Source organism: Collimonas sp. PA-H2, from assembly GCF_002564105.1.
Lineage (GTDB): Bacteria > Pseudomonadota > Gammaproteobacteria > Burkholderiales > Burkholderiaceae_D > Collimonas.
The window spans coordinates 4,297,662-4,411,577 of record NZ_PDBX01000001.1 but is presented as its reverse complement, the minus strand read 5'-3'; the positions used below and the strand labels follow the sequence as shown (position 1 = coordinate 4,411,577).

Annotated in this window: 109 protein-coding genes and 1 pseudogene (2 of these 110 running past the window's edge); 60 read left to right on the top strand and 50 right to left on the bottom strand. The window is 61.0% G+C overall.

Translation table 11 applies throughout. The features are described from left to right. From BCF11_RS20310 to BCF11_RS20280, 7 genes are all read right to left on the bottom strand, one after another. Window positions 1-174 carry the beginning of an ABC transporter substrate-binding protein gene (locus BCF11_RS20310; protein WP_233212559.1) on the bottom strand. 939 nt of this gene lie to the left of the window's left edge, so only the first 174 of its 1,113 coding nucleotides appear in the window; its start codon is at window positions 172-174; its stop codon lies off the left edge, out of view. A gap of 73 nt (window positions 175-247) precedes the next feature. Continuing rightward, the gene (locus BCF11_RS20305; RefSeq protein WP_098496352.1) at window positions 248-1,099 is read right to left on the bottom strand and encodes an ABC transporter permease; all 852 of its coding nucleotides are present in this window, start codon (window positions 1,097-1,099) and stop codon (window positions 248-250) included. A 235-nt stretch (window positions 1,100-1,334) separates the two neighbouring features. Next, window positions 1,335-2,156: an ABC transporter ATP-binding protein gene (locus BCF11_RS20300; protein ID WP_098496351.1), complete on the bottom strand. Its 822-nt coding sequence runs from the start codon at window positions 2,154-2,156 to the stop codon at window positions 1,335-1,337. Window positions 2,157-2,252: 96 nt separating this feature from the next. Then, entirely contained in the window at window positions 2,253-3,290 is a 1,038-nt protein-coding gene (locus BCF11_RS20295) for an ABC transporter substrate-binding protein (protein WP_098496350.1), read from the bottom strand. 223 nt (window positions 3,291-3,513) lie between these two features. Further along, the gene (recR, locus tag BCF11_RS20290) at window positions 3,514-4,110 is read right to left on the bottom strand and encodes a recombination mediator RecR (protein WP_098496349.1); all 597 of its coding nucleotides are present in this window, start codon (window positions 4,108-4,110) and stop codon (window positions 3,514-3,516) included. Between the two features lie 37 nt (window positions 4,111-4,147). Next, window positions 4,148-4,468, bottom strand: coding sequence for a YbaB/EbfC family nucleoid-associated protein (locus BCF11_RS20285; protein ID WP_014006791.1), 321 nt, complete (start codon window positions 4,466-4,468; stop codon window positions 4,148-4,150). Window positions 4,469-4,530: 62 nt separating this feature from the next. Further along, entirely contained in the window at window positions 4,531-6,657 is a 2,127-nt protein-coding gene (locus BCF11_RS20280) for a DNA polymerase III subunit gamma/tau (protein ID WP_098496348.1), read from the bottom strand. 248 nt (window positions 6,658-6,905) lie between these two features. Between BCF11_RS20280 and BCF11_RS20275 the strand changes: the two genes are divergently transcribed. Then, a complete protein-coding gene (locus BCF11_RS20275; RefSeq protein ID WP_098496347.1) occupies window positions 6,906-8,552 on the top strand; it encodes an isovaleryl-CoA dehydrogenase in 1,647 nt (548 codons plus the stop codon). Here BCF11_RS20275 and BCF11_RS20270 read toward each other — a convergent pair. The 14 genes from BCF11_RS20270 to BCF11_RS20205 all read right to left on the bottom strand — a co-directional run bounded on the left by BCF11_RS20270 (window position 8,549) and on the right by BCF11_RS20205 (window position 29,930). After that, window positions 8,549-10,564, bottom strand: a complete 2,016-nt coding sequence (locus BCF11_RS20270) for a S9 family peptidase (RefSeq protein WP_233212558.1) — start codon at window positions 10,562-10,564, stop codon at window positions 8,549-8,551. The two genes, BCF11_RS20275 and BCF11_RS20270, sit on opposite strands and share 4 nt — an antisense overlap. A gap of 202 nt (window positions 10,565-10,766) precedes the next feature. Then, window positions 10,767-13,214, bottom strand: a complete 2,448-nt coding sequence (locus BCF11_RS20265) for a penicillin-binding protein 1A (protein WP_098496345.1) — start codon at window positions 13,212-13,214, stop codon at window positions 10,767-10,769. 105 nt (window positions 13,215-13,319) lie between these two features. Next, window positions 13,320-14,156, bottom strand: coding sequence for an alpha/beta fold hydrolase (locus BCF11_RS20260; RefSeq protein ID WP_199110963.1), 837 nt, complete (start codon window positions 14,154-14,156; stop codon window positions 13,320-13,322). A 193-nt stretch (window positions 14,157-14,349) separates the two neighbouring features. Beyond that, window positions 14,350-16,422, bottom strand: coding sequence for a TonB-dependent receptor domain-containing protein (locus BCF11_RS20255; RefSeq protein WP_098496343.1), 2,073 nt, complete (start codon window positions 16,420-16,422; stop codon window positions 14,350-14,352). Window positions 16,423-16,514: 92 nt separating this feature from the next. Further along, complete coding sequence (locus BCF11_RS20250) at window positions 16,515-17,291, bottom strand: 2,3-dihydro-2,3-dihydroxybenzoate dehydrogenase (RefSeq protein ID WP_199110961.1); 777 nt, start codon at window positions 17,289-17,291, stop codon at window positions 16,515-16,517. Between the two features lie 29 nt (window positions 17,292-17,320). Further along, the gene (locus BCF11_RS20245) at window positions 17,321-18,157 is read right to left on the bottom strand and encodes an ABC transporter ATP-binding protein (protein ID WP_098496341.1); all 837 of its coding nucleotides are present in this window, start codon (window positions 18,155-18,157) and stop codon (window positions 17,321-17,323) included. Further along, a complete protein-coding gene (locus BCF11_RS20240; RefSeq protein WP_098496340.1) occupies window positions 18,157-19,248 on the bottom strand; it encodes an iron chelate uptake ABC transporter family permease subunit in 1,092 nt (363 codons plus the stop codon). Before BCF11_RS20240 ends, BCF11_RS20245 begins: the two co-directional genes overlap by 1 nt. Next, the gene (locus tag BCF11_RS20235) at window positions 19,245-20,303 is read right to left on the bottom strand and encodes an iron ABC transporter permease (protein WP_199110959.1); all 1,059 of its coding nucleotides are present in this window, start codon (window positions 20,301-20,303) and stop codon (window positions 19,245-19,247) included. Before BCF11_RS20235 ends, BCF11_RS20240 begins: the two co-directional genes overlap by 4 nt. A gap of 20 nt (window positions 20,304-20,323) precedes the next feature. Further along, window positions 20,324-21,259: an iron-siderophore ABC transporter substrate-binding protein gene (locus BCF11_RS20230; protein ID WP_098496338.1), complete on the bottom strand. Its 936-nt coding sequence runs from the start codon at window positions 21,257-21,259 to the stop codon at window positions 20,324-20,326. Then, window positions 21,256-22,137 (bottom strand): siderophore-interacting protein, encoded by an 882-nt coding sequence (locus tag BCF11_RS20225; RefSeq protein WP_098496337.1) that lies wholly within the window; start codon window positions 22,135-22,137, stop codon window positions 21,256-21,258. The genes BCF11_RS20230 and BCF11_RS20225 overlap by 4 nt, the downstream gene beginning before the upstream one ends. Then, on the bottom strand, window positions 22,130-26,122 hold the full coding sequence (locus tag BCF11_RS20220; protein ID WP_098496336.1) for a non-ribosomal peptide synthetase: 3,993 nt from the start codon (window positions 26,120-26,122) through the stop codon (window positions 22,130-22,132). The genes BCF11_RS20225 and BCF11_RS20220 overlap by 8 nt, the downstream gene beginning before the upstream one ends. A 1-nt stretch (window position 26,123) precedes the next feature. Further along, the gene (locus BCF11_RS20215) at window positions 26,124-27,002 is read right to left on the bottom strand and encodes an isochorismatase family protein (protein WP_199110957.1); all 879 of its coding nucleotides are present in this window, start codon (window positions 27,000-27,002) and stop codon (window positions 26,124-26,126) included. Window positions 27,003-27,027: 25 nt separating this feature from the next. After that, the gene (locus tag BCF11_RS20210; protein ID WP_098496334.1) at window positions 27,028-28,686 is read right to left on the bottom strand and encodes a (2,3-dihydroxybenzoyl)adenylate synthase; all 1,659 of its coding nucleotides are present in this window, start codon (window positions 28,684-28,686) and stop codon (window positions 27,028-27,030) included. Continuing rightward, window positions 28,683-29,930, bottom strand: a complete 1,248-nt coding sequence (locus tag BCF11_RS20205; protein ID WP_098496333.1) for an isochorismate synthase — start codon at window positions 29,928-29,930, stop codon at window positions 28,683-28,685. Before BCF11_RS20205 ends, BCF11_RS20210 begins: the two co-directional genes overlap by 4 nt. A gap of 355 nt (window positions 29,931-30,285) precedes the next feature. On the opposite strand from BCF11_RS20205, the gene BCF11_RS20200 reads away from it, so the two are divergent. The 8 genes from BCF11_RS20200 (at window position 30,286) to BCF11_RS20165 (ending at window position 36,273) form a co-directional block, all read left to right on the top strand. Next, window positions 30,286-31,413: a 3-deoxy-7-phosphoheptulonate synthase gene (locus BCF11_RS20200; RefSeq protein WP_098496332.1), complete on the top strand. Its 1,128-nt coding sequence runs from the start codon at window positions 30,286-30,288 to the stop codon at window positions 31,411-31,413. Further along, window positions 31,410-32,603, top strand: a complete 1,194-nt coding sequence (locus BCF11_RS20195) for an MFS transporter (protein ID WP_199110955.1) — start codon at window positions 31,410-31,412, stop codon at window positions 32,601-32,603. The genes BCF11_RS20200 and BCF11_RS20195 overlap by 4 nt, the downstream gene beginning before the upstream one ends. A gap of 552 nt (window positions 32,604-33,155) precedes the next feature. Next, window positions 33,156-33,473 carry a DUF5076 domain-containing protein gene (locus tag BCF11_RS20190; RefSeq protein ID WP_098496330.1) on the top strand — a complete coding sequence of 106 codons (318 nt, stop codon included), beginning with the start codon at window positions 33,156-33,158 and terminating at the stop codon, window positions 33,471-33,473. 94 nt (window positions 33,474-33,567) lie between these two features. Next, entirely contained in the window at window positions 33,568-34,020 is a 453-nt protein-coding gene (locus BCF11_RS20185; RefSeq protein ID WP_098496329.1) for a hypothetical protein, read from the top strand. Between the two features lie 739 nt (window positions 34,021-34,759). Beyond that, the gene (locus BCF11_RS20180) at window positions 34,760-35,116 is read left to right on the top strand and encodes a hypothetical protein (protein WP_098496328.1); all 357 of its coding nucleotides are present in this window, start codon (window positions 34,760-34,762) and stop codon (window positions 35,114-35,116) included. 2 nt (window positions 35,117-35,118) lie between these two features. Next, entirely contained in the window at window positions 35,119-35,352 is a 234-nt protein-coding gene (locus BCF11_RS20175) for a hypothetical protein (RefSeq protein ID WP_098496327.1), read from the top strand. Window positions 35,353-35,408: 56 nt separating this feature from the next. Then, window positions 35,409-35,918: a hypothetical protein gene (locus BCF11_RS20170; protein WP_098496326.1), complete on the top strand. Its 510-nt coding sequence runs from the start codon at window positions 35,409-35,411 to the stop codon at window positions 35,916-35,918. After that, a complete protein-coding gene (locus BCF11_RS20165; protein ID WP_098496325.1) occupies window positions 35,908-36,273 on the top strand; it encodes a hypothetical protein in 366 nt (121 codons plus the stop codon). The genes BCF11_RS20170 and BCF11_RS20165 overlap by 11 nt, the downstream gene beginning before the upstream one ends. Window positions 36,274-36,280: 7 nt before the next feature. Here the strand turns inward: BCF11_RS20165 and BCF11_RS20160 are convergent, their stop codons facing one another. The 4 genes from BCF11_RS20160 to BCF11_RS20145 form a co-directional block, all read right to left on the bottom strand. Beyond that, a complete protein-coding gene (locus BCF11_RS20160; protein ID WP_098496324.1) occupies window positions 36,281-36,610 on the bottom strand; it encodes a low molecular weight protein tyrosine phosphatase family protein in 330 nt (109 codons plus the stop codon). Between the two features lie 28 nt (window positions 36,611-36,638). Continuing rightward, a complete protein-coding gene (locus BCF11_RS20155) occupies window positions 36,639-37,094 on the bottom strand; it encodes a DUF4262 domain-containing protein (protein ID WP_098496323.1) in 456 nt (151 codons plus the stop codon). A 558-nt stretch (window positions 37,095-37,652) separates the two neighbouring features. After that, window positions 37,653-40,085 carry a DNA internalization-related competence protein ComEC/Rec2 gene (locus BCF11_RS20150; protein ID WP_098496322.1) on the bottom strand — a complete coding sequence of 811 codons (2,433 nt, stop codon included), beginning with the start codon at window positions 40,083-40,085 and terminating at the stop codon, window positions 37,653-37,655. 22 nt (window positions 40,086-40,107) lie between these two features. Beyond that, window positions 40,108-40,905: a TatD family hydrolase gene (locus tag BCF11_RS20145; protein ID WP_098497603.1), complete on the bottom strand. Its 798-nt coding sequence runs from the start codon at window positions 40,903-40,905 to the stop codon at window positions 40,108-40,110. Window positions 40,906-41,096: 191 nt separating this feature from the next. Here BCF11_RS20145 and BCF11_RS20140 point away from each other — a divergent pair, with 191 nt between their 5' ends. From BCF11_RS20140 to BCF11_RS20120, 5 genes are all read left to right on the top strand, one after another. Further along, on the top strand, window positions 41,097-42,101 hold the full coding sequence (locus tag BCF11_RS20140; RefSeq protein ID WP_098496321.1) for a flavin reductase: 1,005 nt from the start codon (window positions 41,097-41,099) through the stop codon (window positions 42,099-42,101). A gap of 72 nt (window positions 42,102-42,173) precedes the next feature. Then, window positions 42,174-43,124, top strand: coding sequence for a LysR family transcriptional regulator (locus tag BCF11_RS20135; RefSeq protein WP_098496320.1), 951 nt, complete (start codon window positions 42,174-42,176; stop codon window positions 43,122-43,124). 227 nt (window positions 43,125-43,351) lie between these two features. Beyond that, window positions 43,352-44,638 carry an MFS transporter gene (locus tag BCF11_RS20130; protein ID WP_098496319.1) on the top strand — a complete coding sequence of 429 codons (1,287 nt, stop codon included), beginning with the start codon at window positions 43,352-43,354 and terminating at the stop codon, window positions 44,636-44,638. Window positions 44,639-44,713: 75 nt separating this feature from the next. Next, complete coding sequence (locus BCF11_RS20125; protein WP_098496318.1) at window positions 44,714-45,400, top strand: DUF2848 domain-containing protein; 687 nt, start codon at window positions 44,714-44,716, stop codon at window positions 45,398-45,400. Between the two features lie 35 nt (window positions 45,401-45,435). Continuing rightward, window positions 45,436-46,794 carry an amidase gene (locus BCF11_RS20120; RefSeq protein WP_098496317.1) on the top strand — a complete coding sequence of 453 codons (1,359 nt, stop codon included), beginning with the start codon at window positions 45,436-45,438 and terminating at the stop codon, window positions 46,792-46,794. A gap of 285 nt (window positions 46,795-47,079) precedes the next feature. Here BCF11_RS20120 and BCF11_RS20115 read toward each other — a convergent pair whose 3' ends face one another. From BCF11_RS20115 to BCF11_RS20085, 6 genes are all read right to left on the bottom strand, one after another. Next, window positions 47,080-47,877, bottom strand: coding sequence for a thioredoxin family protein (locus BCF11_RS20115; RefSeq protein ID WP_233212557.1), 798 nt, complete (start codon window positions 47,875-47,877; stop codon window positions 47,080-47,082). Window positions 47,878-47,959: 82 nt separating this feature from the next. Continuing rightward, window positions 47,960-48,745 carry an SDR family oxidoreductase gene (locus BCF11_RS20110; protein ID WP_098496315.1) on the bottom strand — a complete coding sequence of 262 codons (786 nt, stop codon included), beginning with the start codon at window positions 48,743-48,745 and terminating at the stop codon, window positions 47,960-47,962. Then, a complete protein-coding gene (locus tag BCF11_RS20105) occupies window positions 48,742-49,044 on the bottom strand; it encodes a 4a-hydroxytetrahydrobiopterin dehydratase (protein ID WP_098496314.1) in 303 nt (100 codons plus the stop codon). The genes BCF11_RS20110 and BCF11_RS20105 overlap by 4 nt, the downstream gene beginning before the upstream one ends. Before the next feature lie 119 nt (window positions 49,045-49,163). Beyond that, window positions 49,164-50,210, bottom strand: a complete 1,047-nt coding sequence (locus BCF11_RS20100; RefSeq protein WP_158229238.1) for a porin — start codon at window positions 50,208-50,210, stop codon at window positions 49,164-49,166. A 429-nt stretch (window positions 50,211-50,639) separates the two neighbouring features. Next, window positions 50,640-51,986 carry an aromatic acid/H+ symport family MFS transporter gene (locus BCF11_RS20095; protein ID WP_098496312.1) on the bottom strand — a complete coding sequence of 449 codons (1,347 nt, stop codon included), beginning with the start codon at window positions 51,984-51,986 and terminating at the stop codon, window positions 50,640-50,642. 298 nt (window positions 51,987-52,284) lie between these two features. Continuing rightward, window positions 52,285-53,454, bottom strand: a complete 1,170-nt coding sequence (locus BCF11_RS20085) for a 4-hydroxybenzoate 3-monooxygenase (protein WP_098496310.1) — start codon at window positions 53,452-53,454, stop codon at window positions 52,285-52,287. Between the two features lie 136 nt (window positions 53,455-53,590). Between BCF11_RS20085 and BCF11_RS20080 the strand changes: the two genes are divergently transcribed. Then, complete coding sequence (locus BCF11_RS20080; protein WP_233212556.1) at window positions 53,591-54,526, top strand: helix-turn-helix domain-containing protein; 936 nt, start codon at window positions 53,591-53,593, stop codon at window positions 54,524-54,526. On the opposite strand, the gene BCF11_RS20075 is transcribed toward BCF11_RS20080, so the two are convergent. Then, on the bottom strand, window positions 54,518-55,330 hold the full coding sequence (locus tag BCF11_RS20075) for an IclR family transcriptional regulator C-terminal domain-containing protein (RefSeq protein WP_098496308.1): 813 nt from the start codon (window positions 55,328-55,330) through the stop codon (window positions 54,518-54,520). The genes BCF11_RS20080 and BCF11_RS20075 overlap by 9 nt on opposite strands. Window positions 55,331-55,541: 211 nt before the next feature. On the opposite strand from BCF11_RS20075, the gene pcaH reads away from it, so the two are divergent. From pcaH to pcaD, 4 genes are read left to right on the top strand one after another with little or no spacing between them, the layout of a single operon-like run. Continuing rightward, window positions 55,542-56,234 carry a protocatechuate 3,4-dioxygenase subunit beta gene (gene pcaH, locus BCF11_RS20070; protein ID WP_098496307.1) on the top strand — a complete coding sequence of 231 codons (693 nt, stop codon included), beginning with the start codon at window positions 55,542-55,544 and terminating at the stop codon, window positions 56,232-56,234. 21 nt (window positions 56,235-56,255) lie between these two features. Next, window positions 56,256-56,774, top strand: a complete 519-nt coding sequence (locus tag BCF11_RS20065) for a protocatechuate 3,4-dioxygenase (RefSeq protein ID WP_098497602.1) — start codon at window positions 56,256-56,258, stop codon at window positions 56,772-56,774. A gap of 21 nt (window positions 56,775-56,795) precedes the next feature. Next, window positions 56,796-58,217 (top strand): lyase family protein, encoded by a 1,422-nt coding sequence (locus tag BCF11_RS20060; protein WP_098496306.1) that lies wholly within the window; start codon window positions 56,796-56,798, stop codon window positions 58,215-58,217. Beyond that, window positions 58,214-59,476: a 3-oxoadipate enol-lactonase gene (gene pcaD / locus BCF11_RS20055; RefSeq protein ID WP_098496305.1), complete on the top strand. Its 1,263-nt coding sequence runs from the start codon at window positions 58,214-58,216 to the stop codon at window positions 59,474-59,476. The genes BCF11_RS20060 and pcaD overlap by 4 nt, the downstream gene beginning before the upstream one ends. Window positions 59,477-59,494: 18 nt before the next feature. Here pcaD and BCF11_RS20050 read toward each other — a convergent pair whose 3' ends face one another. Beyond that, window positions 59,495-60,514: a dienelactone hydrolase family protein gene (locus tag BCF11_RS20050; protein ID WP_098496304.1), complete on the bottom strand. Its 1,020-nt coding sequence runs from the start codon at window positions 60,512-60,514 to the stop codon at window positions 59,495-59,497. 311 nt (window positions 60,515-60,825) lie between these two features. Between BCF11_RS20050 and BCF11_RS20045 the strand changes: the two genes are divergently transcribed. From BCF11_RS20045 to BCF11_RS20035, 3 genes are all read left to right on the top strand, one after another. Beyond that, window positions 60,826-61,080: a hypothetical protein gene (locus tag BCF11_RS20045; protein WP_098496303.1), complete on the top strand. Its 255-nt coding sequence runs from the start codon at window positions 60,826-60,828 to the stop codon at window positions 61,078-61,080. Between the two features lie 156 nt (window positions 61,081-61,236). Next, a complete protein-coding gene (locus BCF11_RS20040; protein WP_098496302.1) occupies window positions 61,237-61,776 on the top strand; it encodes an NADPH-dependent FMN reductase in 540 nt (179 codons plus the stop codon). 65 nt (window positions 61,777-61,841) lie between these two features. Beyond that, the gene (locus tag BCF11_RS20035; protein ID WP_098496301.1) at window positions 61,842-62,042 is read left to right on the top strand and encodes a 4-oxalocrotonate tautomerase family protein; all 201 of its coding nucleotides are present in this window, start codon (window positions 61,842-61,844) and stop codon (window positions 62,040-62,042) included. A gap of 45 nt (window positions 62,043-62,087) precedes the next feature. Here the strand turns inward: BCF11_RS20035 and BCF11_RS20030 are convergent, their stop codons facing one another. From BCF11_RS20030 to BCF11_RS20020, 3 genes are all read right to left on the bottom strand, one after another. Next, window positions 62,088-62,447: a DUF1304 domain-containing protein gene (locus BCF11_RS20030; protein ID WP_098496300.1), complete on the bottom strand. Its 360-nt coding sequence runs from the start codon at window positions 62,445-62,447 to the stop codon at window positions 62,088-62,090. Between the two features lie 108 nt (window positions 62,448-62,555). Beyond that, window positions 62,556-63,206, bottom strand: a complete 651-nt coding sequence (locus BCF11_RS20025; RefSeq protein ID WP_098496299.1) for a glutathione S-transferase family protein — start codon at window positions 63,204-63,206, stop codon at window positions 62,556-62,558. Between the two features lie 98 nt (window positions 63,207-63,304). Then, a complete protein-coding gene (locus BCF11_RS20020) occupies window positions 63,305-64,507 on the bottom strand; it encodes an ISL3 family transposase (protein WP_098494061.1) in 1,203 nt (400 codons plus the stop codon). Between the two features lie 388 nt (window positions 64,508-64,895). On the opposite strand from BCF11_RS20020, the gene BCF11_RS20015 reads away from it, so the two are divergent. After that, complete coding sequence (locus BCF11_RS20015) at window positions 64,896-65,312, top strand: hypothetical protein (RefSeq protein ID WP_098496298.1); 417 nt, start codon at window positions 64,896-64,898, stop codon at window positions 65,310-65,312. Window positions 65,313-65,388: 76 nt separating this feature from the next. On the opposite strand, the gene BCF11_RS20010 is transcribed toward BCF11_RS20015, so the two are convergent. The 4 genes from BCF11_RS20010 to BCF11_RS19995 all read right to left on the bottom strand — a co-directional run bounded on the left by BCF11_RS20010 (window position 65,389) and on the right by BCF11_RS19995 (window position 69,953). Continuing rightward, window positions 65,389-65,598 carry a hypothetical protein gene (locus tag BCF11_RS20010; RefSeq protein WP_098496297.1) on the bottom strand — a complete coding sequence of 70 codons (210 nt, stop codon included), beginning with the start codon at window positions 65,596-65,598 and terminating at the stop codon, window positions 65,389-65,391. Window positions 65,599-65,662: 64 nt separating this feature from the next. Continuing rightward, entirely contained in the window at window positions 65,663-65,857 is a 195-nt protein-coding gene (locus BCF11_RS20005; protein WP_098496296.1) for a hypothetical protein, read from the bottom strand. 148 nt (window positions 65,858-66,005) lie between these two features. After that, window positions 66,006-67,898, bottom strand: a complete 1,893-nt coding sequence (locus BCF11_RS20000; protein WP_199110951.1) for a protease pro-enzyme activation domain-containing protein — start codon at window positions 67,896-67,898, stop codon at window positions 66,006-66,008. Between the two features lie 1,131 nt (window positions 67,899-69,029). Then, complete coding sequence (locus BCF11_RS19995; protein WP_098496294.1) at window positions 69,030-69,953, bottom strand: DMT family transporter; 924 nt, start codon at window positions 69,951-69,953, stop codon at window positions 69,030-69,032. 218 nt (window positions 69,954-70,171) lie between these two features. Between BCF11_RS19995 and BCF11_RS19990 the strand changes: the two genes are divergently transcribed. Both BCF11_RS19990 and BCF11_RS19985 read left to right on the top strand, forming a co-directional pair. Next, on the top strand, window positions 70,172-71,125 hold the full coding sequence (locus tag BCF11_RS19990) for a LysR family transcriptional regulator (protein WP_098496293.1): 954 nt from the start codon (window positions 70,172-70,174) through the stop codon (window positions 71,123-71,125). After that, window positions 71,122-71,820 (top strand): N-acetylmuramoyl-L-alanine amidase, encoded by a 699-nt coding sequence (locus tag BCF11_RS19985; RefSeq protein ID WP_098496292.1) that lies wholly within the window; start codon window positions 71,122-71,124, stop codon window positions 71,818-71,820. The genes BCF11_RS19990 and BCF11_RS19985 overlap by 4 nt, the downstream gene beginning before the upstream one ends. An 11-nt stretch (window positions 71,821-71,831) precedes the next feature. Here the strand turns inward: BCF11_RS19985 and BCF11_RS19980 are convergent. After that, window positions 71,832-73,393, bottom strand: a pseudogene (locus BCF11_RS19980) (MFS transporter). Between the two features lie 112 nt (window positions 73,394-73,505). On the opposite strand from BCF11_RS19980, the gene BCF11_RS19975 reads away from it, so the two are divergent. Beyond that, window positions 73,506-74,450, top strand: a complete 945-nt coding sequence (locus BCF11_RS19975) for a LysR family transcriptional regulator (protein WP_098496291.1) — start codon at window positions 73,506-73,508, stop codon at window positions 74,448-74,450. Here BCF11_RS19975 and BCF11_RS19970 read toward each other — a convergent pair. Further along, window positions 74,392-74,646: a hypothetical protein gene (locus BCF11_RS19970; protein ID WP_098496290.1), complete on the bottom strand. Its 255-nt coding sequence runs from the start codon at window positions 74,644-74,646 to the stop codon at window positions 74,392-74,394. The genes BCF11_RS19975 and BCF11_RS19970 overlap by 59 nt on opposite strands. A 74-nt stretch (window positions 74,647-74,720) precedes the next feature. Here BCF11_RS19970 and BCF11_RS19965 point away from each other — a divergent pair, with 74 nt between their 5' ends. The 5 genes from BCF11_RS19965 (at window position 74,721) to BCF11_RS19945 (ending at window position 78,862) form a co-directional block, all read left to right on the top strand. Continuing rightward, window positions 74,721-75,521 (top strand): helix-turn-helix domain-containing protein, encoded by an 801-nt coding sequence (locus tag BCF11_RS19965; RefSeq protein WP_098496289.1) that lies wholly within the window; start codon window positions 74,721-74,723, stop codon window positions 75,519-75,521. Between the two features lie 267 nt (window positions 75,522-75,788). Further along, the gene (locus tag BCF11_RS19960; protein WP_233212554.1) at window positions 75,789-76,019 is read left to right on the top strand and encodes a hypothetical protein; all 231 of its coding nucleotides are present in this window, start codon (window positions 75,789-75,791) and stop codon (window positions 76,017-76,019) included. 72 nt (window positions 76,020-76,091) lie between these two features. Continuing rightward, window positions 76,092-77,030: a 4-hydroxy-tetrahydrodipicolinate synthase gene (gene dapA / locus BCF11_RS19955; protein ID WP_098496288.1), complete on the top strand. Its 939-nt coding sequence runs from the start codon at window positions 76,092-76,094 to the stop codon at window positions 77,028-77,030. After that, window positions 77,027-77,608, top strand: coding sequence for a hypothetical protein (locus BCF11_RS19950; protein ID WP_098496287.1), 582 nt, complete (start codon window positions 77,027-77,029; stop codon window positions 77,606-77,608). Before dapA ends, BCF11_RS19950 begins: the two co-directional genes overlap by 4 nt. 171 nt (window positions 77,609-77,779) lie before the next feature. Beyond that, the gene (locus BCF11_RS19945; protein ID WP_098496286.1) at window positions 77,780-78,862 is read left to right on the top strand and encodes a calcium:proton antiporter; all 1,083 of its coding nucleotides are present in this window, start codon (window positions 77,780-77,782) and stop codon (window positions 78,860-78,862) included. A 100-nt stretch (window positions 78,863-78,962) separates the two neighbouring features. On the opposite strand, the gene BCF11_RS28040 is transcribed toward BCF11_RS19945, so the two are convergent. Next, a complete protein-coding gene (locus tag BCF11_RS28040) occupies window positions 78,963-79,121 on the bottom strand; it encodes a hypothetical protein (RefSeq protein WP_158229237.1) in 159 nt (52 codons plus the stop codon). A 218-nt stretch (window positions 79,122-79,339) separates the two neighbouring features. Between BCF11_RS28040 and urtA the strand changes: the two genes are divergently transcribed. The 17 genes from urtA (at window position 79,340) to BCF11_RS19855 (ending at window position 94,652) form a co-directional block, all read left to right on the top strand. Next, complete coding sequence (gene urtA, locus BCF11_RS19940; RefSeq protein WP_098496285.1) at window positions 79,340-80,593, top strand: urea ABC transporter substrate-binding protein; 1,254 nt, start codon at window positions 79,340-79,342, stop codon at window positions 80,591-80,593. A gap of 638 nt (window positions 80,594-81,231) precedes the next feature. Continuing rightward, complete coding sequence (urtB, locus tag BCF11_RS19935; RefSeq protein ID WP_199110948.1) at window positions 81,232-82,836, top strand: urea ABC transporter permease subunit UrtB; 1,605 nt, start codon at window positions 81,232-81,234, stop codon at window positions 82,834-82,836. A 23-nt stretch (window positions 82,837-82,859) separates the two neighbouring features. Further along, complete coding sequence (gene urtC / locus BCF11_RS19930) at window positions 82,860-83,996, top strand: urea ABC transporter permease subunit UrtC (protein WP_369827864.1); 1,137 nt, start codon at window positions 82,860-82,862, stop codon at window positions 83,994-83,996. After that, window positions 83,993-84,871, top strand: coding sequence for an urea ABC transporter ATP-binding protein UrtD (urtD, locus tag BCF11_RS19925; RefSeq protein ID WP_098496284.1), 879 nt, complete (start codon window positions 83,993-83,995; stop codon window positions 84,869-84,871). Before urtC ends, urtD begins: the two co-directional genes overlap by 4 nt. 144 nt (window positions 84,872-85,015) lie before the next feature. Beyond that, window positions 85,016-85,714 (top strand): urea ABC transporter ATP-binding subunit UrtE, encoded by a 699-nt coding sequence (urtE, locus tag BCF11_RS19920; RefSeq protein ID WP_098496283.1) that lies wholly within the window; start codon window positions 85,016-85,018, stop codon window positions 85,712-85,714. A 6-nt stretch (window positions 85,715-85,720) separates the two neighbouring features. Further along, a complete protein-coding gene (locus BCF11_RS19915; protein WP_098496282.1) occupies window positions 85,721-86,608 on the top strand; it encodes an urease accessory protein UreD in 888 nt (295 codons plus the stop codon). 87 nt (window positions 86,609-86,695) lie between these two features. Further along, a complete protein-coding gene (locus BCF11_RS19910) occupies window positions 86,696-86,998 on the top strand; it encodes an urease subunit gamma (RefSeq protein WP_098496281.1) in 303 nt (100 codons plus the stop codon). A gap of 14 nt (window positions 86,999-87,012) precedes the next feature. After that, window positions 87,013-87,336, top strand: coding sequence for an urease subunit beta (locus BCF11_RS19905; protein ID WP_098496280.1), 324 nt, complete (start codon window positions 87,013-87,015; stop codon window positions 87,334-87,336). Beyond that, complete coding sequence (ureC, locus tag BCF11_RS19900) at window positions 87,333-89,036, top strand: urease subunit alpha (RefSeq protein WP_098496279.1); 1,704 nt, start codon at window positions 87,333-87,335, stop codon at window positions 89,034-89,036. The genes BCF11_RS19905 and ureC overlap by 4 nt, the downstream gene beginning before the upstream one ends. 33 nt (window positions 89,037-89,069) lie before the next feature. Beyond that, the gene (gene ureE / locus BCF11_RS19895; protein ID WP_098496278.1) at window positions 89,070-89,597 is read left to right on the top strand and encodes an urease accessory protein UreE; all 528 of its coding nucleotides are present in this window, start codon (window positions 89,070-89,072) and stop codon (window positions 89,595-89,597) included. A gap of 25 nt (window positions 89,598-89,622) precedes the next feature. Further along, window positions 89,623-90,303 carry an urease accessory protein UreF gene (locus BCF11_RS19890; RefSeq protein WP_098497598.1) on the top strand — a complete coding sequence of 227 codons (681 nt, stop codon included), beginning with the start codon at window positions 89,623-89,625 and terminating at the stop codon, window positions 90,301-90,303. Between the two features lie 35 nt (window positions 90,304-90,338). Next, window positions 90,339-90,968, top strand: coding sequence for an urease accessory protein UreG (gene ureG, locus BCF11_RS19885; RefSeq protein ID WP_098496277.1), 630 nt, complete (start codon window positions 90,339-90,341; stop codon window positions 90,966-90,968). A gap of 58 nt (window positions 90,969-91,026) precedes the next feature. Next, window positions 91,027-91,629, top strand: coding sequence for a HupE/UreJ family protein (locus BCF11_RS19880; RefSeq protein ID WP_098496276.1), 603 nt, complete (start codon window positions 91,027-91,029; stop codon window positions 91,627-91,629). A 175-nt stretch (window positions 91,630-91,804) separates the two neighbouring features. Further along, on the top strand, window positions 91,805-92,677 hold the full coding sequence (locus BCF11_RS19875; RefSeq protein WP_098496275.1) for a pirin family protein: 873 nt from the start codon (window positions 91,805-91,807) through the stop codon (window positions 92,675-92,677). Between the two features lie 186 nt (window positions 92,678-92,863). After that, window positions 92,864-93,442, top strand: a complete 579-nt coding sequence (locus tag BCF11_RS19865) for a hypothetical protein (protein ID WP_143751385.1) — start codon at window positions 92,864-92,866, stop codon at window positions 93,440-93,442. A 13-nt stretch (window positions 93,443-93,455) separates the two neighbouring features. Next, window positions 93,456-94,130, top strand: a complete 675-nt coding sequence (locus BCF11_RS19860; RefSeq protein WP_098496272.1) for a DUF695 domain-containing protein — start codon at window positions 93,456-93,458, stop codon at window positions 94,128-94,130. 153 nt (window positions 94,131-94,283) lie between these two features. Then, entirely contained in the window at window positions 94,284-94,652 is a 369-nt protein-coding gene (locus tag BCF11_RS19855; protein ID WP_098496271.1) for a glutaredoxin domain-containing protein, read from the top strand. A 25-nt stretch (window positions 94,653-94,677) separates the two neighbouring features. Here BCF11_RS19855 and BCF11_RS19850 read toward each other — a convergent pair whose 3' ends face one another. Then, on the bottom strand, window positions 94,678-95,268 hold the full coding sequence (locus tag BCF11_RS19850) for an isoprenylcysteine carboxylmethyltransferase family protein (RefSeq protein ID WP_233212552.1): 591 nt from the start codon (window positions 95,266-95,268) through the stop codon (window positions 94,678-94,680). 332 nt (window positions 95,269-95,600) lie between these two features. Here BCF11_RS19850 and BCF11_RS19845 point away from each other — a divergent pair, with 332 nt between their 5' ends. The 4 genes from BCF11_RS19845 (at window position 95,601) to BCF11_RS19830 (ending at window position 98,704) form a co-directional block, all read left to right on the top strand. After that, window positions 95,601-96,155 carry a GNAT family N-acetyltransferase gene (locus BCF11_RS19845; RefSeq protein WP_098497597.1) on the top strand — a complete coding sequence of 185 codons (555 nt, stop codon included), beginning with the start codon at window positions 95,601-95,603 and terminating at the stop codon, window positions 96,153-96,155. Between the two features lie 266 nt (window positions 96,156-96,421). Then, window positions 96,422-97,024, top strand: a complete 603-nt coding sequence (locus tag BCF11_RS19840; RefSeq protein WP_098496269.1) for a DUF1326 domain-containing protein — start codon at window positions 96,422-96,424, stop codon at window positions 97,022-97,024. Beyond that, window positions 97,021-97,836 (top strand): DUF2182 domain-containing protein, encoded by an 816-nt coding sequence (locus BCF11_RS19835; RefSeq protein ID WP_098496268.1) that lies wholly within the window; start codon window positions 97,021-97,023, stop codon window positions 97,834-97,836. The genes BCF11_RS19840 and BCF11_RS19835 overlap by 4 nt, the downstream gene beginning before the upstream one ends. After that, the gene (locus BCF11_RS19830; protein WP_098496267.1) at window positions 97,829-98,704 is read left to right on the top strand and encodes a DMT family transporter; all 876 of its coding nucleotides are present in this window, start codon (window positions 97,829-97,831) and stop codon (window positions 98,702-98,704) included. Before BCF11_RS19835 ends, BCF11_RS19830 begins: the two co-directional genes overlap by 8 nt. A gap of 45 nt (window positions 98,705-98,749) precedes the next feature. Here BCF11_RS19830 and BCF11_RS19825 read toward each other — a convergent pair whose 3' ends face one another. From BCF11_RS19825 to BCF11_RS19810, 4 genes are all read right to left on the bottom strand, one after another. Beyond that, window positions 98,750-99,706 carry an SDR family oxidoreductase gene (locus tag BCF11_RS19825; protein WP_233212551.1) on the bottom strand — a complete coding sequence of 319 codons (957 nt, stop codon included), beginning with the start codon at window positions 99,704-99,706 and terminating at the stop codon, window positions 98,750-98,752. After that, the gene (locus tag BCF11_RS19820; RefSeq protein WP_098497595.1) at window positions 99,706-100,575 is read right to left on the bottom strand and encodes an oxidoreductase; all 870 of its coding nucleotides are present in this window, start codon (window positions 100,573-100,575) and stop codon (window positions 99,706-99,708) included. The genes BCF11_RS19825 and BCF11_RS19820 overlap by 1 nt, the downstream gene beginning before the upstream one ends. An 81-nt stretch (window positions 100,576-100,656) precedes the next feature. Then, window positions 100,657-101,229: a TetR/AcrR family transcriptional regulator gene (locus BCF11_RS19815; RefSeq protein ID WP_098496266.1), complete on the bottom strand. Its 573-nt coding sequence runs from the start codon at window positions 101,227-101,229 to the stop codon at window positions 100,657-100,659. Between the two features lie 163 nt (window positions 101,230-101,392). Continuing rightward, complete coding sequence (locus BCF11_RS19810; protein ID WP_098496265.1) at window positions 101,393-102,325, bottom strand: NADP-dependent oxidoreductase; 933 nt, start codon at window positions 102,323-102,325, stop codon at window positions 101,393-101,395. A gap of 94 nt (window positions 102,326-102,419) precedes the next feature. Here BCF11_RS19810 and BCF11_RS19805 point away from each other — a divergent pair, with 94 nt between their 5' ends. Next, window positions 102,420-103,286 (top strand): LysR family transcriptional regulator, encoded by an 867-nt coding sequence (locus tag BCF11_RS19805; RefSeq protein WP_098496264.1) that lies wholly within the window; start codon window positions 102,420-102,422, stop codon window positions 103,284-103,286. A 21-nt stretch (window positions 103,287-103,307) separates the two neighbouring features. Here the strand turns inward: BCF11_RS19805 and BCF11_RS19800 are convergent, their stop codons facing one another. Continuing rightward, the gene (locus BCF11_RS19800; protein ID WP_098496263.1) at window positions 103,308-104,213 is read right to left on the bottom strand and encodes a DMT family transporter; all 906 of its coding nucleotides are present in this window, start codon (window positions 104,211-104,213) and stop codon (window positions 103,308-103,310) included. A 132-nt stretch (window positions 104,214-104,345) separates the two neighbouring features. On the opposite strand from BCF11_RS19800, the gene BCF11_RS19795 reads away from it, so the two are divergent. Then, window positions 104,346-104,789, top strand: a complete 444-nt coding sequence (locus tag BCF11_RS19795; protein WP_098496262.1) for an Lrp/AsnC family transcriptional regulator — start codon at window positions 104,346-104,348, stop codon at window positions 104,787-104,789. Window positions 104,790-104,798: 9 nt separating this feature from the next. Here the strand turns inward: BCF11_RS19795 and BCF11_RS19790 are convergent, their stop codons facing one another. Beyond that, window positions 104,799-105,704: a LysR family transcriptional regulator gene (locus BCF11_RS19790; protein WP_098496261.1), complete on the bottom strand. Its 906-nt coding sequence runs from the start codon at window positions 105,702-105,704 to the stop codon at window positions 104,799-104,801. Between the two features lie 124 nt (window positions 105,705-105,828). On the opposite strand from BCF11_RS19790, the gene BCF11_RS19785 reads away from it, so the two are divergent. The 6 genes from BCF11_RS19785 to BCF11_RS27670 form a co-directional block, all read left to right on the top strand. Then, entirely contained in the window at window positions 105,829-106,701 is an 873-nt protein-coding gene (locus tag BCF11_RS19785; protein ID WP_098496260.1) for a pirin family protein, read from the top strand. 340 nt (window positions 106,702-107,041) lie between these two features. Further along, window positions 107,042-109,696, top strand: coding sequence for a type VI secretion system Vgr family protein (locus tag BCF11_RS19780; protein ID WP_143751384.1), 2,655 nt, complete (start codon window positions 107,042-107,044; stop codon window positions 109,694-109,696). 128 nt (window positions 109,697-109,824) lie between these two features. Further along, complete coding sequence (locus BCF11_RS19775) at window positions 109,825-111,513, top strand: hypothetical protein (RefSeq protein ID WP_199110946.1); 1,689 nt, start codon at window positions 109,825-109,827, stop codon at window positions 111,511-111,513. 23 nt (window positions 111,514-111,536) lie between these two features. Beyond that, the gene (locus tag BCF11_RS19770; RefSeq protein WP_143751383.1) at window positions 111,537-112,820 is read left to right on the top strand and encodes a T6SS immunity protein Tli4 family protein; all 1,284 of its coding nucleotides are present in this window, start codon (window positions 111,537-111,539) and stop codon (window positions 112,818-112,820) included. A gap of 20 nt (window positions 112,821-112,840) precedes the next feature. Further along, window positions 112,841-113,104 (top strand): PAAR domain-containing protein, encoded by a 264-nt coding sequence (locus tag BCF11_RS19765; protein ID WP_098496257.1) that lies wholly within the window; start codon window positions 112,841-112,843, stop codon window positions 113,102-113,104. Then, window positions 113,101-113,916: the 5' portion of a zinc-ribbon domain-containing protein gene (locus BCF11_RS27670; protein WP_143751382.1), read on the top strand. The gene runs 300 nt beyond the window's last position; 816 of the gene's 1,116 nt are visible here — the first part of the coding sequence; its start codon is at window positions 113,101-113,103; its stop codon lies beyond the right edge, outside the window. Before BCF11_RS19765 ends, BCF11_RS27670 begins: the two co-directional genes overlap by 4 nt.

Here is a 113,916-nt window from a genome sequence, read left to right as displayed (position 1 = left end):
GGCGCCGCCAAAAGCGACTACGGTCAGGTCTCGGGCCACTGCCTGGCCGCTCAAGCCAACGATGAGAATGCATGCCAGTTTTGATAAATATTTCATCACGCCGCCCTCGTTTTTAATATATTTTATATGATATATCTTATTTTTAAATAAAGTCACGTATTTTTTAAAATACATTTGTTATCGCCTTATGGCCCTAACGACGCCTTAGTCAGTTTATTGCTGCGCTTCTGGCGCAGACGAAGGGTTGTTACAAACGCTCGGTCTCGCCGCTCTTAGGCTGCCACTTCATCAAGCGCTTCTCGATCATCCCCACCACCGTATCCAGCACCAGCGCAAAAGCCGTCAGCACAAGGATGCCGGCAAACACAGTGTTGATATCAAACGCCCCCTCCGCCTGCAAGATCAGGTAACCGACCCCACGCGCCGAGCCCAGGTATTCGCCGACGATGACGCCGACAAACGCCAGCCCGACCGAGGTGTGCAGGCTGGAAAACACCCAGGATGTAGCCGAAGGCAGGTACACCGTGCGCAGCAGCTGGCGCTGGCTGGCGCCGAGCATGCGGGCGTTGGCCAGCACTACCGGGCTAACTTCGCGCACGCCCTGATAGACATTGAAGAACACGATGAAAAACACCAGCGTCACCGCCAGCGCCACCTTGGACCAGATGCCGAGGCCGAACCACATGGCGAAGATAGGCGCCAGGATCACGCGCGGCATGGCGTTGGAGGCCTTGATGTAGGGATCGAGGATGGCTGAGGTCAGCGGCGACAAGGCCAGCCACAAACCGACGCCAAGGCCGAACACCGTGCCGATGCCGAACGCCAGCATGGTTTCAGTCAGGGTCACCAGCAGGTGCGAATAGATTTCCGCCGGAAAGCTCAGGGTGAACCAGGTATGGTCGCCGAAGCCGATTTCCAGGCTGCCACTGCCGACCGTGAACCATTGCCAGACCCGCTGCAGCACCTTGAGCGGCTCGCCAAAGAAAAACGCGGTCTGCGGATTGCGCGTGGCCAGGTGCCAGATGCCGAAAAACAGCAGCAGCACCAGTGCTTGATATACCCGCAGGTTCTTGTAATTCGGCTTGATGGCTTTCCACATGATTCTGTCCCACTTTTGTTGAACGTTAACATTGTCGCGACCCTGGCAAAAAAATCGGCCAGCCGCTCCCAGCTACGCGGCCCCGTCTAGGCGACCCCAGCTGCGCGCCCCGGCCTCGTCGGCCCCGGCTACGCGCCCCGGTCATTCCCGCTAACGCGGGAATCCATTTTCACTGCCATATTCAGTAATCTGGATCCCCGCGTTCGCGGGGATGACGGTATTTTTAGAGATCGCGTTAGCTAGCTTTCTTTTGCTGCTGGTAGCCCTTCAGCACCTCGTCGCGCAGCACGCTCCAGATTTGCTGGTGCAGCTCAACGAAGCGCGGCTCGCCGCGGATTTCAGCGACGTCGCGCGGGCGCGGCAGGTCGATCACGAATTCGCCGATCGGATGGGTGGCCGGTCCGGCCGATAGCACCACCACCCGGTCCGACATGGCGATCGCTTCATCCAGGTCGTGAGTGATGAACAGCACCGCCTTGCGCTTGGCGCTCCACAACTCCAGCACTTCGTTTTCCATCAGCTGCCGGGTCTGGATGTCGAGCGCCGAAAACGGCTCGTCCATCAAGATGATGTCGGGATCCAGGATCAGGGTCTGCGCCAGCGCCACCCGCTTGCGCATGCCGCCCGACAACTGATGCGGGTAGCGGTCACCGAAACCTTGCAGGCCGACCCGGGCCAGCCATTCCTCGCCCAGCTGACGCGCTTTGGCTTCATCGGTTTCGCGGTATTGCAGGCCGGCGATGACGTTTTGCAGCGCGCTGCGCCAGGGCATCAGCGCTTCCGCCTGGAACATATAGCCGGCACGGCGATTGATGCCGGCCAGCGGTTCGCCGAATACCTTGACGCTGCCGGTGGACGGTTGCAGCAAGCCGGCGCCGACATTCAGCAAGGTCGATTTTCCGCAGCCGGTCGGTCCCACCACGGAAACGAATTCGCCCGGTGCGATCGACAGGCTGGTATCCGCCACCGCGGTATAGCGCTGCGAACGATCGTCCTTGGAGACGAAGGTACAGCTGATGTTGTCCAGGAAAAGAGCAGGAGTCGATGCGGAAGTCATAGGAGATACGGCCTGAGCCGAAGAAGATTTCAACGGAAGCCGTCTACAGCCCGCAACCCGTGCCGCCCGCAGGCGGTAAAGGTGGCGGGCGGTTGTTCACTTGTATTTGGCGTCAGCCTTCTTGACGAACTCATTGGTGTAAGTCTGCGACAGGTCGATATTCTTGCCGGCCAGTTCGGGATCGAAAGCTTCCAGCGTATGCAAGGCCACCTTCGGCCCTTCTTCCGGGATCATGCCGTCCGGCGACAGCGCTTCGCGCATCTTGTTGAAGGCGTCGAGATACAAGTCGCGGTCGCCCAGCTGGTAACTCTCCGGCACGACCTTGGCGACGTCTTCCGGCGTAGCCTTCTGCAACCACTTGAGCGCACGCACCATGGCGTTGGTCAGTGCTTGCGTGGTATTGGGATATTTCTTGATGAAGTCGGCGGAAGCATACAGGGTGGCCGCCGGCATCGGGCCGCCGAACACCGCATTGGTGTCTTTCAGGGTGCGCGTGTCGGAGATGATCCTGATCTCGTTATTTTTCTGCATCATGGTGATCAGCGGATCGAGATTGACGATCACGTCGATGGAACCGGAACGCAGCGCCGACAAGGCGCCGGCCGAAGCGCCGACGCCGATGTAGGAAACGTCAGTCGGCTTGAGCCCGCCCTTGGCCAGCACGAAATTGGACATCATGCTGGTCGAGGAACCCGGCGCCGTGACGCCTATCTTCTTGCCCTTGAGGTCGGCGATGGTCTTGTAGTTGGGCATGGTCTTGTTGGACACGCCCATGACGATCTGCGGCGCCCGGCCCTGCAGCACGAAGGCGGTGATGCGCTGGTTCTTGGCTTGCATGCTGATGGTGTGCTCGAAGGCGCCGGAAACCACGTCAGCGCTGCCGCCGATCAGCGCCTGCAAAGCCTTGGCGCCACCGGCGAAATCGGAAATCTGTACATCCAGGCCTTCATCCTTGAAATAGCCGAGCTGCTCGGCGATCGTCAAAGGCAGATAATAGAACAGGTTTTTACCGCCAACCGCGATCGATACCTTGGTCTTCTCCGGCGTCTGCGCAAACAGATTGCTGTTGAATGTCAGATAACCGGCCAGGAACAAACAAAGAGCAATTGCGAACTGCTTCCAGCTTAATTTCATGTTGTCTCCTCATGATTCTTTTCGGGATTTCGAATTACGTGCGCGGCGATATCTTTCGCTCTAGTTATGCAAAATAACAGAAATTCGGCTGGGCGGCACGATCTGTCTAGCCATCGCTAAAAATTTATCCTTGAAAAATAAAAAACCCGCGAAAAAGGCAGAAATCGATGTGATCGGATTTGTGCTTCTTTCGCGGGTTTCGTGTTCTTCACGGCGTAGATGGCTAAGTCGCTCGCCGGTCCAGCATGGCGCGGGCAATGGTGCCGGCATCCACATATTCCAGCTCGCCGCCGACCGGCACGCCGCGCGCCAGGCGGCTCACCTGCAAGCCGCGCGCTTTCATGGTTTCGCTGATGTAGTGGGCCGTGGCCTCGCCCTCGTTGGTGAAATTGGTCGCCAGGACCACTTCCTTCACCACGCCGTCGGTAGCACGGCCTACCAGTTTCTCCAGCTGGATGTCCTTGGGACCAATGCCGTCCAGCGGCGAAAGCCGTCCCATCAGGACGAAGTACAGGCCCTTGAAAGTCAGGGTCTGTTCGATCATCAGCTGGTCGGTCGGTGTTTCGACCACGCACAGCAAGGTCGGGTCGCGCTCGGGATCGAGGCAGGTTTCGCACACCTCGTTCTCGGTAAAGGTATTGCAGAGCGCGCAATGGCGGATCTGGTCGACCGCCTGGGTCAGCGCCCGCCCCAGCAGGGCGGCGCCGTCGCGGTCATGCTGCAGCAGATGATAAGCCATGCGCTGGGCCGATTTCGGACCGACGCCGGGCAAGTGACGCAAGGCTTCTGTGAGCAGGGTAAGACTGGAGGGTACTTTCACGGCTAGCCTTGGTTCATGCAACGCTCAATGACGGGATTCAGAATGGCAACTTGAAACCGGCAGGCATGCCGGCGGTCAGGCCCGACATCTTTTCAGCCGACAGCGCTTCAGCCTTGCGCACTGCGTCGTTGAAAGCGGCAGCCACCAGGTCTTCCAGCATGTCCTTGTCGTCCGCCAGCAGCGAAGCATCGATCGCCACGCGCTTGACTGCGTTCTTGCAAGTCATCACGACTTTCACCAGGCCTGCGCCCGACTCGCCTTCGACTTCGATCAAGGCCAGTTGGTCTTGCATCTTTTTCATGTTGTCCTGCATTGCCTGGGCTTGTTTCATCAGCCCTGCCAGTTGGCCCTTCATCATGGTGCTTCTCCTGTTAAAAAATTAAATTCGCAAAGCAAAGAGCAGCGCGATAATGTCCCGCCCTACTTCGCCTCACCTATTGGCTTGATCGATCCTGGTACGATCGATGCGCCGAATTCCCGCATCATGCTCTGGATGAATGGATCGTTGCGGGCGGTCTGTTCCGCCAGCCGCTGCCGTTCCGCCTGCGCCGCCATCGCCTGCGCGTTGGCGGTATGGCGTACGTTGCCAAGTTCGGTTTCCACTTTCACCATGCGGTCGAAGTGTTCGCTAAGCGCGGCCGCCAATTTATCAACGCTGCCAGCGGAACGCAAGGTATCGAGCGGAATCCGCAAGTGGATCAGCGCCGCGGGGCCGCTGCTGTCGCACTTGATCAGCTCACTCTGCTGCGCCAGCTGGTGCGCTACGCCGCGCACCGCCAGGCCGGCAGCCAGCACCGGCCAGTTACCGTCCCAGTTGAGGTTGGCGTCGGGTTGCAGCACCAGCGGCGGCAAAGGCTCGGCCGGAACTTGAGGCGGCGGCGCCACAGCTTCGGGACGCAGCGCCGGCGCCTGGCGCGCATTGCCGGTACCGACCGGCCGCGACGGCGCTATCGAATACGATTCAGTTTTTTTTTCAGCCGCCGAGCTGGAAAACTCGGTATCCGGCAAATCCATAGGCAGCGGGATCTCTTCTTCCCACGGCGGCACTGACGAATTTTGCGGCTCGTAGGCTGGCGCTGCAGACCGCGGCTTGACTGCCGCCGGCGCAGCAGCCGCAGCCGGCGCAGGCATGAGTTCAGCAGCAACCGGTTGTGCCGGCGCCGGGCGCGCAGCACTACCGCCCTTGCGCGAAGAAGCCGCCGCACGAGCTGCCTCCAGGGCGGCTCTGGCCGGACTCATGCCGCTGGTGTCGGGGCGGGCCACGGGCGCGCTGGTGCTGAGCGTTTGCGGCGCGCTACTCAAGCGTGCCGCGGCGGGAGCAGGAGCCGCAGCCTGGGTAGCCGGCGCCGGCCGCACGACAGCCGCTGCTGGCGCTGATGCAGCCTGTGCAGCACTAGCCTGTGGCCGCGGACGGCTGACAGCCGGCGGCGTCACGGTGCCGCCGTCGGCTTGCGGGCGGAAGGCCAGCATGCGCAGCAAGGTCATCGAAAAGCCGGCGTATTCGTCCGGCGCCAGGCCCAGTTCATTGCGGCCGTGGACGGCGATCTGGTAAAACAGCTGTACTTCTTCGGCATCGAACAAGCCGGCCAGGCGGATGATTTCTTCGCGTTCCGGCAAATCTTCTGCCAGGGCTGCAGGCACACTTTGCGCCAGGGCGATCCGGTGCAGCAAGGTGCCCAGATCCTGCAGCGCAGCGCTGTAGGACAGGCTGCGGCTGGCCATGTCGTCGGCCACCGCCAGCAGGCCGGGGCCGTCCTTTTGCGCCAGCGCATCCAGCACGCGGATCAGATAGGACTGGTCCAGCGCGCCGAGCATGCCTTGCACCGCTTCCAGCGTCACCTTGCCGGCGGCATAGGCGATCGCCTGGTCGGTCAGCGACAGCGCATCGCGCATCGAACCGTGCGCGCCCTGCGCCAGCAAGCGCAAGGCCGGGGTTTCGAATTCGATTTTTTCCTGGCCGAGGATATTGTCCAGGTGGCTGATGATATGGCCAGGCGGCATCTGCTTCAGGTTGAACTGCAGGCAGCGCGACAGCACCGTCACCGGGATCTTCTGCGGATCGGTGGTGGCCAGGATGAACTTGACATGTTCCGGCGGCTCTTCCAGCGTCTTCAGCATCGAGTTGAAGGCATGGTTGGTCAGCATGTGCACTTCGTCGATCATATAGACCTTGAAGCGCGCATTGGACGGCGCATACACAGCCTGCTCCAGCAGTTGCGCCATTTCATCGACGCCGCGGTTGGAGGCGGCGTCCATCTCGATATAATCGACGAAACGGCCGGCATCGATCGCCACGCAGGCGTCGCACACGCCGCAAGGTTCCGCGGTAATGCCGCCGTTGCCGTCGGCGCCGATGCAATTCAGCGATTTCGCCAGGATACGCGACAGGGTCGTCTTGCCGACGCCGCGCGTGCCTGTGAACAGATAGGCATGGTGCAGACGCTGTTGCTCCAAGGCGTGCGTCAAGGCCCTTACGACGTGTTCCTGGCCGACCAGCGTATCGAAGCTTCTGGGGCGATATTTACGGGCGAGGACTTGATAGGACATAGAGGCGAATAGGGTCTGCATGTTGTGAAATACAACCGACATTTTACCTGACAGACGAAGTTAACACGCTTTTTAAACTTGGCAGCCCGCCACAGCTGGCGATAGCCGTTTGACACACTCGCCGGCAAGCCGCTGCAGGACTGAACTCCGGCTCTAAATAATTGCAATAAAGCAGCTATCCGAAGGCCTCTGCAAGGGGTAAAGTCAAGTGATCCACTCTAATACTGAAGAATATCAGGAGACCAGGCATGCAAGGACAGACCCATGAAGTGACGAACCAGGTTGCTGAGCTGTATGGCAATAATCTTTACCTCGACGACACCATCCTGCAAAGCGGCGTCCAGCGCCTGCATGGACAATGGCATGCCGATGCGCTGGCGCGCTACGGCGCCGAGCTCGGCAGCAAGGAAAGCTGGCAGCTGGCCGAACTGGCCAACCGCCACCAGCCCGAACTGAATACCTTCGACCGCACCGGCAACCGCATCGATTCCGTCGAATTCCATCCGGCCTGGCATGCCTTGCTGGGCATGCTGCGGCGCGAAGGCTTGCACGCCCTGCCCTGGATCAAGCCGCAAAGCGGCAGCCACGTAGCCCGTGCGGCCGGTTATTTCCTGCATGCCCAGGTGGAAGCCGGCTCGCTCTGCCCCACCACCATGACCTTCGCCTCTATCCCGGTGCTGCAGCAGGAGCCGGCGCTGTATGCCGCGCTGCAGTCAAAACTATTGTCATGTGAACATGATAGCCGCGACCTCGCCCTCGAACACAAGCACTCGATCCTGATCGGCATGGGCATGACGGAAAAGCAAGGCGGCTCCGATGTGCGCAGCAACACCACCGCGGCGCTGCCGCTGGAAGGCGGCTCCGGACGCGGCGCCGGCTACCTGCTGACCGGCCACAAATGGTTTTTTTCGGCGCCGATGTGCGATGCCCACATGGTGCTGGCGCGCACCGAGATGGGCCTGAGCTGCTTTTTCGTGCCGCGCTGGCGGCCTGACGGCAGCAAGAATCCAGTACAGATCCAGCGCCTCAAGGACAAGCTCGGCAACCGTTCCAATTCCAGCAGCGAAGTCGAGTTCCGCGACGCGTTCGGCATCATGGTCGGCGACGAAGGGCGCGGCATCCCGACCATCATTGAAATGGCCAACCATACCCGCCTCGATTGCGTCATCGGCGCCGCCGGCCTGATGCGCCAAGCGCTGGTGCAGGCCTTGCACCACGCGCGCAACAGGAGCGCCTTCGGCCGCGAACTGGCGGAGCAGCCGCTGATGCAGAACGTGTTGTCCGACCTGGCCCTGGAAAGCGAAGCGGCGACCTTGCTGATGCTGCAGCTGGCCAGCGCCTTCGAGCATCCTGACGATCCCCTGCAGCGTGCCTGGCGCCGTATCGTTACGCCAGCCGCCAAATTCTGGATCTGCAAGCGCGCCCTGGAGTTCACCGGCGAATGCATGGAAATCTGGGGCGGCAACGGCTATGTCGAGACCGGACCGATGGCGCGCTTCTACCGCGAGGCGCCGGTCAACTCGATCTGGGAAGGCTCCGGCAATGTGATGTGCCTGGACGTATTGCGCGCCATCGAACGCGAGCCGGCCGGCTTCGACCTGCTGCTGACGCAGCTAGGCGAAAGCGCCAGCCAGCATCCCGGCCTGCGCAGCATGCTGGACGACCTGATGAAGGACCTGGCGACGCCGCCTGACCAGCGCGAAATGCTGGGACGGCGCTTCGTCCAGCGCCTGGTCCTCACCATACAAGGCGCATTGATGCTGCAGCACGCGCCGGCGGTGGTCGCCGAAGCCTTCATCGCTAGCCGCAGCGAAGCCATGGGCGGCCGCGTCTACGGCACCCTGGCGGCGCCGCATCTGCAGAAAACGATCTTGCAGCGGACTTGGGCCAGCTAGGGCCTGTCGACCTGATCGGCAGAAGTGGGCTTGCCGATTTGCCGGCCAAGGAATTTCTCGACGCGGCTCCAGAAATCGATATTGTTTTTCTGCAGCCGCCAGCCATGCCCTTCTTCCGGATATTCAATCCATTCGACGTCCGGGTTGGTGGCCTTGACCGCATCGCGGAATTTGCTGCCGTGCGCCAATGGCACCCGCTTGTCGGAGCCGCCATAGGCCAGCAGCAAGGGCTGCCTGATGCGCGCTGCATTTTCCAGCGGTGAGGTGGCCTTCAATTGCGCGGCATCCTTTTGCTGGTCGCCCACCAGCTGCGGCATGCCGTACTTCAGGTACTCGTCGGAGATATCGCTCCAGCTGAGGTTGTACATGAGGTTGATGTCGGTCACGCCGGCCCACTCGAAGCCGCAGCGATACAGGTCCGGGTCGTTGACCAGCCCCATCAGCGTGGCATAGCCGCCATAGCTGGCGCCGGCGATGCAAATCCGTTTCGGATCGGCGATTCCTTGTGCAATCGCCCATTTGGCGCCATCGGCAACATCGTCCTGCATGGCCAGCCCCCATTGCTTCCAGCCTGCCTTGAAATGCTTCCAGCCAAAGCCAGTGCTGCCGCGGAATTCAGGCTCAAGCACGACGTAGCCGCGCGACGCCAGGAACTGCACTTCGGCATTCCAGCCCCACGAGCCGTCGCGCACATAAGGGCCGCCATGCACCAGCACCACCATCGGCAGATTTTTCTTGCCGGCGCCGTTCGGCATGGTCAGGTAAGCCGGGATTTCCAGGCCGTCGCGCGCTTTATACCGCACCATGTCCTTGCCCGACATCTGCAGCGGATTGATCTGCGGCATCGAACTGCCAAGCACAGCCAGCTTTTTCTGCTTGCTGTCATACAAAAAATAGACCACAGGCTGGACATCGGAATACGATCTCACCAGCACATAGGGGGTTTCCGCATGGCCGGCAACGCCGATCCGGTTAACCGTGGACGGCAGCAGATCATTGACCGCTTTCTGCATCGCTTGCATCTCCGGATCAAACCATCTGGTGTCTTCGGCGTCGGTTTCAAAGCGCACTCCCAGGAATTTCCTGTCGTTGCTGACGATAGCGCCAGAGAAATCGTAACCCTTGAGCGATACCAGCGGCTCCGGGGCTATGCTGTTTTTCTCAAGGTCGTAGCGGTATAGCGAAATTTTATCCGTGCCCTGGCGCGAACTCACATAAAGACTGCCGTCCGGCCCCAGGAAATAGGGAGTGAAGCCACGGCCGACAAAAGCATTGAACTCAGCCAGCTTGCGCCAGCTTTTCAGCCCGGGATCCAGATAAAAGACGGCCTCCATGTCGCCTTCCAGTGTGGTGGCGACGCGCGGCTCCCCTTGCCAATCCGTCAGCCAGCGGGTAGTCAGGCCGGGCCGGTCGATCACGGCGGCGCGGCCTGTCCTGGTATTCAGGCGGAGCAAATGCATAGGCTTGACCCTGCCGCTGCCGCCAGCGTCGATCTGGCCGACGTAAATATCGTCGGAATCACGGATGGTCGAGTAGAAAAAGGTATTCCACGGCAAGGCGCCACGCACGGCGCTGCTTTGCTGCTGGACTCCGCGCAACACCAATTGGCGGAAATCCGTGCCGTCCCGATTGATCGCATACAAGCCGCTGGCCTGGGTCTGCTCGCCGACACCGATGTTCTTGTCGCCGGCATCGAACACCAGCCGCTCGCTGTTCACCCAGTGAAACTGACGGATATCGGCGCCATCGAAACTGGCGATCACCTTCGGCGCGCGCTCGGCGACATCCATCACCCCCAGCCGCACATAGCCATCCTTGGCTGGCACCAGCATCGCCACGTAGCGGCCATTCGGAGACAACTGGGCATTGACCAGGGTCGGATAGGCAAAGAAGCTTTCAATGCTGGGCAGGCTGGCGGCAGTCTGGGCACCTGCCGAGCCGCAGACGACGGACCAGACCAGCACGAGTAAGGCGGGGAAGCGGCGGATTCCTTGCAAGCGTCTAAAAGGCATTGCGAATTCCTTGCGGCAGGCGATAGATGAATAGTCAATGGAAACAGCGCTGCCTGCAGTGTATTTGCCTTTCCTCGAAAAAACCATATGCCTGTCGAGACAGGATAAAAAAATCACATGCGGCCGATTTTACATTCAAAAAAAACCGGCGATACCCCGTATGGATATCGCCGGCTTGTTTGCAGCCCGTCGGCAGGCAGCGTCAGTGGCCGCTGAACAGCTTCAGGATATTTTGCTTCTCTTCCTCTTGCGGCGTTGCCGGCGGCGCTCCGGGTGCTGGCGGCGCAGCCGGCGGAATCGGCACGCCATCCGGGCCGATTTCAAGCGGCGCCGCTCCAGCGCCTAATCCAAGCGAGGCGATAAAGCCATTGCCCGGCGTGAAATTATCGAAGTAGAACTCGTTGTTGATGGTAGTGATCCCGGCCGGCATAGGCATCTGGGTTTGCGGCACGCCACGCAGGGCGCGGCCCATGTACTCGGTCCAGATCGGCAAGGCCAGCTGGGCGCCGAACTCGCGGCTGCCCAGGCTCTTCGGCTGGTCGTAGCCCATCCATGCCACCGCCACCAGGGTGCTCTGGTAGCCGGCAAACCAGCCGTCGAAAGCATCGTTGGTGGTGCCGGTCTTGCCGGCCAGGTCGGTACGGTGCAGCACGTTGGTGCCGGCGCCGGTGCCGCGCTGCGCCACCGATTGCAGCAAGCTGGTCATGATGTAGCTGTTGCGCGCATCCAGCACCCGCGTGGCGTTCTCGCCGGCGACCTGCGGCTCGACCTTGGACAGCACATTGCCGCGCGAGTCGGTCACTTGCGCGATCAGGTAAGGATTGACGCGATAGCCGCCGTTGGCCAGCACCGCATAGGCGCCCACCAGCTGCAGCGGCGTCACCTGGCCGGCGCCCAGCGCCAGCGGCAGGTAGGGCGGCGTCTTGTCGACATCGAAACCGAAATGGCTGGTGACGAAATCCTGCGCATACTTGACGCCGATCGCATCCAGAAGGCGAATCGATATCAGGTTCTTCGAGCGCTGCAGGCCGGTGCGCAGCGGCATCGGGCCGTCAGGCTGGTCGTCGTCCTTCGGTTCCCAGGCACCCTGGCCAGGTGCGCCGGGAAAAGACACAGGCGCATCGTTGATGATCGATGCCGGGCCGAAACCCTTTTCCAGCGCCGCCGAATAGATGAACGGCTTGAAGGTGGAACCCGGCTGGCGCCAGGCTTGCGTCACGTGGTTGAACTTGTTCTGGTTGAAGTCGAAGCCGCCCACCAGCGAACGGATCGCGCCGTTCTGCGGCGTCAGCGACACCATGGTCGCCTCCACCTGCGGCAGCTGGGTGATCTGCCAGCCCTTGGCGGTATTGATGACGCGGATCACCGAACCCTTCTGGATCTTCAGGTTCTTGCCGGCCTTGGCGCTCAAGGCGGAAGCGGCAAGCCGCAAGCCTTCGCCGCTGATGGTGACGGTGCTGTCGTTGCGCAGCATCACCTGCACCTGCTTGGGATCGGCGCTCAGCACCACGGCCGGCAGGATATCGTCATTGTCGGGCTTGTCCTGCAAGGCGTCTTCGATCGCCTGGTCGCGCTCGTCGCCGGCCGCCGGCAGGTCGATGCTCGCTTCCGGGCCGCGGTAGCCATGGCGGCGGTCGTAGTCCATCACGCCCTTGCGCACGGCATCGTAGGCCGCGGCCTGGTCCGCCGAATTCAGCGTGGTGATCACCGTCAGGCCGCGCGTATAAGTATCTTCCTTGTACTGCGCAAACAGCATCTGGCGCACCATTTCAATCGCGTACTCGGCGTGCACATTGTAGTTGTTGCCCTTGGTCTTGACCTGGATGTCTTCCGCCGCCGCCTGGTCGAACTGTTCCTGGGTGATGAACTTGAGATCCAGCATGCGCTTCAGGATGTATTGCTGGCGCACATGCGCGCGCTTCGGATTGACCACCGGATTGTAGGCCGAAGGCGCTTTCGGCAAGCCGGCCAGCATCGCTGCCTGCGCCAGGGTGATGTCTTTCAGGTCCTTGCCGAAATAGGTGCGCGCGGCCGCGGCGAAACCGAAGGAACGCTGGCCCAGGTAGATCTGGTTCATATAGACCTCCAGGATCTGGTCCTTGCTCAGCGCCGACTCGATCTTGTAGGCCAGCAGGATTTCATAGATCTTGCGCGAATAGGTTTTTTCGCTGGACAGGAAGACGTTGCGCGCGACCTGCATGGTGATGGTGCTGGCGCCCTGCGAGGCGCCGCCATGCATGATATCGGTCACGCCGGCACGCAGGATGCCGATGACGTCGATGCCGCCATGCTGGTAGAAACGCGCATCTTCGATCGCCAGCACGGCATTCTTCATGTCGGCCGGAATATCGTCCAGCTTCACCAGGCTGCGCCGTTCTTCGCCGAATTCGCCGATCAGGACATGGTCGGCTGTGTAGATGCGCAGCGGTACTTTAGGCTGGTAGTCGGTGATGGCGCCCAGGTCCGGCAGCTGCGGCGTCATGACTACCAGCGCATACGTCAGCAACAACCCGCCGATGACAGCGCCCGCCAGGAACAGGCCGCCCACCGTCAGCAGCAATGCGTGGGCTACGCTGCCCTTGCCGTTTTTCCTGGAGTTGCCGGTGCGCGGGTTGTGTGTATCTTGCTTGGTTCTGTTTGTTGATGACATAGCAATATTCGATGGAAATAGCCCTGTATCCTACAACATGCCGGGCCTGCAGACCATGAAACGGCCATCAATTATGCGTTCGTTGTAATGGACTGTTACAGTCCATTAGTTGCGCGGGCGCCGGATTCGTGCCTCGCCAGCGTTCAGCAGGGACTCGATCATCTGACGCGTGGTAGCGGCGGCAAGTTCCGGCGACTCCATCGGAAACAGGTGGCCGCCCGGAATCTGCTTGAAATATTTTCCGACCAAGCGCTTGGTCGCATCCAGCCCGGCCTGGCGGCACTCGACCGAATCGACGCCGCCGACAAAGCCGATCGGCACCGGAAAACCGCGCTTCAGCACGCTGCTCATATTATGCGGCAAGGTGCGGTAAACCGCGGTTTCGATATCGCGCCGGAAACGCAGCACCACGTTGCCCTGCTCTTCTTCCAGCCCGTAGGTAATGTAGTCGCGCAAGACTTCCGGCGCCCAGCTGGCAAATACCTGCTTGCCGGCGAAATGCTGGTAGGCCGCCTCGGCGCTCGGCCACAGGTTGCGCCGCTTGGCGGAAAACTTGGCCGGCGGCACATGGTTGTCCAGGCCCAGCGCCTTGGCGCCGCGCAGCAAGGTGGCGCGCCAGCCGACCACTACCGGCGTGTCCAGCATCACCACGCAGCTGACCAGGTCCGGCCGCCGCTGCGCCGCCAGCAAGGCAAGCCCGCCGCCCATCGAATGGCCGACCAGGATCACCGGCCGGCTGTAGCGCGCCGCCAGCTCGTCGATCAGTTCCTGCACCAGCGCCGGCCAGCCGTCGGTGACCGGGTACTTCGGATTATGGGCGTGGATATCGAGCGAACGTACGTCATAGTCGCGCCGCAGAAAATCCAGGAACTGGCGATATGTGCCTGCGGGGAAACTGTTGCCGTGAACAAAATGCAAAATCGGGTGAATCGGATCGGTCATAGATAAGACAAGAAACCTGTTTTGATGGGGTCTTATTTAAAACCGAAAGTTACGATGCGACAAAGGGAATATTAGAGCCGCTGCTCAGGAGGCGCCAAAAAAAACATCCCCATGTCGTCCTGACCACGGGGATGTGCATACGGATCAAGGACAGCCGGCAGCTAAAACCGCCGCAATCCCCGGCCGGCAATCATCAGAAACGCGCGTTCATGCCCAGCCACAGACGGCGGCCTTCATCCACCAGCCAGTTGCCGTTGATGGTGGCGCGCGGCCGGCGGTCGACGTCGACCACCTTGTCGGCGACGTTCAGCAGCGACGCGTTCAACGTCAGCATCTTGTTGACGATGTAGGATGCGCCGAGGTCAAACGTGGTAGTAGCCGGACGCGTGCGCGCACCGGCGCCGCCGTTGCGGTAAGCTGCCCAGAACTGCTCGCTGACGTAATTGACGCGCGCAAAGCTGGATACTGCATCGCTCGGCTGCCAGTCGAGCTTGAGGTTGGCGGCATGCTTGGGCGTCTTGTCCAGCGGCTGGCCTTTCAGGGAACCGCCGTTGAATGCCGTTTCGCCCTCGCTTTCACGCTTGGAATCGGTGTAGGTGTAGTTGCCCGACAGCTTCCACGCATTCGACAAAGGCACCGTCGCACCGAACTCGACGCCGCGGATATTCACCTTGGCGATATTGTTGTAGGTATACAAAGGCAACCCGGTCAGCGGGTCGTTGCGGCCGGCATAGTCGCTCACGATCTTGTCCTTGAAGTCGTTGTTGAACACCGTCACGCTGCCCGTCAGGCCATCCGGACCGTCGTAGCGCAAGCCGATTTCCTGGTTGACGCTGGTTTCGGCCTTCAAGTCCGGATTGCCGTACAGGACACCCGGCATCGAAGTCGGACCGCCGCTGGACATCACGTAGCCGGCCGAACTCTGGCGCAGGTTGGGCGCGCGGAAAGCCTTGGCGACGCCGCCGCGCAAGGTCAGCGTCGGCGACAGCTGGTACACCGCATAGGCGCGCGGATTGAAGTGCTGGCCATACTTGTCGTCGTGGTCGAGGCGCAGGCCGCCGGTCAGCGACAGCTTGCTGGTGACAAAATATTCATCTTCGGCGAACAGCGCCCACGACTTGCGCGTGATCGAACCCGGATTGACATAGTTCAGCACAGTCTTGCCGATCCGGCTCGGGCTTTCGGCCGCGGTGCCGTCCAGCTGGTTGTGGGTGTACTGGCCGCCCACTTTCAAGATATTGGTGGTGAAAGGCAGCGTCGCTTGAGCGTCGAGGATGGTGTTCGTGATCTTCGGGCTGGCCAGCGCGGCTTCCGGGCCGGCGGGGCCTTCGGTCTTGCCGCTGAACTTGCCGATTTCTTGGTACAGGCTGACGTCGGTATTGCCGAAGGCCCAGCGGCCGTTATGGCTGGCCGCCCAGTGAGTACGGGTATCTTCCGAGATGGTCTGGCTGTCGTCCGCGGTCAGCGATTTGCCCGGCGTATAAGTGCGCTTCAGTTCTTCATGGCCGGCTTCCAGCGTGACGTCCTGGTTGCTGGCCGGCTTGATGCCTAGCTTGGCGGTGATGGCGCGGGTATCGGTTTGGGCGGTGCCGTCCACTACCCTGTCTTCCTCACGGGTATTCAGGTTGCCGTACAGCTGCAGGCCGACCACGTCGTCCTTGATCGGTCCCGCCAGATAAAAGTCGCCCTGGTATTCATTGCCCAGGTTGGAACGTCCTTGCAGGATGGTGCTGGCGTTGAGCGCCCCGCCCCAGGCCTTCGGCACTTTGCGCGTGATGATGTTGATCACGCCGCCGATCGCATCCGAACCATACAGCGACGACATCGGGCCGCGCACTACTTCGATGCGTTCGATCGCCGCCAGCGGCGGAATCAGGCTGGACTGGATGCCGCCGGTGCCGCGCGAGCTGGTCTCGCGCGTGCCCTGGCGCTTGCCGTCGACCAGGATCAGGGTGTATTCGCCGGGCATGCCGCGTATCGAAATATCCTTGGAATTATTGTCGCCGCCGACGATGCTGACCCCTTCCAGGTGACTGACCGCATCCTGTAGGTTGGCGAAGGGTTGTTTTTCCAGCTGCTCGCGGGTGATCACGCTGATCGACGCCGGCGCCTCCTTGATCTGCTGCTCGTAACCGCTGGCGGTCACCACTACCTCTTTCAAAGTGGCCTCGGCATGGGCCTGGCCGGCGCTCAGCAACACGCCGCCGCACAAGGCCGGCAGCGCCAGTGCGCATTGCACGGTGCTTCTTTTTAACTTCAAATTCATTTCTACAACTCCCTCTTGGTTTTAATTGACACTTTTTTGTTGGTAATACTTTTCGTTGGCCACTAGCGCGCTCGCTCGTCCTGCACCTCCTGTCAGGCGCCGAGGGTGGCGCCGCCATCCACGCACAGTTCATGCATGGTGATATGGCGGGCGCGCTCCGAGGCCAGGAAGATCACGGCGTCGGCAATGTCGGTGGCGTCGGCAATCCGGCTCAGCGGAATCCCCAGCCGGAACTGTTCCAGCGAACCGTTGATGACCGCCTGCTTGTGTTCCTCGCTGGTCCACAGTTGGCGCTGCATGGCGGTATCGGTCGAGCCAGGCGAGACCACATTGCAGCGGATGCCGTGCACCGCCAGCTCCAGGCCGAGGCAACGGGTGAAGTGTGCCGAAGCAGCCTTGGATGCGGCATAGGCCGCCATCTGCTGGCGCGGCACCGCCGACGCATTCGACGCCACCGTCACGATCACGCCGCGCCGGCGCGGCGCCATGCGGCTGGCGACCGCGCGGCACAGGCGGAATACGCCGCCGACGTTGACGCTGAAGGTTTTATCCCAGTCGGCATCGCTGCAATCGAGCGCGGAGCCCAGGCGCAAGATGCCGGCGGCGTTGACCAGGATGTCTATCGGCCCCAGTTCGCGCTCGACCCGCTCTACCGCTGCATTCACCGCCGTGCTGTCGGAGACGTCGACGACGATGCCCAGCACTTGCGCACCGCTGCCGGCGAGCGCGTCGGCCTGCTGCGCCAGCGCTTGCGGCTGCACATCGAACAGCGCCAACCTGGCGCCCTGCCGCGCCATGGCCTGCGCGACAGCCGCGCCTATGCCTTGCGCCGCACCGGTGATCAGCACTACCTTGTCTTGAAATTCCATATTGTCTTTCCTTCCGTAATTAATCAGGGTTACGCAACGAGCGCGCTGTCAGCATCTGTGCGAACCGCAATGGCGGCGCCACGGACTGCCACCGGCACCACCACAGGCGCGCCATCGCCCGGCGCCGCCAGCACGTCCGCTTCGACTTCGTACAGCTGCCGCACCAGCTCCGGCGTGACGATGTCGCGCGCCGCGCCGCTGGCCAAGATGCGGCCGTTGCGCATCGCCACCAGGGTGTCGGCGTAGCGCGCCGCCGCCATCAGGTCGTGCAGCACCATCACCACGCCACGTCCGGCCGCCGCCAGCAAGCGGATGCGGTTGAGGACGTCGACCTGGTGTCCCAGGTCCAGCATGCTGGTGGGTTCGTCCAGCAACAGCAGCGGCGTCTCCTGCGCCAGCACCATCGCCAGCCAGCAGCGCTGGCGCTGGCCGCCGGACAACTGCTCCAGCGGCCGTTGCGCCAGCGCCATCACATCGGTCGCCTGCAAGGCTTGGCGCACTGCCCGTTCATCCGCGGCAGACCATTGCTGCAGCAAGCCCTGGTACGGATGGCGGCCGTAACGCACCAGGCCGCTGACACTGATGCCTTCCGGCGCTTGCGGCGCCTGCGGCAGCAAGGCCAGGCGGCGCGCAGCCTGTTGCGGACGCAGCTGCCACAGATCGTCGGCGCCGAGCCGGATGGCGCCCTGGCTCGGCTTGTGCAGGCGCGCCATGCAGCGCAACAGAGTCGACTTGCCGCAGCCGTTGGGGCCTACGATCACCGTCACTTTTCCGGGGACGATGCGCAGGTTGATGCCGTGCAGCACCGGCGTTTTTTGATGGCTGGCGTGCAGGTCTTGCACCACCAGTGTCTGGTCGTTACTCATTACATTTCCTTCTTACGTTCACTCAGCAACAGCCACAGCAGGAACGGCCCGCCCAGCAGATTGCAAATCACGCCCACCGGCAATTCAGCCGCGGCCAGCAGCACCCGCCCCAGCGTATCGGCGCCAACCACCAGCAGCGCGCCCGTCAGCGCCGCGCTGAACAAGGCGATGCGGCCGCCGCCGACCAGCCGTTCGGCGATGAACGGCGCCGCCAGCGCGACAAAGGCAATCGGTCCGCAGACGCCGACCGCCAGCCCAGCCAGCAGCACCGCGCTGAGCAGCGCCTGCCACTGCGTCGCCCGCACCGGCAAGCCAAGGCCGCTGGCGATCTTCAGGTCGAAACGCAGCAGCGCCAGCCGTCGCGTACTTAACAGAGTCAGCGGCAAGAGAATCAACAGGCCGATAGCCAGCGGCGCTACGGCGGCGTATGAGCGGCCGTTGAGGCTGCCGATGCTCCAGGCGTACAGCGAACTGGCATGCATCAATTCCTGACGCGACAAGGCCAGTTCGGTCACCGCGCGCAGCAGGCTGGACAAGGCCAGGCCGACGATCAGCAGGCGTTGCCCGCGCCGTCCCAGGTTGCCGGACGCGATCAGCAGCAGGAGCACTGCGCCCAAGGCGCCCAAAGGTCCGACCCACCACGGACCGAACATGCCGGCCGCGCTGCTGATCAGCGCCACGAACACGCCCAGCGTGGCGCCATCGGCCACGCCCAGCAGATCAGGCGTCGCCAGGCGATTGCGGGTCAAGGCCTGGATCAGGCAGCCGGCCAGGCCCAGCGCGATCCCGGCCAGCAAGCCGACCAGAATCCGCGGCAAGCGAAATTCCAGCACCAGCAATTGCAAGCCCGGTGCGCCGTGGCCGCGCAGCACCGTCAGCAACTGTTGCGGCGAAAGCCAGGTCGAACCAGCCATCAGCGCCACGCCGACAGCTGCCGCCAGCAATAAGCACAAGCCGAGGCCCGCCCATAGAGAGCGGCGCGCAAACAGCAAGGAAAAACGGCCGCAGCGCAGCAGCTGCACGCCGCTTTCCAGCTGTGCGGGCGGTGGCTTCCGTGGCAGATTTTCTGCGACAGGAAAGGTGGCGTTCATAAGGCCGCTCCGTTCTGCCACGCCCTCGAGCGCGCCAGCCAGATCAGCAGCGGCGCGCCGGCCAGCGCGGTCATCACGCTGATCGGCGTTTCAAACGGCTGCACCGCCAGCCGCGCCGCCAGATCGGCCGCCAGCAGCAAGCCGGCGCCCAGCCAGGCTGCGATCAGCAGCTGCGTTGCCAGTCCGGCGTGGCGTGAAGACGGCATCAGAGCCCGCGCCAGGAAGCGCGACAGATAAGGCGCGAGCAGCCCCAGAAAACCGATCGGACCAGCCAGCGCCACCGCGCTGCCCGTCAGCAAAGTCACGCTCAAGGCCACGCCCAGCCGCAAGGGCAAGGGCCGGTGCCCCAGCGAACGGGCTATGTCGTCGCCCAACAACAGCGCCGACAAGGGCCGCGCCAGCAGCAGCGCAGAACACAAGCCCGCCAGCACCACCGGCGCGGCCCACAGCGTCATGCCCGGCGTAATGCCGGCCAGCGAACCCAGCACCCAGAAGCGATACTGGTCGTAGCCGGCAGGCTGCGACAGCAGGATCGCCGAGCTGATGCCGATGAAGGTAGCGCCCAGCGCGACCCCGGCCAGCACCAGCCGCAACGGCGCCGCCGCATGATGGCCGACCTGCGCCACCGCCAGCACGCAGGCGTTGCCCAGCAAGGCGCCGAGTCCGGCCCACAGCAGATAGCCGGGACCGTTCTCGACGCCGGCCCAGGCAATGCCGACCACCACGCCTAGCGCGGCGCCGGCATTCACGCCCAGCAAGCCGGGCTCTGCCAGCGGGTTGCGGGTCACGGTCTGCATCAGCATGCCAGCCACGCCAAGCGCGCTGCCGACCAGCAAGGCGGCCGCCATGCGTGGCAAGCGCAGGCTCAGCAGCACCGTCTGCAACTGCGCATCGCTACGCGCGGCGGCATCTCCCAGCAGGAAGGCCAGGGCCTGGCCCGGACCGATCTCGCCAGCGCCGATCAGCAAGGACGTCAGCGCCAGCACAGGCACCGACAACAGCAATAACAGCAGCAAGGCCCGGCGCAACGCCGGGCGTTCAACAGGTTCAAGCACAAGGACTCCGGGAAGCTGCTTCAAGAAGCGTTTTTAGGTTCAGCCTGGCCGCCCAGCATGGCTTTTTCGATGTCGCTCAGGATCGCCAGCGCCGCCAGCGGGCCGCCGGGACTGGTCCACAACGAGCCGTCGACCGCCACCATATGGCCCTTCTGCACCGCACCCAGCTGGCGGAAAGCCGGGCTCTGGCGCGCCGCCGCCAAGGCATCGTTGGCCTGGCTGCTGTTGAGCGTGCCGACAAACAGCCAGTCGGCGTCGATGCGCGCCAAGGCTTCCAGGCTCAAGGGCGGAGAATGGGCGACGCCGGCCTGCATCTGTGCCGCCGGCCGGCGCAATTTGACGTCTGCCAGCACCAGGCTGGCGAAGGCGTCTTTCAGCATATAGGCCGGTCCCTGCGGATTCCAGCGCACCACGCTGACGGTAGCGTTAGCCTGGGCGCCGAGCTTGGCGCGCACGCTGTCGGCGCGGCGCTGGTAGGCGCTCAGCAAGGCTTCCGCCTCGGCGTTGCGTCCCACCACGGCAGCGATGCGGCGCAAGGCCAGCTGCCAGTTCTCGCCCTGTTTGTAGCTGACCACGGTCGGCGCAATCTTGCTCAGCTGCGCCAGCAGTTCCGGATCCGGCAAGCTGCCGACCAGGATCAGGTCCGGCTGCGCGCCTATCACCAGGTCTAGCACCGGGCTGCCGAAGTTGCCGACGCTGGCGATGCCGCTGACAGCGTTGCCAAGGTAGTGCGGCATGGCGCTCTGGCCGCGGCCGTTGGTGGCGCCGACCGGCTTGAGCTTGAGCGCCAGCAGCGAATCGAGGTCGATTTCGGAAAGCGCCAGCACGCGCTGCGGCTGCGCCGGCAGCACAACGGTGCGGCCGGCGGCGTCGACCAGGCTGCGTTCGGCGCCGACGGCGGCAGCCGACAGGAAGGCCAGCGCCAGCATTGCGCTTCGGAGTGTGCGGAGAATCATGATGCGGTTTCCTTGGTGTGGGCGGCGGCGTTCTCTTCGGCCAGTTCAAACGCATCCATGATGCGGTGCCGTTCGGCGTGATAAGCCTCTTCGGTGTGTTCGTCTTTCCAGTAAGGCACCGCGTACATGGTGCGGCGCGGCACCGCGCGTTCCTTCAGCAGGTATTCGCGCAGCGACACCACTTGCGTGCTTTCGCCGGCCAGCGTCACCGATACGGCTGCGGCCGGCCAACGCAGTTCACGCACATGGTCGAGCAGCAGCGTGCTGCTACCGGCCGGCGCGCCTTCGCGCGACAGCCAGCGCACGGCGATGCCGGGAGGATGGCGCAGGTGCTGGATCTCGCTGCGGTCCGGCACTTCGATCAGCGCCTCTCCGCGGGCATGCTCAGGCAAGGCGCCCAGCACCGCGGCGAGGGCGGCAAACGCACTCGGATCGCCGAGCAGCAAGTAGTACTCGGCGTCCGCCACAAAGCGCGGCGGTCCGCCCGGTCCGGCCACGCCGACCGCGCTGCCGGCGACCGCGTGCAAGGCCCAGCTGGAAGCCGGGCCGTCATCGCCATGCAGGACGAAATCGACATCCAGTTCGCTCGCCTCGGCGTCGTAGCGGCCGACCGTGTAGGTGCGGGCAATCGGCCGGATGTCGTCCGGCGGCCAGACCGGGCCGTCCGGCCCGAGCGTCGGCAAGACCGGTTCGACCTGGCCGGGACGCGGCAGCAGCAGCTTGATGTGGGCGCCGTTGCTGTCGAGCGGGAAGCCCGCCAGCGCCGGGCCGGCCAGCGTGATGCGGCGCATGTGCGGCGTCAGTTGCAGGGTTCGGCGCACGCGCAGCATGCGCGGCGGCGTGCGCGGCGTGGCCGCAGGCGTAGGTGTTTTACTCATGATGATTTTTCAGGATGGATTGAAGGCTCAGGCGCCTAGCCAGCTCGCGGCCGATATGCGCCAGCGGCGCCGGCTTACTCATGCCGATATGGGTGCTGTCGATCTCGACCCGCTCCATGCGTCCTTGCACATAAGGTTGCCAGCCGAGCCAGTCAGGCGCTTCCGGCGTACGGCGCGAGGCATGGAAAAACAGCAGTTCGCCGCGGTAAGGCTGGTGCCGCAGGTCACGGTATTGCAACATGCCATGCAAGGCGCTCTGCAGCAGACGCGCCATGCGCGCATCGTCTGCCGTCGCCAGAGTGCTGTCCGGTTGCTGAAAGCGCGCCAGCATGGCTTCTTCCGACAAGGGCCGGCCGTCGGCGTCCAGCGGCGAAGCGCCGATCACGTCCAGCAAGGTCAGCAAGGCGTCGCGCTCCTGCGGCGGCGGCTTGCCTTGCCAGATATCGCTGGGATAGGCATCCATCATGGCCAGCATGGGTACCTTTTCGCCGGCCGCCTGCAGCTTGACCGCCATTGCATGGGCGATGCCGCCGCCGGAGGACCAGCCCAACAGGCGATAAGGTCCGTGCGGCTGGGTATTGCGCAACAGCGCCAGGTAGCCGTCCACCTGTTCGTCCACCGAAGCCGGCAAGGCGCCGCAGATGCCGTGCGCCTGCAAACCGTAGATCGGCATATCCGGCAGCTGCATGGTGAGGCCCAGGTAGCACCACGACAAGCCTTCCGCCGGATGTACGCAGAACAGGGCCGGTTCGCCTTGCTCCGTGCCGCGCTGGATCACCAGCAAAGGCGCGAATTCAGAACCTGCGGCGGCAGGCGGAGGAGGATGACCGGCCAGGGTGCTGAGCGAGTGCGCCAGCGCCGCCACCGTGCGATGCCGGAACAGCGCCGATACCGCGATCTCGCGCTGCAGGGCGATGCCGAGGCGGTTGGCCACCTGGATCACCTGCAGGGACTTGCCGCCGAGCGCGAAGAAGTCGTCCGTCAGCCGTACCGTGCTCACGCCCAGCACCTCGCGCCAGACCGCCATCACGGTCTGTTCCAGCTTGCTGGCGGCGGCATCGGGCTGCGCTTCCTCGGCTTCAAGCGGCAAGACAGACAGCGCCTTGCGGTCGATCTTGCCGTTGGCGTTGCGCGGCAGCTGCGGCAAGACCAGGTAGCTGCCCGGCACCGCCACCGCCGCCAGGCGCTCCGCCAGGAAGGCGCGCAGCACTGCCGGCGCCGGCAAGACTTGGTCTGCCACCAGGCAAGCGACCAGGCGCTTACCGCCGTTCGCCAGCGTCTGCGCCACTACCGCTGCTTCGCGCATGCCAGGGTATTGCAGCAAGGCGGCTTCGATTTCCAGCGGGTCGATGCGATGGCCGCTCAGCTTGAATTCATCGTCCAGCCGGCCCAGGTAACGCAGCTGGCCGTCGCTGCCGAGCAGTACACGGTCGCCAGTGCGGTAAGCCCGGCGACTGCCGCCCTGCCCGCCAAGATTATCCAGTTGCACGAAACGCTGCGCGGTCAATTGTTCGCGGCCAAGATAGCCACGCGCCAGGCCGCCGCCCAGCAGGCACAGCTCGCCTTCCTCGCCGTACGCGACAGCATTCAAGCCAGCGTCGACCACCGCAATCGCAACGCCAGGCAATGGCCGGCCGATAGGCACCATATCACCCTCGAAACCGATCGCTTCGGGTCCGGCCAGCTGTGCCGTGGTGCAGATCACGGTGGCTTCGGTCGGGCCGTAGGTATTCAGCAACACGACATGCGGCGACACCGAGCTGCGCCAGCGCGCCACCCGTTCCGCCAGCGCCGCCTCGCCGCCAATGATCAGCAGCCGCACGCTGTCCGGCAAGGCCGCTTCATGCTGGCTGATGCAAAAACTGAGCTCGTGCCAGAACGCCGTCGGCAAGTCCAGCACACTGATCTGCAGCCGGGCGCAAGCCTGCAAAAAGCGCGGCAGCGATTCCAGCATCTCGTCGTTGCGCAGGATCAGGCTGGCGCCGTTGCACAGGCTGATGAAAATTTCTTCGACGCTGGCATCGAAATGCAGTGGCGAAAACTGCAGCACCCTGTCGTTCGCGGACAATTGATAGCGCGCCGTGGCGCCGGCGACAAAATGCGCCAGGGCGTCGCGCCCGATCATGACGCCGTTCGGGCGGCCGGTAGAGCCTGAGGTATAAATCACGTACGCCAGTGCATCCACCGCCACGGCCACCGGTTCGCTCAATGACGCCATGGCCGATTGGTCGATATCCTCCAGGCATAGCAAGGGCAAACCGATGTTGACCTTATCAATATGCTGGCGCAAGGTCAGCACCAGCAGCGGCTGCGCATCCTCCAGCACGGCGGCGATGCGCAGCGGCGGACCGTCGGGATCGAGCGGGACGTAGCCGGCGCCGGCCCACAGGATAGCCAGCAAGGCCACCACGGTATCCGGCGCGCGCGGCAACAGCAGCACCACGCGGCTGTCCGGCTGCACGCCCTGTTCGAGCAAGCGCGCGGCCAGCTTCTGCACGCGCGCCAGCAGTTCGGCATAAGTCAGCACCACGCCATCCTGCGCCAGCGCGAGCTGTCCTGGTGTATTGGCGGCGTGCCGGCGCAAGGCGTCCAGCACCGCTTCAGGCTGCTGTGCCAAGGCGGCGCCGGACAATAGCGCCGGCTCGCTGGCATCGGCATTGGCGCCCAGCGCGGCCGCCAGCGACAGCTCGGCGCCATGTGCTGGATCAGCCAGAAGATTCAGAGTCGCCAGCAAACTGGCATGCAGCTCGGCCAGCGTGGCGCTATCGTAGGCATCGGGATTGGCTTCGAAATCCAGGCGGACGCCATGGGCGCCGGGAGCGATCACAATAGAAAGATCCTCCACCGGACCGGCCGAGATCGGATGAGATGTCGCCGTCAAGCCGCCGAATTCCAGCGGCCGGTCGAACGGCATCAGGTTGATCACCGTGCCGAACAGGCGGCTGCGGCCGTCGCTCAGGCCAAGGTCATGCTTCAGTTGTTCATAGCGATAGCGCTGGTGCGGTCGCAGCGCACGCATTTCGGCGGCAACCTGCTGCGCCAGTTGGCCGATCCCCGCATTGCGGTCGAGCCGCAAATGCAGGGGCACGATATTCATGACCATGCATGGCACGCTCAGCGATACCGAACCGAGCCGCCCCATGACCGGCAGGCCCAGCGTGATTTCGCTGGCAGCGGTTTTCCGCTGCAGCCATGCCGCGATGGCGGCTATCAGCCATGCGCTCCAGTCGACCCCGGCGGCGCCGGCGGCGGCCTGCCATGCGCTCAGGCTGGCCGTCGGCAAAGCGCCGCGCAGGCGGCGTACGCCATGCGCCACCGGTTTGGCTGGCGCCAGCAGCAGCGGCGCCGGCGCATCCTTGAGGCGGGCGCGCCAGAATTCGCGATCGCGCACATAGGCGGCGGAAGACTGGTAAGCCCGGTCTTCCGCGACCACCGGTTGCAGCGCGCTGGAGCGCACCGGCGGCAGCGCCTTGCCTGCGGTATCGGCTGAATACAGGTCGGCCACCCGCTGCGCCAGCAAGGCATAGCCGAAACCATCCAGCGCCACGTGATGGACGCGCAGATACCACAGCGTGCGCCCGCCGCCGAGCCGCAGCAGCGCGCTGGCAAACAGCGGGCCGGACGCCAGATCGGCGATCTGCAGCAAGTCGGCTTGCATCCAGCGCTGCGCCGCTTCGAACGGTGCGGCGGCGGCGCTGAAATCCAGCTGCTCCAGCTGCCAGTCACGCCCGGCAGCCGGCGCCTGCCAGACTTCCGTGCCGTCGCTGGCGTAGCGCTGATGCAGGGCGTCGCACCCGGCCACCGCCTGCCGCACTGCCGCGATAAAGGCCGCCTGGTCCAGCGCGCCATGCAACTCGACCGCCTCGGCGGTCCAGTAGGCGGGACTGGCGCGGTCCAGCTGCTGGCCCAGCCAGATGCCGTATTGCGCAGCCGACAGCGGCAGCGGCGCCGCTTCAGCCAGTTGCTCCTTGCGGGCGATATCCATCCTAGTTGCTCCGCGCCGGCGCCAGCAGGCTCCACCATTCGGCCAGCGTCGGCTTCTCTGCCAGGTCGACGAAAGTGAGACTGGAGCCGCCACGGCGCCAGCGTTCCACCAGGCTCATCAGACGGATCGAATCAAGGCCGGCGTGCAGCAGATGATCGTCGCTGCGCAGATCGGATGGCGGCATCTGCAGCAACTGCGCGACCTCCGCCTGCAGTGCCGCCAGGCTGGTTGGCAGTGCGCTGGCAGCGGCCGGCCGCAAAGCCTCAGTGACGTTCTGGGTGCTGCTGACCACGCCGCAGCGTTGCGATACGTAATCCAGCGCCATGGCGTGCTGTTCAGCGGAGAAATCGGCCAGCGCATCGCCTACCAGGAACGGCTGTATGTCGTTCATGAAGGCGTCGGCGCTGGTCATCAGGCAGCCGATATGGGCATACACGCCGCATACGATCAGCTGATCGCGGCCCTGCGCCTGCATGCGCTGCAGCAGGTCGCTGCGCACGAAGGCGCTGTAGCGCCACTTGGTCAGCACGATATCCTGCGTGCGCGGCGCCAGCTGCGCCACCACCGGCGCCCGTTGCGGCTGCGCCGTCAGGCCAGGCCCCCACCAATCTTGCAGCAGGCCGCGCTGTTCCGGCGCCTGCTGCGCCGGCTGCGCGGTGTACACCACCGGCACGCCGGCGGCGTCGCAAGCATCGCGCAAGCGGCTGACATGCTCCAGCAGGGCCGGGATCGGCGCCGCCTTGCTATCGTAGAAATCGAGGAAATATTCTTGCATGTCATGGATCAGCAGCACCGCGCGCGCCGGATCCGGCTTCCAGTCGACGCGGTTGGTGGGCATGGCGGCTGGCATGGGATAAGAAGCGATTCTTGGAATAGTCATGGTGATGTCTTGAACTGGTGATTGGTTAAGGATGGACGCCGGCCTTGGCCAGCTGTTCTGCGATGCGTTCGCGCAGGACGCGCTTGTTGACCTTGCCGACGCCGGTCTTGGGGAAGCGGTCGACGAATTCGATGCGGTCCGGGATTTTGTAGTGGGCAATGCCGCGCTCGCGCAGGAAGCCGGTCAGCTCCATGGCCCGCGGCACCGGGCCGCGCGGAATCACGAAGGCGCAGCTGCGCTCGCCCAGGTAGGCGTCCGGCATGGCCACCAGGGCGACGTCATGCACGTTCGGGTGCGCCAGCAAATGGTTCTCGACTTCATCGGCAGCCACCTTGTCGCCGCCGCGGTTGATCTGGTCCTTGGCGCGGCCCTCGACCACCAGATGGCCGGACGGCAGGCGCGACACCAGGTCGCCGGTGCGGTAAAAGCCATCGGCGGTAAATGCGCTGGCATTGTGCTCTTCCGCCTTGTAGTAGCCGCGTATGGTGTACGGACCGCGGGTCAGCAGATGGCCGACTTCTCCCGGCGTCACATCACGGTCTTCGTCATCCACCACGCGCACTTCATCGGCAGCGGAAATCGGCCGCCCCTGGGTCGAGGTGATCAGCTGTTCGATATCTTCGTAACGGGTATAGTTGACCAGCCCTTCAGCCATGCCGAACACTTGCTGCAAGGTGCAGCCGAGCACCGGCCACACGCGCTGCGCGACTTCGGTGGTGAATTTGGCGCCGCCTACCTGCAGCAGCTCCAGGCTGCTCAAATCGTGGCGCCGGCCGCTGTTGCTGTTGCCGGCCGCATCCAGCCACACCATCGCCAGCGGCGGCACCAGCGAGGTGACGGTGACCCGTTCCGCTTCGATCAGCGGAAACGCATCGTCCGGACTGGCGCGCCGCGCCATTACCACGCAGCCGCCGACATACAGGATGCCGAGCGTGCCCGGCGAGCTGAGCGTGAAGTTGTGCGCCACCGGCAATGCGCACAGATAGATGCTGTCCGCCGTCAAGGCGCAGATTTCGGCGCTGGCGCGGATGCTGTAGAGATAATCGTCAGGCGTGCGCGGAATCAGCTTGGGCAAGCCGGTGCTGCCGCCGGACAGCTGCAGGAAGGCGACGTCATCGGCGCGCGGCTCGGGGAAGGTGCGCGCCTCGTCATACAAACTGTCAAGCGCGCAAAACTCCTCCGCCTCTCCCACTACGATGACATACCGCAAGCCAGCCTGTCCTGTCTGGACCTGGCGCGCCAGCTGGCGGTAATCGAAACCGCCCTCGACATCCGCGATGATGTAAGCCGTGGCTTCGCTGTGGGCACAGAAATAGCCGATCTCGGTGCGGCGATGCGCCGGCAAGGCAAACACCGGTACCGCGCCGAGACGGAACAGGGCAAAGCATACGGCGAAAAATTCGGCGATATTCGGCAGCTGCACCACCACCCGGTCGCGCGCGCGGATGCCGAGCCGGTCGAAACCTGCCGCCAGCTGGTCGCTGCGGCGGTCCAGCTCGGCATAGCTCCAGCGCCGCGCGCCGCACACCAGCGCCAGGCGCGACGGATATTGCTGCGCGCGCCGGCGCAGCATGGCGCCGAAGGTTTCTCCAGTCCAGTAACCGGCGGCGCGGTAAGCCGCCGCGGCCTCCGGCGGCCAGGGGGTAAATCCTGGCAAATAATCAAGCTGATCGGCGTTGCTCATGACGTCGCCTTCGCCGGCTCGTCTTCCAGCATCAGCTCCAGGTTCATCGCCGCCAGCATGGTGCGCAGCTTGGCCGAGGTTTCCAGCAGTTCCAGCTGCGGCTCGGAGCCGGCGACGATGCCGGCGCCGGCATACAGCGTCGCGCTATCGGCACCAACTTCGGCGCAGCGCAGCGTCACCGCCCATTCACCGTCGCCACGGCTGTCGCACCAGCCCACCAGGCCGGCGAAGTAACGGCGATCGAAACCTTCGGCGTCAGCGATGAATTTGGCCGCCGGCGCCGCCGGATGGCCGCATACCGCCGGCGTCGGATGCAGCGCCAGCGCCACTTCCAGCGAGGTGGTGGCGAGATCGGCCAGTTCGCCGCGCAGCTCCGTGCCCAGATGCCACATGGTCGGCGTCGCCAGCAGGCTTGGCGCCGCCGGTACTTTCAGATTTTTGCAATACGGCCGCATGGCGGCGGCCACTGCATCGACCACCAGCGCATGTTCATGCAGATCCTTGACCGACTGCAGCAAGCCATCGGCGCGGCGGCGGTCTTCGGCCGCATCGGCGCTGCGTGGGATCGAACCAGCCAATGGATGCGACACCAGCTCGCGGCCGTAGCGCGCCAGCAGCAATTCCGGGCTGGCGCCGATCAGCGTGCGATGCGCCCCAGCCCGCGCTGCAGCCGCGTCGGCCAGGTCGATGGCAAAGGTATAGCCGCGCAGATTGCGCGCCGCCAGCCGCTGCAGCAGGGCCGGGACCGCGATCTTGGCGTCGAGCGTAAGCGAGCGCGACAGCACGGTTTTTTCAAAGCGGGAATCGCGGATGGCCGCCAGCGCGCTGCGCACATTGCCGCGGTAGGCTTCGGGCGTCGGCTGCATCAAAGGCGTCATCGACAGCTGGGCGCCGCAGGATTTTTCCGCCTGACTCAAGGCGGTGACCGCGTTGTCGACGCCGGCGCCGCTGGCCAGCTGCTGCGGCATGTACAGGTAAGGCGAAGCCGAACTGCCGTCCAGGCGGAACGGCAGCGCACCCATCAGCACGGCGGGCGGGCGGCCTTCCTGCCGGGCTTCCTGCAGCCAGGCTGCCGCCTTGGCGGCAAGCTGGCTGGCCTCGCATGGAGGCAATACCGCCTTGACACCGTGCGCCAGCAGCGAGCGCCGCGGCGATGCAAAGAAGGTCGCGCCGGTCTGGTAGTGCTGGAGCAGATCCGCGGCGCTGGCTTGTTTTAAAAATGCATGATGAAGTCTGTCGTTCATGAAGACGGTCCTCGCAAGAAATGAGTGGTGGCGTGGCATGCGGCTAGCCGGATGAATGGTTGCCCTGCCCGCCAGCGAACGCGTCGTCCGCATCGGAACGATTGCATTGCCTTCGGCGCGATCAGTTGCGCGCTTTATTTCCGCTGCCGTTCATGCTTCTTGAGCAGAGCGGGAGGCCGGCAAGAGCGCGCTCGACGTAACCAATTGTAAATGAGATTGTAAATGCAAATGAGAATGATTAGCAATTGATTTATTAACCGAATGGAATTAATATGCATGGCAGACAGATATTCCTCCTCGCATCCAGCCCCGCAATTCGCGCAGCCAAGGCAGCCACCACCTACCGAGCACCCTCATGAAAAGAGACCAACTTGTCGTCGATGAAGAAAGCTTCCTCAACCTGGCCGGCATCGATCCCATGCCCTCGCCCGCCGAGCTGCGCGGCCTGCTGCCGCTCGACGCGCTGGCGGCGCAGACGGTCGCCACGGGCCGCCGCACCGTGCGCAACATCCTGGAGCGGCGCGATCCGCGCCTGCTGGTAGTGGTGGGACCCTGCTCCATCCATGACCCGGCTGCCGGGCTGGAATATGCGCGCAGGCTGCAGCAGCTGGCGGCCGAACTGGCTGACACGCTATACATCGTGATGCGGGTGTATTTCGAAAAGCCGCGCACCAGCATCGGCTGGAAGGGCCTGATCAACGATCCTGGCATGGACAATACTTTCCGCATCGCCGACGGCATGCAGCAGGCCCGCAGCTTCCTGTTGGAGGTCAACCGGCTCGGCTTGCCGGCCGCCGCCGAAGCGCTCGATCCGGTCTCGCCGCACTACCTGGGCGAGTTGATCAGCTGGGTGGCGATCGGCGCCCGCACCACCGAATCGCAAACCCATCGCGAGATGTCGTCCGGCCTGCCGATGCCGGTCGGCTTCAAGAACGGCACCGACGGCAGCGTCGAGACCGCGGTCAACGCCATCCTGTCGACTTCGCGCCCACACGCCTTCCTCGGCATCGACAGCGACGGCCGCGCCGCCGTCATCCGCACCCGCGGCAACGTCCACAGCCATCTGGTGCTGCGCGGCGGCAGCAGCCGCCCCAACTATGACAGCGTCAGCGTCGCCCTGGCCGAACGCGCGCTGGCCAAGGCCAAGCTCGCGCCGAACATCGTCATCGACTGCGCCCACGGCAACTCTTACAAAGACCACAGGCTCCAAGCGGCCGTAATGACCGACCTTGTGCAGCAGATCCGCCATGGCAACCGCAGCATCCTCGGCAGCATGATCGAAAGCTTCCTGGAAGCCGGCAACCAGCCTATCCCGTCCGACCTGGCGCAGCTGCGTTACGGCTGCTCGGTGACCGACGCCTGCGTCGACTGGGACGGCACCGCCGCCATGCTGCGCGAGGCCGCCGCGCAACTGCGCGACTCGCTGCCGGCACGCATCAAACCCAATACTGATACCGATACATGCACTACAGGAATGCAATGAAACAGCTGTCGCCCACCCAGGCCATCGTCATCGTCGCCGCCATCCAGTTCGTCTACATCCTCGATTTCATCATGCTGCTGCCGCTTGGCCCCGACCTGGCGCGGGCGCTGGCCTTCCCCAGCGACAAGCTGGGCTGGCTGGCGGCCGCCTACACCGCGGCCGCGGTAGTCTCCGGCCTGCTGTCGGTACGCCTGCTCGACCGCTTCGACCGCCGCTCGGTGCTGCTGCTGGCGTTCGGCGCCGTCGGTCTGTGCACCCTGGCAGCCACCTTCGCCAGCAACCTGACGACGCTGATGCTGGCGCGCGGCCTGACCGGCCTGTGCGGCGGCCCCGCGATCGCGCTCGGGATGGCGATCATCATCGACAGCACGCCGCCGGAACGGCGCGGCCGCGCCATCGGCAAGGTCATGCTGGGCTTTTCGATGGCGGTCATCGTCGGCGTCCCGCTGGCGCTGGAACTGGCGCGCTGGGGCGGCTGGCGCCTGCCGTTCTATGCAGTGGCAGCGCTGGCGGCGCTGGTATGGCTGCTGGCCGCATGGCGCCTGCCCAGCCTGCGCGCCCATCTGGAGCAGCCACGCAAGCAGCCGGTGTCGGCACGCAGCCTGCTGGCCCAGCCGGCAGTGCGCGCGGCCTGCCTGGTGCAAGCGCTCAGCCAGTTCTCCGCCTTCCTGGTGATCCCGCAATTCTCCGCCTACCTGCTGCTGAACCTCGGCTTTCCGCGCGAACGCCTAGGCATGCTGTACTTCGCCGGCGGCGTCACCGCGCTGGTGACCGTGCAGCTACTAGGCCGCCTGGCCGACCGCGCCGGCCCGCTGCCGGCCGCAGCCATCGCCTCGCTGGCGTTCTGCGCCGGCCTCGCGCCGTTTTTCGATCTCGGCGCAATGCCGCTGGTGTTGCCCTTCATCCTGTTCATGGCCGGCAACGCCGGCCGCAACGTCACCCTGGCCGCCCTCACCAGCCAGGTGCCGGCGCCGCATGAGCGGGCTGGCTTCATGTCTTTGCAGAATATTGTGCAGGATCTGGCGATTACTGCGGCTGCGGTGGCGTCCAGTTTGATGCTGGGAGAAACGGTGGATGGCCGGCTGACCGGGATGAGCGTGATAGCGTTGCTGTCAGCGGTGATGGCGGTTGCGGTACTGTGTGCCTTGCCGCGGTTACGTCGGCCGTTGGTCGTGGCGGTGTCGACGTAGCTGGAGGAAATGAAAATGGCGACGCTATCGATCTCGGATTAATGGCCAGCACATAACCCATGGCTAATAATTAGCTCACAAAAAAGCTCGCAATCCGCGAGCTTTTTTTATGTAACGTTGCCCCGTCCTGAAATAAGTTGATACTTTTCGCTGTAAATCCCGCGCGTGTAATGTTCTCTTCAAAGATACAGATCGAGATGATAATCCCGCCCCTCCTTTAGTCCTTGAGATCTTTCTAATGGACGTCCCTTTCGCCTCAAAGCCGCCTCTGACGGCAATTCATAATGCGATGTTGCATTGTCAATTTCGTTATGACAATATGCAGCAATATATTTTCCACGAGAAATTGATTCCAGCGATCATTCCATTCCTTATGGCTAGTCGCAAATATGGAAAAGCATACGCGGCAACCACAGGTAATGCAGTGCCGAACTCGTACCGGGAAAAATAACCGTTAGTCAAACGCCTGGCGATTACTGAAACACACCTGAACGGCATATCGCCCCGCCCCCTGTCAATAATTGACGCTAACTTTAATTAGGCAGTCGCACGATGAGAGAACTCACTATTCCATGCGAAAACGATGGCGATGAAAACGCAACCGAAATGGCCAGAGTCTGGCTAGGCAATGGATCATGCAATATCTCGCTATTGCTCGGAATGTATGAAGATGCTGAGGACAGCGACATCGATGAACTCTGGGCTTGGGGCAATATACTCAGCGACATCGCACAGCATATTGCAAATGGCCTAAAACAGAGTCATGGATGGGATGAGACTCAGACGATGTCAAGCCTGCGAAAGCATTTTAATGCGGCGATCAAGGAACGCGCGCCAAATTTGCAGGGTAGTTATGTAGATGAGCACTAGAACAAGGCTGCTGAGTAGCTTTATGCGAGAGGAAGATTTTCCGCTAGTTTCTTGCTTTCAGTCTTGAAAGTTGAATACGAAGATAGGATCTTTCATGAACGTCATCCTCGAAAAAACTGCCGGGATCCGCTACTACACCTGCATGTCGTCAATGTTTTCGGATTTAGGAATATCTGCAGCGACTTTCGATTGGTATGTCAGTGATATCGAGACCAACTATCGTGGCGCCGCGTTTCAATCCGAAGACCATTGGATCAGTGGTGAAGAGTTGGAAAAATTCTTGGCTCACAATGAAGTTCAATTCATTTGGGGAGTGTTTAGCGCAGTGCCAAAAGGATTTCGCTCAACTGTAAATAAGGCACCTTATGCCGACGGAAATCCAGATTACTGGAAGGGCATGGAAATTACGCCTCAACTGCCAGGAGCGTTATTCGAAATTGCATGCTGGGATGGCAGCGCAACGATTTTTATCGGATTACCGCCGGACGCGCTGAACAGTCTGCGTAGAATTTATCCCGATATAAGACCGCTCGCCATCCGGTCATAACTGTGGCTCGGCTAGCCAATAGTATGTTCAGATTGTGAACCTGTGCCTCTCCAAGCTTTTCAGAGCACCCGCATTTTCCAGACAATGGTTCGCATAATATATTTTTAATTCATATCCGCTTGAGATGGAGGGATCGAATGGGACTGGCTTTTTTGCCGTGGGAAAGACTGCCCTCGTGGGTACTCGGCCCCATCATGGTTTTAATCGGTGCATATTTTTTCGTCAATGCCGAATCACTCTCCTGGCATCAACTGGGAGCATCAATGCTTACTATCGCAGGTGTGTGTACGTCCCTATACGGCTTGAGGAAGTTACGCGCGCGGATGCTTATTTGTAGTTGTGCGCGCCCTCCGTTTCATTACAGTCAATTTCAGAGAATCGAACTTGGAACAGACAGGCATGGCGCCGACGTCTCCGTTTCCAAGTGCAGGAAATGTGCTACTGCGTCGCTCGTTTATTTGATAGAAGAACCTCAATACACCCAATCTGGGCGCTGGTGGAGAGTTCCGCTCGCTACCGAATTTTCCAACGGCATACCTCTTGAAACCGCACGTGCGTATATTGAAGAACAGCCTTGGTGTTTCGTTGGCGGCAGTTTCTTCAAATCTACGGGCAGCAAGAAGATTGCCCCCATCAAAGTCAGATAAGATAAGTCACGTCAGGCGTTAGAAAAAATCCGTGTGTCATATAAATATAATAATCGACAAAGTCGCACACATCTCCTTAGGCAAATTCAAAAATGAAAATAATAGTCACCAGAGATAGCGTCACCGCTGGAGACGACGTAGCCGCGCCTCATCGTCGCGCATTCGAGTTTACCGATGGCACATCACTTCTTGATGCGCTGGCGGCCATTTCCCGATCCAACTATTTAGCAAACATATCCGGCGGCAGAGCCACATGGTCGGCGGTTTCTGGCGTTCCGCTCGCGGTCATCGCACAGGAATGGGATTGTCCCCAAAATTTACTCCAGGGGACCGAGGAAAGTATAGACATCCGAAATGCCATAATTCACATCCATTTCAATTACCACGTTCAGATTAACCCGGACGCCGTATTTGAAGTACTGCGGGGATTACGACTCAAGGCATATTGAACATGGATAAAAATGAAGATAACGGTTTAAGCGAGTCGGAAAAAGTATCGCGTTTTGGATGTGGCGCCTTCCTGGGCGTTTTCTTAGGAACCCTGTTCATCGTAAAACTCGCATTATCGTCATTTGGAGTTATTGCCGCCGTGATCGCATTTTCCGTGTTTGCATGCGGAATTCTAGCGGTGAAGCACGGCGATGAATTTTGGCATTCGCTGAAAAACTGGGATTGGTGGCAATGAACCGATGCCAGAAAACATGTGCGATTTGTGCTTTGAGTACAGTTTAGGAGAAGATATTGCTCAGTCTTGACAGTAGCCGCTGGTCTGAACTTCAACATGCCTACGGCGCGGCGACAGACATTCCAGATTTGCTCAGGCAGCTGGCCAGCGTTCCAGGTTCGAGGGGCGATGCAGAGCCCTGGTTTTCATTGTGGAGCTCGCTTGCTCATCAAGGCGACGTTTATTCAGCTTCTTTTGCTGCAGTTCCGCACGTAGTTCACGCTCTGGCTTCTGCGCCGCTGAAGGCTGACTCCACATACTTTCAGTTTCCTGCGTGGGTCGAAATCTGTCGTGCGAAACATGGGATGACAGTACCAGAAGACCTGGCTGCATCTTATCTCGAATCCCTATCACGATTGCCAGCTATCGTTGCTGCCGCTGCAGGTCGCGAATGGGACAGTGCATTTTTGTCTTGTGCTCTCTCAGCCATCGCGGCGTCAAAGGGGCAATATATTGTCGCCGAAGCTCTGCAAGAGCTATCGCCAGAAATTGCTGGCGAGTTTATGCAATGGTTCTATGAACGTTAATCTCCCCATGTCAGACCGTCTCGAACTTCACAACTACATCGCATTTTTTGAAGCAGAGCCTGAGGTGCTAGATCCAGAAGTGGGTTGGTACTATGGCGCAAAATTCATATCAATCCGTAACGGCGATCGAATAGTCACGCTCATTGCACCAGGTGACGGTCAAATCACGTTCAGATGGTGGCAAGATGAAATCCTTCGAGCCGACTTCAATTTGAAAGGCGTGGCAGATTGGAGCCTTGACTGCAATTCACGAAGAGAAATCCTGTTCCTCAAATTTCAGCAGCCAGGTATCGGATTTTTCTCGTTGCAGCTTAAGCCTGAAATCAGCTTTGCGTGGATCACTGAATGGGCATAAGGTGAATTTAACTCGGCATTAAAAGCCGGCCTGCCCTTGCGGTAAGCAGTTTTATGAGCTCCGGCTGCATGTACTCATAGTCATCCGGGATATCCAGGCAAATAATCCGCTTGCCGCCGAGATAGGCCTTGAATTTGGCCGATAACTTGCTGCGATGGGCTTTCTCCATCACGAAAATGATCGTCGCCCATTCAATTTGCTCCGTCGACAAGGGGACAGTCGCGTCGCCGCCCAAGCCGGCCGAATCGCTTTCAACGCCTGGCCAGGTAGAAAAAACTTGTTCCGCGGTCGGGCTCCTTAGGCGATTCTGACTGCAAATAAATAGTGCTCGCTTCATGAAATGTAGTCCATATTAATGGCAATGTTCATTGCACTGCTGACGCGCAAAGAAGAGGCTGCCTTACACGAAGCCACGCGCTCGCCTCAGTATCCCACGGCCAAATACCACTTGTACTCGGGTAGATGAGCTGCAGCACCTTGAAGCTTAATCCACCGTAAAGCCAAATATCCCATCCCATGTACTCGTGATAATTTTTCTGCTCGACTTCTCTAAATAGACAATCAAATCCCACCAGAAAGCCACTGGTCATTTGGCCGTCTACAAAACGTTCACCGGATTTCACTCTGCGGCTGTAATCGTTCACAATGGAATGAGCGAGTTCCCTCTTGAGACCAATGACGATAATTTCCGGAGCACCACAAGATTTTCCAATGCCGACGGAGTAGGTAAATGGCGGCATTTCATTCTCCTCAAATACATTAATAACATGACACCCATACGTCTCAATGTCGGCCAATGCCTTGCGCTCACCTTCGTCCATTCCCTTGCCTTCCTCAAATAATTTCCATCTATTGTCCCTTGACGATCAGCTGATTTTCACTCAGAAATAGTCTTGGATTTTCACGATTACTCTTTACGAACTCGCCGCGACCGAAAAACGCCCACCGAAATTACCACCTGACAAGAGACACCGCTCCGCCTCAATCACTCTTTTATAAATTGGGGGAAATGTCGCAGCAAACGTGAAACGGCCGTCAGTCTTCAATACCACGCAAGACCCATTCCCAACTAGCACATGACTGATCTCCTCCGTTTCAATATACAGCCTGGATTGATAACAAAAAAATCCAACTGTGATCTATTTCTTCGGTCTTAATAATGACTATCTCAGGCTTGTCTGGTGCCAATACAGGTCTGATTTATTTATCCGCGCATAGCAAATGGCATACGCATCGTTTTCGGAAAGCATCGTAATTCTTCTGCGAAAATAACTCGTTTTTTACGGATTCAGACCGTACTACGACGTCACTTGCCGTAAAGAATTATATATAAACAATCAATTAAATATTGAAATCTTCTTGGTCAAATCCAAAAATATCTATCGTCCATACCAATACCGGCGACGCTGGTTCCTGTAGGTATCCACCGCCACACCATCTCCAAACTTCAACAATATCGCCCCTCCCTCGTCATTCCGAAATCCCTCCGTCCCCCGCTCCTGATAGCGCGCCACCACCTGCTGCTTGGGATGATGAAACCGATTGCGATAGCCGACCTGGAACAACACAATCTGAGGATCAACCTGCGCCAGAAACGCCGCCGTCGATGAAGTCCCGCTGCCATGATGGGGCGCCAACAGCACGGTAGATTTCAAATCCTCGCCATAGCGGGCAACCAGTTGCTGTTCCTGCGCGGCTTCGATATCTCCGGGCAGCAAAATGGCATGCGGGCCATGGCTGACCTTGAGCGTGCAACTGACCATGTGCGGCTTGCTTTTTTGTTGCGCGGCCGATGCCTGATATTGCTCAATATCCGGATACAGCATTTCGAACTTCATCTCGCCCCATTGCCATGCCTGCCCTGCGTGACAGTTTTGGTGATCGGCTGCGGCCTGGACAATCGGATGCTGCGGCGGCAGCGATGAATATACGGTGCCGACCTTGACGGCATCCATGACCGACAGGGCGCCGCCGGCATGGTCGTTGTGGACATGCGATATTACCAGCGCGTCCAGCGCGGTAATGCCGCGCGCTTTCAGGTAGGGCACGATGACGCGGTTGCCGGCGTCGGATTCGGGAGAGTGGTAAGGGCCGCTGTCGTACAGCAGGCGCTGGTCGGCTGTTTCCACCAGCACCGCCATGCCCTGGCCGACGTCGAGGGCGGTCACCCACATTTCGCCGGCTGGCGGGCGACTACCCTGATCCAGCAGCAAGGGTAGCCAGCCGGTCAGCGCCAGCCAGCGCAGCGGCCAGCCGCGCGGCGCCAGCAGCCACACGGTGGCCAGCAAGGCCAGCCCAGCTGTCCACGCTTGCGGCGCCGGCGCCTGCCATACCGCAAACGGCAAGGCGCTGAGCCAGCCCAGCAGCAGCGCCAATTGCTCCAGCAGCAGGTGCGCGGCATGCCACAGCCAGGCCGACAGCGGCGTCGGCAGCGCACTGGCGATCAGCGTCAGCGGCGTCACCACCAGGCCGACCAACGGAATCGCCAAGGCATTGGCCAGCGGCGCGATCAGCGAGACGCGGCCGAACAATAGAACAGTGAGCGGCAGCAGGCCGATGGTGACCGCATATTGCGTGGCGCCGGCCGCTCGCAAGCCTTGCCACCATTTCGAAATGCGCGCATTGCCATCATCGCGCGCGGCCGGCCGGCGACCGACGCTGGTGTACAGGATCACGCCGACGGCGCAGAACGACAGCCAGAAGCCGGGCCACAGCACCGCCCAGGGATCGACCAGCAATACCACGAGGAGCGCGATGCACAGCACATGCGAAACGCTGGCGATGCGGCCACTCCACAAGGCCAGCGCCACTACCAGCAGCATGTACAGGGTGCGTTGCGCCGGTATGCCGAAGCCGGCCAGCAGCACATAGGCGAGCGCGGTCAGCGCGCCGCTCAGGGCGGCGACTTTTTGCGTCGGCAGCAGCAACGGCAAGGCGGCGTTGGTAAAGAAAGAGCGCCGCCACAACGCGGCCATGACGGCGGCGAACATGCCGGCAATCATGGTGATGTGCAAGCCTGAGATCGCGACCAGATGGCTGATGCCGGTGCGGTTGAAGATTTCCCAGTCGGACTGGTCGATGGCGCGCTGGTCGCCTATCGCCAGCGCCACCAGCACGCCGGCGTAGCGATGCTCGGGCAAGGCATCCAGGATGCGTTCGCGCAAACGGCCGCGCATAAGTTGGACCAGATTGCCGGGGCTGAATACAAACGGCTGCAATTGCCGGTTCCCCGAACTCGCTCCCTGGTCGCCGCGGACGTAGCCGGTAGCGCGCAGATTGCGCTCCAACAGCCAGGCCTCATAGTCGAAGGCATGCGGATTGGCGCTGCCATGCGGCCGTTTCAGGCGCACGGTCAGTTGCCAGCGCGCTCCCGCGGTAAGCAGCGGCTGCGGCGTTTGCTCCTGATCGCCGTTGCGGTACCAGGCCAGCGCCAGGCGCTTCGGGATGACCGGCGATTCACCGTTCTGCTGCACGACCTTTTCGACGACAAAGTTGAAACGCGCGCCTGTTTCAAAATACGATGGCAGGCTGGCTATCGTGCCAATCACCGTGACATCGCGCCCTTCCCATTCCGGCGCCAGCTCATGCCGCAGATAGTAATGCGCAAACAAGGCCGCCCAGACGAAACCGCAGGCAAAACCCGCCAGCAGGCGGACGGAAAATTTGAGCTGCCAATAAGGGATTTTATAAGTTGCGCAAACCAGTGATATCGCCGCCAGCGCCAGGCAAGCCAGCAACCAGATTGCCGGCAAGATCGCCTGCATTTGCAAAAAGACAATACCAAGCAGGAAGCCGACGATCGCGCTACGCATCCGGAGCGCGCCCGTGCCTGGTTCAGGCTAAGGCAGCCAGGCGCGGCAATGCGGCGCGGGCGTTGGCGGCGGTGGCTTGCGCCAGGTCGGCCAGCGGCATGCCGCGCAGTTCGGCCAGCACGGCGCCGATGCGCGGAATTTGCTGGGGCTGGTTGGTGGCAGGATGCAGCCATGCCGGAGACATGTCGGGTGCATCGGTTTCCAGCACCAGGGCGTCTAGCGGCAGCTCTGCCGCCAGGCGGCGGATCTGCAGGGCGCGGGTAAACGTCATGGCGCCGCCGAAGCCGAGCCGGAAACCCAGGCCGATGAAGGCTTGAGCTTGCTGGAAACTGCCATTGAAGGCATGCGCGATGCCGCCCGTCACCTTGATCCGGCGCAAATGCTTGAGCAGGATGTCTTGCGAGCGCCGCACATGCAGCAGCACCGGCAGGCCGAACTCACGCGCCAGCTTGAGCTGCTCGACATAGAAATGCTCTTGCTTTTCGCGCAAAGGGCCGTGGTCCATGCCGGGTACAAAGAAATCCAGGCCGATTTCGCCGATGGCGACAAAGCGCGGGTCCGCCATGGCGGCGCCGATGGCCGCGCGCAAGGCCAGCAGATCGCTGTCATCGGCGTGTTCCACATACAGAGGATGAATGCCGAGCGCATAGCTGCAGTTAGGCAGTTGCGCAGCCAGCGCCGCCACCGTCGCGAAATTGGCTCGCTCCACTGCGGGGATCACGATCCACTTGACCTGCTGCTCTGCGGCAGCTGCGGCGACCTGCGCCTGCTCGCCGCCGAATTCAGCAGCATCCAGATGGCAGTGCGTATCTATCCACATCGGGCGATCCTCGGAAATTATCAGGCGCATATCAGACATATATATCAGACACATCAGCCTGGCAGATTAATAGATTGATATCGTAGCATGGGCAAACTTGCTCTCATATAAGACTAAACATAAACATTTCTCGTTCCGCCCGTTTGCCTGATAACATGATGCAAAAAAGTATTTGTCAGAAAGCAATCTAGATGTCCAACGCAAACCAGCCGTCAACCCCGTTCGACCAACGTGAATTCCGCAACGCCCTGGGAACCTTCACCACCGGCGTCACCATCATTACTGCCTGCCAGGCCGACGGCAAGCTGGTTGGCGTCACCGCCAACAGTTTCAACTCGGTCTCGCTGGACCCGCCGCTGGTGCTGTGGAGCCTGGCCAAGTCGTCCAACAGCCTGGCGGCGTTTGAAGCTGCCGAACACTGGGCGGTGCATATCCTGTCGCACGACCAGGACCAGCTGGCCACCCATTTCAGCAAGCGCGCCCACGACAAATTCGCCGGCCTGAAGGTCGAATCCGGCATGGGCGGCGCGCCCTTGCTGGCCGGCTGCACCACCCGCATGCAATGCAAGACCGCCTACCGCTACGACGGCGGCGACCATATCATCATGGTCGGCGAGGTAATGAATTTCGAGCATTCCGATATCGCCCCGCTGGTCTACCAGCGCGGCAACTACGCCATCGCCACCCGCAAGGAACTGGCCGACGAAGCGGAAGCCTTGATCAAGGCTACCGCCGCCTCTAGCAGCTTCGACGAAAACTCGATGAGCTACCTGCTCGGCAGCGCGTATTTCCATCTGTATGGCAAGCTGCGCGAATTCGGCGCCGCCAAGGGCTTGAACGATGCCGAGTTTTTCGTGCTGAACACGCTGGCGGCGCGCGATGGCCGTAGCCTGGCGGAACTGAACCGGCTGTTCGTGTATGCCGGCCATACGCCGCTGATCAATGTGCTGGACGACATGACCGCGCGCGGCTTGCTGCAAGTCGTGGTGGATAAAGGCGAACGCAACGAACACGGCCTGTTCTACCTGACCGCCATCGGCCGCGCCCTGGCTCAGGAAATCGGCGACAGCGGCAAGCAAACTGAACTGGAGCTGCTGCACAGCCTGGGCGCGGTCGATACCATCGCCCTGCGCACCCTGCTGCGTCGCTTTATTAGCCTGACCGACGATGGCAAGCTGCCGCTGGATGAGGAATAAGCCCGTCTTTCTGCCGTGGGCCGCAATGCGCTACACTTCAGTACAACCCATCATAGATTCCGGACAGCGCCGATGAACATCCGCTTCCTCGAAACTTTCGTCTGGCTGGCCAAGCTCAAGAATTTCCGGCTGACGGCGGAAAAGCTGCACACCACGCAGGCTGCGGTATCCAGCCGCATCGCCACGTTGGAGCAGGATTTCGGCGTGCGCCTGTTCGACCGCGGCGCCCGCGAAGTGGCCTTGACCACCGACGGCAGCAAGGCGCTGGTGTACGCCGAGCGCATCGTCAAGCTGATGCGCGAAATGAAGGACGAGATGTCGGCCAAGGACCACTATTCCGGCGTGCTGCGCATAGGCGTGATTGAATCGATCGTGCACAGCTGGTTCCCGGACCTGATCGGCCGTATCCACAAGCTGTTTCCGCAGCTGGAAATCGAAATCGCCAGCGACACCACCATCCACCTGCGCGAGCAGTTCAGCAAGGGCGACCTCGACCTGGTGCTGCAGGCGGACGCGGTGATCGCGCCGAACATCCGCAATCTCAAGCTATGCGAATTCCCTATGCGCTGGGTCGGCAGCGCCAAGCTCGACATCGGCAACGAAACCCTGAGCCTGTCCGACCTGGCGGCCTTCCCGCTGGTCAGCTTCGCCCGTAATTCCGGGCCGCATACCGTGCTGGAGCAACTGTTTTCCGACAGCGAGCGCGGTTCCCTGCATATCAATTGCATTACTTCCGTCGCCACCATGATACGACTGGTCAGCGACGGCTTCGGCGTGGCGGTGGTGCCGCCGGCCATCATCCAGCGCGAGCTGAACGACGGCAGCCTGCAGCAGTTGCGGGTCGATGCCGATTTCCCGGCGCTGCAGCTGATGGCCTCGTTCCGCAACGATCCGGAGAATGCCTTGACCGAGACTATTGCCAGCATTGCACAGGAAACCGCCTCTGAATTCGCACTGAATTGGGGACCGGAGATCGCCAGGCTGCCATCGGAACCGCTGGAACTGCCATTTCCCGCTATATAAGATTGCCAGATCCATACCGACGCTATTGGTGCGCAGGCGCCCCAGTTTTGCTCATAAGATTTTCCATTCAATCCCGCTGACAATTTCTTGTTGGACAGCTGCCAGCCCCTTACGCATACTCGATTCATCCGGCAGCACTCGCAGCCGCCGGTGACGGCCGTCATAGAAACGCCGCTCCATCCTGCGCCGCCAGCGGTGCAGCAGAATCCTTTATCGGGTGACATCACATGAGCAACAACATCAACGCAGCGCCAGATTTGCTGGAAGACACTTACCGGAAAATCGCCTGGCGCCTGATTCCATTCCTGGTTTTCCTGTTCGTGCTGGCCTGGATAGACCGCGTCAATGTCGGCTTCGCCAAGCTGCAGATGCTGCAGGACCTGCAGTTCAGCGAGGCAGTCTACGGCCTGGGCGCCGGCATCTTCTTCGTCGGCTATTTCCTGTTCGAAGTGCCGAGCAACCTGCTGCTGGAAAAAATCGGCGCCCGCAAGACCCTGGCGCGCATCACCATCCTATGGGGCCTGACTTCGATGGCGATGGTGTATGTGAAAACGCCCACCATGTTTTATGTCATCCGTTTTTTCCTGGGCGTGTTCGAAGCCGGCTTCTTCCCCGGCGTGGTGTTGTACCTGACTTACTGGTTCCCGGCCGAGCGGCGCGCCCGCGTCAACGGCTTGTTCATGACCTCGTTCGCGATCGCCGGCGTGGTCGGCGGCCCGATTGCCGGTTTCATCATGAGCAGCATGGATGGCGTCGGCCATTTCGCCAACTGGCAGTGGCTGTTCCTGCTGGAAGGGATTCCCTCGGTGATCGCCGGCATCCAGGTGCTGATCTACCTGCCGGAAAAGCCGTTCAACGCCAAGTGGCTGCTGGCTGCCGAACAGCAGGCGGTGACCAAGGCGCTGGCGGCGGAAAACCATGGCAACAAACATGCTTCGCTGCGCGACGCCTGCCTCAATTCGCGGGTTTGGATCTGCGCCGCGGTGTATTTCTGCGTGGTCAGCGGCAATGCCACGATTGCCTTCTGGTCGCCGTCCATCATCAAGGAAATCGGCGTGGTCGGCAACCTGCAGATCGGTCTGATCTCAGCCATTCCTTTCCTGGCGGGCACCATCGCCATGGTATGGAACGGCATCCATTCCGACAAGAGCGGCGAGCGGCGCCTGCATTGCGCCATCGCCACGCTGGTGGCCAGCATCGGCCTGATATTGACCGGTTTCTTCCTCGGCAATGCGGTGCTGGCGCTGTGCGCCTTGACGCTGGCGGCGATCGGCATCCTGGCGGCATTCCCTGTGTTCTGGTCGATTCCGGCGGCGTTCCTGACCGGCACCGCGGCCGCCGGCGGCATTGCGCTGATCAACTCGATCGGCAACCTGGCCGGCTTTGCCGCGCCTTACATGATCGGCTCGCTGAAGACCAGCACCGGCAGTTTGTCTGCGGGCCTGTACTTTGTCGCCGGACTGGAATTCACGGCGACGGTGCTGGTCCTGCTATTCATTAAAAAAGTCCGCTAATTCTGCTGCCTTGCTTTACCGGCCGGTTTGCCGGCCGGATCCGTCACGTCCCATTTCTTTAAAGCTGGAATCATCATGCATATTTCTTTTCAGGTAGACACCGAACAAGGCTCGCGCCAACTCGATACCAACATCCACACCCTGATCGTCGCCGGCTGGGCCGGGCGCGATCACGCTGCCATCGAACACCATATCGAAGAACTGGCCGCGCTCGGCATCTCGCGCCCGAGCGCGGTGCCGCTGTATTACCGCATCGCCAGCAACCAGCTGACGCAAGCGTCGCAGGTGCAGGTGGTCGGGCCGGATTCTTCCGGCGAGGTGGAAACTTTTGTCTTCGCCGCCGGCGGCGAGCTGTATGTCAGCATCGCCTCCGACCATACCGACCGCAAGCTGGAAGCACATAGCGTGGCGCTGTCGAAACAGGCTTGCGTCAAGCCGGTGGCAAGCCACGCCTGGCGCCTGGTCGAAGTGGCCGACTATTGGGACGAGCTGGTGATCCGTTCCTATATCGAGGAAAACGGCGCCCGGCTGCTGTACCAGGAAGGCGCGCTGGCTTCGCTGCGCACGCCACAGGACCTGATCGCCGGCTACACCAACGGCGCAGCCATCCTGGCAGAAGGCAGCGGCATGACTTGCGGCACCGTGGCGGCGATCGGCGGCATCCGGCCGGCGCATTCATTTACAATGGAATTGTTCGATCCGCGCCGGCAACGCACGCTGCGCCATCAATACACGGTTGAAGTGCTGCCGGCAGTCGCCTGAATGCGGCACTGCCTTTATCCTACTTGCGAGAATGTATGACTGACACGCTCCCTACTCTGCACAGCTTATCCGAGGCCCTGCGCCAGAACGGCACCAGTTCGGCCGCGCTCACCGAAGCAGCGCTGACGCGCGCGCTGGATCCGGCCGGCGAAGGCCGCCGTGTTTTCACCGAATTGTATGCCGCCCCGGCAAGGGCAGCGGCGCAAGCCTCCGACCTGTTGCGCGCCAGCGGCCAGCCGCGTTCACCGATAGAGGGCTTGCCGATTTCGGTCAAGGATCTGTTCGATGTCGCCGGCAGCGTCACCCGCGCCGCTTCTGTAGTCTTGAATGATGCTGCGCCGGCCAGCGTCAATGCGGTAGCGGTGCAGCGCTTGCTGGCGGCGGGCGCGGTGATCGTCGGCCGCACCAACATGACTGAGTTCGCCTACTCCGGGCTCGGCATCAATCCGCACTACGGCACCCCGCGCAATCCCTGGGACCGCGCCAATGCACGGATTCCCGGTGGTTCCTCCTCCGGCGCAGCGGTTTCGGTGAGCGACGGCATGGCGGTGGCCGCCATCGGTTCCGATACCGGCGGCTCGGTGCGCATCCCGGCGGCGCTGTGCGGCCTGACCGGCTTCAAGCCGACCGCTCGCCGCGTCTCACTGGAAGGTGTGCTGCCACTATCGGCGCAACTGGATTCGCTTGGTCCGATCGCCGCCAGCGTCAGCTGCTGCGTGGTGCTCGATGCGATTCTGGCCGGTGAGCCGGTGTCGAACCTGACGCCCTTTGCGCTGCGCGGCTTGCGCCTGGCAGTGCCGACCACGCTGGTGCTGGATGCGGTCGATCAGCAGGTAGCCGCAGCGTTTGCCCGCGCGCGTGCCCGACTGCAAGCAGCCGGCGCCCTGATTGACGAAGTGGAGATTCCCGAATTTGCGGCCGCGACTGTAATCAATGCCAAAGGCGGGTTCACCGCCGCCGAAGCCTATGCCTGGCACCGTAAGCTGATCGCCGAACGCGCCGCCAGCTACGATCCGCGCGTGATTTCACGCATCCAGCGCGGCAAGGAAATCAGCGCAGCAGATCTGCTCGACCTGTTCGCGGCGCGCAAGCAATGGATCGCTGCAGTCGAACAACGCGTCGCCGGCTACGACGCCATGCTGATGCCGACCGTGCCTATCGTCGCGCCTCCGATTGCGGCGCTGGAAGGCAGCGATGAAGCCTATTTCGCCGCCAACGGCATGATCCTGCGCAATCCGGCGCTGATCAATTTCCTGGACGGCTGCGCCTTGTCGCTGCCTTGCCATGCGGCCGGTGAAGCGCCGGTAGGGTTGATGCTGGCGGGTGTTGCCGGCCAGGACAGGAAAATCCTGGAAATCGGCCTGGCGGTGGAGGCCTTGTTGCGCAACTATTAAATGAACAGAGTCATCTGGGGGCAGGAGTCATCCGGGGTCAGAGTCAACTTTCGCGGTGCTTTATCGCGAAACTTGACTCTGACCTCGCATGACGGATTCGGACAAAGATTCGGCGCACAACATGTTTTTTTCTAACTGGGAGGCATGCACTCCGTAGTGCCGCTAAGTGGGGTCAGAGTGAACTTTCTGCAAAAAGCGCGTAGAAAGTTCACTCTGACCCCAGTTAGCTGCATGGGTTAAACACGACGAAACCAGGTGACGGTTTTGTCGCTCTTGATAAAATTCTCAATGATCGACCGCCAGCCTGGCCACTTGCAGCACTTCGCCGCTGTTCGTATTCTGGACAAAGGCGACGATGCCGAAGCGGTCGGCGCGCAGGTCGGCGGCGATGCTGTCGAGCGCAATCTTTTCATGGATCTGCACCATGCCGTTCTTCAGCGCGAACGGGCCCAGCCAGCGCCGCACCACATAGTCGTGATGCAGGGTGACGCCGCCGTTCTCGCCGGCCGCCACATTCGAGACCAGTTTGTTTTCATAGACCGCGACATAGGCGTCGTGGGCATCCTTGGAATCCTGGCGCAGCTTGACGCTGGTCGCCAGGTCGAAGCTGCGCGGCGCGGTGCCGGACAGTCTGATCGCAATATCCGCCGGCGACGGCTGTGCCGTGATCTTATCGATGGCAGCATCAGACGCGCTGCCGGAACTCCAGCGCCGCAGTTCGCGGCCGCCGGCAAAGACTTCAGGGGTATACACCAGTGTAGTTTTGGCATAGCCCGCCAATTCCTGCTGGCGCGCGGTGAAACGATGATCGCCGAAGCGGTCCTTCCAGCCCAGGTTGTCCCAATAGTCGACATGCAGGGCCAGCGGCACCACCCGGTCCGGCTTGGCCTGGGCGCCGAGCCTGGACAGCCACTGGTCGGCCGGCGGGCAGCTGCTGCAGCCTTCGCTGGAATACAGCTCGACCAGCGCGACCCGGTTGGCCGGACTCTGCGCCATATAGTCGGCGGCGTGCACGCTCGCGGACAGTCCGAACGCAAGCGCGCCCAGAGCAAAAATTTTAGTAAGGTTGATAATAATAGGCACCTGAGTCTCCTGGCTGGTCATGTGAAGCTTGGTCGTAGCACGCGTCACTTCCTTACAAATCCGCCCAGCCTCAGGCCCATCCCTATGGCGCCCGATACAGATTGATCACGTCCCGGTCCACCCGCACCAGGTTCTGCCCGGCATCGACAACGAATTCCGCGCCGTTAAAAGATTGCCTGGTCAACAACAAGATGGCATCGGCGATTTCCACGGTCGGCGCGATATAACCTAGCGGCGTCGAACGGGCCGAGGAATACTCGAAATCGGCCTGGGTCTGGTCGCCGCTGGGCGTCATCAGGCCAGGATACAGCGCATTCACGCGCAGCACCGGCGCCGCCGACATGGCCAGCATCGCGGTCAGGTTGCCGAGCGCCGCCTTGGCCACGGTATAGCTGAAATCCTCCGGATGAAAATTCGCCTTCACCTTCTGGTCCACCACATTGATCACCACACCCTGCTGGCCGCGCTGCGCCGCTTGCCGGTGGAAGGCCTGGGTCAGCAGCAGCGGCGCGCGGCAGTTGACTTGCCAGGAGCGTTCCAGGTCATCCAGCGTAAAATCCGCCAGCGTGTCGGGAAAAAAAATCGCCGCGCAGTTGACCAGCACGTCGAGCCGGCCGAAGCCGGCATAGACGGTGTCGATCATCGCCGCCAATTGCGGCGGCGACTGCAGGTCGGCCTGATGGGCGACGGCAACGCCGCCGCCCGCTGCAACCGCCTGCACGGTTTGCAGCGCATCCTGCTGCGAGCCGCCGTAGTGCACCACCACGGCATAGCCGGCAGCGGCGAAGCGCTCGGCGATGCCCCGTCCGACCCGCTTGGCGGCGCCGGTGATCAGCGCCACCGGCTGCTGCGTAGCCGGCGTGCTCAATGCTTGGCGGCAGCGCCGGCGCTGCTATCCATGAATTGCGCCAGGCGCAGGTCGAGGTCGGTGACGCCGTTGGCATCGTGCGTGGTCAACAGCACTTCGACGCGGTTATATACGTTGGACCACTCTGGGTGATGATCCATTTTCTCGGCCAGCAAGGCGACCCGGGTCATGAAACCAAAGGCAGCGTTGAAATCGGCAAACTTGAAAGTCTTTTGAATCGCATCGCGGCCTTCGGCTGCGGTCCAGGTGGTCAGGGTCTGCAGGGCGGCGGCGGCGCCGATGTGGGTGGAGTGAGGCATGGGAGTATCCGTTCGTGAAAACTCCAATTCTATAACCGGAAGCGCCGGAATGAAAAAAAGATGCATTTCGGCGCTATCCGGCAGCCTTTTCGTTGCCGCCGGAATAACCACGTGCCGGACTAGAATTTGTGGCGGATACCGAAAATCAGCGCGCGCGGATCGTAACCCGGACCTGCCGCGGCAACTTCGCTGCCGTTTGCCGAGCCTACTCCAAAGCCGGCGCCGGCATCGTTGCTGACTTTGGAATATCCGGTGTACAAGGTGGTGCGCTTGGACAGGTCGTAGTCGAATACCACGCCATAGCTGCGCGAATTCGCGTTGGCGGCACTCTTGTTCTTCAGGCTGCCGTAGCTGAAATTCAGGCGACCCTGGCCAAGTGGCACATCCATCGCCAGCGACCAGAAATCGTAATTCGGAATGGCGGCGCTGCTAAGATCATTGCGCACCGTTTCCAGGATCAGATACGGTTTCAGCAGCGAGAAATCGTAGGATACCGCGGCAGCGATGTTTTTCGTGATGTTGTCCGGCGCCGCAGCGGTTTTGCGCTTGGATACGTAACTCAGCGCCGCCGCCAGCGGACCGTTGTCGTAATTGGCCTGGATATTCAGCAAATTGCCGTACGACTTGCCGGCGGCCGGCAGCGCGGTGTTTTCGCCGAGGGCGTAGAACAGCGTCATGGCGAGGCCGGCGAAAGCTGGCGATACATATTTGAGCGAATTATCCAGCCGCACATCTTCAATCGCCGGTACATAAGCCGCCGAGGCATCGCCGAAGCCCACCGCATGGGTGCTAAACTTGACATGCAGCGAATGCAGCGGCTCGTACTGCCGCCCCAGCGTGACGGTGCCGGCGGCTGAACCCAGGCCGACGAAAGCCTGGCGGCCGAACAGCAGGCCGCTCTGCGCCAAGGAACCGTTGTCGACGTTAAAACCGTTTTCCAGCATAAACAAGGCTTTCAGGCCGCCACCCAGGTCTTCGGTTCCGGTAAAGCCGATGCGGCTTTGCGCCAGGCTGCCGCTTTGCACACGGCTCACGCTGTCTTTGCCGTTGTTGGCGAATTCAATGCCGCTGTCGACAATGCCGTAGATGGTGACGTTGCTGCTTTGCGCGTGCGCGGCGCCCGCCAAGGCGGCCAAGGCAGAGAGTACGATCAGTGTTTTTTTCATGTTTTGTCTCCAGATATCTTTTATAGTCAGGTACTGCCGTTTGATGAAAATGAAACTGCCGACGCCGTCGGCCGGACTGCAAAAAGCCGGCTGGCGTAATGCTCCCCGCCTGCCGACAAACGTACGCAGGCCCATGGCGACAGCTGCGCCATGCGGGAAAACTTTGTTAATGGTGGAATGGCCGGCTTATCTCATCGCCGGCATCTCGTGCTGACGCGTGCGGCCAGGCTCACTAGTTTATTGATAGATTCTTAAATCACGACAAATCCCCCGTAGGGTGGGCACTCCGTGCCCACGCGGATGCGACGGGGCGCGGAGCCCGGAACACGTGTATCCGAACATGAATACCCGCGGCACTGCGTGGGCACGAAGTGCCCACCCTACAACATCGATTCTCCGGATGTTGGCTTGTCCTGTTTTATGAAATCCTCAATAGCTGCTCATGCTGAGCTGCCCGTGCGAGCGCAGATACAGATGCTTGAACAGCAGCGCCCCGGCGGCAACGAAAGCGGGCAGCGCCAGCAGGCTGAAGATGGCGCTCAGGCTCCAGCCGAACTGCAGCAGCTGGCCGCCGATCGCCGCGCCCAGAATGCCGCCGAGCCGGCCTATGCCCAGCATCCAGGCGACGCCCGTGGCGCGGCCCTGGGTTGGATAGAAGCCGGCAGCCAGCGCCGGCATCGAAGATTGCGCGCCGTTCATGCAGAGGCCCGCAATGAACATCAGCACGCCGAGCGTGATCGCATCGCCGGTGCCGTGGCCGATGGCGTAGACGAAGATCCCGGTCAGCACATAAGTCACCGCAATCGCCTTGTGCGCGCTCATGCGGTCCATCAGCCAGCCCACCGCCAGCGTGCCGATCACGCCGCCAAGCGGGAACAAGGCAGTGATGCTGCTGGCCTGCGACAAGGTAAATCCGGCATTCCGGATCAGGGTTGGCATCCAGCTGGTGAGCAGGTAGAAAATCAGCAAGCCCATGAAATAAGTCAGCCATAGCATCAGCGTGCCAAAGCGGTAGCGTGCCGAGAAAATCACCGCCAGCGCGGTCTTGCCTGCCAGCGCCACCAGCTCGGGTACGGTAAAGCTGGCGTCGCTGCCGACCGTCCCTGGTGCAATACGATTCAACACTGCAGCGATCTTGCGGTCCGGCCAGCTCCGCACCACCATGAAACGCGGCGATTCCGGCAGCTGCAGCAACAACAACGCCAGCAGTAGCGGCAGGCAGCCGCCGACGATAAACATGCTGTGCCAGCCATAGTGCGGAATCATCCAGGCAGCGACGAAGCCGCCCAGCGCCGAGCCCAGGGTGAAGCCGCAAAACATGGTGTTGACAATCATCGAACGGCGGCGCTGCGGCGCGTATTCCGACATCAGCGTGACCGCATTCGGCATCGCAGCCCCCAGTCCGAGGCCGGTCAGGAAACGCAGCACGGTGAGCACCTGGACCGAGCCGGCGAACGCCGACATCAGGGTCCAGAAGCCGAACAAGACGACCGACACCAGCAGCACTTTCTTGCGGCCGATGCGGTCAGCCAGCGGCCCGGCCAGCAGCGCGCCTATCGCCAGTCCGACCAGGGCGGCGCTCAGCACCGGCACCAGGGCAGCCTTTTCCACGCCCCATTCCTGGCTCAGGGCCGGCGCCAGGAAGCCGATGATGGCAGTATCGAATCCGTCGATCGCGATGATCAGGAAGCACAACGCCAGGATCAGCCACTGATAGAGGGAAAACGGCTGCTCGTCGATGAATTTCTGGACGTCGATGGTTTCCCGGGCGCTCATGCAGCGCTCCCTGGGAGAGAATGAAAGATGCAGACGGCAGCTAGCTGCCGCGGACACATGTTGCTGCGCATTGGGTTGTCTCCTGAATGCTGTATTTTTATATGAACGCCGCCGAAGCCGTGTTGATTGCGCTTTGGCGCCGCGATATTTTTGCAGCCGGTATTTTTTCGCACATCTGTTTGCGTGCTTCCGGTTTGCTGAATACTAGGGCTTGCCCAAATGCGCATCAAGACGCCGATGTTGCGCAGCAAGCGCCTATCGCACACATTGTGCGATAAGCGCCCAAATCACCATGGTTTTACAACGGCAGCCCGACATAGTTCTCTGCCAGCGCCGTGGCGGCGGCGCGCGAGCTGACCACGTATTCCAGTTCGGCGCGCTGCAGTTGCTGCTGGAATGGCGAGGCGTCGGCAAAAGTGTGCAGCATGCTGGTCATCCACCAAGAGAAGTGCTCGGCGCGCCAGACACGCTTGAGCGCCGTTTCGGTATAGCCCGCCAGCAGTTCCTGGCTGCCCTTCTTGTAGAACTGCTCGAATCCGCGCGCCAGCAGCCGCACATCCGACACCGCCAGGTTCAAGCCCTTGGCGCCGGTAGGCGGCACGATATGGGCAGCGTCGCCGGCCAGGTACAAGCGCCCGTGCTGCATCGGCGTGGAAACGAAGCTGCGCATGCCGATGATGCTTTTCTGGAAAATTTTACCTTCCTTCAGCGCCCAGCCATCTGCGCATTCCAGCCGTGTATTCAGCTCTGACCAGATGCGATCGTCCGACCAGTGCTTCACGTCGTCCTTGGGATCGCATTGGAAATACAGGCGCTGCACCGTCAGCGAACGCGTGCTGACCAGGGCAAAGCCACGCTGGTGCTGGGCATAGATCAATTCCTCGGATGAGGGCGGTGCATCCACCAGGATGCCGAACCAGCCGAAGGGATAGCTGCGCTGGAAATCCTGGCGCAGATGCTGCGGCATGCTGGGCCGCGCAATGCCATGGAAGCCGTCGCAGCCGATCACGAAATCGGCCAGCAGCCGGGCCGGCTCGCCCTGATGGGTGTAATGCACCGAAGGGCTCTCGCCCTGCAGATCATGCAAGCTGACATCGCTGACTTCAAACAGGATTTTTCCATCAGCCGCAAGACGGGCCGCGACCAAGTCCTTGATCACTTCATGCTGCGCATAAACGGTGATAGCCCGTCCGGTCAGCTCGCTCAGGTCGATGCGATGGCGGCGGCCGCCGAAAGCCAGTTCGATGCCGTGATGCACCACGCCTTCGCTCTGCATCCTGGCGCCAACGCCGCTCTCGAGCAGGATATCCATCGTGCCCTGCTCCAGCACACCGGCGCGGATAGTGGCTTCTATGTCATTGCGGCTGCGGCTTTCCAGGATTACCGAGGCGATGCCGTTCAGGTGCAACAGATGGGATAACAACAGGCCGGCCGGGCCGGCGCCTATGATCGCTACTTGGGTATGCATTCGTCTTCTCCATTTTTTTGAATATGTATAAATCCCCGCTGGCTATAAATCCTAGTCCCGCCGAGATCGGTAAAAAATGGATGAAACGGAGAATAACTTGTACTATTTTGACAGACATCATTTCCGGGAACAGATTATGCGCGCTCGCCATGCAGTGAAAAATGCCGCAGCAAAAGAGATCCCGCAATTTGCCTTGTATGGCGAAAACACGGCCGCGGAGAATGCGGAATTCGTCCATATCGAACTGATAGAAACCCGCAGCCGGTTGCATAACTGGCATATCCAGAGCCATACCCATCCGGGCCTGTTCCAGATCCTGTTTTTATTCGGCGGCGAGGTCCGCGCCGAAATCGACACGGACATATGGGAATGTGCAGGACCGGTAGCGCTCACCATCCACCCATCGGTGGTGCATGGCTTCGATTTTTCAAAAGAGGCGCAGGGCTTTGTCCTGACGGTGAACCAGAACCTGCTGTTTGACGACGCCAGCGGCGCGCATGCCGCCATGTTTTCCAGTATCTTCGTGGAGCCGCTGGCGCTGGACCTGAGCGCTGAAGGAGACAGCAGCCAGCGCATCGAAGCCCTGCTGCGGCAATTGATGACGGAATCATCCTGGCCACGCACCGGCCATACCCTGATGCTGGAATGGCTGGCGCGCAGCGTGCTGCTGCTGTTGCTGCGCCTGCACTCCGACCGCCGCTCGGCGGACCGCAGCGGCCGCCACGATTTCGAATTGTTCAGCCATTTCCGCGCCGCGGTTGAAGCGCACTACAAGGAGCAGTGGCAGGTCAAGCGCTTTGCCGACCGCCTGCGGGTCAGCGAGAGCCGCCTGAATCGTTTATGCCTCAAGCTCACCGGCAAATCGGCCTTCGACATGATCCAGCAGCGCCTGATGCTAGAAGCGCGGCGCAAGCTGACCTACGTACCCTCGGGCGTGGCCAGCATTGCCTATGAGCTGGGGTTCCAGGATCCGGCCTATTTCAGCCGCGCCTTCAAACGCCAAACCGGCATGACGCCGAAGCAGTTCCGCCAGCAGGCGAGCGCCGACGCCATGGAACACAAATCAGAGTAGCGCAGCCAGTTCGACCTGAGCTTTCAGCAAGGCCGGCAGGCAGCGCTCGACGATATCCTCGATCGGCACACGCGCCGCATGCACGCTGATATTCATGGCGGCCACGGTATCGCCGCGGAAGTTCCGCAGCGGCACGGCAATCGTGCGCAAGCCCAGTTCCAGCTCCTGGTCGACAATCGCGTAACCCTGGGCGCGGGTGCGCGCGACTTCCAGCAACAGCCTTTCCTTGTTGACGATGGTGAAGGCGGTAATCTGCTCCGGCTGCAAACGCTCCAGCAAGGCTTCGATTTCCTGCTGCGGCAGGCTGGCCAGCAGCACGCGGCCGTTGGCTGTGCAAAACGCCGGCACCCGCGTGCCCGGCTGCAAGGTGGCTGACACCACGCGGCCAGCGCTGACCGCCGCCACGCACACCAGTTCGTCATGATCCAGCACGCCGGCGGAAGCGGCCTCTTCCAGCGAGTAAGCCAGGCGGTACAGCAAGGGCTGCACGATGCGCGGCAGGCGCGCCGAATGCAGATAGGACTGCCCCAGGCGGAGCACCTTGGGCGTCAGCGAAAACAGTTTCTGCTCATGGCGGATATAGCCCAGGTGCGCCAGCGTGATCAGGTAACGGCGCGCGGCGGCGCGGGTCAGGCCCGTGCGTTGCGCCACCTCGCTGATGGTCAGCCGTGAGCGTTCCTGGTCGAACGCTTCGATCACCTGCAAGCCCTTTTCCAAGCCGGCGATCAGGTCGCGCTTCAAGGGTCCCTCAGCTTCGGGCGAGTCGGGTTCGGATGGGATCTTGGCTGGATTTTGACTGGTCATGTGGATAGCACCTCGTTTTGGGCGATTATCGCACGATAAGGGCGCTCTGCGATTATGACCGACAGCCAGCCGCTTGATCGCCCTATTTCGATTACCTATCATAGCTTCATCGACGGATGAAACAAGCTGTTGCGCGAATAGCGCACACACTACGGCACACACTGTGCAGCCCATTCGGCACCCCGGCCAACACAAACCAAGGAATGCATTCGTGAATTTCGACACCATCCCGCACGGCGTCTATCCCGACCTGATCTACCCTCCCTACCGTTCCACCCTCAAGCGCGGCCCGACCCAGCCGGCGTTACGGATACACACCTCCGCCCCGACGCACACCAACTTGACAGTCCATGCCGGCCTGCTGCTGCCGCATGACGCCGACCTCACCGCACAAGGCAAGAGCCAGCCGCTGGGCGAGAAAATCGTGGTCAGCGGCCGCGTGTTCGATGAAGACGGCAAGCCGGTGCGCAACTCGCTGCTGGAAGTCTGGCAATGCAACGCCGCCGGCCGCTACTGGCACAAGCGCGACCAGCACGATGCGCCGCTCGATCCGAACTTCTACGGCCTCGGCAAGATGCTCACCGATGACGACGGCCGCTACCGCTTCGTCACCATCAAGCCCGGCCCCTACCCCTGGGGCAATCACGACAAGGCATGGCGTCCGGCGCACATCCACTTCTCGCTGTTCGGTAATGTCTATGCGCAACGCCTGGTGACTCAGATGTATTTTCCGAGCGATCCCTTGTTCGACTTCGACCCGATCTTCCAGAGCATTCCCGACCTGGCCGCGCGCCAGCGCCTGGTCTCGCGCTTCAGCATGGAACAAACCGTCGGCGACCAGATGCTCGGCTATGAATTCGACATCGTCCTGCGCGGCCGCAACGCCACGCCCATGGGTCTTTAAGGAGCAACAGACATGAACAGCATGAGCAACAACCTCACCACATCGCAAACCGTCGGCCCGTTTCCACATGAAGCCTGGCGCTGGGCCTGCGACGCCCGCGCCGCGCTCGGCAGCAGCGCACCGAGCATCACAGTCAGCGGCGTGATCTACGATGGCGGCGGTGCGCCCATCGACGACGCCATCATCGAAGCCTGGTTGCCGGATGCGCAGGCAGCCGAGCAGGCGCAGGCGCTGCCCGGCTTCCGCCGCGTGCCCAGCGGCGACAACGGCGCTTTCAGCATTCGCTTGTCGTTGCCAGATGCCGCCGCCAGCGGCAAGCCGGCGATGTTCATTACCGTGTTTGCGCGCGGCCTGACCAGGCACCAGTTCAGCGCCGTGTTCCTGCAGGACGATCCCGCCCTGGCGCGCTCCGAGATCCTGCTGCAAGTCCCGGCCGCGCGCCGCGCCACCCTGATCGCGCAAAAGCAGACGGACGGCAGCTATCGCTGGGACATCTGGATGCAAGGCGAGAAGGAAACCGTGTTTTTCGATTATGCTTGAACGCCAACCTAGGGAGCAGCCGTGAGCGTTTCCATTTTCGACAGTTTCCTCACCTCGGCGGAAATGATCGCCGTGTTCGACGATGTGGAAATCGTGCAAGCCATGTTCCGCTTTGAAGAAGCGCTGGCGCGCGCCCAGGCCACCGAAGGCATGATCCCGGAAGCCGCTGCGCGCGCCATCGCCAGCGTCTGCAATGCGCAGCTGTACGACATTCCGGCGCTGGTCAGCGCCAGCCGCCGCGCCGGCAGCCTTGCGATCCCGCTGGTCAAGGAGCTGACCAAGACCGTCGCCCTGTTCAATCCGGAATCCGCCAATTACGTGCACTGGGGCAGCACCAGCCAGGACGTCATCGACAGCGCCATGGTGCTGGTTACGCGCAAGGCGCTGGGCTTGCTCGATGAGCGTTTGCAGAGTCTGACTACACAATTGCTTCAGCTGGCCGCAGAGCATCTGGCGACGCCGGTGCTGGCGCGCACCCTGATGCAGCCGGCGCAGGTCAGCAGCTTCGGCTTGAAGCTATTGAACTGGACTGCCCCGCTGCTGCGCGCGCGCCGGCAACTGCGCGCCGTTGCTGAACGCGCCCTGCGCCTGCAACTGGGCGGCGCGGTCGGCACGCTGGCGGTGATGAGCGTACAAGGCCCGGCAGTAGCGCGCCGAGTGGCCCAAGAGCTGGGCCTGGCGGAGCATGGCCCCTGGCATACCCAGCGCGATGAATGGGTGCGGCTCGGCATGGAAGTCGCCGTCCTGGTGGGCAGCCTGGGCAAGATCGCCACCGACCTCAGCCTGATGGCGCAAGGCGAAATCGGCGAGCTGGCGGAGCCGTCCGGCGATGGCCGCGGCGGTTCGTCGGCCATGCCGCACAAGCGCAATCCGGTCGCCGCCATGATCGCCCTGGCGGCGGCAACCCGCACACCACACCATGCAGCGGCCCTGCTGGCCAGCATGGGCCAGCAGCATGAGCGCGGGCTGGGCAACTGGCAGGCGGAACTGGCGGAATGGCCGGCGCTGTTCCTGAGCGCCCATGGCGCCCTGTGCGCCCTGGATGAAGCCATGGCCGGCCTGCATGTAGACACCGCGCGGATGCTGGCAAATATCGACAGCTTGCGCGGCCTGATCTTTGCCGAGGCCGTCGCGGCCTGCCTGGCAAGCGCCATCGGCCGGCCACAAGCCCATGCGATGATGGAAGAATTGACGCAGCAGGTGATCGGCGGCGGACCAGACCTGGCGACCGTGACGCTGGCCGCCATCAAAGACAATCCAGATTTGCGCGGCAAAATCGACCCGGCGCATCTGCAAACACTGTTCAACCCGGTCGCCGCCAGCGCCGCTGCCGAACGCCTGGCGCGGCATCAATTACAGGACTTGCGCGCTGCCGCCGCCGCGCTGGCGCTGCACCCCCGCGATCCCATCCCTCCCACCTCCGACAGCGAGACTCCCCTATGAGCTATGACCCGATCGACCATGATTTTGAACGCGGCCAGGCGAATCGCCGGCAGATACTGGGCGATGCCTGGGTCGACCGTTCGCTCTCCAACGCCACCGATTTCAATGCCGAATTCCAGAACCTGATCACGCGCTTCGCCTGGAACGACATCTGGGGCCGTCCCGGGCTCGACCACAAGAGCCGCCGCATCATCGTGCTGGCTACCACCGCCGCCCTCAGTCGCTGGGAAGAGTTCGAGCTGCACACGCGCGCCGCCCTGCTGGGCGATGCCGGCAACCGCCTGACGCCGGATGAATTGAAAGAAGTGCTGATGCAGGTGGCGATCTATGCCGGCGTCCCGGCGGCCAATACCGCATTCAGCCATGCGCAGAAAATCCTGCGCGAGATCGGCCCGCAAATCGGCTATGCGCCGACGCCAACCGCGCCGGCCGCCGTCAGCCATCCCGGCATCGGCAGGCAAGCCAGGAGCGCCGGCAAGCCGTCCTTGCACTACACCGTGCGCGAGCCGCGTAACGGCAAAACGCCGCGCCATACCGTGGTGCTCAGCCATGCCCTGGGTTGCGACCTCAGCATGTGGGACAGCCTGGCCAACCAGCTCGCCGCCGATTGCAGGGTGATCGCCTACGACCAGCGCGGCCATGGCAGTTCCGACGCTCCCGCTGGACTGTATTCGATGGCGGAGCTGGCAGACGATGCCGCAAGTCTGCTGCGCCAGCTGGACAGCGGCCCGGTGGTCTGGATCGGGCTGTCGATGGGTGGCATGGCAGGCCAGGAACTGGCGCTGCGCCATCCTGCCCTGGTGAACGCGCTGGTGCTGGCGAACACCACCTCAAGCTATCCCGAGGCGGCGCGCGCGGTCTGGCGGCAGCGCATGGACACGGTGCAGGCGCAAGGCATGGAAGCTATCGCCGACGCCGTCATGGCGCGCTACTTCCACGATGCCTACCGTGCCTCGCATGCGGCCAGCGTGGCGCGCTTCCGGCAACGGCTGGTCAGCAGCGACGTCGACGGCTATATCGGTTGCTGCCATGCGGTCGGCGCCATGGAAACCACTGAACGCTTGTCAAACATCACAGTGCCGACGCTGGTCATCGCCGGCGAGCTGGACCAGGGCACGCCGCTGGCCATGACGCAGACGCTGGCCGAGCGGATCCCGCAAGCGCGCCTGGCAGTGCTGAAGGACGCATCGCATCTCAGCGCAATCGAGCAGCCGCAAGCGTTTGCCGAACTGGCTAGCGGATTTTTGCTGTCGCTGTAAGCATTTGCCGGAGTACGATCAGCGTGCCGCCGGCAGCGTGCGATTGAAGAAATCGACAATCTCTGCGTTCAGCTTCGTATGCACCGCCACTCTGTCTATGGCGGCGCCATCTGCCCCGGGCGCATCGATGCAAATCGCCGGAACGGCTGCTTTCAAGGCATCGCTGCAAGGCCCGAGAAACACATAGTGGCCGCCGGGCAGTTCACCGCGCTCGACGCTGGCCGGCAGCAGGCTCAGCAGATGATCGGTATTCCAGCGATTGCGCAGGACTTGGTCGTTGCTGGCCTTGTAGATGCGCAGCGGAATCGTGACGCCGGCCACGCCCTTGGCGTCGAACATGACGCTGAACGGCGCCATGGCGACCGCCGCGCGGACTCTGCTATCCACCGGCAAGGCCCAGCCCGGCCGCGTCACCACGGTCTTTTGCTGCGCGCTGGCGTCGCATAGCTCGTGGTCGTCCGCGTGCGCCGAACAATACGCCGTAATCAGGGACAAATCGGGCTTGGCGCCGGCCATGACCATGGTGGTGTAGCCGCCGGCGGAAAAGCCCGCCATGCCGATGCGGCCGGCGTCGATCGCCGCGGCCAGGCGCTGGTCCGCCAGGACGGCATCGAGCGTAGCCACGGCTTGCCATGGACGACCTATCATCTGCTGATCGGTGCCGCGTCCCTGCGGCTGGTCATGGCTGTCGCCGAGATGGCGCGGCGCCGCCACGATATAGCCATGCCGGGCCAGGGCTTCGGCCAGGTCGGCATGGCCGAATTCGCCGCCGCCGCTGCCGTGCGAGATAATTACCAGGGGATACAGTCCGGGAGTCAGAGGCGCATCGCGGGTGGCATGGATCAGGTAAGGGCCGGCGTGCCACTCGGCTTGCGCCGCGCCGGTGGGATACCAGACCGCGACCGGCACCACATATTCGCCGCTGGTGCTAAGGCTGAGCATGCCGACATTGTTTGTTCCATCAGCGGCCAGCGCCTGCTGCGTCAAGACGCTGTACAGCGCCATCCAGATCCACATCACTGCACGTACATAGGGCATAGCACTCTCCAAGGGGAAAAAGCCGGTTGCTCACAGCCAGGGATGAGTGCGATTGTAGGGGCCGGCCGCTTTTCACACCTGACTGGGATTGCTCATTTGCATTAAAAATGCGCTGCCCCGGCACTTGATCTATGTCGCCGAAAGATCAACAATTGGGTCCGCCGGGTATTTTTTACCGGCTTGTCAACCGCGGGCCCGGCGCCCGGCGTTAATAAGCTGCAAACCGAGCTGCAAACCGAGCTGCAAACCGAGCCGCGAACTAAGCGGCAACCGGCGCAATCGCTGCCTTCAACCATAAATAGGGGAACACCATGAATACCAAAATCATTGCTGTCATGCTATGCGCGGCTGCACTGGCTGGCGCCACCGGCGCCGCCAGCGCCAAGGGCTGCCTGAAAGGCGCTGCGGTAGGCGGAGTGGCAGGCCACTATGCCGGTCATCATGCTGTGGTAGGCGCTATCGGCGGCTGCGTGGTCGGACGTCACCTGGCGAATAAAAAGGCGGCCGATCAGGCGGCCGCGGCCCATGCAGCAGCCCCTGGCGCGCAACCGGTTCCTGCCAAGTAAAAATTACCTGACCTTGCCAAGGCCGCCAACAGGCTTTGGCCAGCTGCCTGCGGCAAGCTCGCGCCGAACCAGCTTCGCGCGGGCTTGTTTTTTTTGCGCCGGCAATAAAACAGGCTTGTTGGCATAATGGCTGCCCCTGCACATACTTCGGGCAACATGAAATTCCTTGCAATCTCGGGCAGCCTGCGCGCTGCCTCGCATAACTCTGCCCTGCTGCGCGCCATGGCCCGCCTGGCGCCGGCTGCAACCAGCATCGAGCTGTATCGCGGCCTGGGCGAGCTGCCGCTGTTCAATCCCGACATCGAAGCCAGCGATCCGGCCCCGGTGGCCGAGCTGCGCGCCCGTATCATCGCCGCCGACGCCTTGCTGATCGCCAGCCCAGAATATGCGCACGGCATCACCGGCGCCATGAAGAATGCGCTGGACTGGATGGTCGGCTGCGAAGCTTTCGTGCTCAAGCCGGTGGCGCTGCTGAACGCTTCGCCACGAGCAACGCATGCGCACGCATCGCTGAGAGAAATTGTGACGATGATGTCGGCGCAAATCGTCGAAGAAGCATCGATCACCGTGCCGCTCCTGGGCTCAGGGCTGAGCGAAGAGCAGATCGCGGCCGATCCGGAAATTTCCGCAGCGCTGCGCGCCGCGCTGGCAGCCTTGCGCGCCAGCGTGACTGCCAGCGGCGCAAAGCGCCCGTAGTTTTTACCTTGTATGTTTCACCATCGCCGATACCTGGCGCCATCGCTTCATAAGGAAACCACGCTATGCCATATGTAAACATTCAAATCACCAAGGGCGCCAGCCGCCAGCAGAAGGAAGAGCTGGTCAAGGACGTCACTGCTTCGCTGGTGCGCGTGTTGGGTAAAAAGCCCGAGCACACGCATATCGTGATCCAGGAAATCAACGAAGAAGACTCGGGCTTCGGCGGGATGCTGACGGACGATTACAAAAAGCTGCACGGCTGAAGAAACGCGGGTATTCCGGACTACCGGAATGCCCCCCCTGCCGAATCAGCGGAACGCCAGCAGCAAAGCCAGCGCAAGCGCGGCGGGCAGCGCCTGTATGAACAGGATCTTGCGGCTCGCTGTGAGCGCGCCGAAGATGCCGGCGACGATCACGCAAGCCAGGAAGAAGATCTTGATCGAGAGGCCCGTGGTCCCCAGGCATATGCCCCACGCCAGGCCCGCTGCCAGGAAGCCGTTGTACAGACCCTGGTTGGCGGCTAGCGCTTTTGAAGCAGTGGCAAATTCTTGCGTCAGCCGGAAGGTCTTGAGGCCGAAAGGCTTATCCCACAAGAACATTTCGAGCACCAGGAAATACACATGCAATAAAGCGACCAAGGCGATCAGCAGGTTGACGACAGTATTCAAGACGGACTCCCTATTATTTGATTTATATTTGATTTATCCATGCCGCGCGGCCCCAGGCCGGCGGACCGGCAAGCTGCGGCTGCCGGTTTTTTCCTGCGCTAATCCGGCCTAGGATTTCGCTGCCGCCTGGCTGGCGAGCTGCGCCGACAGCTCATTATCCAGAGCGGCCACCCGCTGCACCGCCGGACGGGCATTGATCCGGTCGATATACGCCTGGATCACCGGCGACATCGGCACTATCTGGAAACCGGTAGTCCAGGTCAGCGCCGTACCCCACAGGATATCGGCGGCGCTGAACTTCTCGCCCAGCATGTACGGCCCCTGCTGCAACTGGTCGGTGACCGTCTTCAGCATGGTGTCGAAATCGCCGTAGGGACAGGTCGATAGCGATGCCGGCGGATTCTTCTGCGCGCGGTCGACCACCGCCGGCTCAAAACAGGAACCGTAATAAACCATCCAGCGCAGGTAAGGGCCGCGCAAGGGGTCGTCGAGCGCCGGCGCCAGGCCCTTGTCCATGTAAAGATCCGCCAGGTACAGGAAGACCGCGCCCTGCTCCGTGATGAGGGCTTCGCCATGCTTGATCGCCGGCACCTTCCCCATCGGATTGATCGCCAGGTAAGCGGCGCTGCGCTGCTCGCCGGCCTTCATGTTGAGGGCATGCAGCTCATAATCTGCGCCCAGCTCTTCCAGCAGGATACGGGTGCCCTTGGAGCGGGTGTTCGGGCAATGAAAAAACGTGATGCGGCGAGTCTCTGTCATGGCGCTTTCCTTTTGATTTTAAGCAGCGGTTGGAACGCTTAATATATATCAAGGAACAGTGACACATTAAGAAACAAATCCCTCTTATTTTTGGTTCTTCACGGATTACCGGGATAGGCGGCTTTAATCTTCAGGAAGAAGAAGGCGCTATCCCGGTATCCGTATGCCATGCGCTTCATCACTTTGATGCGATTGTTAATTCCTTCGAGCTGCCCTGTGTGCATCGGCCAGCGTACCCTGGCTATGATTCCACGCCAGTAGATTTTGAGCTTTTTGGCAAATTTCTGTAGTGGCTCGATGCTACTGTCATGGGCCATCTTTAGCCAGGCGCGCCAGGCGTTGCGCCAATGCCAAGCGCTAGTGGCCTGCCATAGTTCCTTCAGACTGGCCTTCATAATGTAGACCGTCATCAATGCTTTGTTTGCAGCTAGCAGTTCGTCCAATTTCGGCTGCTGCTCGGACGGCACGTTGCTGCGATTGCGCAACAACAGCCATCGGGCGCGCTTGACGACACGCCTCATAGGGAGATCGCCTTTAAGGCGATTGGCCTCGTCCACGCGCACCCTGTCGATCACCTCCCGACCGTATTTGGCAATCACATGAAACAGGTCGTAGACCACTCTGGCTTGCGGGCAATGCAGCTGGACTTCGAGGTCGAAAGCCGTATTCATGTCCATGGCCACTGCCTTTATATCGGCGCAACGCGCCGGCCCTAGCCATTCACAGAACACGCGAATTGCCTCTCTGCTACGACCCTCGCCAACCCAGAGAACGCGGCGCGTGTCGGCATCGAGGACAACCGTGGCATAGCGATGTCCTTTGAACAGCGCGAATTCATCCATCACTAGCCTGGTTGGCTGGGCGTCAGGCAGCTCAGCCAATTTACCCTCCAGGCGTTGTCGGTCGATCTTGCGCACCGTTTCCCAGTGCAGCCCGGACAGCTTGCAGACGTGAGCCGCAGGTAGCTTCTCGCACCATAGACCAACGAATTGGGCCAGACGCTGAGTAATGCGTGCGTGCCGATCCAGCCACTTCACACGCTCGGTGCGTGTGCCACAGGAATCGCAGCGCAGCCGCCGAAGATTCACCTGCAGCCACACAGAATCGCCGAGCATCGGCATGTCACGTATGGTGCGCCAGTAGGTCTCGTGAACTTGGGAACAAGATTGCTCACAGCCGGAGCAAATCATTGGCGCGCCGTCAGTGGGCACAAGGCTGATCCAAGTGCCGTCGTCGCGTCGGTCAAAATTCCAGACGCGAAAGCCTTCCCAGAATGGGAGGTCAAGATTATTATCCGTCATTGAAAGCGGTGGGGTTGGGTAGAAACTGTTGGTCGCACAACAAGTTTAAACTTACTTCACCGCTTTCCCATTTCTAGATTACTTCCCGATAATCCGTGAAGAACCTTTTTTTTCCGCAGCGGTAGTTGAAGACTCTACCTTTATGCAGGAAAAACCATTCGATTAGCTTAATAACAAGTTGCCAGCGGCGGCTTCTGGCGCTTTCAGAGATACCGTCGGTTCCCATTTCTCATAGGTAAGTCACATCAAAATCAGCGCCGATAGCGCGCGTTCGTCGTCGCCTGCCCCCTGTAAATGAGCGGTGAAAAGTGTAAGTAAATGCACAGGACACATTTTTCCGAACCTGGCTTCGTACAATCGTTAGCACTGAACTCATTCAGGAGCGCATATGAAACAGCAACTCAGCATCGCAGCGATCATTTCCGGACGCTTTTCGTCTTTCGTGAACCCGCCGCAAAAAAAACAAGGCGTCCCTGCCACGGGCGCTCCCAACGTCATTCTCAGGAATCCGCCGCCGCCAGCCAAGCAGGAAGCCGAGCCGCACGCGCGCGCCGGACTGGTATGGAGCCCTGGTTTCTGGGATTACGTCGATGGCTGGTACGTGTGGGAAGCCGGCCACTGGGAACTGGCGCGCACCGACCAGCATTACCTGAAGCCGGGCTGGCGCAAAGTCATCCACGGCTGGGAGCTGCAACGCGGCGAATGGCGCGTGACGACGGTCAGCTTTATCCGGAACGGTGCAAAGACCAAGCAACAGGAAGACCAGCCGGGCCAGCAGTACGATCCACTAGCGGCATTCCGCTAGGCCGAGGCAACACCGCAGCGCGGTCTGCCTTTACAAAAATCGCCATGTCGTGGCGATTTTTTCCGCCTGAAATATCCTATCCCGCCCGTTTCAGCAGCCCATGCGAGCGGCTGCGTTCCTGGCAGCGGAAGCAGATCCAACGGCGGGATTTATTGCGCATCACGAAATCGCCCTCTGCTACCGCCACTTCGCCCTGATGGTGCGAACAATAGCGTTTGCCGGTCACGTTTGCGGTGGCCTGGGTAACCAGCGCCAGCCGGTCTTGTCGCTGCAGATATGCGGTCATTGCTGATTCTTCCTTCTACAAATACTTGCCTGCTTCAGACTCTCTGAATGCAAGCCTGGCATGGCTATTTTCCAAACGGATTGATATTCACGGCATCTTTTGGCTGGTCCGACGACGCGCCTGGAGCGCTGCCCTTGTCCTGCACCGCGACGGCGCTGTGCTTTGCGGCGCCCGAATCGTCGGCCGCCCACACGGCATAGATGCTTCCCAGACCCAATGCAAGCGCCGCGGCAAGCCAGGCCAGATTCGATTTATTCATCTCTGTTCTCCGTACGCCATCGCAATTCTATAAAACCACCTCTTACCGATTTCCTTACTGCTACTGCGTCACCGCTGCGGACCGGGATGGCCGCAGCGGTGATGTCCAGCTCAACTTCTATAAAAAATCCGGATAACTGCTTTGCCGATCAACGTGCAAAATCCGAAGTTTTCTTGACGAAGGCATTCAGGTTGGCAATGTTCAAGCTGCCGAAACCTGTGGTTGCATCCCAGCCCTTGGCGGCTTTGTAGCCGTAGGAGCTGCTGGCGCCGTTGGTGCCCGAAATGACGTCGTGCAGCAGCGCAGCATTGGCAGCCAATGGGAAATACTTGTAGAAGCTGGCTGCCGGGAAGCCCAGGCCGTTGGCGTTAGCCGATTGCAAGCGTGCCCAGACACCGGTGAAGATCGGTGCCGCCAGGCTGGTGCCTCCTACCGTGCCGGTCTGGCCGTTGTAGTAGATGGTGGCGCCGCTGGCGCTGGCGGCATCAAAAGCGATGTCCGGCAAGCCGCGGGTAGTCTTGCCGGCGGTGACCACGCCCTTCTGGTAGCTAGGTATCGCTTCGTACTTGCTGAAACCGCCGCCGGTTGCCCACAGGCGCTTGGTAGGATCGGAATCGCCCTGGGCATCATAGACGCCGATTGCGCTCAGGCCTTCGTTCCACACGGTTTCGCTGCTGTAGGCGCCGGCGTTGGTGTACAAGGTGGTGCCGCCGACCGCGATCACGTAGGGCGAGCTGGCTGGTTCGCTGACGTCATAAGTCGACTTGCTGGTCGGTACGCCAGGCGCACCGGAAATCGAGCTGGTCTGGCAGTTGTAGGTGCCGGCGTCGCCTGTCGAAATCGAGAAGGTCTGGCCTTGCGCTACCGCCTGCTTGAAGACATTGTCGTCGGCTGCCTGGGTGCCGGTGCTGTGTGTATCCGCTTCGCAGCCGCCGAGCGAGACGTTGATGACTTTCGCCAGGTTGTCAGTCACTGCCTTGTTATAGGAAGTGGTGATGCTGCTGAACTGCATGTCTGGCGACGCGTAGAAAATCAGTTTCTTGACGCCGCCGGAAGTGCCGGTGATGGTCTGGCTATCCAGGTTCCATTCGACCTGGCCGGAGGTATCGCTGTAGTCGCTGCCGGCAGGACCGGTCTGCACCACCGAAGTATTGACAGTAGCCAAGCCCTTGGCCGTGGTGAATGCCTTCAGGTCGGTAATGGTCGGGGAAATATCGCCTTCGGAGATGATGCCGACCGTGGTGTTGGAGGCGGTAGGCGTGCTGCCGGCGTTGTAGATCGCAGGGAATTGCGCAGGGCTGTGCGGCGTCGCCACCGGCGTTGCGGCTGGCGTGACTTTGGCTTGCACCGCACTGCCTGGCGCAGCATCCAGCACGAAGCGGTGATGGGTCTGCGCCAGCGCGACGTTTTGCAGGCCCAGCACCGAACCGACGATATTGCTCAGGGCGGCTGGCACTTGTGCAGCGTCGGTATTGGCGAAGACATTGCGGCCATCTTGCTGGAAGCGTTTCAGCGAAGTGCGGAAACCGGTTTGCACAGTCGCCGCGGTGCCGTCGGCCGAAACCAGCTGGCGGTTAGGCGAGACGGTGATGTTGATGAAACCCGATTTGCTCAAATGCGCTACCACGACAGCCACATCTTTTTCAGTCGGCGCAAATTTTTCAGCAAATTGCGCAGGCGTCAGGAACTTGCCGTAGGAAGCGCTGCCGGCGGTATGCAGGTCTTGCAGGAACTGGTCCAGCTTGGCTTCATTACGCAGGTTCAAACTCAGCGTCACATGCACCGGTTCGCCTTGCGCCAGCTGCACGGCGGATTCCGCCGGCGTCGCTACGCTGGCGTCAACCGCCACGCTCTTTTGATTGGCCTGGACCTGAGGCAGGAAAGCCTGGGTCTTGGTGGCCACCCAAGTGCTGTTGTCAGCGACGGCAGCGTGGACGGACAAAGATGCAAACACCAGCGACAGCGCTAATGACAATGCCGAAGCCTGGGGAATCTTGAAATTTCCTACTGGTATTTTCACTGCTGTGATTCTCGATTTCATACGCTTATTCCTCTTGAATGGAACAAATGAAGGACGCCACAGCCTTGCAGGGCGATCTGCAATGCGAAGGATGTTGGCGCTGGAGTCTGCAACGCGGATAGCGATGCAGCGGATAACGGTACTAGTCCGTTAAAGGGTTGGCGACGGCGTTAACACTGCCTGTGCCGGAAGACGGAGGAAGCTGCGGCGCAAGGAACACGCGACGCATGTAAAAGCAGGAATTTCAAATTGAGTCTGGCGCAAATCATGGGACTTCCCTCTTGAGGATTAACAGCAGCACCGATTACTCTTTTGGAGCGAGTGCCGTGTAAAAAATCAACGCTATGCATCCTGTTCCGACAACTTCAATATGCTTTTTCGATGAATCAGAATAAATCATTTATTTCTAGGTGGCAATACAAAATAATCTGATATTTTCTTCTATCGAATCGCGTATTTCATTTGCGTTTTCCGACAGATAAAACCTTATTTCATCGACTGTTTTACATATATTTAGAACAAGCGGGCGCAGGCAGCGCCAACAGCAGGAAAAAAAACGTTCCACCCGCGGGGAGCGGGCGGAACAAACGGCGGGAGCACCGAGGATATTGGGCCAAACGCATGTCTCGGCAAAGACATGCTTACTGTATTCGTCTCCGTAAAAATCGGCAGGGTTCTTCTCGCACAAACAGATTCCGAGCCAATGATTTACTAATTAGTTTTTATCGTTCTTATAAGCGCCGCAGAAACATCAATTGAATATAAAACATCAAATTCATGCTTCTTGAATATCTGCAGCTCTATGAAAAATTGCTTATATACATACAGGTCTGTATAGTTTATGGGACTTATAATATGACAGCCGCCGGCACATGTAAACAGAATTTATTAGAGCCTTTTATCTGCCTTGAATAATTTAGTTGGCATCTGATAAAGCTTGAATGTGCACATCGAAATTCAAATGTCAAACGATGCGCCGCATGATTGATGCAGCCGGAATCCGACTGCAGGATGGGAGATCGCGATGTTATCGCTAACGACAAGCATATTTTCATCCCCCGGAAAACTCCGGTGTCCATTGCGGAAAAGACGAAATTATTCAGTTAAATGCGGTGCGATATTCCGCTCCAGATGTTACCTGGCGGCGTGCATTTATTTTGCCAGCCGCGCGACAAATATCGAACGCGGCAAGCTCGCCCATAATGTGGCAGCGACAATCAGCGCGCCGCCGATCCAGGACAACAGGCTGAGCTGCTCACCCAGCCAGAAGGCGGCGAACAGCGCGCCGAACACCGGCTCGCTTCCCATCAGCAGAGAAACCCGGGTGGGATCGCTCTGGCGGACAGCGTAATTTTGCGCAAAGAATGCAAAAATGGTGCAAAACAAAACCAGGTACAACGTCGCTATCCAGAAGCCGGCATCGCCTGGCAAAGACGGCATCCCGCCCTGCAGGAATAAGGCGGCAAGCAGCAGGCAGCCAAGCCCGACCACGCCGGATTGCACAGCCGTCAGCGCCAGCGTCGACATGTTCCGGTTTTGCGTCAGGCGCTTGGTCATGCACACCATGAACGCGCGCAGCACGGCGGCGACCAGCATCAGGCCGTCGCCCAGATTGAATGTCAAATTGCTGCCGTAAGTCAGCAGCCAGGTGCCGAAAAGCGAGACAAACGCCATCAGTAAAGCGCTGCCGCTTGGGCGCCGCGCCATCACCAGCCATTCGACAAGTGGCGTAAATACGACACACAGGCTGATCAGGAAAGCCGCATTGGACGCCTTGGTCAGCGCTATGCCAAAGGTTTCGCATGTCAATATCGCAAGCAAGATCGCGCCTAACGGCAATCCCGCGCGTAAGGCCGCCCTGCCGTGCGGCTGCCTCAGCTGACGCAGGCTGGGCAGCAATAGCAGAAACGTCATGCCGAAGCGTAGCGCCAGCAGGCCCAGCACCGGATAAAACCCCAGGGCCTGTTTGGCAACGCCGTAACTGCTGCCCCAGACCACTGCGACCAGCAACAGCAGCAAGTCGGCGATCCAGATTTTCTTCGTTGGCGAGGCGGGAGAGGATGTCGGCAATTGCATTTACTCTGGCTGGGGCCGTCGGCGGCGGCCGGTGCGATCGGTGGAAAAAAAGTTCCGTCCGGCGTGGGGGCTGGACGGAACCACAGGCAAATCGCCTAGGATAAAACGGCAAGTCAGGAGAATAATCCGCGTACTCTGCGCGAGCGCTTATTATGTTTTACTTGGGTAAATACGATAATCTATCGGCTCGGAACAACACTTGTACCCAACGGGAATAAATGAGCAATCATCGATACATCAAGTTGATGCCGGATATGGCGGTGTTCGTGCGCGTGGTGGAAACCGGCAGTTTCTCTGCCGCGGCGTCGGAGCTGGGCATGACGCCGTCGGCTGTCAGCCGCCAGGTGTCACGGCTGGAACAGGCCCTGGCGGTCAGGTTGCTGGAGCGCACCACGCGCAAGCTGCGCCTGAGCGAATCCGGCAACGAAGCTTTCCAGCGCTGCCAGGAAATGGTCAACGCCGCCAAGGCGGCGATGGAGGCCGCCGATAAATTCGTGGCGGTGCCGCGCGGCCTGCTGCGGGTCGGCATGCCGAAGGCATTCGGCAAGGCGGTAGTGGCGCCTCTGGTGCCAGGGTTCCTGGAAAAATATCCGCAAGTCGATATGCAATTGATCCTCAACGATCGCCAGCTGAACCTGCTCGACGACGATGCCGACCTGGTGATCCAGATCACCCGCAATCCGGTTGAAGGACTGGCGGCGCGGCCACTGATGTCGGTGGCGCAGGTGCTGTGCGCGACCCCCGAATACCTGGCGCGGCATGGCACGCCGCGCCAGCCGCAAGACTTGTGCGGCCACAGTTGCCTGTCGCTGGGAGAAACCCCGGGCGACGCCGACTGGCGCTTCCTGCGCAAGGGCGAAGCCACCATCGTCAAGATCAGCGGCCGCTACGTCGTCAACCACAGTGAAGCGCGGCTGCAAGGCGTGCTGCAACACCTGGGGATCGCCTGCCTGCCCTACTTCACGGCGCGCAGCGCGATCGAACAAGGCCTGGTGAAAGTACTGCTGAGCGAATGGGAATTCGTCTCCGCCTACCAGGGCACGGCCTACATACAATATCTGCCGACGCGCTATCTGGCGCCCAAGATGCGGGTGTTCATCGATTATCTTGTGCAGCATCTGGCAGCAGACTTGAAGCAGGCGGAACGGCCGCGGCTGGCGATCAGCACATGACGCTTGCCCATCTGCGCCGGCAGCTGCTGTTGCCGGCTTGCCTGTATCTGCTGAGCGCCATCTGCAACGCACAGCAGGTAGTGGTCGACACCGGCCATACCACTGAAAAACCCGGCGCCATCGGCCCCGCCGGCAAGCGTGAATTCGACCTCAACCGGCAACTGGCCATCGCCCTGGTCAAGGCTTTGCGCGCCAAGGGCGTGAGCGTGACCGATGTCGCCGCGGCCGGTTCCCCAGCTTCGCTGCAAGCGCGCACCAAAGACAGCAGCGGCGCCGCGCTGTTCATCTCCATCCACCATGACTCGATGCAGCAAGCCTGGCTGGACGCCGGCAGGAGCCGTGAGTTTTCCGGCTATGCGCTATTCGTTTCCGCCAGCAAGCCGTACTACGGGCGCAGCCTGGACTGCGCCAAAGACATCAGCCGCAATATGCTGGCGATTGGCGAGCATCCCTCGCTGTACCACGCCACCCCGATTCCCGGTGAAAACCGGCCCTTGATCGACCGCACCCTGGGAATACACCGCTTTGACGACCTGGTGGTGTTGAAAACCGCTGAATCGCCGGCGCTGCTGATGGAGATCGGCGTGCTCGCCAATCCTGACGAGGAAGCGCGCCTCGCTACCCGGCAGTTTGCCGAGCGCGCCGCCGACGCCATCGCCAGCGGCATCCGCCAGTGCTTGCCGGCGCCGCAATGAGCGGCTGAGCATCAGGCGGCCTCGGCTTCGTCTGCATCGAGCGCATCGACCAGGTGGCCAGCCGCCGGCATGTGCGGTTGGCTGAGAAAGCCGAACACCATCGCCGCCGACAGTAGCGTGATCCCGGCCAGGATGTACAGCAGGATATGGAAGGCATCGCCATAGCCCTGCACCAATAGAACCGGGCTGGCTTGCGGCAGCAATTGCAAGGCCTGCGGCATATCGCCCATCGCCAGCCGTTGCGCCGCTTCCGCCATCTGCAGCGGCGCGGATGGCAGCAAGCCGTGCAGGCGTGATTGCACCAGCGCCGCGAGGACGGCCGCGACGATGGCCAGCGCCACGCCCTCGCCCGCTACCCGTGTGGTGCTGAAGATGCCGGTAGCCATGCCGGCCCGTTCCTTCGGCACGACGCTGACCGCCAGGCCGTCCATCAAACCCCATGGCAGGCTGATGCCGAGCCCTATGGTCAGCATCGGCAGCAACAGTGAAGCCGGCGCCTCCCCTGGACCGATCTGCGCCAGCCACAGCAGGCCGGCAGCGCAGACCAGCAAACCGGCGCCGCAGATCACGCCGGCGGAAATCCAACGCGTCAGCATGCCGGCGATAAACGGCAGCACCAGCATCGGCGCCGACAGCGCCATCATCATCTGCCCGCCTGCATCGCGCTGTAGCCTTCAATGCCGATGAAACGCATCGGCAGCAGCACCAGCAGCACCACATAGGAATAGGCAGGAGCGGCCGCCAAGAACTGGACGCCGACGAAGCGCGGGTAGCGTAACAGCGACAGATCCAGCATCGGCCGCCGCACCCGCTTTTCGATCACGGCAAAGGCGGCCAGCAACAACAGCGAGCCGCCCAGCAGCAAGGTCGGCCGGCTGTTCCAGCCGCCTTCCGGGATACGCAACACGCCGTAGGTAAACAAGCTCAGGGCGGCGGTAAAGCTGATGGCGCCCGGCCAGTCCAGTCCGCTGGCGCCGGGATCGCGCGACTCCCTGATGCAACGCAGGCCCGCCGCCAGCGCCAGCGCGGCGAGCGCGGCCACGCCGAGGAAGACGGAACGCCAGCCGAAGTGTTCAACCAGGGCGCCGGCCAGCACCGGCCCGAACGCCAGGCCGACGCCAAAAGTGGTGCCGAGCAAACTGAAAGCGCGGGTGCGGGCGTGGCCGTCGAACTCTTGCGCCAGGGTCGCCACGCCGCCCGAAAAAGCAGCAGCGCCGGCCACGCCCTGCAGCGCCCGCAACAGATCCAGCCAGAGGATGTCCGGAGCCCATGCCAGCGCCAGCGAACTCAAGGCAAACGCGGCAATGCCGACGACGAACAAACGCTTGCGGCCATAACTGTCGGCCAGCGCGCCGGCCGCCATCAGGCAGCTGCCGAACGTCAGCATGAAGGCATTGGTGATCCAGTTGAGGGCGATCGGACTGCCGCCCAGCGCCTTGGCGATCGCCGGCATCGCTACCGCCGGACCGGTAAAACTGAGCGGCATCACCAGTGCAGCCAGGCAGACTGCGCCCAGCACCAGAAATCGCTGTAGCGGGGGTCGAATATCGCTGGAGTTCAGGGTATTGCGCATGGCGGCTTCCTTTTCAGAGCTAGTGATTTGAATGATATAGTGGCTTTAATCATGTTTAAATCACTAAAATGTCCGCTATATACGGACAAAATATCCTCAATGGAGAACCTGCATGGATAGCCTGAGCGGCCTGGCCGCCTTTGTGCAGGCCGCCGAAACCAGCAGCTTCGTGGCGGCCGGCCGCCAGCTCGGCGTGTCGGCTTCGGCGATCGGCAAGAGCATTGCGCGGCTGGAGGCTAAACTGGGCGTGCGCCTGTTTCATCGCAGCACACGGCAAATCCGGCTGACCGATGAAGGGGCGCTGTTTTTCGAGCGCTGCCGCGGCATCCTGGACGATATCGAAGACGCGCAAAACGAATTGCTGAAGTCCACCGAAGCGCCGCGCGGACGCCTCAAGATCAGCTTGCCTGCGATCGGCTACCGGCTGCTCAGCAAGCAGCTGTCGGCCTTCATGCAAACCTATCCGGAAGTCGAACTCGACCTCGACTTCAGCGACCGCATGGTGGATGTCATCGAAGAAGGATTCGACGCCGTGATCCGCAGCGGCAGCCTGGCCGACTCGCGCCTGCTGGCGCGTACGCTGTGGCCGTACAGCTTCATGATCTGCGCCGCCCCCGGCTATCTGCACCGCCGGGGCCAGCCGCAACGGCCGCAAGACCTGCTGCGGCACGCCTGCCTGCGCTATAAATTCCTCTCCAGCAGCAAGCTGCAGGACTGGGTCCTGCGCAGCGAACACGACGCGCCCGAGCTAAGGCTGCCGGCAACCCTGACCTGCAACAACATCGAAGCCTTGCTGGCGGCCGCCATCAATGGCCTCGGCCTGGCTTACCTGCCCTCGTTCGTGGTGCAGGAAGCGCTGGCCGACGGCCGCCTGCGTACGGTGCTGGACGACTACGCAATCAGCCACGGCAGCTTCTCGGTGCTATGGCCATCCAGCCGCCACATGCTGCCGCGCTTGCGCGTGTTTGTCGATTTCCTGCACGCCAGCGTGCCAGCCGCTAGCGCCGCTGCGCCACAAAAGCGCGCAAAGCCGGGTCGCGGATCTCGAACAGAGTGAAGACGCCAAGCGCATCGAGTGCGGCTATCGCTTCGGTCATATGGACTTCGGCTTCCTGCCGGTCCGCGGCTGAAGCAGCCGGATCGAGAAAAACCCTGGCGTTGGCCAGGAAGGCCCCGACCGTGCCTTTGCGCACGACGGCGCCATTGAATTCACGGCTGTCGAGCTGATCGGGGAGTAAGTCTTGTGCGCGCATGATGTGCTTTCTATTAGGAGAGAGCCTTCAGTATGCGAGCCCTTTGCTGGCGCGGCTTGCGGGGTTAAGCCATAATGTGTCGCATGCACGCCAATCCACAGCCCTTGTTGGACGCCGCCCGCAGCAACGCGCAGGACGGGCCTAGCGTCATTGCGGTGACCTGCCGCAGCGATGACTTCCGCGCTACGCCGCGCCATAGCCACACGCGCGGCCAGCTGATCGCCGCCAACAGCGGCCTGCTCACCATAGACACCGACCAGGAACGGCTGGTGGTGCCGCCCAGCCATGCGATCTGGGTGCCGCCCGGCCATCCGCACAGCCTGCGCTCGCACGGCCCCTTCGACGGCTGGAGCGTGTATGTAGCTGCCGCGCAGGTTCAGTTGCCGGCGCGCGCCCTGGTGATCCAGGTTTCCGCCCTGTTGCGCGCCGCCGTGCTGCGCGCGGCCGGCTGGTCCGCGGCGCTCCAGCTTGAAGCTGCGCAAGCACGCGTGCTGGCGGTGATCCTCGATGAGATCGTCGCCCTGCCCGGCGAGAAACTGGCGCTGCCGCTGCCGACGGAACGCCGCCTGAAAAAAATCGCCCAGGCTATCGCCGACGATCCCGCCGACAACCGCACCCTGCTGCAATGGGCGCAATGGGCAGCCATCGCGCCGCGCACACTGACGCGCCGCTTCGCCGCCGAAACCGGCATGCCCTTGTCCGAGTGGCGCCAGCGCGCCAGGCTGCTGCGCGCACTGGAACTGCTGGCCGCCGGAAAGCCGGTGACCAGCATCGCGCTTGAGCTGGGCTATGACAGCCTGAGCGCCTTCATCGCCATGTTCCGCCGCGCACTGGGTGTCTCGCCGAGCAAATATCTCTCTGAAAAGGCAGATTGATTTCCTTCTGCCGAAATAAACAGATGCTTTCAATTTTTACGCCGCGTTTACAGCGGCGGCATCCCTTTTTAGAGAATCTTTACGTAGCCGCTGCTAATCTGTAACTACCAAAACGACCAGTAGAATCCTTCTATGAATCAGGTAATTTCAGCAGCATCGACATGGCATTTCTCATTGCTTCCGGAAGCAGTATCAAAAAAAATGCAGGCAGCCGTCTTGCCTTTCCCGCTCCGCCGTCACAAACATCTCCCCACGCAAAAAGATTTCATGATGCTCATCACTGTCGATGCGGCGTCGGTATCTGAATTGCGCCGGGTGATCGTCAGCACCTGCGGCGACCTCATGGTCTACATGCGCGTCAAACCGGTGGACCACGCCAGCAAGATGAAATTCTGGCTGTGCCTGAACAAGCAATCGATAGACTCCGTCATCGGCAACATCATGCGCGCCCTGCCGCAAGCCGAATTCGGCCGTATCACTCCCATGCTGCCGGCATAAGCGCCGTTGCGCGTCTTATTACGACAAAATTCTGCGGCAAACATTCTCAACCCTTACTGAAATCAGAACATCATGACCACCTTTGAAGGTATCTGGGTTCCTCTAGTCACGCCTTTCCGCCAGGGCAAGCTGGATCTTCATGGCGCCCAGCAACTGGCATTGAGCCTGTCCGGCGCAGGCATACACGGGCTGGTAGTATGCGGCACCACCGGCGAAGCGGCCACCCTGAATGAGCATGAACAAGACAAGCTGCTGTGCGGCGTCATGGAAGCAGTGCAAGGCCGCTGCCCGGTGCTGATGGGCATAGGCGGCAGCGATACCCGCGCCGTCGCTGAAAAGATCAGCCATCTGAACACCCTGCAGCCAGCCGGCTTCCTGGTCTCGGCGCCGTCGTACGTAAGGCCGTCGCAGGAAGGCATACGGCTGCACTTCGAAGCCGTCGCCGCCGCCGCGCACAACCCGGTCGTGCTGTACAACATCCCTGCCCGCACTGGCGTCAACATCGAACCGGCCACGGTGATCGCGCTGGAGCGCCTGGCGAACATCGTCGCCATCAAGGAATGCGGCGGCAGTCTGGCGCAAACCATGGAGCTGGTCCATCACAGCAATCTGAAAATCCTGTGCGGCGACGACGCCCTGCTGTTCAACACGCTCTGCCTGGGCGCGCATGGCGCGATTTCCGCTGCCGCGCATATCCGGCCGGATCTGTTCGTGCGCCTGTTCGAACTGGTGCGGGCCGGTCAGATCGAGCGTGCGCGCACACTGTTCAAGCAGCTGCTGCCGGTGATCCAGCTGCTGTTTTCAGAACCCAACCCGGCGCCGGTGAAAGCCGCGCTGGCGTTGCAAGGCCACATCCAGGATGAGCTGCGCTTGCCGATGACGCCGATGTCGGCGGTCGGCCGGGTCAAACTGGCGTGCGCGCTGGACGATCTGATGGCGTTGCCGTTTGCGATGAAAATCGAGAAACCGGAATTTTCCATCGGCGGCAGATCCCGGCAGCTAGATTCATGATCCTGACCATCGCTTCTGAACATGTGCCCAGCGTCTCAACCGATATAGCAGCTTCGCTGGCCGCCGCGATAGCACGGCGGCGTGCGCGCGCCGGCCGTAATGTGTTGCTGGTTTATCAAAACCCGAAAATGCCGCAGGCCGGCTGGCTGGCGACGGCAATCAAGACCGGCGCGGAAATCCGCAGCATCGCCGCCCAGGATATCGGCGCCGAACTGGCCGCCTCCAAAAGCAGCTATCACGACATCCTGGTCCACCTGCCGAAACGCGACGACGACGGTTCGCGCGGCGCCCTGGCGAACGCCGACCTGGCCTTGTTCGCCATCGGCGCCGAGGATAGTCAAGCGGACGGGCTGCTAGCCGCCAGCATGCAAGCTGCCAGTGCGCTCAGGCCGGATTTGCCGCTGGTGGCGCTGATCGACGACAGCCCGGCCGGGCAACAGCTCATGTCAAACCTGTCGGCCAGCATCGACGGCTTGCGCTTTCTTCACCTGTCCGCGACAAAACGGGACGACGCCTCGCTCGGCGCCTTGTACCAGGCGCTCTACGGCCACTGCTGCAGCGCCTGCGCCTGCGCCTGACGGCAGGCGGCAGGCGGCAGGCGGCAGGCGGCAGGCGGCCGCATTCTGGCAGAATTCCGGCCGGATTCAGGCTGGATCGCGGCAGGCAGGAGCAAATCCGCCCGCCATCGGTATTGCAAGGCGATGCACGCAATGCTTGCAAAAAAAGCTCGATACGTGTTCAATCGCCTTATGAAAATTTCCCCTGCACTCCCCATTTGGTCCATTGCGGCCCCGATCGTCGGCTGGCTTTTGCTGGGCGGCGCCGGCTTCAATCTGGGCGGCTTCTATACACTGCTGCTGGTAGCCGGCCTGCTCGGCAGCGTGCTGGCGGCGGTCTACCACGCCGAAGTGGTGGCGCACCGGGTCGGCGAACCCTACGGCACGCTGGTGCTGGCGCTGGCGGTGACCCTGATCGAAGTGGCGCTGATCGTCTCGCTGATGCTGGCCGGCGGCGAGGAAACCACCGGGCTGGCGCGCGACACCGTGTTTGCCGCCATCATGATCATCCTCAACGGCATCGTCGGCATTTGCCTGCTGGTGGGCGCCAGCCGCCACCGGGAACAAAGTTTCGGCCTGCTGGGCGTCAGCGCCTCGCTGGCGACGCTGGCGGCAATTGCGGTGCTGACGCTGGTCCTGCCGAACTACACCTCAAGCGCGCTGGGGCCGTTCTACAGTAAAAGCCAGCTGGCCTTTATCGCCATCATTTCGCTGATTTTGTATGGCACCTTCGTGCTGGTGCAGACCGTGCGCCACCGCGACTATTTCCTGCCGCAGGAAGCCGTCGCCGATGAAGACGTGCATGCGCCGCCGCCATCCGGCAAAGTGGCCGTCATCAGCGCCGGCCTGCTGCTGGTATGCCTGGGCGCGGTGGTGCTGTTGGCGAAGTCGCTGGCGCCGGCGCTGGAAACCGCGGTCGCCAACATGGGTGCGCCGAAGACCCTGGTCGGCATCATCATTGCCGCGGTGGTGCTGCTGCCAGAAGGCCTGGCGGCGGTGCGGGCGGCGCGCGCCAACCGCTTGCAGACCAGTCTCAACCTGGCGCTAGGCTCGGCGCTGGCCAGCATCGGCCTGACCATTCCGGCGGTGGCGATCGTTTCGCTGACCACCGGCCTGACGCTGTCGCTCGGGCTGGACATCAAGTCTACCGTGCTGTTGCTGCTGTCGTTCATCGTCGCCACCCTGTCGCTCGGCACCGGCCGCACCACGGTGATGCAAGGCACGGTGCATCTGGTGATTTTCGCGGTCTACCTGTTCACCACGATTGTGCCTTGATCGCCTCAAAATCCCCCGCAGTTCCATGGCGGAGTTGGCACGAGCCAACTCCGCCGGCATGATTTCCGAAATTTCCTGACGGCGCTCCCCTCCCCGCCTGTCAAATCTCCTGATTTCTGTACGCATTTGCAGCGACCGCCACCAGCCGAACGCCTGTTTCTTTGTTGGCACCACGCTGGTGCGCCTGTTTCGCAGCAAAAACCGCTTTCACCAAATCCGGGCGCAAAGCCTTTCCCTGCAGCCCCGCCAGCTCGCTCAAATTTAAGCCTGGGTATAAAAACCCCCGCTACTCGCCTTGCCAGGCCATTGGCATGCATTCTGCTATGTGGATATGGTAGTCCCAGCATTTCGGTTCCATGCCTGCTGCTACGGCGTGCGCTGCTTTCTTGTTCGTATTTTGTTCTGGCTTCATAGCTGCTTTACAGCTGCTTGTTCATATTTCACTACAGCATAGTTCACTACAGGGAGAGAAAAATCATGTCACGTCGCATCCTTTTGAAAGCTACCGCACTCGGCGCTTTCGCCCTTGCCGCCAGTTCCTGGCTACCGTCCGCCTTTGCCGCGGATACGATCAAGGTAGGCATCCTGCATTCCTTGTCCGGCACCATGGCGATTTCCGAGACCTCGCTGAAAGACGTAGCCTTGATGGCCATCGACGAGATCAATGCCAACGGCGGCGTGCTGGGCAAGAAACTGGAGCCGGTGGTGGTCGACCCGGCCTCCAACTGGCCGCTGTTCGCCGAGAAGGCGCGGCAGCTGATTTCGCAGGACAAGGTTTCGGTGGTGTTCGGCTGCTGGACCTCGGTATCGCGCAAATCGGTGCTGCCGGTGTTCAAGGAACTCAACAGCCTGCTGTTCTATCCGGTCCAATATGAAGGCGAAGAGTTGGAGAAAAACGTGTTCTACACCGGCGCCGCGCCTAACCAGCAAGCGATCCCGGCCACCGAATACCTGATGTCGAAAGAAGGCGGCGGCGCCAAGCGCTTCGTGCTGCTGGGCACCGACTACGTCTACCCGCGCACCACCAACAAGATCCTGCGCGCCTTCTTGCACAGCAAGGGCGTCAAGGATAGCGACATCGACGAGGTGTACACCCCGTTCGGCCATTCCGACTACCAGACCATCGTCGCCAACATCAAGAAATTCTCCGCCGGCGGCAAGACCGCGGTGATCTCCACCATCAACGGCGACTCCAACGTGCCGTTCTACAAAGAACTGGGCAACGCCGGCCTGAAAGCCACCGACGTGCCGGTAGTGGCGTTCTCGGTGGGCGAGGAAGAATTGCGCGGCGTCGACGCCAAGCCGCTGGTCGGCCACCTGGCGGCCTGGAACTACTTCGAATCGGTCAAGAATCCGGTGAACACGGCCTTCATCAAGAAATGGAAAGCCTACGCATTAGCCAAGAACCTGCCGAACGCCGCCACCGTAGTCACCAACGACCCGATGGAAGCGACCTATGTCGGCATCTACATGTGGAAGCAAGCCGTAGAAAAAGCCAAATCCACCGACTCCGACAAAGTCATCGCCGCCATGTCCGGCCAGAAATTCAAAGCCCCGTCCGGCTATGAACTGGAAATGGACGCCACCAACCATCACCTGCACAAACCAGTGATGATCGGCGAGATCAAGGCGGACGGACAGTTCAACGTGGTCAACAAGACCAAGACAACGATCCGCGCACAACCGTGGAGTCCGTATATTCCGGGGAATGAGGGCAAGCAGAAGCTCTGATCGCTGGAAGGCTTGGTTTTTTTGAAGGCGAATGCCCGCCGTATGTACTCCGTGGCCCGTTAAATGGGGTCAGAGTAATTTACGGCGATAAGGCTGCCGTAAAAAAACTCTGACCCCATTTAACTGCGTGGGGTTGCCGTTGCTTTTGACGTTGCTTTTGACGTTGCTTTTGACGTTGCCGTTGCCGTTGCCGTTGCTTTTGACGTACCCCGCATTGAGACGTTGCCAAATCCGGCGCGTGTCAGCCGGGAATTGTGAGGGGCATGTTTGAGCCGAAGGCGAGTTTTGCCCCTCACCCGGCTGATACGCGTCGGATTTGGGGACCCGACCGAAGGGAGGGCAACGGCTTTGCGGTCGCCTTCTTTTTGGTTACTTTTTCTTGGCGAAGCAAGAAAAAGTGACTAGCTGCCGGGCTACCCCCGGCTAGCATCCACGGAGTAGCTACCGTTTTAGCAACGCACAGATCGTTCTTCGCATGCAGCCGCACTTACTCCGTAGCCCGTTAAATGGGGTCAGAGTAATTTTCGCAAAAGGCCGCGAAAAAAAACTCTGACCCCATTTAACTGCTTTTGTGGCGGCGCTAAAGCTGCTGTTGATGCGACGCTATAACTGCTTTTCAGGTGGCGATAAAAATACTGATGAAAATCTCACGAAAAATTCTTCTCGCCGTAGCTCTCTGCATGCAGGGCCTGCTCGCCCATGCCGCGATCGACCCCGCCCTGCTCAAACCGCTGGCCGGCGACGACCCCGACGCCCGCATCGCCGCCGTCAACCAGATCGCCGCACTGGCCAATGACGACGCCCTGAAAATCCTCAACGCCCTCAACAGCGACGCCCTCTACGCCCGGCCCGACGGCACCGTCCTCATCGTCGACGATACAAAGGCATTCAACCCGGCCACCGGCCAGACCCTGGCCACACCCGATGACGCCGACGGCATCAGCGTCAACAACCGCCTGCGCGGCGTGGTCGAAGGCGCCCTCTCGGGACTGAAACTGTTCTCCCCGAACCGCAAGCTGCGCATCGCCGCCGCCACCGACCTCATGAAAACCGCCGATCCGGCCCAGATACCGCTGATCAGCACAGCACTCCATAAAGAAAGCGACCCCGAGATCCAGGACATCCTGCAGCAAGTCATCGCCACCGCCAACCTGCACTCGCCCGACGCCGCCACCCGCAAAACCGCAGTGCAAACCCTGGCCGGCAGCACCAACGCCAACATCCGCCCGGCCCTGCAAAACCTGCTCAACAAGAACCCCGACGGCAGCTACATCGAAGCCGACCCCGCGGTCCGCATCGAAGCCGTGCGCACCCTCGGCGTGCTGGACCGCCACCTGGCCACCGTCGACTTCATCGGCAAGGTGTTCTACGGCATATCGCTCGGCAGCGTGCTGCTGCTGGCCGCGCTGGGCCTGGCGATCACCTTCGGCCTGATGGGCATCATCAACATGGCGCACGGCGAACTGCTGATGATAGGCGCCTACACCACCTATATGTGCCAGCTGCTGTTCCGCCAGTACTTCCCGGCGGCGCTAGACGGCTACCTGCTGGTCGCCCTGCCGGCCGCCTTCATCGTCACCGCCGCCGTCGGCATCGTGCTGGAACGGCTGGTGCTGCGCTGGCTGTACGGCCGGCCGCTGGAAACCCTGCTCTGCACCTGGGGCATCAGCCTGATCCTGATGCAGACCGTGCGCTCTATCTTCGGCGCCCAGAACGTCGAAGTCGCCAATCCTAGCTGGATGTCGGGCGGCGTCACGGTGCTCGGTTCGCTGGTGCTGTCGTATAACCGCATCGTGATCATTTTCTTTGCGCTGTTCGTGGTGCTGGCGGTGTGGCTGATCTTGAACAAGACCCGGCTCGGCCTGTTCGTCCGCGCGGTCATGCAGAACCGCCGCATGGCGGCCTGCGTCGGCGTTTCCACCGGCAAGATCGACATGATGACCTTCGGCCTCGGCTGCGGCATCGCCGGCCTCGGCGGCGTCGCCCTGTCGCAACTGGGCAACGTCGGCCCCGACCTTGGCCAAGGCTATATCGTCGACTCCTTCATGGTGGTGGTGCTGGGCGGCGTCGGCCAGCTGGCCGGCACGGTGATCGCCGCCTTCGGGCTGGGCGAGGTCAACAAATTCCTGGAGCCGATGGCGGGCGCGGTGCTGGCCAAGATCGCGATCCTGGTGTTCATCATCGTCTTCATCCAGAAACGCCCGCAAGGCCTGTTTGCGCTGAAAGGCAGGAGCGTCGAATGAAAACCGTATCCATGCAAATCTCCATGACGCAGACACCGTTGTTCTCGCGTCCGGCCTGGATCGGCATCGTCGTCTGCTGTTTGATCTTGGCGCTGCTACCGATCCTGAACCTGGCGTTCCCCAGCGGACACACGCTGCATATCTCCAGCTACACGGTGGCGCTGGTCGGCAAGTTCATGTGCTACGCGATGGCGGCGCTGGCGCTGGACCTGGTGTGGGGCTACACCGGCATCCTGTCGCTCGGCCACGGCGTGTTCTTTGCGCTGGGCGGCTATGCCCATGGCATGTACCTGATGCGGGCCATCGGCCGCGACGGCGTCTATCAAAGCAACCTGCCGGATTTCATGGTGTTCCTCGACTGGAAAACCTATCCGTGGTTCTGGTCGCTGACCGACAACTTCTGGTACTGCATGGCGCTAGTGGTGCTGGTGCCTGGCGTGCTAGCCTTCGTGTTCGGTTACTTCGCCTTCCGCTCGCGCATCAAGGGCGTCTATTTTTCGATTATTACCCAGGCGATGACCTTCGCCTTCATGTTGCTATTCTTCCGCAACAATACCGGCTTCGGCGGCAACAACGGCTTCACCGATTTCAAGCGCATCCTCGGCTACTCCATCACCGCGCCGTCGACCAAGGCGGTGCTGTACCTGATCACGCTCGCCTTCCTGTTCGGCGCGCTAGTGCTGTGCCGCTGGATCGTGACCTCGAAACTGGGACGGGTGCTGCAGGCCGTGCGTGATTCCGAATCGCGCCTGATGTTCATCGGCTACAACCCCTTGTGGTTCAAGCTGTTTGTCTGGACCTTGTCGGCGGTATTGTGCGGCATTGCCGGCGCCCTGTATGTACCGCAGGTGGGCATCATCAACCCTTCCGAGATGTCGCCGGCGAATTCGATCGAGATGGTGATCTGGGCCGCGGTCGGCGGCCGCGGCTCGCTGCTCGGCCCTATCATCGGCGCCTTCTCGGTGAACGGCCTGAAGAGCTGGTTCACCGGCGCCTTCCCTGACCTCTGGCTGTATGCGCTGGGTCTGATCTTCATCCTGGTGACGCTGTTCATGCCGCAGGGGATCCTGGGATTGGCGGCGCATCTGAAAAACAAACTGAAAAGCAAACCCGCAAGTCAGCCTGAGGCTGAAGCCAGCGGCAGCAAGGAGGCGGCATGAATCAGCCTGTCAACCCGCGCATCAGCCCGATCTACGACCCGGCGCATCCATCGGAGAATGTCGACAACACGCTCCACGCCGACTACGGCACTTCGTATGCGCGCATCAAGCCGGAGGGCGTCGACACCACCCACGGCGCCATTCTCTATCTGGAAAACATCACGGTGTCGTTCGACGGCTTCAAGGCCTTGAACAATCTCAACCTGGATATTTCGGTCGGCGAGCTGCGTTGCATCATCGGCCCCAACGGCGCTGGCAAGACCACCATGATGGATGTCATCACCGGCAAGACCCGCCCTAGCGCCGGCACCGCCTTCTTCGGCCAGAGCATCGACCTGACCAAGCTGACCGAGTACGACATCGCCCACGCCGGCATCGGCCGCAAGTTCCAGCGGCCGACGGTGTTCGAGCAGCACACCGTGTTCGAGAACCTGGAGCTGGCGATGAAGATGGACAAGCGCGTCAAGACCACCTTGTTTTCGCGCCTGAACTCGGAACAGGTCGACAAGATCGACGCCTGCCTGCGTCTGATCCGCCTCAACGGCAACGAGCGGCGGCTGGCCGGTTTGTTATCGCACGGGCAGAAGCAGTGGCTGGAAATCGGCATGCTGCTGATGCAGGAGCCGCAGCTGTTGCTGCTGGACGAACCGGTAGCCGGCATGTCCGATGCGGAAACAGCGCGCACGGCGGAGCTGCTCAACGAATTGCGCGGCAAGCATTCGATCATGGTGGTCGAACACGACATGGGCTTTGTCGCCGAGATCGCGCAAGAAGGCAAGGTCACAGTGCTGCACGAAGGCTCGGTGCTGGCAGCGGGCAAGATGTCGGAAGTCCAGGCTGACGAACGGGTCATCGAAGTCTATCTTGGGCGGTAGCGTGAACCAGCCGTCATTGGCGACCCCAGCTACGCGCCCCGGTCATTCCCGCGCACGCGGGAATCCAGGTTGGTGAACATGGCAGTGAAAATGGATTCCCGCGTGCGCGGGAATGACGGAATTGAGAGAGAGCTTCAAAAAAACATGTTAAACGTCGACCAACTGAATCAATACTACGGCTCCTCGCACACCTTGCGCGGCATTTCGCTGTCACTGGAAAAAGGCAAGTGCCTGGCCCTGCTCGGCCGCAACGGCGTCGGCAAGACCACCCTGCTGAAATGCCTGATGGGCGTGCTGCCCAGCGCCAGCGGCAAGATCATGCTGGAAGGGCGCGACATCACCAGCCTGAAGCCGCACCAGCGCGCCGCGCTGGGGATTGCCTACGTGCCGCAGGGACGCGAAATATTCGCCCGCCTGTCGGTGGAAGAAAACCTGCTGATGGGCATGGCCACAAAATCCGGCAAGCAAGCCTTGCTGATCAAGGAAGAAGTGTATGAGCTGTTCCCTGTGCTGAAGGAAATGCTGCAGCGGCGCGGCGGCGACCTCTCCGGCGGCCAGCAGCAACAGCTGGCGATCGCGCGCGCCCTGCTGGCGGAACCCAAGCTGATCATCCTGGACGAACCGACCGAAGGCATCCAGCCCTCCATCATCAAGGATATCGGCCGCGTGATCCGGCTGCTGCGCGAACGCGGCAACATCGGCATCCTGCTGTGTGAGCAGTATTTCGATTTCGCGCGCGACCTGGCGGACAATTTCGTAGTGCTGTCGCGCGGCGAGGTGGTGGCTGCCGGCAGCCAGGCAGCCATGGACGACGACAGCGTGAAACGACACTTGGCGGTATAGTGCCGCATGGATAATCTAACTGTTCTGACGCTGCCGGACTCGCTGCCGGCTGAACAATTTCACAACAGCTCCAACCAGGCCTGGCTGTCGCTCACCTTCGCTGACGATCAGGGCACCACGCGCTTGCTGGATCGTGCCCATTACGGTCCCTTGCGCGTGCAAAAAGCGCTGTATCCCGAGCACCCGTCGATCTGCCACGCCATCATCGTCCATCCGCCCGGCGGCGTGGTCGGCGGTGACGAACTGACAATCAAGGCCAGCGTCGGCGAGCGCGCCCATGCTTTCCTGACAACGCCGGGCGCCGCCAAATGGTACCAGGCCAACGGCAAAGTCTCGCAGCAGCAGGTGCGCCTGCAGGTTGCCGACGGAGCCGCGCTGGAATGGCTACCACAGGAAACCATTTTTTTCGACCGTGCCGAAGTCGCGCTGGAACACCAGGTCGAGCTGCAGGGCGAGGCCCGCTATATCGGCGGCGAGATCCTGTGCTTCGGCCGCACCGCCTCGGGCGAATCGTTCAACAGCGGCCGCATCTCGCAGCAGACCAGCATCCGCCGCGATGGCAAATTACTATGGTTTGAACAAGGCGCGCTGGGCGGCGGCAGCGCCGCCATGCAGAGCCGGCTGGGATTGGCGGATTGCACGGTGTGCGCCACCCTGATAGTGGCCGGCAAGATATTCCCCGGCAGCTTTGTGCAGCAACTGCGCGACTGCGCCAGACAGTTGTCGGACGGCCGCGCCAGCGTCGGCGCCAGCCAGGTGAAATCGGTGCTGGTATTGCGTCACCTGGGACATTCCAGCGAGCTGGCCAGACAATGGATGATGCAGGCCTGGCAAATGCTGCGTCCAGAACTATTGGGGCATGCAGCGCATATACCGCGTATCTGGAACACTTGATATGCCAGCGCTGCGGCCCGTGATAAAACCCAGCAGCGGCTGGCAGCAAACACGATCAACTAAAGTCATCGCACAAGAAAGAACAACATGGATCTGACGCCAAGAGAAAAGGACAAGCTGCTGATTTTCACGGCTGCCCTGCTGGCCGAGCGGCGCTTGGCGCGCGGCCTGAAACTGAACTATCCGGAAGCCATCGCCCTGATCAGCGCCGCCATCATGGAAGGCGCGCGCGACGGCAAGAGCGTGGCCGAACTGATGTCCCATGGCAGCAAGATACTGACCCGGGCCGACGTCATGGACGGCATCGCCGAAATGATTCCCGACATCCAGGTCGAAGCCACCTTCCCCGACGGCAGCAAGCTAGTCACCGTGCATCACCCGATTCCATAGATTGGAGCACTCCCATGATCCCAGGAGAAATGCAGATCCAGGCCGGCGACATCGAACTCAATGTCGGCCGCCGCGTGCACGCTGTCACGGTAGCCAACAGCGGCGACCGGCCGATCCAGATCGGTTCGCACTTTCATTTTTACGAAGTCAACCCGGCCTTGCTGTTCGAGCGCGAGGACGCCTATGGCATGCGGCTCAATATCGCCGCCGGCACCGCGGTGCGTTTCGAACCGGGCCAGAAGCGTACGGTGGAACTGGTGGATCTGGCGGGCGACCGCATCGTCTACGGATTCAACGGCAAGGTCATGGGTGCATTGACGAAACGAGTGAAATCATGAGCAAAATTGCGAGACACGCCTATGCCGAAATGTACGGGCCGACCACCGGCGACCGTATCCGCCTGGCCGATACCGAACTCTTCATCGAAATCGAAAAAGACTATGCCACCTACGGCGAAGAAGTTAAATTCGGCGGCGGCAAGGTGATCCGCGACGGCATGGGCCAATCGCAGCGCATGCACCGTGACGTCATGGACACGGTGATCACCAACGCCGTCATCGTCGACCACTGGGGCATCGTCAAGGCCGACATCGGCATCAAGGGCGGCAAGATCGCCGCCATCGGCAAGGCCGGCAATCCCGACATCCAGCCGGACGTCACCATGGTGATCGGCGGCGCCACCGAGATCATCGCCGGCGAAGGCAAGATCGTCACCGCCGGCGGCATCGATTCGCACATCCATTTCATCTGCCCGCAGCAGATGGAAGAGGCCCTGATGAGCGGCGTCACCACCATGCTCGGCGGCGGCACCGGCCCGGCGGCAGGTACCGCCGCCACCACCTGCACACCCGGCCCCTGGCATCTGCATGCGATGCTGTCGGCCGCCGATGCCTTCCCGATGAACCTGGGTTTCCTCGGCAAGGGCAACATCAGCCTGCCGGGGCCGCTGGAAGAACAGGTGCGCGCCGGCGCCATCGGCCTCAAGCTGCATGAAGACTGGGGCTCGACCCCGGCCGCCATCGACAACTGCCTGAGCGTGGCCGACCGCATGGATGTGCAGGTGGCGATCCACAGCGACACCCTGAACGAAGGCGGTTTCCTGGAGCATACGCTGGCGGCGTTCCAGGACCGCACCATCCATACCTTCCATACTGAAGGCGCCGGCGGCGGCCATGCGCCGGACATCATCGCCGCGGTCGGCAACAGCAATGTGCTGCCCTCTTCCACCAACCCGACCCGGCCGTTTACCGTCAACACCCTGGACGAGCATCTCGACATGCTGATGGTTTGCCATCACCTGGATGCGGCGATCGCGGAAGACGTGGCCTTCGCCGAATCGCGCATCCGGCGCGAGACCATCGCCGCCGAAGACATCCTGCACGATATCGGCGCCATCAGCATGATGTCGTCCGACTCGCAAGCCATGGGACGGGTCGGCGAAGTCATCATGCGCACCTGGCAGACCGCGCACAAGATGAAGGTCCAGCGCGGCACGCTGGCCGAGGACAGCGGCGGCAAGGCCGACAATTTCCGCGTCAAGCGCTACATCGCCAAGTACACCATCAATCCCGCCATCACCCATGGCATCTCGCATGTGGTGGGATCGATCGAGGTCGGCAAGATCGCCGACCTGGTGCTGTGGAAGCCGGCTTTCTTCGGCGTCAAGCCATCCACCATCCTGAAGAGCGGCATGATCGCCGCAGCCCAGATGGGCGATCCGAACGCCTCCATCCCGACCCCGCAGCCGGTGCATTACCGCATGATGTTCGGCGCCTACGGCGGCGGCCTCAAGACTTCGCTTACCTTCGTTTCGCAAGCCGCGTATGACGACGGCATAGGCGAACGCCTGAAGCTGAACAAGCCGGTAGTGGCGATCAAGGACGTGCGCCATCTGCGCAAGCATCACATGATCCACAACAGCGCCACGCCGCACATGGAAGTCAATCCGGAAACCTATGAAGTGCGGGCCGACGGCGAGCTGCTGGTGTGCGAACCTGCCAGCGTGCTGCCGATGGCGCAGCGTTATTTCCTGTTCTGATTCCGATTTTTATTCCTACATTCACGGCACAAGATGTTAATCCTCAACACCAAAGTAGAACACGCCGACCTAATCGAAGGCGAACTGATCCTGCCCTACGACCTGCGTGAAAAGAGCCGCCTGCGCGCCGTCCTCAGCAGCGGCGAGGAAGTCGGCGTGTTCACCGTGCGCGGCACGGTGCTGCGCCATGGCGACCTGATCAAGGGCGCGGACGACAGCGGCAGGCAGCGCGTGGTCAAGGTGCTGGCGGCTGCCGAGACCACTTATCGCATCGAATGCCAGAATCCGCATGACCTGCTGCGCTGCGCTTTCCACCTGGGCAACCGCCACACGCAGGCACACGTCGGCGACGGCTTCCTGCGCATACGCAAGGACCCTGTGCTGAGGGAAATGCTGGAAGGCTTGCAGGCCAAGGTGACCGAAGAACTGGCGGCCTTCGAGCCGGAGTCTGGCGCTTATGGACACGGCAGTGGCAGCCATCATCACCATCACGACAGCCTGCTGGCGCCGGTGCCGCTACGCCAGAAAATCCATCGCCCTGGCGATGACGCCGGTAGCTGAGCGCCTGCCCCAGCGAATGCATGATATGCAGCCGACCGCACTGCTCCACCTGCTGCAACTGGCCAGCCCGTCGCTGCCGATAGGCGCGTACAGCTATTCGCAAGGGCTGGAGAGCGCCATCGACAAAGGCTGGGTCAAGGATGCGGCATCGGCGCATGGCTGGATCTGCGAACATTTGCAGCAAGTAGTTGCACTGTTTGAAGCACCCGTGACATGGCGTCTGCTGCAGGCCTTTGAGCAGCGCGACGGCGCCGCCGTACAGCTTTGGACTGAACGCTTCATCGCCGCCCGCGACAGCGCCGAGTTCCGCGCCGAAACCATACAGATGGGCTATTCGCTGGGCAAGCTTGCGATCGAATTGCAGATCGGCGACGCCGCTCTGCTGGCCATTCTGCAGGCGCAGCCGGAACTGCCGCTGCCGACCGCCTACGCTTATGCAGCAGTAGCCTTGCGGGTGCCGCTTCAGGCCGCTTTGCTGGGCATGCTGTTTTCCTGGGCGGAAAACCAGGTGCTGGTATGCGTCAAGACCATCCCGCTTGGCCAGGTCGCCGGCCAGCGCCTGCTGCTGTCCTTGCAGGCGGAACTGCAGTTGGCCGCAGAGCGCGCGCAGCGGCTGGCCGATCACGAATTATGCAACTGGGCGCCCGGCCTGTCGCTGCTGTCGATGCAGCATGAAGAACAATACAGCCGCCTGTATCGATCCTGAAACCAAACATTCACTATTTTTAAGCGATTCTCAAAATGAGCACTTCCTCCACCTCCAATCCTCTGCGCGTCGGCATCGGCGGCCCGGTCGGTTCCGGCAAGACCGCGCTGTGCGAAATGCTGTGCAAGGGCATGCGCGACCACTACGACATGGCGGTCATCACCAACGACATCTACACCAAGGAAGACATGGAAATCCTGCTGCGCGCCGATGCGCTGCCGGCGGAACGCCTGATGGGAGTGGAGACCGGCGGCTGCCCGCACACCGCCATCCGCGAAGACGCCTCGATCAACCTGGAAGCGATCGCGCGCATGAGCGCTGACTTCCCCAACCTGGACCTGATCCTGCTGGAATCCGGCGGCGACAACCTGGCCGCCACCTTCAGTCCGGAGCTGTCGGACCTGACCATCTACGTGATCGACGTCGCCGGCGGCGAAAAAATCCCGCGCAAGGGCGGCCCCGGCATTACCCGCTCCGATCTGCTGATCATCAACAAGACCGACCTCGCGCCCTATGTCGGCGCCAATCTGGACGTGATGGCGCACGACGCCAAAAGAATGCGCGGCGAGCGGCCCTTCATTTTCACCAACCTGCGCAGCGGCGACGGCGTCGAGCAAGTGATCGCTTTCATCCGCAGGCAAGGGCTGCTTGATCAACCTAAATAAGCAACCCAAATAAGCGTTCGTACAGATCAACTTTCTTACTTCCTCACAGGAGCCAGCCATGTCCCATTTTTCAGCCAGAACCTGCGGCCGCCTCAGCGCCTTAGCCGTTGCCGTACTTGGCGTCAGCTCTGCCCTGGCCCATCCCGGCCATCCCGACGCCTTCGGCTTCAACGACGGCTTCGCCCATCCGTTCAGCGGCCTCGACCATTTGCTGGCGATGCTGGCAGTCGGCCTGTGGGCTGCGCAAAACAAGCGCTCCGCGCTGTGGGTATTGCCGCTGACGTTTCCTCTGATGATGGTGGCAGGCGCCTTGCTGGCGTTGGCCGGCGTGACGCTGTCGGGCGTGGAAACCGGCATCGCTGCTTCGGTCGCCGTGCTCGGCCTGCTGATTGCCTTCGCCGTCCGCATGCCGGTGTGGGCCAGCGCCGCCGTGGTGTCGGTATTCGCCTTGTTCCATGGCTATGCCCACGGCAGCGAATTGCCGCATGGCGCATCGGCGCTCTGGTACGGCGCCGGCTTTGTCGCCGCCACCGCCCTACTGCATCTGTCCGGCCTGGCGATCGGCCTGGTCGCCGGCCAGAAGATGGCGGCGCAGGCGGTGCGCGTGGGCGGCATTGCCATTGCAGCGGTCGGCGGCTACCTGCTGAGCGGGGTGCTCTAAAAAGCAGGATCGTGCGACGCTGGCAGCATGCGGCGATCACCAAGATTAGAATGAGGCTCAGCTTGCTCCGCAATCGATTGCGAGACAAGCTGGCCTTTTTTTTGTCCGCCGCCGGGCACATGCAAATATACTAAGGTCTCATCTGCCGATTTCGCCTATTCAGACTGGATACATCATGACTTCATCGATTGCCTACCGCATTCCGGGACGCGCCCGCGACCTCGGCGAACTGGTGGTGCGCCGCGTGCTGCCTGCCGGCCACCACCAGAGCGTCGGCCCGTTCCTGTTTTTCGACCACATGGGGCCGGTCACATTCGCCAGCGGCCAGGGCATAGACGTGCGGCCGCATCCGCATATCGGCCTGGCCACCGTCACCTATCTGTTCGAAGGTGCAATCCGCCATCGCGACAGCCTCGGCAACGACCAGGAAATCATTCCCGGCGACGTCAACTGGATGACCGCCGGCCGCGGCATCGTCCATACCGAACGCACGCCAGACGCGCAACGCGCTGACGGCTGGCGCCTGCACGGCATCCAGACCTGGGTGGCGCTGCCGCTGGCCGATGAAGAATGCGCGCCGGCCTTTGCCCATCACCCGGCCGCCAGCCTGCCCTTGATCCAGGGCGAAGGCTACCAGCTGCGCGTGATCGCCGGCCGCGCCTTCGGCCATGAGGCCCCGGTCAAGATCAGTTCGCCGACCTTGTACGTGGCCGCTGAAATGAGCGCCGGCGCGCAATTCACGCTGGCGCCAGAATATCCGCAGCAAGCCGTATATGTCGCCAGCGGCAGCGTCACCCTTGACGGCGAAGCGCTGGAACTGGGCGTGCTGGCGGTATTGCAGCCGGGCGTAGCGGTAAACATCGTTGCCGGCGAAGCGGCCCAGGTCATGCTGCTGGGCGGCGAGCCCATCGACGGCCCGCGCTCGATCTGGTGGAATTTCGTCGCCAGCAGACCTGAACTGATCGAGACCGCCAAGCAGAACTGGCGCGAGCAGCGTTTCGACCCGGTGCCGGGCGATCCTGAATGGATTCCACTGCCGGAAGCCTGAGAGCAGGCATGACAGTAGCAATTGGCTATTAATATTTTAATTAAAGTTAATTTTACCTATTTACCATTATCGAGAATAATAATGAGCAGAGCCCTCCGCTCCCGTTCGCCAATTGCAAAAATGCAATACTGCAGCGACAATAGACAGAGTCTTGCAATGACGTAATGTCTACAGCTCTCGCGACCCATGCCTTCCATGAAAAAAGTGCATGGATACCGTGCGCCATCCGGCAGCTTGATTTTCGTCCCCATCACATCAGGAATATTTATGCAGCGTTCAGCGAAGATAATGGCAATCATATTAACGAGCTCATTTCTGGCAGCAGCCGCCTTCGGTGCGGAAGAGACTTCTCTGAAAATTGTCGCAGCGGCAGGAAAATCCGTATGCGAATCAACTGTCCGCCAGCTTGGCGAAACATCGCAAAAAATCGAGCTCTGCGTCTCACAGGGGAATTTTGCACACGATGTTTACGTGCTGAAGATAGACGGGAAATCCGTTCTCAAAGGTATTGATGACGAGACTACCAAAGGTATTGTCGCTACACAGCAAGGCGAGAAAATAAGCCTGACCTGCGTGCCGCAAATCGAGGCGCCGACAGAAGTAGCGCCGGAAAAAATTGAGGCGATGCAAAAATTGATGCCGGCGCTTTCTCCCGATGAAGCGAAAAAGGCAGCGATTTCAATCGATTCGGTGGAGACAGGCCGCCTGTGCACCGCTCAACGCGGAGACAATTCCCTGATCAGCGTACAGGTCGTGTTCAACTGAACAGGCTGCAGCCATGCCGCATCCAGCAACGATGCCACTGTTCTCCCGCTTTACAGAAAAGCTGGTAAACGGCGAACCGTCAAACCCATACCTTGAAATGGCCGTGACGGTTTTTGTGGTTGCGGCTTTGATGGTGTTCATCGCCAGATTCACGTGCCCCTTGTTGCGGACGCTGCTGTCTAAATTCCGACCAAAAATGATGGGCAATAATAAGTCGCACCACTTCCTTTGCAGCGCCTTGCTGGCGCTGCTGATGATCACGGATGCTTACGCCGAGATGTGGTCGCTCGCGGTATCGAAGCACCGGAGCGATGACCGGGTTATCATTTTCCGATACATATCCGAGTTTGCGCCGAACTTTGACCGGGCAGCAAAGCCGGCCCGCATTATCCTGCTCTGGAAATATGCCTCCGACAGAGGAATGCCATCGACCGCTGAACAGGCCAGGATGAATGACCTGGAAAATCTGCTTCAGCCGGTGATAGAAAGCGATGACAGGGCCAACCTGGTCCTGGTTTCGACCGGGAACAATCTCAGGGAATGGACATACTATGCAAAATCGGAAAAACAGTTTATCGCAGCGATAAACCAAGCCCTCGCCGGAAAGCCGCCATTTCCCATTGAAATTCATAGCGCCGCCGATCCACAATGGTCAAGCTATGAAACATTGATAAAGAAGGTGAAATAGCAATAACGGATCGGAAATGACGCTTGAATAAATCGCCGGCATTTTTTGCGTCCCTGCAAACTGGTATCTGAAACGGCTGCAAAAACGGCCGATAATGTGAGACGATTCAACTCCTGTTGCAGCAACAACGCGATACCAACCTGGAAAGCCATCATGACCCGCAACGTGCTCGACGAAGCCCAGATCCACCCCGCCATCCGCCAAACCATCACCGACAAGAATGCCGACATCGTCCACGAAGTACAGGAAGCCATCGCCAACAACAAGGTGGTGGTGGTCGGCATGACGCAAAACCCTTTTCCGCGCAAGGCACGCAAAGCGCTAGATGCAATTTCCGCTTCCTATAAATACCTTGAATACGGCAGCTACCTCGGCCAGTGGAAGCGCCGCAATGCCCTCAAGATGTGGACCGGCTGGCCGACTTTCCCGATGATATTCGTGAAGGGCGTGCTGGTGGGCGGTGCAAACGACTTGCAAAGCCTGATCGATAGCGGCGAATTTGCGCGGATGATTGCCGACTGAGCTCAGAGCCTGTGCGTTATGGTGGCTACCAGATATATGGCAGCAGACGATAGCGGACTTTTTGGCAATAGTCCGCATATCCCGCCAGGTTCTTCCGCAAGAATTTTTCCTCATCCAGCAACCGCCAGATGAGCGCAGGCATGAACAGCAGCAGCACGATCAGTCCCAGCCACGAGCCCAGCGCCAGCGGCATGCCGATCAGCAGCGGCAGCGAGCCGGCATACATCGGATGCCGCACCAGCGCGTACGGCCCGCTAGAAATGACCTGCTGCCCTTGTGCGATCTGGATCGTCGATGCGGCGTAGGTGTTGGCCTTGAACACCATGAACACCAGCAGGAAGCTGAATCCGATCAGCACATCTCCCGCCAGCGACACATGGGGCGGCGCCGGCGACCAGCCGAAACGATGATCGAGGGCGGGAACAACAATCAAGGCAATGAATCCCGTCATTGCAATCAGCATCACGACTTTTTGCGTAAGCTCCTTCTCAGCCGTCGGCCCCGCGCTCATGCGCCGTTCAAGGAGTTCCGGATCATTTATTGCGAGATATACCGTGACGGCGCAGGACGCACCTACGAAGACCGCCATGAACAGCCATCCCTGCCAATAGTCCAAGGTCCCCGCCGGGATAAAAAGCAGGGCCGCCAGGGCCATGGCGCCAAGCAGGCTAGCTCGCAGCGCCCGGATGTTTAGCTTATTCATTGCGCAATGATAGTCCTATCCGTTCCGTAAATCCTGGCGTCAGAGCGTAGGCTAAACTGAGATGAATTTGACAGAAATCGAAGCCCTGCATTCTGGCCAATAACATGCGCTACATGAGCTGACTATAAATGAATTGGGACAATACAAGTTATAGTCTCGCGTCTACCCAAAAGCGAAAGCAGCATGTACTGATTTGCCATATTCACAGATTCCATACGATAGCTTCCTACCGCTCATTCCTGCTTATGTCCCAGTTTCCAATAATTGAAACCCAAAGAACTGTTCTGACCATCCTGCATCCCGAACAGGCGCACCTTTTACTCGCCTACCACCTGGAAAACAAGGACCATCTGGCGCCATGGGAACCGGCAAGAGACAGCAGCTTTTATACTGCTGTCTCTTGCCGCCTGCGTTGCGAATCGGCTTATCAAGCATACCTGGATGGCAATGCCGCGAATTTCATCGCGCTTGAACGCGAGTCAAACAAAATGATCGCCGGCTGCAATTTCACAAATATCGTCAGAGGCCCGTTACAGGGATGTTACCTGGGGTATTCAGTGCATCAAGAGTTCGAAGGCAAAGGACTGATGCATGAGGTCGCGGCGGCGGCGATACAGTACGTATTCGATGAGCTCGGACTACATCGCATAATGGCGAATCATTTGCCATCTAATCTGAGAAGCCAGAAATTGCTAGGCAAGTTGGGATTCGAGCGCGAGGGTTATGCCAAGGCATATTTGAAAATTGCTGGGAAATGGGAAGATATGGTGCTCAACTCTCTCATCAATTCGAAAACATAAGCTGTTTTCCCTGAATTCAATGCTGCCATGGCAGTTTGCCCCAAGCTCAGATTGCAGCCAGGCAAGCTTGCTGCCAAAAAAGACAAATCAGTAAAAATGGCTACGTTTGTAGAATTTAAATTAAGGAAAAAGCGGCCTCGCACAGCGGCTTTCCTGGCCGTCATCAAGCTTGAATTGCCACACCACGCAACCTAGAATGACTTATTCCTTGCCGCTATGAGCTGCGGCGACAAGCCCGTGTTCGTGCAGCTGCTGCGGAGGTTGGTATGAGCTATCACCTGGAAGGTCGCCTGCTTGAGGTTTGCAATTGCAATGTCCTGTGTCCCTGCTGGATCGGCGAAGATCCTGACAACGGCACCTGCGACACTATCGTCGCCTGGCGCATAGACAAGGGAATGGTCGACGGCGTCGATGTGGGCGGCAACACCATCGCGGCCGTGGCACATGTGCCCGGCAATATTCTGCTAGGCAACTGGACTGCCGCCATCTACGTCGACGACCAGGCCTCCAAAGCGCAGGAAGAGGCGCTGCTGAAGGTCTACACCGGCAAGGCTGGCGGACCGGTGGCCGAGCTCGCCGCACTGATTGGCGAGGTGGTGTCGGTAGAGCGCGCGCCGATACGCTTCAACGTGAACGCCGGCAAGGGTGAACTCACAATCGGCAACAACTACTACGCCGAACTCGAGCCCTATCTCGGTGCGACCGGCGGCCAGACTACCCTCTCCGATACCGTGTTCTCGACGGTGCCGGGAGCGCCGGTGTTCGTCGGCAAGGCCCCGGTCTATCGATCCAAGAACGCGGCCCTCGGCATCGATCTCAACATCAAGAACCACAACGCCTTGCAGAGCACCTTCGTCTTCGACGCATGAACGCTTCGGCAGGCCCGCTACCGCCCGGCAACTCCCGTCGCCTGCGGGTGTTCGTGCCGGTCCTGGCGGCGTTGATCGGGTTGGCGTGGCTGTCGCTATGGGCATGGGCGCGCAGTCCGTACGGACGCTATCTTGAGCACGGCGACTGGACCGCCTCGGGACCGGCGGCGTTTCTGTGCCGCGTCGTTCCCGCCGGCGCCGTGGTCGTGCCAATGGCGCTCTACGCCGCTGCCTGGATACTCATGACGACAGCCATGATGCTGCCGACCACCTTGCCCTTGTTTAATACCTTCGACCGGCTGACGGCGCGGCGTCCGGACCATGGGCGCCTGCTGATGCTGCTCGGCCTGGGCTATATGACGGTGTGGGGCGCATTCGGGCTGCTGGCGCACGCACTGCATGGCGTAGTGCTGTTCGCTCTCGCCAACATACCGGCGTTGGCTTGGCACGGCTGGCTGATCGGCGCCGCCACAATTGCGCTGGCCGGCGCCTTTCAGTTCAGCTCGCTCAAATACCGCTGCCTGGAAAAATGCCGCACGCCCCTAAGCTTCATTATCGAACACTGGCGCGGGCAAGCACAAGCGCGGCACGCGTTTGCGCTTGGCCTGCAGCACGGCCTGTTCTGCGTCGGCTGCTGCTGGGCGCTGATGCTGTTGATGTTCGCGCTCGGCGCCGGCAGCCTCGGCTGGATGCTCCTGCTGGCGGCCGTGATGGCGATAGAAAAGAATGTGCGCTGGGGCCAGCGCCTCAGCGCGCCGCTCGGTATCGCGCTGCTGTCCTGGGCTGTGGTCCTGGTGGCTTCCCATGCATGAAGAACGCAACGGCCTGCCCGCCTTGCAGACGATAATCCTCACTGCGGCGGCGATGCTCGCCTTCGCGGCCAATTCCCTGTTGTGCCGGCTGGCGCTTCAACAAGGGGGCATCGACCCGGCCAGCTTTGCCAGCATCAGGCTGGTTTCCGGAGCGATCACGCTGGCCGCGATCGTGCGCTTCAGGACGGCACGCCCCTCGTCCGGCCATGCCGACTGGCTCGCCGCAGCCATGCTGTTTGCCTATGTCGCATTGTTCTCCTTTGCGTATCTCAGCTTGCCCGCAGGTACCGGCGCCTTGATTCTGTTCGGCGCAGTGCAATTGACGATGTTCATCGTCGGCTTGCGTTCAGGCGAGATGTTCGGAGCCATCGCCTGGCTAGGCCTGGCGCTGGCTGTCGCGGGCCTGGTCTACCTGGTGTCGCCGGGCGTCGCTGCGCCGCCGCTCCTTGGCGCCGCGTTGATGGCGGTTGCCGGCGTGGCGTGGGGCGTGTACTCGCTGCGCGGCCGCGGCGTGCTCGATCCGCTGGCCGCTACGGCGGGCAACTTCGCGCGGGCGGCGCCGCTAGCCCTGGTGCTGAGCCTGCTCTCCGTCGCCAATGCTTACGCGAATGCGGCCGGAGTAGTCCTGGCGATTGCCTCCGGCGCACTCACGTCCGGCCTCGGCTATGTCATCTGGTATGCCGCGCTGAGCAGGCTTTCCGCCATGCGAGCCGCCACGGTACAGCTGTCGGTGCCGCTCATCGCCGCATTCGGCGGCGTGGCGTTCCTGTCGGAAGCAATCACGCCGCGCCTGGCGGCCGCCTCCGCGGCAATCCTTGGCGGCATTGCGCTGGTGCTGGCCAGCAGGCAGAAGAAGCCGCGCCGCTAGCGGCCATCGTGCAGCTGGTACCGCGTGTCCGATCATGCCGATTGTTCATGCCGCTTGCACGCCGGTCGGCCACACTACTCCAGTCAATTTTTCCGACATTTCCCACAGGCGCACGCCGACGGCGGCATCGCGCGCGGCTTGCCCTACCCTGGCGTCGCCGACCTCCCCCTTCATTTCCATGAATCCCCGCGGTCCGTAATAGCCGGCAGGCTGCGCCTGCGGCGAAGTCGCGGCGAACAAGGTCGGCAGAGCGCCGGCGGCAGCCGACTGCGACGCCATCGGTTCAAGCAGCTTGCCGATGCGTTCCAGCAGCGAAGGACTGCTGCGTCCCAGGCCAGGCCCGGCGCTCTGCAGTCCGGTCCGGGCGTAGCCGGGATGGGCGGCATTGCTCATCAGACCCCAGCCGCCAGCCTTGCTGCGCCGCTCCAGCTCGAACGCAAACATCAGCATGGCCAGCTTGGACTGGGCGTAGGCCGGCCAGGGCTGGTATTTTTTCTGCCACTGCAGATCGTCGAAGTGGATCGCCGCCTGGATGCGGTGGGCGGCGCTGCTGAGATTCACCACCCGCGTCTGCCGCCCCTTGCGCAGCAAGGGCAGCAGGCGCCCGGTGAGAGCGAAATGGCTGAGGTAGTTGGTGCCAAGCTGGAGTTCAAAACCGTCCACGGTCTGGTGGCGGCTCGGCGGCATCATCACGCCGGCGTTGTTTACCAGCAGGTCGAGGCCATCCGTTTCGCCGCTGAGGCGCTCGGCGAACGCTTGCACCGAGGCCAGGCTGGCGAGATCGAGATTGGCGTAGCGGATCTGCGCTGTCGGGACGCTGGCGCGGATGGCGGCCAGCGCAGCCTCTCCCTTGGCCGGGTTGCGCCCGGTCAGCAGCACGTCGGCGCCGGCCTGCGCTAGCGCCAATGCGGTTTCATAACCAAGGCCGCCAGTGGCACCGGTGATCAACACCCTGCGCCCGGCTTGCGGCGGAATATCCTGCGTGCTCCAGCTGCTCATCATCACACCTCGCCAAGTGGAAATGCCGGCACCGGATCGTGGCCGTCGACATCGGTGGAAAGACTCACTGTACGCCAGGCAGCAGCGGCGTTGGTGCGGACCGCCTCGGCGCTCTCGAAATAATGCAAGGCATCGCTGCCAAGCAGCAGATGCGCCGGTGGACTATCGTGGTCGGCGATGCCCAGCACCACTTGCGCTACCTTGACCGGATCGCCGGCGGCCTTGCCGACATAGGCCGCCAGCATCTCGGCCAGCCGGCCGACCGTCGGCTGGTAGTCCGCCAGCAGTTCAGGCAAACGGCTGCCGGCGATATCGCCCCAGCCAGTGCGCATGCCGCCCGGCTCCAGCGAGACCACCTTGATGCCGAGCGGCGTGACTTCCTGCGCCAGCACTTCGGTGAAGCCGCCCACCGCCCATTTGGCCGACTGATAGGCGCTCAGCCCGGGGGTGCCGGTGCGGCCGCCCACCGAAGAGATATTGATGATATGGCCGCTGCGCTGCTCGCGCATGGTGGGCAAGGCGGCGTGGGTGAGATTCACCACGCCATAGAAATTGGCATCGATCTGGGCACGGAAATCCTCGTCGGCAGTCTGTTCGAACGGCGCGATGTGGCCGAAGCCGGCGTTATTGACGAGCACATCGAGCCGGCCGAATGCGCTGAGCGCGAGCTGCACCGCGGCCTGTGCCGCCTTGGCGTCGGTCACGTCCAGCGCGGCGACGCGCATCTGCTCGCCATAGCGTGCCTGCAGATCGGCCAAGCGGCTGGTGTCGCGCGCGGTGGCAACCAGCCTGTGGCCGGCGGCCAGCGCTGCTTCGGCAATGTGCCGCCCAAGTCCGCGGGCGCTGCCGGTAATTAACCAAACTTTAGACATTGCGGTATTCATATTCAAGCTCCATAAAGACAGATTAAAATGAGTGCCTACACACTCAACTAAACAATAAAATAAAACGGCTTATTTTTTTGAAACAGCACCCCAGAAAGCCTCAAAACCGGCTTGCTTATACTGCTCAAGCGCTGCCGGTTCACGCGCGATAAAGGACAAGGCAGTCTCCGCCAGCGATTCCATGATGGCGGCGACAAATGGCGCCGACTGGCCAGCTGAGCCGCCGGCGGCGACGATTTCATCCAGCATCGCGCTGACTTCGCGAAACGCCGCCCCGCCCTGCTGCTTGCTGGCCGCTGTGATGCGGTCCGACACGGTCAGCTGGCTCATTGCCTTGCGCTGCAAGGGCCGGCCGGCGCCCCATTCAATATAGCGGTCCCACACATGGCGACAACGTACTTTCAAGCTTTTGGCGGATGGCAGCCCGCTGGTCATGACGCTTGCCAGGTCGGCCTTGATCCACAGATACAGCTCATTCAGCAAGACATTCTTGTCAGCGAAATAGGTGAACACGGTGCCCTCGGCGACGCCGGCCTGCTTGGCGATTTTCGCGACCGGGCCGCTGACGCCTTGTTCCGCCGTCACTTCCGCGGCGGCGGCCAAGATGGCGTTGCGTTTTTCTTCACTGAGAGGCCTTGCCACATCTGCTCCATTAATTGAGTGCTTACTCAATCATATAAGATGCCGGAAAAATTTGCAAGCGCCGCGCAACGGGATTTGGTCGAACCAGACAGGATCGGCCGGCAGACTGCCGGCCTTGAAGAAAATGCCCTTGCCACCGCGCACGCTGCATCCTCGTGCAATATCAGAACTCAACCACGGCTTTGCCCCGGCCACGGCCGGAATGTCCGTAGTCAATCGCCTCACGCACGCTATCCAGCTGGAACAGGCCCGCCACCTCGGCCCTGACTTCCCCGCGCAGCAGCAGCGCGGTAATTTCCGCCAGCCGTTGCGGATCAGGCCGCATCTGAAACCACACGCCCGTGCGCTTGGCCGGCGTGCGGCCGGCCAGCTCGGGGGCGGCGGTCGACACCAGCACACCGTCGGCGCGCAAGGTTGGCCACAGCAAGTCCAAGGCATCGCCACCGACCAGGTCCAGCACCAGATCGACGCTGTCGGTCAGATTGGCGAACGGCTGCGGAGCGCGGTAATCGATGACCAGGTCGGCGCCCAGCGCAGCAACATACGCAAGATTACGCGCCGATGCGGTACCGATCACGCGGGCGCCGGCACGCTTGGCCAACTGCACCGCCATGCTGCCGACTCCGCCGGCGGCGCCCTGGATCAAGACGGTCTGGCCGGCTTGCAGCTTGCCAGTCTCGAACAGAGCTTGCCATGCGGTGAGGCCGGGCACCGGCAAGGAGGCGGCAGTTGTGTCAGGCAAGCCATCCGGCGTCGCCGTCAGCAAACCCGCATCGATCTCGACATAATCGGCAAACGCACCCAGGGTAGGCATGAAGCCGAACACCCGCATGCCGGCGGCAAAATTATCCATATTGGCGCCGACGGCATGCACCGTACCGGCCAGCTCCGCCCCCAGCGTCACAGGAAACGGCAGCTTGAAATAATCCTTCAAGACGCCTTCCCTGATCTTGCGATCGATGGCGTTGACGCCGGCCGCATGCACCCGCACCACTACCTTGCCTGGCGCCGGCCGGGGTATCTCGATCAAATCCAGGCTGAGCACTTCCGGACCGCCGTAACTGTGGATGCGTACTGCTTTATTGATTTGTTTCATGATTTTCTCCAGTTGTTGAGTCTCTAGCGTAGCCGTCTCACAAGAGATCCGATAGACTGTAAAATGACATATACCGTCTCAAATATGGAACATCATGGACCTCAATGCCTTGCGTGAATTCGTACTGGTCGCCCGCCACGGCGGTTTCGGCGCCGCCAGCCGCCAGGCCGGCATTCCCAAAGCCAGCCTGTCGCGCCGTATCAGGCAGCTGGAAGACGAGCTCGGCACGCGCCTGATAGACCGCAGCAGCCATGCTTTCCGTTTGACGGCGGAAGGCGAGCTGCTGCAGCAAGGCGCTTCTCCCCTGATCGCCGAACTGCTGCAGCTGCAGGAGCGCCTGCATCCGCAGCAGGAGCCGCGCGGCCCGCTGCGCATCAGCGCGCCGCTGCTGCTGGCGCATTCGACCTTGGGCGCACTGGCGGCTGAATATCGCAAGCGTTATCCGCAGGTGCAGCTGGAGATTGTCGGCGAAGACCGTTTTGTCGACCTGATCGCGGAAGGCTACGACGCCGTCATCCGCGCCAATCCGAAAGAAGACGCCGACTATATCGGCCGCTGCTTTGTGCGCGAACGGCAGGTGCTGGTGGTCGGCGGCGGCGCCAGCCAGATCGAACATGCCCGGCCGCTGCCGCTGGTCTGCCTGCCGCAACGCGCACGCAACACGCAGCTGAACGTGCTGCAGGACGGCCGCCAAGTCACGCTGGAAACGGCAACCATGCTGGTGCTGTCGTCGCCGATCATGATCCGCGACGCCGTGCTGGCCGGCGCCGGCGCCGGCATCCTGCCGCCGTCGTTGATCCGCCAGGAAATACAGGATGGCCGTCTGCGCGAGATCGGCACGCTGGCCGATACCGAAGTGGGCATCTGGCTGCTGTATCCGTCGCGGCGGCATATCAGTAGCAGGTTGCGGGCGTTTTCGGATCTGCTGCTGGAGCGCTTTCCCGATGCCCGCATGAGCTGACGGCAGGCAGCCAGCCGGCTGTCAGCGCAGCGAATCGGCATCCTCGACCTGCAGCTTCGGTTTCCACAAGGACCAGCCTAGATTCATGCCGGCGGCGGCGACCAGGATGGCGGCGGCGCCCAGCAGCTGGCTCAGTTGCAGCCGGTGGCCGAAAGCCAGGTAGTCGACCAGGATGGCGACGATAGGATAGATGAAGGACAGCGAACCGGTCAGATGGGTCGGCAATTTCTGGATCGCGCCGTACAGCAGGATATACATCAGCCCGGTATGCACCACCCCCACAGTGAGCAGTATGCTCCAGGCATGGACGCCGGCCGGCAGCGCCGACAAATGCGCAAACGGCGCCAGCATCAGGATGCCGACGCAGACCTGGACCAGGGCGATCAGGTGCGGCGCCGTGCCAGCCAGTTTCTTGGTGATGATGGCGGCGACGGCATAGCAGAACGCTGCGCCCAGCGCCATCACGATGCCGGCAAAATAATTGCTGCCGCCGCCGGCAGCTTCCGGCTTGGCCTGCACGATCAGCAGCATGCCGATAAAGGCCAGCGCCAGCCAGGTCAGCTTGGCGACGGTCAGGCGTTCCGAGAAAAACACGGCGCCGAGCGCCACCAGCATGAAGGGCTGGGTGTTATACACCGCGGTGGAAATCGCAATCGACGCGCGCGAGTAGGAGCCGAACAGCAGCAGCCAGTTGAGCACGATCGCCACGCCGCCGAGCGCCGCCAGGCCCAGCAGGCGCCAGTTGAAGGCGCCGCGCAGCAGCCCCAGCGCCGCGCACACCGCCAGCAATGTCGCCGCCCCGAATACGCAGCGCCAGAACACCACGTCCAGTACCGGCTGGCCGGAGACTACGACAAACCAGCCTATGGTCCCTGAAATCACCATGGCCGCCGTCATTTCGATAGTGCCGCTTACCTTCTTGTCCATGCCTCGCCCCGAAAATCGTCAGGCCTTGATAATCGCATTTAAGCAACAGGTTTTCCATGCCAGACGAAAGGATATTTGTGCGATATGCCTTACTATATAAGGCGATATCTATGATTTTCTGAGGAATCGAAAATGCTGAACAATATAGACCAGCGCATCCTGGAAATACTGCAGGTCGACGCCCGTATTTCACTGAAGGATCTGGCGGCGCAAGTCGGCCTCTCCTCGCCCAGCGTCTCGGAGCGCTTGCAACGGCTGGAAGAGCGCGGCGTCATCCGCGCCTTCACCATCGATATCGATCCGCAGGCGCTGGGCTACCAGTTGCAAGCCATCGTCCGCATCCGGCCCTTGCCAGGCAAGCTGTTGATGGTGCAGAAGCTGATCGAACAGACGCCCGAGTTCTGCGAATGCGACAAGGTGACCGGCGAGGATTGCTTCATCGCCCGCCTGTTCGTCCGTTCCATCGCCCAGCTCGACCAGATCATCGACCGCATCGCCGACAAGGCCGAGACCAATACCGCCATCGTCAAGGCGCAGCCGATCAAGCGCCGGCCGCCGCCGTTCGGACTGGCCTGAGCGCCCTGCTCATTCGTCGTTGAGCGCCTCGAAGCGCTGCGCCAGATAATCCACCAGGCTGCGCACCGACGGCAGCAAGCCGCGGCGCGACGGAAACACCAGGTGGATGAGGTCCTTGCGCGGCGCCCAAGCGGGCAGCAGGCGCAGCAGACTGCCATCCGCCAGCTGATCGCGCACCATCATGCTCGGCAGCTGCACAATGCCGACCCCGGCCTGCGCCGCATCGCGCAGGGCGATCATGTCGCCGCTGAGGAAGCGCGGCGTGTGATGCACGCTGGCTTGCGCGCCCTCCGGGCCGAGCAGGTTCCAGACATGGGTCTGCTGCGGCGCGCCCAGCGCCAGGCTCGGCCAGTCGTTCAGATCGGCCGGCGCACGCGGCAATGCGCGCCCCGCGCACAGCTGCCGGCTAGCGACCAGGCACTGGCTGCGCTCGGCCAGCACCCGCAGCACCAGGTCGCTGTCGGCCAGCGGCGGCGGCCGCACACGGATCGCGATATCGATCGCCTCAGCCACCAAGTCGACGCGGCGATTGGTCGCCTCCAGATGCAGCGTGACGCGTGGATGGCTGACCATGAAATCGGCCAGCATGACGCTGACATTCGCCTGCAGCAAAGTGACCGGACAACTGATGCGGACAATGCCGCGCGGCTCGGCGCGGGTGACGTCGATCGCATCCTGAGCGCACTCGGCTTCCACCAGCATCGCCTTGCAGTGCTCGTAGTAAGTCTGGCCGACTTCCGTCACTGAAAAGCGGCGCGTGGTACGTTGCAGCAGCCTGACTCCCAGCCGCTCTTCCAGCAAGGCCACGCGCCGGCTCAGCTTGGACTTGGGCATGCCGAGCGCGCGCCCGGCCGGCGCGAAACCGCCGTGTTCGACTACCTGGGCGTAGTAGTAGAGGTCGTTCAAGTCCTGCATTCCGCTCTCCTCATCGTTCACAATATAGAACACTGAAGATGAATTTTACACTCTACCGCCACCATTGTTCCTACTCTATCATTCTTACATCAACAATTTTTGCAACCTTTGCAAGGAGATGGAAATGAAAAAAGTCCTCGGCGTCTATAGCGCACCCCGCCCACACTGGGTCGGCGACGGTTTTCCGGTGCGTTCGATGTTTTCCTATGACAGCCACGGCAAGCAGCTGAGCCCGTTCCTGCTGCTGGATCACGCCGGACCTATCGATTTCAATCCGGCCAAGAAACCGCGCGGAGTCGGCCAGCATCCGCATCGCGGCTTTGAAACCGTGACTATCGTCTACAAGGGCGAGGTGGCGCATCGCGATTCGACCGGCCAGGGCGGCCTGATCGGTCCCGGCGATGTGCAGTGGATGACCGCCGGCGCCGGCATCCTGCATGAAGAGTTTCATTCGGAAGAGTTCACCCGCAACGGCGGCGCCATGGAAATGGTGCAGCTGTGGGTCAACCTGCCGGCCAAGGACAAGATGACGGCGCCTGGCTACCAAGCCATCCGCAACGCCGACATCCCGGTGGTAGCTTTGCCGGACCAGGCTGGCACAGTGCGCGTGATCGCCGGCAGTTTCGACGGCCATGCCGGCCCTGCGCATACCTTCAGCCCGATGAACGTGTGGGATCTGCGGCTGGCGCAGAACGGCGTGACTGAACTGACGCTGCCGGACGGCTGGAACTCGGCGCTGATCGTGCTGCGCGGCACGGTACTGGTGAACGGCGAAACCGTCAGCCGTGAATCGCAGATGGTCCTGCTGGACGCCAGCGGCAGCACAGTCGCGCTGGAAGCCAACAACGACGCTGTGGTGCTGCTGCTGAGCGGCGAGCCTATTGACGAACCTATCGTCGGCCATGGTCCGTTCGTGATGAACAGCGAGGAAGAAATCGCCCAGGCCTTCACGGACTTCAAGAACGGGCGTTTCGTGCCGGCGCCGGCGTCACAGTAAACAGATTGCTCGCGTGGCGTCAGCAGTCTACGGGCTTAGCTGCGGCTAAGCCCTTTTTGATATCTGCGCCAGGAGCGGAATCGAAGCATGGACATAAGGTTTTTCCGAATTCACCATTTTTCAGCTGTTCTTTGTAGTAAATTTCTCTGCAAATCAGGATCGCATAGTACTCGGCAAACCCTTGCTGGCCAGGGGCATCGCGGAATTGCGGGAAGGTATTAAAGCAACAATCTGATGTCAGTCTTTTGTGAAATATTGTCTCACGTCAACATAATAGAGATTGTGACAATAGAAAACTGCTAATATCCAAGCTCACTTAACTCCCTCGAGGAGCTTGGTCGTGTCTTCCCTGCTCACCAATATCACCGATTCGCTCCTGCAATTCAGCCAGGAGCGCCGTATCCTCCGAGTGAAATTTGCCCCCAGTGCCGGCTTCTCTGCCGACGCCTTCCTGCCCCATCAGCTCACTGGTTCAGAGGGTATATGCGAAGCGATGGACTACCGCTTGCGCTGCCTGACCACCGATATCGGCGTCCCGTTGAAATCGCTGATCGGCGTGCCGCTGGCCATGTCGATAGAAAACGACCAGGGCGGCCAGCGCAACATTTGCGGGATTATCACAGGCGCCTCGGAACTGGCCGCTGACGGCGGCTTTACGCTGCTGGAGCTGCATATAGAAGATGCCCTGTCGATCCTGCGCCACCGCAGCACCTGGCGCGTGTTCCGCAATCAGTCCATACGCGACATCACCGAAACGATATTGACGGAGCATCTCCATCGCAACAGCGTGCTGGCGCGCTCGTTTCAATTCAATACCGACGGCCTGAAAGAAACTTATGCCGCACGCGAATTCACCATGCAGGCGGGGGAAAGCGATTTCAATTTCCTGACCCGCATATGGCGCCGCGAAGGCATCTGCTGGTATTTCAGCCATGCCATCAATGGCGACTCGCCGGTGCATACCCTGCACTTCGCCGATACGCCCAATACTTGGAAAGACAATCCCGCCGGCAGCGTCCGCTTTCATCGCGCCGACGCCACCGAGAGGACAGACACCATTACCGCCTTCGAATCACACCGGCAGTTTGTCCCTGGTGCGTATCAGGCCGCCAGTTACGACTACAAGGCGACACGCAACAGCAGCGCCACCGAAACCTCGGCGATCAACCAGGGTAAAGCCGGCAATGCGCTGGCCGCAGGCCTCACCAACTATAACTACGCCGCGCCGCATGCGGCGGACAGCCAGGAAGAATTCGAGCGCACCACGCGCAAGCAGATGCAGGCCTATGAGCATCTCGGCAAGCATTTCTGCGGCGAAGGCGTCGTGCGCGCTTTCAGCGGCAGCATTGCCACGGTATTTGCGCTCACCGGCCATCCCGAGATCGATACCCATCCCCAGGACGAACGGCGCTTCGTGCTGACCCGCGTCGAGCTGTCGGCACGCAACAATCTGCTGCTGGATTCGACGGTGCGTAATGCGCTGCATCTTGATGTGGAAGGTCCGGTCTACAGCAACCGCTTTGAATGCGTCCGCACCAATGTCCCTATTGTTCCGACCTACGACCCTGCCTGCGTGCCGAATGTCGGACCGATCAGCGTGCGCGTCACTGGAAGTGGCGATAAGGAAATCGATGTAGATGAAAGTGGCCGCATCGCTGTACGCTTCTTGTTCACCCTGCCGGAAGAGCACGCCAAGACCGGCGCGTCAGATACGGCCAGCGATTCAGCGCGCCTGCGGGTCGCTTCGCCCTGGGCCGACGCAGGATTCGGCGCCACCTTCTGGCCGCGTGTAGGCAGCGAAGGCATCGTTTTCTTCCTGCAAAATGATCCTGATAAACCTGTGTTCATGGCGAATATCAATAACGCCAGCAGGACGCCAACACGTTTCTCCGGCAAGGGATCGTTGCCGGGTAATTCGGCGCTGTACGGGATTCGATCAAAGGAAGTCAAAGGGACAGGCTTCGGAGAGCTCCTTTTCGACGATAGTACCGGACAAACCAAAACAAAACTGTCCTCCGAGCTTGGCGCCACGCAGCTCAATCAAGGCTGGATCGGCCACCCGCGCACGGACGGCAGTTCCGAGCAGCGGGGGGCAGGCCTAGAAGCGCGCACGGATTTGGCGGGAGCCATCAGAGCTGCCCAGGGACTATTGATTAGCACCGACGCCCGCCCCAATGCCAGCGGTCAAGTATTGGATCGGCAGGAATTGATCGGACAATTGGAAACAGCTCTCGCAATCGCTAAACAGTTGGCAGAGCTTGCTACCACGCATGAGGCAGGCGGAACCGACACAGCTCCAGCTCAGAAACTCGTTGACCAGATCAAAAACTGGGATGCGGACAAACCGGGTGGCGCGGCAGCAATCGCCGTGTCTGGCGCGGCTGGTATCGCTGTGTCCAGCCCCAACTCAGTCACGACTGCCGCCGGCACCAATCTGGACATGATCGCAGTCCAGGACGCCAATTTGAGCGCAGGCCGCAAGGTGCAGGTCCGGGCCGGACAAGGCTTGTCGATGTTCGTACCGCAGGAAGATGCGAAGTTAATTGCTGCTACCGGCAAAATCCAGGTTCAGGCGCAGGCCAACGAAATGGAGCTGGGCGCCGCCAAGCGCCTGCACGCCTATTCGCTGGCAGAACTGCTGCTGGAATCACCAAAAATCACTTTGCGCGGTGAGGGCGCAGAAGTGACTATCGGCGATGGCAAGATTGTTTTCACCTGTACCGCACCAGTTGAGGTCCATGCTCCGGCGTTCAACTTTGGCGGCAGCGGCGGCGGCAATCTGTCTCTGCCGAATATGCCGCATTCGACGCTGGCTACCGATGAGCAGATCGCGTTTTCCGGCCGTAGCGGCAAGGCCAGGGAAAACCTGCCGTATGAAGTCCGCGACACTGCTGGCGCAGTGCAGGACGCAGGAAAATCCGCTGCCAATGGCGCCACACAAAGTACGATCACTGACAGCGTTATCAAGGCGCTGACGGTGCATTTGAAACCTTGAAGGCCTGACATACCATGAGTGAACCTGTTCTCCCGCAAGCCACGCGCCGATTGACGCTGCAATTCGACAAAGATGGCGAACCGACCTTCGCTACGGTCTGTAGTCCGAAGAGTTTTAGGAGTAGATCCGTGGCTATCGTGCCGCCGCGCCATGTGATTCCTGTGATTTTTGTGCCGGGTATCATGGGGACGAATTTACGTGGCAATGCGAAGTCCGATGGATATAAAAACAAATCCGCTTGGGAACCGCCTAATGGCAAAATGGCCGGCCTGGCTGAAGGTGGCTCACGCTCATTCCAGAGTGCGGTAGAACGGCAAAAGCAGATGAATCCAGATACCACGGAAGTGGACCCGACTGGCAAAGTAGCGTTGCCGAACGGCGTCGACACGCTTACGGCGGAAGAGGCCCGGCGGCGAGGATGGGGTGAATTGCATTGGGACAGCTACGGTCAGGCACTGGCAGAATTGGAGCGCGCTCTCAACGATCAATATGTAAATCCTGGCGCCAAAGAGCCGATAGAAATGGATGTGTGGAAATTAGCCAAAACGTTAAAGAAAGGAAAGCCAGGTAAGGAGGAGGACATTCTCAAGACCTGGAATCCAATAAAAGGGGATGCATCCCCTTTGACCAAGGACGAATTCACCCGTCTTGATGACTACTACTATCCAGTGTGGGGTTGTGGTTACAACTGGCTGCAAAGTAATGAGCAATCTGCACAAACTTTGCTGAAGCGGATCGATGAGGCGCTGGCCTGGTACGCAAAGACTAAATATTTCATCCCGGAAGGCAAGGTCATCATCGTCACCCATTCGATGGGCGGTATGGTGACTCGCAGAGCCGCGCAGTTGGGTGGTGACAAAATTCTTGGCGTGGTAAACAGCGTACAGCCGGTAGGCGGTGCGCCAGTTGTGTATCGCCGCTTCCGTGCTGGTACAGAGGTCGGTGGCGCGCTGGATATTCCGGGAGCGGTGGCTGCAGTGATTATTGGCTGGAGTGCAGCAGAAATTACGTGTGTTATGGCTAATTCTCCTGGGCCGATGGAATTGCTACCGACAAAACATTTCCCACCTGGATGGCTCCACATGGAAAGAAACGTTGATGGAAAGCGCCAGACAATTTTCAAATTGCCGGTGTCCGACCCTTACACCGAAATTTATTCCAAAACAGCGCAGCAAGTATGGTGGGGCATGATCGACGTATCATTAATTGACCCGGCGGGAATCGCTGAAAAGAATGATACGACTCCAATTAAAATGTATCGCGAGGCGCTTAAGGCAGCGAGCACATTTCACGATAACGCCGGACTTTATTGTCATCCAAATACCTATGCCCACTATGGCGCCGACAAAAAGCAAATTTCTTTCGGAAGTGTGCATTGGGTCACTTCTGCTGACATACCCAGTAACATCATGGACGGGTTACAAGGGCTGCAATCAGATAGTTGGACTAAATATGGTAAGGCACAAGTTGGAACTGAAAATGACGGTATAACTTTCAAGTTGCAAGACAAGGCAAAGCCCCAAAGCGACGACGATCCAGATGCCGGCGATAGTACTGTTCCTATCCAATCCGCCGCTCTCGTTGGCGAAAATGCGACGCATGTCTTTAAAATGAAAGGCTTTGATCACGCCGCAAGCTACAAGAATGAGAATGTCATCGAGAATGTGCTGTATTGTCTTGGGAAAATTATTCAGGGGGCGATCCCTGCTAAAGACTTACCACAAAATAAAGGAGAAACATGTTCCGCTCCCGCCCCGGCCTCTGCCAGCGACTCGTCCGAATCGGCTTCGCAACCGTCGCCTGCTTCGGCCTCTTGATTGCCAACGCCAAGGAACCTGTGATGAGTGAAACAAAAACGTACTGTGTTGGTCGCTTCTTAGTCGATGCGCCAAAAGAGGCCGAGATCAATGGGCAAGGTTATGAATTCATGTTCGCCAGGATTGAGTCTGAACAGACCTCGATTGATGGGAAAGGCTTTGCCGCCCGTATGGAACAACGTGAGGCTGCACTCAAGGCAATTAATCCTGATAAAGCCAGATCGTTGAAAGAAGCCTATTCGGTAGGGAAAGCCGGCAAGGTATTAGTGACCTTTGAAAATATTTTTGGCGATAAAGATTACGGCTTTGAGGCATACAAGTTAGATCACGACCGCTTGTTTTCTCTAAAGCAAAAAAACTATGATGAGGATGTTTTCCTCAACAAAATCTCTAATCGCCTTAAAAATGATCTGCTGCCCAATCTACGCGCTCGTGCTACAGAGGAAATTCCTACTGAGCCCGGCTTTTGTATCGAGAATGGCTTCATCGCTGACGATGGCAGTAAAGATCAGGCCGAGTACGGTCAAATCGGTTTCCGCTTCAAAGCCTGGCCGGATGTTCTCATCGTCTTTACAGCGAGGGAGAATGGGAAAAAACTCGATGACACGCTACTTCAACGATATGCAAAATCGCCAATCCACACGGAATACGCGGACGTCATTGGTCGCATAAAAACATTCCGCAAGGGTGACCGCAAAGTAGGACCATTGGCCGGTGAGGAGATAGTGCAGGCATATCCTACCGACGCGGGTTATTTTATTCACCAGTTTGCCTGGGATTCACCTGGTAAGCCCAATGCGGCATTTTCACCGAACGTCCATGTCGAGATGTTTACCGGACAGGGCCATGCTGGTGAGCGCACTGTTCGCCCGTCGCTGACAGACGACCAAGCCATTAAACTTTTTGACAGTGTAGTCAACTCGATCCGTCTGCGCCCAACAGGTCCGGCTAAAGTCAGTAGCGCAGACCCGACACCATCGTCGCCGCAAGCGCCGCTGGGCGAAGTTATCGCTACTGGCTCGATCTGCCCGCAGACCGGCTGGTGGCAATGTATCGAAACCGGGAATGTTGACGGCGGCCGTCGACGTTTCTTTAAAGCTGGCGAAGCGATGCCAGCCGCGGTTCTTCTCGGCGATGCCAGTATGTGGCAAACACTGCGCGGTCAGCGGCCTAGTCATTCACTAAACACCGTGTGGTCCCTGGTCGCCTATGAAGAAACAGCAGTAACGCCTATTGCAGCAACCGTTAAGACTGATGCGGACGGCACGCCAGGAGCCTCACTCCCTGGCGAACCGACGCCAGGCTAACTAGCATAGATGGAGGCCACATGCCAAACGTAATCAGGCTCGGCGATGCTACGGACCATGGCGGCAAAGTTGTCTCGGCCAGCGCGCCGTTCATTGTTGAAGGCATCGCGGTGGCCCGCGTCGGCGATACCTGCATTTGCCCTATCCAGGGGCATACCGTTTGCGTCATTGTCGAAGGCGACCCGAATTTCATGGTGGGTGGCTTGGCAGTGGCATTCGATGGACATAAAACAAGCTGCGGCGCGAGTCTGATTTCCAGTTTGTCGAATTTTGGAAAGTCTTGAGAAAACCACGTCTCACCATTGAAGACATGCAGTTCATTGCCGGCAAACGCGATGGCCAATGCCTGTCATCGGAATACGTGAATGCCCATACTCACTTGCAATGGCAATGTGCCGCCGGCCACCAATGGATGGCAATACCTGCCAATGTCAGCAAGGGTAGATGGTGTCCAAAGTGTCGCGGTTATTTCCCGGCGGAAGAGCACATAGCCATATTGACGCAATTGGCGCAAAAGCGTGGCGGACAGTTGCTTTCTACTGCCTACAAAGGCAGCGACGATTTGTTGAAATGGAAATGTGCTGATGGTCACGCCTGGATGGCCTCGCCTTCGTCGGTGAAAAATGGAAATTCCTGGTGTCCGAAATGCCTTGGCCGCCTCCCGAAAAAGGAAATGCTGGCGCAATATCGCCGAATAGCGCGTGAGCGTGGCGGCAAGCTACTGTCGACGGAGTACCTTAGCAACAGCGACAAGCTGACCTGGCGCTGCAAGTACGGCCATGTATGGGAGGCGCAACCCATCAATATCAAAATCGGCAGCTGGTGTCGCCAGTGTTCGGGACGTTGCACGGACGAAGAACACCATGCGATTCTTGTCAAGATAGCGACTGAGCGAGGTGGTCGGCTTGTCTCGGAGCGTTATCTCGGCCCAGACGCTAAGCTGACCTGGGAATGTCGTCACGGCCATCAATGGGAGGCGACGCGGACGGCAGTAAAATCGGGCGGGCGCTGGTGCCCGCAGTGCGGCGTTATTAATAGGTATGCTCGATCTGCCATGCAGAAATACCAGACCGCCGCTCGGGAGCGTGGTGGCCTA

Coding starts and splice junctions, on each gene's coding strand:
- BCF11_RS20305 (WP_098496352.1), bottom strand. CDS start 1,099: ATGTGGAAAGCCATCAAGCCGAATTACAAGAACCTGCGGGTATATCAA.
- BCF11_RS20300 (WP_098496351.1), bottom strand. CDS start 2,156: ATGACTTCCGCATCGACTCCTGCTCTTTTCCTGGACAACATCAGCTGT.
- BCF11_RS20295 (WP_098496350.1), bottom strand. CDS start 3,290: ATGAAATTAAGCTGGAAGCAGTTCGCAATTGCTCTTTGTTTGTTCCTG.
- BCF11_RS20285 (WP_014006791.1), bottom strand. CDS start 4,468: ATGATGAAGGGCCAACTGGCAGGGCTGATGAAACAAGCCCAGGCAATG.
- BCF11_RS20280 (WP_098496348.1), bottom strand. CDS start 6,657: ATGTCCTATCAAGTCCTCGCCCGTAAATATCGCCCCAGAAGCTTCGAT.
- BCF11_RS20275 (WP_098496347.1), top strand. CDS start 6,906: ATGCAAGGACAGACCCATGAAGTGACGAACCAGGTTGCTGAGCTGTAT.
- BCF11_RS20270 (WP_233212558.1), bottom strand. CDS start 10,564: ATGCCTTTTAGACGCTTGCAAGGAATCCGCCGCTTCCCCGCCTTACTC.
- BCF11_RS20265 (WP_098496345.1), bottom strand. CDS start 13,214: ATGTCATCAACAAACAGAACCAAGCAAGATACACACAACCCGCGCACC.
- BCF11_RS20260 (WP_199110963.1), bottom strand. CDS start 14,156: ATGACCGATCCGATTCACCCGATTTTGCATTTTGTTCACGGCAACAGT.
- BCF11_RS20255 (WP_098496343.1), bottom strand. CDS start 16,422: ATGAATTTGAAGTTAAAAAGAAGCACCGTGCAATGCGCACTGGCGCTG.
- BCF11_RS20250 (WP_199110961.1), bottom strand. CDS start 17,291: ATGGAATTTCAAGACAAGGTAGTGCTGATCACCGGTGCGGCGCAAGGC.
- BCF11_RS20245 (WP_098496341.1), bottom strand. CDS start 18,157: ATGAGTAACGACCAGACACTGGTGGTGCAAGACCTGCACGCCAGCCAT.
- BCF11_RS20240 (WP_098496340.1), bottom strand. CDS start 19,248: ATGAACGCCACCTTTCCTGTCGCAGAAAATCTGCCACGGAAGCCACCG.
- BCF11_RS20230 (WP_098496338.1), bottom strand. CDS start 21,259: ATGATTCTCCGCACACTCCGAAGCGCAATGCTGGCGCTGGCCTTCCTG.
- BCF11_RS20225 (WP_098496337.1), bottom strand. CDS start 22,137: ATGAGTAAAACACCTACGCCTGCGGCCACGCCGCGCACGCCGCCGCGC.
- BCF11_RS20220 (WP_098496336.1), bottom strand. CDS start 26,122: ATGGATATCGCCCGCAAGGAGCAACTGGCTGAAGCGGCGCCGCTGCCG.
- BCF11_RS20215 (WP_199110957.1), bottom strand. CDS start 27,002: ATGACTATTCCAAGAATCGCTTCTTATCCCATGCCAGCCGCCATGCCC.
- BCF11_RS20210 (WP_098496334.1), bottom strand. CDS start 28,686: ATGAGCAACGCCGATCAGCTTGATTATTTGCCAGGATTTACCCCCTGG.
- BCF11_RS20205 (WP_098496333.1), bottom strand. CDS start 29,930: ATGAACGACAGACTTCATCATGCATTTTTAAAACAAGCCAGCGCCGCG.
- BCF11_RS20200 (WP_098496332.1), top strand. CDS start 30,286: ATGAAAAGAGACCAACTTGTCGTCGATGAAGAAAGCTTCCTCAACCTG.
- BCF11_RS20195 (WP_199110955.1), top strand. CDS start 31,410: ATGAAACAGCTGTCGCCCACCCAGGCCATCGTCATCGTCGCCGCCATC.
- BCF11_RS20190 (WP_098496330.1), top strand. CDS start 33,156: ATGAGAGAACTCACTATTCCATGCGAAAACGATGGCGATGAAAACGCA.
- BCF11_RS20185 (WP_098496329.1), top strand. CDS start 33,568: ATGAACGTCATCCTCGAAAAAACTGCCGGGATCCGCTACTACACCTGC.
- BCF11_RS20180 (WP_098496328.1), top strand. CDS start 34,760: ATGAAAATAATAGTCACCAGAGATAGCGTCACCGCTGGAGACGACGTA.
- BCF11_RS20175 (WP_098496327.1), top strand. CDS start 35,119: ATGGATAAAAATGAAGATAACGGTTTAAGCGAGTCGGAAAAAGTATCG.
- BCF11_RS20165 (WP_098496325.1), top strand. CDS start 35,908: ATGAACGTTAATCTCCCCATGTCAGACCGTCTCGAACTTCACAACTAC.
- BCF11_RS20160 (WP_098496324.1), bottom strand. CDS start 36,610: ATGAAGCGAGCACTATTTATTTGCAGTCAGAATCGCCTAAGGAGCCCG.
- BCF11_RS20155 (WP_098496323.1), bottom strand. CDS start 37,094: ATGGACGAAGGTGAGCGCAAGGCATTGGCCGACATTGAGACGTATGGG.
- BCF11_RS20150 (WP_098496322.1), bottom strand. CDS start 40,085: ATGCGTAGCGCGATCGTCGGCTTCCTGCTTGGTATTGTCTTTTTGCAA.
- BCF11_RS20145 (WP_098497603.1), bottom strand. CDS start 40,905: ATGTGGATAGATACGCACTGCCATCTGGATGCTGCTGAATTCGGCGGC.
- BCF11_RS20140 (WP_098496321.1), top strand. CDS start 41,097: ATGTCCAACGCAAACCAGCCGTCAACCCCGTTCGACCAACGTGAATTC.
- BCF11_RS20135 (WP_098496320.1), top strand. CDS start 42,174: ATGAACATCCGCTTCCTCGAAACTTTCGTCTGGCTGGCCAAGCTCAAG.
- BCF11_RS20130 (WP_098496319.1), top strand. CDS start 43,352: ATGAGCAACAACATCAACGCAGCGCCAGATTTGCTGGAAGACACTTAC.
- BCF11_RS20125 (WP_098496318.1), top strand. CDS start 44,714: ATGCATATTTCTTTTCAGGTAGACACCGAACAAGGCTCGCGCCAACTC.
- BCF11_RS20120 (WP_098496317.1), top strand. CDS start 45,436: ATGACTGACACGCTCCCTACTCTGCACAGCTTATCCGAGGCCCTGCGC.
- BCF11_RS20105 (WP_098496314.1), bottom strand. CDS start 49,044: ATGCCTCACTCCACCCACATCGGCGCCGCCGCCGCCCTGCAGACCCTG.
- BCF11_RS20100 (WP_158229238.1), bottom strand. CDS start 50,210: ATGAAAAAAACACTGATCGTACTCTCTGCCTTGGCCGCCTTGGCGGGC.
- BCF11_RS20095 (WP_098496312.1), bottom strand. CDS start 51,986: ATGAGCGCCCGGGAAACCATCGACGTCCAGAAATTCATCGACGAGCAG.
- BCF11_RS20085 (WP_098496310.1), bottom strand. CDS start 53,454: ATGCATACCCAAGTAGCGATCATAGGCGCCGGCCCGGCCGGCCTGTTG.
- BCF11_RS20080 (WP_233212556.1), top strand. CDS start 53,591: ATGCGCGCTCGCCATGCAGTGAAAAATGCCGCAGCAAAAGAGATCCCG.
- BCF11_RS20075 (WP_098496308.1), bottom strand. CDS start 55,330: ATGACCAGTCAAAATCCAGCCAAGATCCCATCCGAACCCGACTCGCCC.
- BCF11_RS20065 (WP_098497602.1), top strand. CDS start 56,256: ATGAGCAACAACCTCACCACATCGCAAACCGTCGGCCCGTTTCCACAT.
- pcaD (WP_098496305.1), top strand. CDS start 58,214: ATGAGCTATGACCCGATCGACCATGATTTTGAACGCGGCCAGGCGAAT.
- BCF11_RS20050 (WP_098496304.1), bottom strand. CDS start 60,514: ATGCCCTATGTACGTGCAGTGATGTGGATCTGGATGGCGCTGTACAGC.
- BCF11_RS20045 (WP_098496303.1), top strand. CDS start 60,826: ATGAATACCAAAATCATTGCTGTCATGCTATGCGCGGCTGCACTGGCT.
- BCF11_RS20040 (WP_098496302.1), top strand. CDS start 61,237: ATGAAATTCCTTGCAATCTCGGGCAGCCTGCGCGCTGCCTCGCATAAC.
- BCF11_RS20035 (WP_098496301.1), top strand. CDS start 61,842: ATGCCATATGTAAACATTCAAATCACCAAGGGCGCCAGCCGCCAGCAG.
- BCF11_RS20025 (WP_098496299.1), bottom strand. CDS start 63,206: ATGACAGAGACTCGCCGCATCACGTTTTTTCATTGCCCGAACACCCGC.
- BCF11_RS20020 (WP_098494061.1), bottom strand. CDS start 64,507: ATGACGGATAATAATCTTGACCTCCCATTCTGGGAAGGCTTTCGCGTC.
- BCF11_RS20015 (WP_098496298.1), top strand. CDS start 64,896: ATGAAACAGCAACTCAGCATCGCAGCGATCATTTCCGGACGCTTTTCG.
- BCF11_RS20010 (WP_098496297.1), bottom strand. CDS start 65,598: ATGACCGCATATCTGCAGCGACAAGACCGGCTGGCGCTGGTTACCCAG.
- BCF11_RS20005 (WP_098496296.1), bottom strand. CDS start 65,857: ATGAATAAATCGAATCTGGCCTGGCTTGCCGCGGCGCTTGCATTGGGT.
- BCF11_RS20000 (WP_199110951.1), bottom strand. CDS start 67,898: ATGAAATCGAGAATCACAGCAGTGAAAATACCAGTAGGAAATTTCAAG.
- BCF11_RS19995 (WP_098496294.1), bottom strand. CDS start 69,953: ATGCAATTGCCGACATCCTCTCCCGCCTCGCCAACGAAGAAAATCTGG.
- BCF11_RS19990 (WP_098496293.1), top strand. CDS start 70,172: ATGAGCAATCATCGATACATCAAGTTGATGCCGGATATGGCGGTGTTC.
- BCF11_RS19985 (WP_098496292.1), top strand. CDS start 71,122: ATGACGCTTGCCCATCTGCGCCGGCAGCTGCTGTTGCCGGCTTGCCTG.
- BCF11_RS19975 (WP_098496291.1), top strand. CDS start 73,506: ATGGATAGCCTGAGCGGCCTGGCCGCCTTTGTGCAGGCCGCCGAAACC.
- BCF11_RS19970 (WP_098496290.1), bottom strand. CDS start 74,646: ATGCGCGCACAAGACTTACTCCCCGATCAGCTCGACAGCCGTGAATTC.
- BCF11_RS19965 (WP_098496289.1), top strand. CDS start 74,721: ATGTGTCGCATGCACGCCAATCCACAGCCCTTGTTGGACGCCGCCCGC.
- BCF11_RS19960 (WP_233212554.1), top strand. CDS start 75,789: ATGATGCTCATCACTGTCGATGCGGCGTCGGTATCTGAATTGCGCCGG.
- dapA (WP_098496288.1), top strand. CDS start 76,092: ATGACCACCTTTGAAGGTATCTGGGTTCCTCTAGTCACGCCTTTCCGC.
- BCF11_RS19950 (WP_098496287.1), top strand. CDS start 77,027: ATGATCCTGACCATCGCTTCTGAACATGTGCCCAGCGTCTCAACCGAT.
- BCF11_RS19945 (WP_098496286.1), top strand. CDS start 77,780: ATGAAAATTTCCCCTGCACTCCCCATTTGGTCCATTGCGGCCCCGATC.
- urtA (WP_098496285.1), top strand. CDS start 79,340: ATGTCACGTCGCATCCTTTTGAAAGCTACCGCACTCGGCGCTTTCGCC.
- urtB (WP_199110948.1), top strand. CDS start 81,232: ATGAAAATCTCACGAAAAATTCTTCTCGCCGTAGCTCTCTGCATGCAG.
- urtC (WP_369827864.1), top strand. CDS start 82,860: ATGACGCAGACACCGTTGTTCTCGCGTCCGGCCTGGATCGGCATCGTC.
- urtD (WP_098496284.1), top strand. CDS start 83,993: ATGAATCAGCCTGTCAACCCGCGCATCAGCCCGATCTACGACCCGGCG.
- urtE (WP_098496283.1), top strand. CDS start 85,016: ATGTTAAACGTCGACCAACTGAATCAATACTACGGCTCCTCGCACACC.
- BCF11_RS19915 (WP_098496282.1), top strand. CDS start 85,721: ATGGATAATCTAACTGTTCTGACGCTGCCGGACTCGCTGCCGGCTGAA.
- BCF11_RS19910 (WP_098496281.1), top strand. CDS start 86,696: ATGGATCTGACGCCAAGAGAAAAGGACAAGCTGCTGATTTTCACGGCT.
- BCF11_RS19905 (WP_098496280.1), top strand. CDS start 87,013: ATGATCCCAGGAGAAATGCAGATCCAGGCCGGCGACATCGAACTCAAT.
- ureC (WP_098496279.1), top strand. CDS start 87,333: ATGAGCAAAATTGCGAGACACGCCTATGCCGAAATGTACGGGCCGACC.
- ureE (WP_098496278.1), top strand. CDS start 89,070: ATGTTAATCCTCAACACCAAAGTAGAACACGCCGACCTAATCGAAGGC.
- BCF11_RS19890 (WP_098497598.1), top strand. CDS start 89,623: ATGCAGCCGACCGCACTGCTCCACCTGCTGCAACTGGCCAGCCCGTCG.
- ureG (WP_098496277.1), top strand. CDS start 90,339: ATGAGCACTTCCTCCACCTCCAATCCTCTGCGCGTCGGCATCGGCGGC.
- BCF11_RS19880 (WP_098496276.1), top strand. CDS start 91,027: ATGTCCCATTTTTCAGCCAGAACCTGCGGCCGCCTCAGCGCCTTAGCC.
- BCF11_RS19875 (WP_098496275.1), top strand. CDS start 91,805: ATGACTTCATCGATTGCCTACCGCATTCCGGGACGCGCCCGCGACCTC.
- BCF11_RS19865 (WP_143751385.1), top strand. CDS start 92,864: ATGCCTTCCATGAAAAAAGTGCATGGATACCGTGCGCCATCCGGCAGC.
- BCF11_RS19860 (WP_098496272.1), top strand. CDS start 93,456: ATGCCGCATCCAGCAACGATGCCACTGTTCTCCCGCTTTACAGAAAAG.
- BCF11_RS19855 (WP_098496271.1), top strand. CDS start 94,284: ATGACCCGCAACGTGCTCGACGAAGCCCAGATCCACCCCGCCATCCGC.
- BCF11_RS19845 (WP_098497597.1), top strand. CDS start 95,601: ATGTCCCAGTTTCCAATAATTGAAACCCAAAGAACTGTTCTGACCATC.
- BCF11_RS19840 (WP_098496269.1), top strand. CDS start 96,422: ATGAGCTATCACCTGGAAGGTCGCCTGCTTGAGGTTTGCAATTGCAAT.
- BCF11_RS19835 (WP_098496268.1), top strand. CDS start 97,021: ATGAACGCTTCGGCAGGCCCGCTACCGCCCGGCAACTCCCGTCGCCTG.
- BCF11_RS19830 (WP_098496267.1), top strand. CDS start 97,829: ATGCATGAAGAACGCAACGGCCTGCCCGCCTTGCAGACGATAATCCTC.
- BCF11_RS19825 (WP_233212551.1), bottom strand. CDS start 99,706: ATGATGAGCAGCTGGAGCACGCAGGATATTCCGCCGCAAGCCGGGCGC.
- BCF11_RS19820 (WP_098497595.1), bottom strand. CDS start 100,575: ATGTCTAAAGTTTGGTTAATTACCGGCAGCGCCCGCGGACTTGGGCGG.
- BCF11_RS19810 (WP_098496265.1), bottom strand. CDS start 102,325: ATGAAACAAATCAATAAAGCAGTACGCATCCACAGTTACGGCGGTCCG.
- BCF11_RS19805 (WP_098496264.1), top strand. CDS start 102,420: ATGGACCTCAATGCCTTGCGTGAATTCGTACTGGTCGCCCGCCACGGC.
- BCF11_RS19800 (WP_098496263.1), bottom strand. CDS start 104,213: ATGGACAAGAAGGTAAGCGGCACTATCGAAATGACGGCGGCCATGGTG.
- BCF11_RS19795 (WP_098496262.1), top strand. CDS start 104,346: ATGCTGAACAATATAGACCAGCGCATCCTGGAAATACTGCAGGTCGAC.
- BCF11_RS19790 (WP_098496261.1), bottom strand. CDS start 105,704: ATGCAGGACTTGAACGACCTCTACTACTACGCCCAGGTAGTCGAACAC.
- BCF11_RS19785 (WP_098496260.1), top strand. CDS start 105,829: ATGAAAAAAGTCCTCGGCGTCTATAGCGCACCCCGCCCACACTGGGTC.
- BCF11_RS19770 (WP_143751383.1), top strand. CDS start 111,537: ATGAGTGAAACAAAAACGTACTGTGTTGGTCGCTTCTTAGTCGATGCG.
- BCF11_RS19765 (WP_098496257.1), top strand. CDS start 112,841: ATGCCAAACGTAATCAGGCTCGGCGATGCTACGGACCATGGCGGCAAA.